Origin of the sequence: Pedobacter sp. BAL39 (genome assembly GCF_000170795.1) — a bacterium.
In the GTDB taxonomy this organism is placed as follows: domain Bacteria; phylum Bacteroidota; class Bacteroidia; order Sphingobacteriales; family Sphingobacteriaceae; genus Pedobacter.
The window spans coordinates 1-115,343 of the sequence record NZ_ABCM01000007.1 but is presented as its reverse complement, the minus strand read 5'-3'; the positions used below and the strand labels follow the sequence as shown (position 1 = coordinate 115,343).

The following is a 115,343-nucleotide window of genomic DNA, read 5'->3' as shown; positions in this document are numbered from 1 at the left end:
TGGCATTGATGCCCTTCCGGTGTTGAAGAAAATGATCCCTCAGGTGTACATCATTATGCTTACGGTTTACGAGACCGAAAAGGCAATCCTGGATGCACTCGCCAATGGTGCTTCGGGTTATTTCACCAAAAATACACCCACGGCAAAATTGATAGAGGCCATTAAGGATGTGATGGAGGGCGGTGGCCCGATGAGCCCGGATGTGGCAAGGACCGTGATCATGTCCCTGCAAAGGAATCAGGACTCGCCACTCACCAAAAGGGAAACACAGATCCTGGAACTCATCACCACAGGTAAAGACCGCGGCCAGATTGCCAAAGAGCTCTTCATCGAGGTGGAGACCGTAAAAACACATACCAAGAACATTTACGCTAAGCTGAATGTCAATACGAAGGCAGAAGCCATACAGGTTGCAAAAGACAAAAGGCTGGTATAAAACCAGCCTTTTGTCTTTTTGATATATCAATCATGTATTTTATTCGGTAAGTTCCTTTACCGAGAAGCTGTTGCCGTTCAGCTTGTACTGCAGCATCTTAAAAGCACCTGGTTTAGCAGTCGAATCTTTTTCATTTACGACAGGAAAAGAACGGAACAAATCTCCGTTTTTGATGATAAACTTGTCATCTCCCCAATAATTCTTTTTCAAGCTGCTGCTAAGTGGCGGAAAGCTGATCTTGTTGAAGCTCCCTCCGGAATACTCATAAACATTCAGGTCATGGACATTGGTTTTACTCAAGAGCTCAATATAAATCTCAGGGTTACCATCGTTATCCAGGTCCATATTCCAGGCATCCACCATCACCCCTTTACGCTCGTTGGACAACGAACGGTAATCATCTTTCAAAGTATCGGTCATGAGGATCAGGTACCCCCCAACGGAGTCCACACCTTTGCCCCAGCTCACTACCTCAAAATTGATCCCCGGACGGATGGCAATGTCTTTATAAAATGGAAACTGACCCGACGGCTTTTTTGCCGCAGGCTCTACGGTCTTTGAAGCGGCATTCTTTTCTGCAGTGTCACCACCGCAGGAAGCCATCATAAAAAGACCGGCACATAAAAAAGGGATCCTGAACAAATATTTTGTGATCATTAATGTTTCTTTTAATGTTTTTCTACTGCAATTTACGATTTAGATTTCACATCAGGCGCACCGTTATTCAATACGGTCTCCGTCACCACACTGCGTTTGCCTGAAGGCGTGATCACAATGGTTTTCAGAATGCGCTTCTCTCCTTTAGGAACGATCACCTTAAGGTCGTTAGTATACAGGTTGGCTGTTTCTGCAGGACGGGTAAGGTCGAGGGTATAGTAAATCTCCGCGCCATGAACAGGAGTTTTCAGGTCGATCTTGAACGTTTCCCCCTGCAAGGTATCCGCCTGCCCTATCGGTGTAGGCACCCAGTAGTTCGTTGAGGTTTTGTCAAAGCGCGCCAAATGTACAGGGATACGTTCTTCCGAGAAGTTTTTAAGGTCCTTCCGTGCCGTTGGTGTCCATGCGATTTCCGACAAGGAGAACAGACGTGGCAGGATCATATACTCAATTTTTGCAGGAGTTTCAATGTATTCCGTCCAAAGGTTTGCCTGCACACCGATGATGTGTTTTTGCTGTTCAGGAGTCAGTTCTTTTGGAATCGGATCGTAAGCATAAGGTTTAGAGTAATGAGAAAGACCGCCAATATTGGTTGGCTCATCCGCAGAAAGCGACTGTCTGTGGTCATAATACAAACCATCACCATTCGGGGTCATGATCACATCATGATTTTCTTTTGCCGCGGCAATTCCACCTTCAGTGCCTCTCCAGGACATTACCGTTGCATTTGGTGCAAGTCCGCCTTCCAGAATCTCATCCCATCCGATGATGGAGCGGCCCCTTGAATTCACATGTTTCTCAATGCGCTGAATGAAATAACTCTGCAGCTCATGCTCATTTTTAAGCTTCAGCTTTTTGATCAGGTCCTGGCAGAATTTACTTTCTTTCCAGTATTCTTTCGGACTTTCATCACCACCGATATGGATGTACTTCGAAGGGAACAAGGCAATCACCTCATCCAGCACATTTCCAAGGAACTTAAAGGTAGCTTCTGAAGGAACGAATACATCATCGAACACCCCCCACTGCTGCTGGACCTGTTTGCCTTTTCTGCTTCCTGACCATGGTGTTTTTGCATCTACGAAAGTATCTCTGTCCGGAAAGCAGCTCAGCTCAGGATAGGCAGCGATGGCCGCTGACGCATGTCCTGGAAGTTCAATCTCAGGGATGACATTGATGTATCGTGCTGCAGCATAAGCAAGCACGTCTTTTACTTCCTCCTGTGTGTAGAAACCTTTATATTCCTTATTGTCGGTACCTACACCCGGGTGATGGCCGATGATCGTGCCACTGCGTGTTGCACCAACGGTGGTCAGCTTAGGATATTTTTTGATCTCTATCCTCCAGCCCTGGTCATCCGTGAGGTGCCAGTGGAAAGTGTTCAGCTTGTACTGGGACATGAGGTCAATATATTTTTTGACGAATGAAACCGGGAACATATGGCGACAAACATCGAGGTGTAATCCCCTGTAGCGGAACCTCGGATAGTCGTTGATCTCGGCAGCAGGAATGATGATCTGTTCATCCTTTTTCTCCGGCATCAGCTGCATCATCGACTGCACCGCGTAGAACAAGCCCGCCTCAGTACCAGTGATGGTAATGTTTTTATCGGAGATATTGATCTGATATCCTTCCGCAGGCAGTTGATCAGCACCGGCAGAGCTCAGCACAATCGACTTATCATTTTCGCCGGCCGACTTCAGTTCACGGAGTGCAAACCCACCCTTTGTAGCGATAAAAGAATTCAGCAGATCGGACATCCTTGAATTTTTAGCATCGGCAGAGACCAGCACCACCGTTTTGTCCAGCTTAAAGCTACCGCTATTCTTTTTTACAGATACGGGTGCAGGGATAATCCCCATATTCGGATCGTCCTGTGCGTCGGCCCGCTGGACAATAAATGCCAGCAAGACAATAGATAATAGTTTCTTCATTCGTATGTATTGGTTATTTTGTTGGTTGAATTACTGGACAAGATATAAAATCTTAAGAAAAAAACTGCAAAAAAAAAGCAGGGTCAACATGACCCTGCCTATTTTTTTGCATGATATCCTTACTAGGAAACCATCTTCACTTCGTCTTCTTTTGCTGCCAAATAACGTTCTGCATCAAGCGCAGCCATACAACCAGAACCGGCGGCAGTCACCGCCTGACGGTAATAATGGTCCTGCACATCACCAGCTGCAAAAACGCCTTCTACGTTGGTTTTTGTAGATCCGGGGATCGTTTTCAGGTATCCCGTTTCATCCATATCCAGCCATCCTTTAAAAATATCTGTGTTTGGTTTGTGACCAATAGCCACGAAGAAACCTTCAACAGGAATATCAGACTCTTCATTGGTTTGGTTATTCAGCACGCGCACAGCGGTTACATTTTTACCATTTCCGATGATCTCCTGGGTCTCTGTATTGTAGATGACCTCAATATTAGGCGTGTTCATCACACGGTGAACCATTGCTTTTGAGGCCCTGAATTCATCTCTTCTAACCAGCATATATACTTTTCTGCAAAGTTTAGCCAGGTAAGTTGCCTCTTCAGCAGCGGTATCACCTGCACCAACGATAGCAACATCCTGTCCTTTAAAGAAGAAACCATCACATACCGCACAGGCAGAAACACCGAAACCATTGTATTTCTGCTCACTTGGAAGGCCCAGCCATTTGGCTGTAGCCCCCGTAGAAATGATCACTGTATCGGCAGTAATTGTTTTAATATCATCAACAATAACCTTACGTGGCACAGACAGGAAATCCACCTCACTCACATAACCGAAACGGATGTCCGTTCCGAAACGTTCAGCTTGCTTACGTAGGTCTTCCATCATCTCGGGACCTGTAATTCCTGAAGGATATCCAGGGAAGTTATCGACCTCGGTAGTCTGGGTCAGCTGTCCCCCAGGCTCCATACCTGTATACATTACCGGTTTAAGGTCTGCACGTGCAGCATAAATTGCTGCAGTATACCCAGCCGGACCGGAACCTATAATCAAACATTGAACGTGTTCTATCTCTTGTGACATATATTTATTTATATTATAATACAAATTTACAATTTCTCCGGAGGAAGAACAAGTGCAAGCATCAGGTTTGGATCATCCCAACGTTAAAAGATTTGGTGATCGGCGACTGGTTAGCAGCTTCAATGCCCATGGAGATGACTTTCCTCGTTTCCAGGGGATCAATGATGCCATCCACCCATAACCTCGCCGAGGCGTAATAAGGATTGGTCTGATGGTTGTAACGGTCGGTAATTTCCTTTAACAGCTCAGCCTCCTTTTCCGGGGTAACCTGTTCACCCTTAGCACGTAGCGATGACTCCTGGATTTGCAGGAGCACTTTCCCTGCCTGGGCTCCCCCCATCACCGCTATTTTTGCGCTTGGCCATGCATAGATCAGGCGCGGGTCGTAAGCTTTGCCGCACATGGCATAGTTTCCTGCACCGTAAGAGTTACCAACCACAATGGTAAACTTGGGCACTACAGAATTCGCTACAGCATTCACCATCTTGGCGCCATCTTTAATGATGCCCCCATGCTCCGATCTGCTCCCTACCATGAAACCGGTAACGTCCTGCAGGAATACCAGCGGAATCTTTTTCTGGTTACAGTTCATCACAAAACGTGCGGCTTTGTCGGCACTATCCGAATAGATTGCTCCGCCAAACTGCATCTCCCCTTTTTTGGATTTCACCACCCTACGCTGGTTAGCCACAATACCTACCGCCCATCCATCAATACGGGCCAGTCCGCAGATCAGGGTCTGCCCATACAACTTTTTGTATTCTTCGATCTCGGAATTGTCGACCAGTCGTTTGATGATCTCCAGCATGTCGTAGGGTTTCTCCCTGTTTTCGGGCAGAATGCCATAGATATCTTCCGGTTTTTCTGCAGGCATGGCCGGTTTGATGCGGTCAAACCCTGCAGACTGCGGCGCACCGAGCATGCTCATGATCTGGCGGATACTGTCCAGGCAAGCCTGGTCATTAGGATGTTTATAGTCTGTCACACCCGAGATCTCACAATGTGTCGTCGCACCGCCAAGTGTTTCGTTATCCACCTCCTCACCAATGGCAGATTTCACAAGGTAGGAACCCGCAAGGAACACCGAGCCTGTGCCCTCCACAATCATCGCCTCATCACTCATAATTGGGAGATAGGCCCCCCCAGCTACACAGGAGCCCATGATTGCCGAAATCTGCACAATCCCCTGGGCCGACATCATCGCATTGTTCCTGAACATCCGTCCGAAATGTTCCTTATCCGGGAAAATTTCGTCCTGCATGGGCAGGTATACTCCCGCGCTGTCTACCAGGTAAATCACCGGCAGGCGGTTCTCCATAGCAATTTCCTGTGCCCGAAGGTTTTTCTTTGCGGTCATGGGAAACCATGCCCCAGCCTTCACGGTAGCATCATTGGCAACGATCATACATTGTCTGCCGGAAACATATCCGATGACACATACCACTCCCGCCCCGGGGCAGCCCCCTTGCTCGGCGTACATGCCATCCGCAGCCAAGGCGCCGACTTCCAGTGTATGCGTTCCTTCGTCAATCAGGTAAGCAATGCGCTCCCGTGCCAGCATCTTTCCTTTTTCCTTTTGTTTCGCTGCGCTTTTCTCCCCACCACCCTGATATATTTTTTTCAATCTGGTTTTCAACTCGTAAACCGACTGTTTGTTAAGATCTTCGTTTTTATTGAATTCTATGTCCATGCAGGCAAGGTAATTTTATTTTTCCAAGGAACAAAAGTCCGTTTTGGGCTTCGGTACAAAAACAGAATCACACTATTTCAGCCGAACTTTCGTTATTTTGCGATATGAGGATGCGAACGACTTTACTATTGATCATGATTCAGGGGATGGTGTATGGCCAGTCTTTCCGCTACCCGAAACTTGCAGAACAAGGCAAGTCCACCAGCGCTCTGGTTCCCAAAAGATGGAAACTCATTGACAGTGTAAGCGGCGACCTGAATAACGACCACAGACGAGACATTGCCCTCATCCTGGAATATGATCAGGAAGTGCGGGAGAGCAGGGCTTACGGCGACAGCAATACAGAGATCATCACTGAGATCCAGCGGCCCAGGATGCTCGCCATCTACTTTAAAACCAGTTCCGGCGGATACCGTTTGTCCACACAGAACAATCATTTTATCCTGCGCTCACAGGAAGGCGGAGCAATGGGCGACCCTTTGCGTCCGTCAGCAATAGAAAATAACCAACTTACCCTTTCGTTCGAGGGTGGTGGTGAATGGCAATGGAAGCTGGACTATGCCTTTAAATACCGGGGCGGCAACTGGGTGCTGGAACGTGCCGGAAACAGCTTTTACCATGAAGCATCCGGGGAGATCAATGTCCACCAGTACGATTTTCTGCGTAAAACAAAGGAAATCACCAGCGGCAGCAAGTTCAACAGGGAGTCGGCAAATGTAACCAGCACAAAAACACTACCGATCAGTACCTTACGAACCTTCCATACCTTTAAGAAACCATGGACCTGGCAAATTGGACCTGATGAACTGCTTTAAGAGTTAGCTCAGGTCGCGGTCTTCCGGCCAGGTTTCTTCATCGTCGGGCTGCGCTGTCCTCCTCATCATCTTCTGAATCAGCTCGCGGGGTTCTGACTCGTTGATGACCAGGCTTCTATTGTGTACGGAAAGGAACTTCCGATCGACCATGACGTCCAGCTGGGCGAATAGATAATCGTAGAACCCATCCACATTGAGAACACCGATCGGTTTCTGGTGCAACTCCAGCTGCAGCCAGGTCAGCACTTCAAAAAATTCTTCCATCGTACCGTATCCACCAGGCAATACGATAAACCCGTCAGACAGGTCGGCCATTTTCTGTTTCCGTTCGTGCATGTTGTTGGTGATGATCAACTCCGTCAGCTCAAAATGGCCCACCTCCCTGTCCAGCAGGAACTGTGGGATCACTCCCGTTACCGTTCCACCCCTGGCAAGCACTTCATTGGCAATTGCTCCCATCACGCCGATGCTGCCACCGCCATAAACGAGGTGAATCTGGTGATCGGAAAAAGTCTCGGCCAGTAGTGTTATGGCCGACTGTAACGAAGGATCTTCAGGATAACTTGCACCGCAGTACACGCAAATAGATTTCATAGATGTCATTGCATAAATAAGGGCTTCTCAAACGAGAAACCCTTTTATTTTTAGCTAATATAGCATTTACACTGAAAAATTGTAAAACCTAACGTGAATAATTAGGTGCTTCTTTAGTGATGGAGATGTCGTGAGGATGGCTTTCTCTCATTCCTGCAGCAGTAATTCTTACGAATTTAGCTTTCTGCAAGTCATCGATAGTTGCCGCACCACAGTAGTGCATCCCTGCCCTGAGTCCGCCAATGTACTGGTAGATGACTTCAGCAAGTGTTCCTTTATAAGGTACGCGACCTACAATCCCTTCCGGTACCAGTTTGGTAACCACGTCCGTTTCATCCTGGAAATAACGGTCCTTAGAACCTTGTGCCATTGCCTCCACAGAACCCATTCCACGGTAAGATTTGAACTTACGACCTTCATAGATGATGGTTTCACCTGGAGACTCCTCTACTCCGGCGAATAACGATCCTGCCATGATGCAGTTTGCACCGGCAGCGATGGCCTTCACGATGTCTCCGGTTTGCTTGATACCCCCGTCGGCGATAACTGGAATTCCTGTACCGATCAGTGCCTGTGCACATTCATAAACGGCGTACAATTGCGGTACTCCTACCCCCGCAATGATCCTTGTGGTACAGATTGAACCCGGACCGATACCTACCTTAACAGCATCAGCACCTGCTGCGGCCAACGCCCTTGCTGCATCAGCAGTAGCAATATTACCTGCAATCACCTGAAGATCGGGCCAGCGCGACTTGATGGCAGTGACCATATCGATCACCCCCTTGGAGTGCCCGTGTGCAGTATCTACTGTCACAACGTCGACACCGGCAGCAACCAGCGCCGCAACCCTGTCTATATTGTCGGCAGCCACACCAACAGCCGCACCAACACGGAGTCTTCCATGTTCGTCTTTACAAGCTTTAGGGTAGTTTTTATATTTTTGTATGTCTTTGAAAGTAATCAATCCTGCAAGGTGTCCCTGTGCATCAACTACCGGAAGTTTCTCAATTTTGTAGTCCTGCAGGATCTCTTCAGCCTGCATCAGCGTCGTTCCTTCAGGTGCAGTAATCAGGTTTTCCCTGGTCATCACCTCAGATACTTTGCGTTGCATGTCTTTCTGAAAACGAAGGTCCCTGTTGGTGATGATACCCACCAGTTTATTGTCTGCATCAATTACCGGGATACCACCAATCTTGAAGTCCTTCATGATCTGGAAAGCATCGGCAACCTTAGCATCAGCGTTCAGGGTAACAGGATCCTGGATCATTCCGCTTTCCGAGCGTTTCACCTTTCTCACCTCGTCTGCCTGGCGCTCAATGGGCATGTTCTTGTGCAACATTCCAATTCCTCCAGCCTGAGCAATGGCGATGGCCAGTCCAGCCTCGGTCACCGTATCCATGGCAGCGGATATGATGGGTACGTTCAGTCGTATTTTCTTGGTCAGTTGGGTTCCGGTATCCACGTCACGTGGAAGAACTTCAGAATAAGCAGGTACTAATAATACGTCGTCGTATGTTAGTCCTTCAGCGATAAATTTATTGGGATCAAGTTGCATAGCAAATAATTTAGGAGTTACTATTTGCCGGGCAAAAGTACGATTATTATTGCTAATGTGCAATAGTTGTACAAATATTGGGGGCTTTCTGCCAAAGATTACATTCAGATTAAAGAGGGCGAAAGTTGAGAGGTGGAGACGGCCTGGATTTAGTATTGGACAGCCTATACACAGGCTATATGAGGGCTAAGGTTGACCAGGGGTTAACAAGGAGTTGACAAGGGGTTGGCAAGGTAAAAAGGCCCTTTAGCCTCTTCAACCCCTTGTCATCCCCTCCTTTAGACGCCGTCAGACCTAGCCCTCATATAGACCGTGTATAGACCTGGGACGTGTATAAGCAATATAAAATTTGACTACTTAAGCAAAGCTTATAATGCTGCAATTACTGATCGTAAGATACGAATCTAGCACGGGAAACAGACCGAAAAGAAGTGGAAATAAAAACAGCTAAACAGTTTCGCAAAATATTGCGCATCACTGCTTAGCTGCTGAAAAATGAAAATGATATATAGATAACGTCTCTTTTGATGTTTAAGTCTGCCGGGCGCTACAATTTACATTTAAAACCCTGCCGGAGCAGGATGTTTTCCCTTCAGGTTGATGATGGTACGGCTGATGACGGGCTGGAATCCGATCAGGAGAATTGTCAGCGCACAGAGTATCGCAATCCACTCGTAATAGTTGATACAGAACTGCAGAAACTCCTGTTTCTGAAGGGATTTATTCAATAGACCAACTGCGGCCTTTGCCGCCTCATCTTTCAGCATACCTCTGTTGGCCAATGCCTGCTGATAGGCGCTCAACCTCGCCGAAACCCCTAAATCTATTACTGACAAACCACGTCCAAGAAGTTGCCCATGGAGTCCTTTAAAATAAAGCTGACTTAAATTGATCAGTGCAAGGCTGATGCTGAAGCTTGAAAACCTGACCAGCACGCCTACAGAAGCAGCTGACTGCCCAAGTTGCACCGGCACAGAAGACACAATGAACATCACGATAGGACACATTACCATTCCCGCCCCCAGTCCCTGCAGAAAAAGCGGGATGATAAAGGCCCCTGTTCCCGCCTCACTACTGAAAAGAAAACACATCACCATAAAAAACACCATGAGCAAGCTAAAGCCGGAGATCCATAAAACACGCAGAAACTGTTGCCTGATCAAAAACCTGATGGCAATAAATGACCCAAGGGCAATCCCCAGGATATTGTAAATCATCAGTACATTGGCGTGCAGGGAATCCATTCCTAAAATGGTAATGAAGTAGCTGCTGGTTAAGCTGAAGGCACCACGAATCAGGTAAAGGATCACCAGGAAAACAATACCGACGCTAAAATTACGATAACGGAAGACGGCAAGGTCTACCGTAGGTCTCCGCAGACTGTACTGCCGCATCACATTCAGTACGCCAAGTAATGCGATGGCCATGATGCTGTAGACAATCTGCTCCGATTCCAGCCAGTCCTTTTCCTGACCATACACCAAGACAAATGCAATCAGGACGAGCATCACTGCAAAAAGGACAAAACTGCTCCAATCCAGTTGATACAAAGGTTTTCTGCGGATAACATGCACCCTGTTGAGTAGAGAGTACATCAGGGCGGCGCCAGGCAGGAAACAAAATATGATGGCTTTATAGAGTACGTTATATTCAAAGTTTTCCACGATGGGAACTGAGAACAATGCCGTAACCGGTGATACACATAAGATCAGTGCGTAGAATATGGTATACCCAATCTCTCTGGCATGTTCCGACTTCAGCCGGCCAAAAAGCAGGTTCAGACAGATGCTGTTGATCCCGCAATTTACGATCCCCTGCAGGAAGCGAAAAACAAAGACCAGCCATACTTCCCGCGTATGATAACAGGCGTAGGTAATCAGCAGTTCCAAAACCACACTGATCAGCAGGTAATCTTTAGTGACCACACGTTCAAAAAAACGGCGCTCCACTCCTGCAAAGCTGGCAATCGCTGCATAGAACAAAAGCAGCGAAAACTGCACATCTGCAGGTTCCATACCGTAGAATCCCGCAGCAGCCGCGCCATCCGCTGTGGATATCGCAAATAGCAGTACCGCCGCCAGCAGCAGAAAAAGGATGCTAAAGCGAATCAACCATTCCGGCAAGCCCTTTTTAAATATCGATGTGGGATTGCTCATGAATGTGATCTTTTTCTTACCTGTACCGAGGCGCTCATACCGGCATTTAAAAGTTTGACCTGATCGGGATCACCAGTGATCCTAATCCTTACCGGGATACGCTGTGCAATCTTCACGAAATTACCCGTTGCATTGTCAGGTGGAAGCAAGGAGAAACGCGATCCTGTGGCTGCCGACAACGATTCTATTTTTCCTTTGAAGTGTTCATCGGGAAAGGCATCCACCTCCACTTCGACATCCTCACCAACGGACATCTTTCCGATCTGTGTTTCCTTGAAGTTGGCAACAACCCACTTTCCTGCCGAGCGGTCTACAATATAGGCAATGGTCTGTCCGGTCTGCAGTACCTGCCCCGGCTGAATGGTCCTACGCCCCATCTTACCATCGTAAGGAGCCGTCACTACGGTGTAAGAGGTATTCAGGTCGTTGCGTTTCAGTACCGCCCTCCTTCTGGTAACTTCCGAACGCAGGACCTGCGACTGCACGGCAATGTCCTGCGCCCTGGACATGGCAGCAGAATAATCCTCTTTCGCCGCATTGTAATCTGCCTGGGCAACCTCCAGCAGACTTTGTACGGTTTCCAGCTGCTGCCTCGTGGCAGACTCCAGGTCAAAAAGTTTTTTGTAACGGGCATATTCCGCCTCCTGTTTCCAAAGCTTGGCTTTTGCAGCGGCAATCCTTGCGCGACTGCCGCTGGCCGCGGTCTCTGCCGTATGAACATTGCTGTTCAGCACAGCAATCTGCGCCTCTGCATTCAGCACTGAGGCATTAGCCTCGTCCTGCTGCACGGTATAGTCGCTGTTGTCGATGACCACCAGCGTGTCTCCTTTTTTAACTTCCTGGTTCTCGATGAAATTAACTGTTTTAATATACCCATTTGCACGTACGGTGATGGGGTTAATGTATTCATCAATCTGTGCATCATTGGTGTCTTCATATTCCAGATAGTTGACCAGGGTCTTTCCACCCCAGATTAATAATACAACCGTCACCAGAACGGAAATTGTGCTCGTGACCCGGGTGATGATGATATCTGTCTTGTTTTGTATTTTGGTGCTCATGTTATAGGGTGCCTACAGCTTTTTGTAATTGATAATATTGAATTCTCGCGTTGACCTTCGCCGTGGTCAGCTCAAAGCGCGACTGCAGCAGCTGCGTCTCTGCATCCAGCAGATCTGTTAACAGCGACAACTGATTGAAATAGGTGTTTTGTACGATGCGGTAACTTTCTGATGCCTGACGGATGTTTTCTGTGGCGACATCAATGCGTTGTAAAGATTCCCTGTATTTAATATAGGTAGTTTTTACTTCCTGTCTGATGTTGTCTCGCTCCTCTTCATCTGCAAGCTCCGACTGATGCACACGAAGTTGCTGCATGGCTACCTGGTGTTTGTTTTTATAAAAAGCAGCAATTGGAATTTTCAACTTGAGCCCTGCCATACCATTGCCGTAAGGAGCAAGCGAATACGGGTAGAACTGAATCTGTGGGTAGGCATAGGCATATTCGGCGAACAAACCCAATGAAGGCATGACGTTCGACCGCAGCTGTTTCAGCTTCAGCTCCTGCAATTCAGATTCTTTTTTTGAGATGTCCAGCTGATAAGAATGTACATCCGCCTCGCTGAGGTACTGGTCCATCTGTTTCAACACCAGTGCATCGTTCAGCGAATCTTTAACTTCCGGAATCAGGCTGTCATCATCGCCGGCGCCGATCAGCAGGTTTAACTTCTGACTGGCAATGAGCTGGTTGTTCTGAATTTCTGTCAACATCATCTTCTGCCTGGACAGCCTTAATTCGGCCCTTAAGACGTCACTCTTCAGCACAGTCCCATTTTTATACAGGTGGTTGATTTCTTTCAACTGCTGCTCCAGATCTTTGACGTCCTGGAGTAACAGCGACTTGTAGGATAGGTTTCTGTAGACATCATAAAAGTACAGGGCGGCTGCATAATGAATTTCCTGCTTGCTGAGGCTCATCTTCGCCAGGGCGATTTCATTTTCTTTCTTTGAAGCCTTGATTTCCCTTTCCGTTTTTCCGCCATTGGATAAGTTCAGGTAAGCATCTGCAGCTACCTTATAATATTTGGGTTCTACTGGAAACTGCGTTGGCGTATGAAAGAGGCCATTTTCAAAGATCGGAAGCGGAAAAATATGAGCGAGTACGCCACCTGCCTCCAGCTCGGGAAGGCGCTCCGCCCTAGCGGCTTTGATTCCGGCTTCGGTCGTTGACACCGCAACCTGCTGGATCTGGATTCTTTTACTATTGCTATCGGCGAGCGACCAGACCTCATCCAACGTTAATTTCTGTGGCCTCCGGGGATCCTGTGCATGAGTGTTGATGGTAAATAAAAGAAAGGACATGCACATCCACATTTTTCCTTTATAAGTGTTGAATTTCATAAGTACGTTTTAACGGCACAAAGTTCGTGTAACAATTACCAAGATATTTTACGTAAAGTGACATATATTTGTTAGATCCAGCCATATCAATCCTAGTCCGCATGACCTCGCAGCAAAACGATGCTTTGTTATTCAATTTAGATGAACATACAGAAACCACCTACGTGTGGCACAGTAAGTTTGAAGACCGTTTTAAAGACCACCATCACAAAAAGGGACAGCTGACTTACGTGGAAGGCGGAGTGATCTTTTTATACACCAGGGAGCAATCCTATTTCATTCCGGCACGCCACTATGTATGGGTTCCTGCCGGGGTCACACATCACCTGGAACATCGCTACAGGTCCACCATCGTCCGTAATGTCTATTTCAACGCAAAAAATGAGATTGATCATTCTTTTTTTGATCACATCGGCATTTATCCCGTAAACGATCTGCTGCTGGAAATGTTGAAATTCTCTGAGAACTGGAACGGCAACATTTATCCGGGTTCGTTTGAATACGGCTTTCTGGAAACACTGAAAAGTATTCTGCCGGCCATCAGTAAACACCCGCTTCCCATTGTTGTTCCGACAACCGATAACGAGCGTCTGCGGCCGGTATTGTGGTACATTAGGCAACACCTATCCGAAGAGCTGACCCTTGAAAAAATTGCGTTAGAAACCGGCTTTAGCGAGCGTACATTGTCCAGATTGTTTCAGGCCTCCTTAAAAACATCATTCTTTCAGTACCTGAAGCTGGTGCGGATGACGAGGGCCATGGAGAAACTGCTGGAGACAGACCGCACCGTGACTGAGATCGCCTACGAGGTTGGATACGACAGCATCGCTGCTTTCAGCAACACCTTTTATAAAATGACAGGTCAGCGTCCATCCGCGTTTAAAGAATTGAAACTATCCAGTTTAACACAGAATTAAACTCAGCTGATTCTTTGGGGCTGCAAACCAATATAGTGATCTGTAGCACATAGATCAATAAAATCCGCCATAATGACTGATAAACATCGGCTCGGGTGTGATGTAAAAAAAATAATTGAAAATATTTTTTTTACTATAAAGATATGTCTTATACTTGCATAAATTTTAATAAACGCTTTTCATGAATAAGCCAAAAGTTCTCGTCCTGTGTCTGCTGTTTATAGCTACACTGTCCAGTTACGCTCAAAAAAAAGAATCCATTGTCAAAATGTTCAAGTATGGAAAAATTGAGCCTTCAGAATTTGAAACGAAGGTAAGCGGTACAGATTCCGCCGCCGCCGCTGTAGCCCTGTTTGATGTCGGTACCGGATGGTTTGAGATCAGTCCGAAAACGCAGGACTTCGTATATGTTTTTGAGCGTCATACGAGATATAAGGTCATCAATAAAACAGGTTATGATGTCGCAAACCTGGAAATCCAGCTGTATAGACAAAGTGGAGGTGAGTCAACCCTGGAGTATATGGATGGTGCGGCATACAACATGGAAAATGGCAAGATGGTCGTCAGCAAGATCAATAAAGACGCCAAGTTTTCGGAAAAACAAGATAAAAATTACACCCTGAAGAAGTTCACGTTGCCGAATGTTAAGGAGGGTACAATCGTGGAATTTAAGTATAAAATGAAATCCGATTTCACCTTTACCCTACGCCCATGGTATTTCCAAAAGGAAATCCCGGTGTTGTACTCCCAGTATTCTGTAAAAATACCGGAGTACCTGACCTACAAAAGTACCCCCGGAGGATTTATTTACTTAAACCCAACGCAGGAGATGGTAAACGACAATTTTTATTATAATGGACAGCGGTTTGACTTCAGCGCCAAAAAGATCCAATACATTGCCGAAAATGTGCCTGGTCTTAAAGATGAAATGTTCGTCACGACGATGGATGATTATGTGAGTAAGATTGAATTTGAGCTCAATGCGACAAAATATCCGGGGCAGGCCTACAAAACGTTCACGAGTACCTGGCCTGAGATCGTGGGATTATTGCAGGAGGACGAGAATTTCGGCACCTTCACCAACAAACATGGCTTCAACAAAACGCTGTTGCAGACCATCGTTAAAAATGAAAAGAATCCGGACAGTATCCTGAACCTGGTGTTCAAATATGTGAAGAACAACATCAAATGGAACGGCCAGGAGTCAAAATATACCAGCACCACCACCCCCAAAAACATATTTGATAAAAAATCGGGAAATTCTGCAGACATTAACCTTACCGTGTATGCGCTGTTGAGGGAAGCTGGCATTACGGTAAACCCGGTACTGATCAGCACACGAAGCAACGGGCAACACCCTGGTTTTCCAATGATTACCAAGTTTGACAACGTCATCCTTCAGGCAAAAATGGGCGAAAAGACCGTTTTATTGGATGCAACAGACAAGAACCATACACCTGGCCTCATCTCCTACTCCAACCTCAATCATGCTGGTTTCAAAATAGACCTGGATGCAAAGAATGGTGGATGGATTTCACTGGATGATGAGGTGCTGAGCCGTAAGGCCATCACCTACAACCTCCTCCTTGATGAGGAACACAAGCTGAGCGGAAAGTTATTCATTTCTTCCAGCAATTATGAAGGCCTCAGAAGAAGAAACAGCTACCAGGCTGAAGCAACGGAAGCTGAATTCCTGAAAACTTACAAATCAGACAAACCAGGACTGTCCATCAAAAATTACTCCGTGCTGAACATGGACAATCCCGGCGAACCACTGGTGGAAAGCATGGATGTTGACATTGAGGAAAACATTGAAGAAGCGGGAGACCTCACCTATTTCACGCCCCTGTTGTTTGAACGTACCAAAGAAAACCCCTTCAAACTCGATGAAAGGCAATTCCCTGTAGATTTCGCCTATCCATTTGAGGAAACCTACCGGATTTCAGTTGAATATCCAAAAGGTTACCAGATTGATAAAATGCCCAAAAGCGAACGTATGATTTTACCGGACAACATCGCTTCCTTCACCTTTATCTTCGCAGCTGAAGATGGCAGGATGGTGCTTTCCAGCAAGATAACGGTACCAAAAGCGGTGTATTCGGCTGAAGAGTATCATGGATTAAAGGAACTGTTCATGAACATCGTGAGAAAACAGTCTGAGCAAATTGTACTAAAAAAAATATAAATGAAACTGATGTTATCCTGCAGAAAAAGCATATTCCTTGGCCTGTCCTTCCTTGGTTTTTTTAACGTTGTGAAAGCACAGGGCACATATGACGTCGCTAAAATCCCGGCAGCATTGCTGGCCAATGCTTCAGTCGTGGTGCGGCTCGAAGATCAGGTTTATGACCTTAAAAATGCGGGTGCTGCCACCTACGAGTACAAAACAGCTGTAACCATCATCAACAAAAATGGGGAAAGCGCCTCTAATATGAGCGAGTACTATGATAATTTCTCTTCAATATCCAACCTGAAGGCAACGATGTTTGATGCAAAGGGGACAAAGATCAAGGATTATAAAAGCTCAGACTTCAAGGACCGGAGTGCCATATCCGGATATTCGTTATATGAAAGCAGCAGGGTAAAGTACCTGGAATTTCTGCAATCCAACTACCCCTATACCATCGAGTACAGTTACACGGTGACCTATAATGGGATGACCAGCTACCCTTCCTGGAGACCTGTAAGCAGATGGGGATATGCGGTAGAGCAAAGCAGCTATACTTTTAGAATTCCACAATCGATGAATTTCAAGTACTTGAAAAGTCAGGGACTAAAAACAGACTCGACATTCGTAAAAGACAAAATCCAGTACAAATGGAGCTGTAGTGCCATTCCTGCTATGGAATATGAGCCATTGAGTACCGGCTTACGTAACCTGACACCCTGGGTATCTCTTGCTCCCAATGAGTTTGAGTACGACCATACCAAAGGAAACATCACCGATTGGAAGAATCTGGGTGCCTGGATGTATGGCCTGAGCAGCGACAGGCAGGTCCTTTCTGAGCCTGCAAGGGCAAAGGTGCAGCAGCTGATCAAAGATGTAAAAACTGACCAGGAGAAAATCAGGATTTTATACCAGTACCTGCAGCAGAACACCCGTTATGTAAGCGTTCAGCTTGGTATCGGCGGACTCAGGCCTATCGCCGCAGATAAGGTGTCGGCAGTCAACTATGGCGACTGTAAAGGGCTGTCCAACTACATGAAAGCCATGCTTCAGGAAGCGGGCATCAAATCCAACCTTGTCGTGATCGGCAATGACATGCCTTCCCTGAATGCGGCTTATGCCAGTCTGGACCAGGCGAACCACATGATTTTATGTGTGCCTGGTGTTCGCGATACCACCTGGCTGGAGTGCACCAGCAATTATAAACCTGCCGGCTTTATTGGGAACAGCAATGCAGACCGGCTGGTCCTCCTGATCACTGAAGAAGGTGGCAAGCTGGTAAAAACGCCTGTATACAGCCCTTTGAGTAATTATCAGAAGCGACATGCGACGGTAGACCTCGATGATAGCGGCAATGCATCAATTCAATTGCAAACGAACTATGGCAACGCGCAATATGAGGACAACATGGGCATCATGCTGATGGAACCTGTAGAGCAGCACAAGCGTCTGATGCACTCCTTAGACATTCCAAATGTGAACATTTCTTCTTACACGTATACGCAGCCGGATAAAAACCTTCCTGTTCTGGAAGAGAAGATCAGCCTGAAGAGCAGTCAGCTGATGAGCAATGGCGGTGGAAAGTTGTTCATCACCCTGAACCTGCTGAACAGGCAGGAGAATACCCTCTCGACAATTGAAAACAGAAAGACAGCCTTTGCCGTAAATTATGGTTATGTGGATGAGGATGAGATCACCTACCATATCCCGAAGGGTTATAAGGTAGAGTTTGTGCCCAAAGACCTCAACATTGAATCGGAATTTGGAAAATACAGTTGTCAGATCAGGGTGAAAGACAATACCATCGTCTATCGAAGGACGAAGAGCATGACCAACAAAAAATATCCTGCAGAGAAGTACAATGAATATGTAGCCTTCAACAAGAAATTATATCAGGCAGACAAGTTAAAAACGATCCTGGCTAAAGTTGAATAGCCAGGATCAGTTTTTTATTTTTTTCCGGCAATGACCTTTGTAAAGCCATCAGTATTGAGGTATGTGTTGGCCAGACGTTTGATGTCATCAGCAGTAATGGTTTTCACGGTATGGATATAGCGCTCATAATACTTATGGTCGAGGCCCGAGAAATACGTGTTCTTAAACTTGTCAGCGTGCGAAAAAGCATTCTCCAGGCTTCCAAGCATGGCGCCAAGCATATAGTTGCGCACAAGGTCCAGTTCAGGTTCTTCTACGGTTTCTGTTTTCAGCAGCTGGATTTCTTTTTCGATCTCCTGTAATGCCGACTGGCAGACGTCTGCACCTACTTCCGTGGCGATGAAGAAATAGCCGGCGTCTTTTAGGGAGACTGCTGCAGAGCCAATTCCATAGGTATACCCTTTATCCTCCCTGATGTTGGCCATCAAACGGGATCCGAAATATCCACCCAGCAAACAGTTCATCACCTGGAAACCAGGAAAATCCTCATGACTTCTGTTGATGGCGAGTGTGCCCATGCGGATTGCGGACTGTATGGCATCCGGGCGTTCAATCAAAATCTCAGTACCTTCAGTCGCAGTAAATTCAAATTTGTTGGTCAGAGAAAGCTCATGATTGGACCAGGGTTTTCCAAGGATATCATTCAGCACATCAAATTCCTTTTGCTCAAACTTACCCGCAACAATGATGGTGCAGTTCTCCGGTTGATAAGCTGCCTTAAAATAATCCAGCAGATCGGCCTGATTCAACAGATCATAGTCGCTGGCGTCTATATTAGAACCGTAACTGGAATCTCCGAACAGCGCATGAGCGAAGTGTTTTCTTGCGAGAAAATCGTTCTTCTGCAGGCTCACCTGCAGGCTTTGCTTTTGGTTCTGAATGAAAATATCCAGCTCCTGTTTTGGAAAGATACTGTCATTTAGGATGGACCTGATGATCGGAAGTACTGCGGCAAGGTGTTTGTTTAAGGTGTAGACCTTAACACTCGACTGATCCGCACCATATTCCGTTTGCAGAAAAGCACCAAAATAATCTACGCGCGCGGCGATCTCCATCGCAGAGAGTTCAGCGGTACCATTGTTGATCAGGTGGCTGACGACTACGGCCTGTAGCGGCTTAGACTGGTCCCAGTTGACGTTTTCAAAGATAAACTCAATACGTACCAGTTCCTGTTGCCCCGCGTTGATGGTAAATACGGGAATTCCGTTATCCAGTTGTTGTTTCAGCGGGGATATAAAGTTGATTTGCTCCACCTGTTTTGACTCAGGTGCTAGTGTACGGTTAAGCATCTTTGGCGGTTAAGTAATATAAAGTTGAGGACTTTTCCTTAAGGAAAGTCTGCTGTGCAACGTTCAGTATGGAAGTTGCTGTCACAGCCAGGTATTTATCAATTTCTGAATTTAAAGCATGGGCATCGCCGAGGAGCTCATAATAAGCGAGGTTCATGGCCTTATCCAGCAGGCTCATTTCACCAAAGACGATGATGGATTCCGATTTATTTTTAACTTTCGTCAGTTCATCTTCAGTAACAGGTTCTTCAGAGATCTTACGCAGTTCAGCCCATACCGCAGCTTCGGCGGTCTCCATAGCCACACCTTCCACCAGTTTACCTTCGACGATAAACAGGCCTTCATCAAGACTGCTGGTCAGGTAAGCATGGATGTCGCTGAACAACTGTTGCTCTTTCAGCAGGCTGTTGTACAAACGGGAAGACTGTCCCTGGGAGAGCACATCAGAAAGCAGGTCGTAAGCCTGGTAATCCGGATTGCTTCTTGCAGGCATCGGGAAGCTGATGTAAAGGGCATTCAAAGGAACATCCGCGACTACGGTTTCAGTTCTGGCTTCGATCTGCAGGGGTTCTGCAGGTAAGTTGCGCAGGTATTTTTCTCCGGAAGGAATTGTACCGAACCATTTTTCCGCCAGCAGCTGCACGTCTTCGGCTTTTACATTGCCGCCAACTACCATGATGGCATTCTGAGGATTATAATGTTTTTTGAAGAAGGCCTTTACATCTTCCATACGGGCATCTTCAATCTGCTTTAAGTCCTGGCCAATTGTTGCCCAGCGGTAAGGATGCGCTTTATAAGCCAGAGGCCTGAGTTTCAGCCATACGTCGCCATAGGGCTGGTTGAGGTATCGCTGTTTGAACTCTTCACAAACGACGCTGCGCTGGGTTTCGAGACTCTTTTCTGAAAATGCGAGGCTCAGCATGCGGTCGCTTTCCAGCCAGAATGCCGTCTCCAGGTTAACGGAAGGCAAGGTGATGTAGTAGTTGGTGATGTCATTGCTGGTAAAAGCATTGTTCTCTCCACCGACCCGCTGTAGGGGTTCATCGTAACTAGGAATGTTTACTGACCCGCCAAACATCAGGTGTTCAAAAAGATGGGCGAAACCAGTCTTTCCCTCTTCTTCATCACGCGCACCCACATCATATAAAATATTTAACACTGCCATCGGGGTTGTGTCATCTTCATGAACAAGGACACGTAAGCCATTGGCCAGTGTAAAACGTTGAAATTCTACCATATTTATTTAATAATTCAGCCAAATATAGGAATTTATAGAAAAGGGAAATGTGATAATAATGTGAAATAAAAAGAAAGGAACTTATGGTATATTTGCAGTATGAATACTGCCGAACTATTGCATAGGGCACTGCAATTTGACTTTCTAACTCAAGAAGAAGGTGTTTTTTTGTATCACAATGCAGCTACCGCCGAACTTGCCTTTGTGGCCAACGAACTAAGAAAGAAACAAGTACCAAGTGGAAAAGTAACCTGGCAGATCGACCGCAACGTCAATACGACGAACGTATGTATTGCCAATTGTAAATTCTGTAATTTCTTCAGAAGACCGGGCCATGATGAAAGTTACATTACCGACATCGAAACATATAAGGTCAAAATCGAAGAGACTTTCCGTTTAGGGGGCGACCAGCTGCTGCTGCAGGGTGGGCATCACCCCGATCTCGGCCTTAAATTCTATGCAGACCTCTTCAAACAGCTGAAGGAACTTTATCCGGACCTTAAGCTACATGCCTTAGGCCCGCCGGAGATTGCTCACGTGGCTAAACTTGAAGGCATCTCACATACGGAGGTGCTCCGCACACTGAAAGAGTCGGGTATGGACTCCTTGCCTGGCGCCGGTGCAGAAATTCTGAACGACCGTGTACGCAGGTTGATCTCCAAGGGTAAATGCGGTGGTAAAGAGTGGCTTGACGTCATGCGTGCTGCACACCAGCTGGACATTACCACGTCAGCAACGATGATGTTTGGTCATGTGGAAACCATTGAAGAGCGTTTTGAACACCTGGTATGGATCAGAGAGGTACAAAGTGAGAAACCTGTTGATGCAAAAGGATTTCTGGCCTTCATTCCATGGCCTTTCCAGGACGATGGCACGCTGCTAAAAAGATTAAGGGGCATCAGCAATAATGTGTCCGGCGATGAATACATCAGGATGCTCGCGCTGAGCAGGATCATGCTGCCGAACATTAAAAATATACAGGCCTCCTGGCTGACTGTTGGAAAAAGTGTTGCAGAACTGTGTCTGCATGCGGGTGCCAACGACTTTGGATCAATCATGATCGAGGAGAACGTAGTATCGGCGGCAGGGGCACCACACCGCTTTACAGCGAAAGGCATTCAGGATGCCATCAGGGAAGCAGGCTTCGAGCCTCAACTGCGCGGACAACAATACAACTACCGCGAATTGCCGGAGCACCTGGAACAACAGGTCATCACTTATTAATAAGGGTCGATACTTACACCTGAAGATTAATACTCATCCATAAAAAAGGGGTTGGAAAACCTTCCCAACCCCCTATCCTAAACTTAAAACAAAAATTATCTGATAAATAGGCTTGCGATTTCCAATACCGCAGGCTTGGTTAATGGCTCATCGAAGCTTTCGACAGCTGCAGCCTTAGTGACTCCGGTTGCAATTCCGGTGATGGTAATGTCGGGTGCCTGGATGTCGAGGTTCTCCCCAGCATATACTTTATCAACCGCAGCAATTCCAGTATCATTTGCAACACCACCTGCACCTAAGCTGATCCATGGCTTAATGCTTGCACCACGTGCAGCACGCATTGAACGGATATGAGCCGCGTGACGGGCTTCCACAGAGTGGATCTGCAGGGCAATTGTAAGGTAATCAAGACCTTTAAGCACTGCCGCCTGACCTTTATAGGCACGGACACCGGTATCCTCAAAAGCCTGCGCTACAGCAAGGAAGGTATCATAGTTGGTATACACATCAGCAAAGGTATTCCCGGCAGTGAAGTCAAAATCGGTATAGGCAAACTCAACCGGGGTAGCACCGGCAGCAGTCACCGCACCTTTAAGCAGGTCAACGTGTGCTTTCTCATGGTCCCTGATGGTCGTGATTGCACCTAGTGGCGCACCTGAAGGAAGTAAACCTGGTGCAGCAAGAATGGAATGATTATAAAAATGATACTCCAGGTACTCCAGTGTCAATGCATAATTCAGCACATCCACGACAGCAGTTGGTACAGTTTGTCCGTAAGCTTTGTTAAACATAGAGCCTAAAGCCAACGGCACTGCTGATAAAGCTACTTTTTTACCAACATTGAAAAAGTCTTTCATCGCTGCTCTTCTAGGGCTTAAACGCTCATAGATCTCACCGTCAACTTTTTCTATTTCTTCAATTATATTTACAATATTCATGGTTTCTGATTTTGGGGATTAAAGATTGATTAGATTAATTTGCGTTTTCACATAAGCACCAGCTATGGCAAGCACTTTGTCTGGTTGCAATGCCTGGTCTAAGCCCTGCGCATTGACCACTTCACTATTCGCAAAGCTTCCGTTTGAAATGAGATCCCTGATTACTGCAGCATGACGTGCTTCAACGGAAACAATTTTACCAGCAGCGAGTAGGTAGGCATCTGTTTTTAATCTTTTACCTGCACCATTATAGGCAGCCACACCTAAATCTTCAAAAGCCTTAGCCGTAGCTAATACACTTGCTTTATCAGTAAAGTTGATGGCGGCGAAGTTCACTTCTAAACTGCCAATCGCTGCATTCCCCAGTGCTTTTTTGAAGTATTCACGGTGTGCAATTTCATGAAACTGAATATCCTGAAAATAAGCTCTTTCTGCCGCAGTAAATGCTGCAGGCGGATTTGAGGCTACCTGAATATAAAAGGCAGCTTCCAATTGCTCCAATGCGTATGCATAGTTGAGCACACCAAAGTCGTCCTTAAAATCGAGCGTAACACCGCCCATTCCATTGCCGTAACCACGGTCTTTCTTACATCCGGCGGCAACCAATGCAATCCCTGCGGCACCAGCACCAGCGTATTGCAGAAAAGAGCGACGCTGTAATTTCGCATCTAAAATGCTGTTTTCCTGCAGCACTTCGTTTTCTTGATTTGAGTTTTTCATAGGTAAATAGATTTGTTTTTTGGGTAGATATTTTAAGACAGATATTTTATTTTTCCGACATCATACAACTGAAAGTTTTACGGATATTCTAATACGTTTTAACAAAAAGACATATAAAAGTAAAAATATTGCCTATTTATAAATCACTTACGAAAGCTTATGAGACTTGGTTTTCAGTTTTGCTTAAGATTTATTATTAAGTCGCCTATTTTTTTGATAAATTCACCATTAAATCATTTATGCCGTGCTGAATACCATTATTGTTGACGATGAAGAATTTGCCCGTTCCTCCCTGTATTTCCTTCTGCAGGAACATTGTGAAGGAATCCATATATCAGGAATTGCCAAGTCGGTAGCAGAGGCCAGGACCTTACTTAAAAACAATGCCATTGACCTCATTTTCCTGGATATTGCCATGCCTGGAGAGAATGGGTTTGAGCTCATTCCAGATGTTCGGGAGTACCATTCCCATGTCATTTTCACAACGGCCTACGACCAGTATGCGCTTCGTGCAATCAAGGCAAATGCCCTGGATTACCTGCTTAAACCGATAGACATCGACGAGCTGAAAGTTGCGGTAGAAAAGGCTGAAAAATACATCTCCTTAAATAAAATGGAGAACAGCAGGGCCGACCGCCTGCAAAATCTCGCACAGAACCTGGCCGAAAAAACAGAAATCAGAAAAATCAGCCTTCCAAACGGGCAGGGTTATTCATTAGTGAGCATTGACGACATCATACATATTGCTGCAGACAGCAATTACTCTGTTTTTCACCTGTCAAATGGCGACACCATCACGGTTTCCAAGGTGCTAAAAGAATATGAGGAGCTACTGCCAGACCATCAGTTTGTGCGGATCCATAAATCGAGCATACTCAATCTGAATTACCTTAAGGAATACAATTCAAAAAATGGTATGGAGGTAATCTTGAAAAACGGGGAAAAAATTGCAGTATCCAGACGCCGTGCCAGTGAGTTTGCAGAAAAGATAAAATCATATACCCGCATTCATGGCGACCAGTAAATTCATACCGGTACGCCTCCGAAAAATAGCGGTTTCATTTCTTTTGATACTGATGCAGCTTCCTGCTTTTTCGCAAAGCACATTTTTACAACATTTTAATGCCAAAAGCGGCTTACCCAGCAACAACTGTTTTTACACTCTACAGGACAGCAAAGGGTTCATCTGGATTGCTACTGATGCCGGAGTCAGTCGCTTTGACGGCAAAGTATTTGAAAATTTCTCCATCAATGACGGCTTGCCGGACAACCAGATCCTCCAGCTTAAGGAAGATAAAAGCGGCAAGATTTGGTTTTTGGCATTAAATGGCCAACTGAGTTACTTTTATAATGGCCGGATTTATAACGAGACCAATAACCAGCTGCTGAAGGTACTGAAACTGAATGCTGTCGTTGTTTCTTTCTTTCAGGACAGTAAGCAACGTATCTGGCTGGGCACGAACAAAAACCTGCTTGTGATGTGGGATGGCAAGAAGGTCACAAAATACATCTCAGCAAACCACAACAAGCAATTTATCAACACCTTTACACACGAAGATGAAGAGGGGAAAATCTGGGCGGTCAGCAACACCTCTGTTCGTGTCCTAGAAGGAAACACCTTCAAAGTAGTTCCCCATCATACCCTGCCCCTATCCTACAAAACTTCATTGAACCTGCCCGACAGGACAATGGCCTACCTCGACCAGAAAGGCCTGAACATCAGAAGGGCCGGACAGGAGTCCAGGCTCATGAAAGTGGAGAACAGTCTGTTGAATAACGAACCCGGTTATTTTTATGCAGGCAACAAAGACGGTTTGTGGCTGAGCAATGCTTCCGGGATTTATCATATTGACCAGCAAAACCGAACCACACGTTATCTGGAGAACATTTCCTCTAGCCAGGTCATCAAAGATGTAAAAGGCAACATGTGGTTTACGACCAGCAATGGCATTTATATGCTACCGCAGAAAAATGAGCGCCTGTATGTGATTAATAAGTCGAATGGCCTCAGCAGCGACCAGGTGAAAAGTGTGGCCAAGGATGCGAATGGACATCTATGGATGGGTCTTGATGAAGGGCGCTTAAATGTGATCAACATGGACGACATGAAGGTGGCAGAAATAAAAGTGGGCCAGGAGAAAACTTACAACATCATTAAACAAATTGCATTCGACACCGCAAACCACCTCATTTACTTTGCTTCGGATTATGGACTCGGACGATTAAGTGATCATCAGCCGAAAAAATCAAAAATTGAATTTCTGACAGAAGCGAACAATTTCCTGTTTGTGATCAAGAGTTTTAGTCTGGGGCCAAAGGAAAATCTGGCACTGGCACTTTCCTCGGGTGTGGTCATTATCCCGGACCGGCTGAAGCATTTCAGGTACACCTCCAAATCCCTGAAACGCGGTGAGGATTATTTTGACAATCGTGCTTACCGGGTTTTCTATGACCAAAACAAAAATCTTTGGTTTTCGAATGTGAATGGGCTCACGATGTTTTCAAATGGAAAACTCTACAATTACTTCGAGACCCAGCAGCTGCTCACCAAGAGAATTAACGACATCCAGCAGTTGCCCGACCAGACGCTTGTCCTGGCTACTGATGGCAACGGCCTGATCTTTATTAAAAATGGTAAAATCACTAAAGTCATTACACAGAAAGACGGGCTCACGGACAACATCTGTAAAAAGTTGTTCATCAAGGGCAACTATACTTGGGTGGTGACCAACCATGGCATCAACAGAATTTCTTTTGATGGTCAGCAGGCGATTGTAAAAACCTTTGAATACACCAACGCACTTTTAAATGACGATGTCAACAGCCTTTTTATAGATGACAGGGAAGCCTATTTTGCAACCAACAATGGTCTTGTCTACTTCTCTTATGATAAACCCGACAACAGTGCCATGGCCCCGCAGGTGCTGGTCACATCGGTTATCAGTAACAAACGGATCCTCGGTGCCAATCCAAAGACACATGTACTGGATGCGGACAGCAACAACATTGTTTTTTACTATAGTGCCATCGACTTTCAGAACCGCAACATCACCTATCGATACAGACTGAATGAGGATATTGCCTGGACAGAAACCAAAAGCCGCCGCCTTGAATTTTCGTCATTGGAACCAGGGAAGTACCGTTTTGAAATCAGTGCCAAGTCGGGCAGCAGCAAATGGAGCCCCCCTGCCAGGGTAGATTTTGTCATGAAAGCCCATTTCTGGCAAACCAATGGTTTTCTGTTCCTGTTGATCATCATTGCGGGTTTTACACTCTACAAGCTGGCTGTGGTGATCACAAAGTCACAAAAAAACAAAGAACAGGAACAACTGCTATTGAAGAACAAGATTTTGATGCTGGAGCAGCGGGCGCTGCAGGCCATGATGAATCCGCATTTTGTATTTAATGTGATGAACTCCATCCAGCATTACATCAATACAAAGGATACCGCATCGGCCAATAAGATCTTAACCGGTTTCGCCAAACTGATCAGGAAGAACCTGGAGATCTGTACCAAGAGTTTTATCGGTTTGGAAGAGGAGCTTGATTACCTGGAGCTGTACCTTAGCCTGGAGAAAAAAAGATTCGGGGATAAACTGGTGTACCGTATCGCCGTAAATAAGGACATTGACAAAGAAGAAACGCTGATTCCCTCGATGATCCTGCAGCCATATATAGAAAACGCCATCTGGCATGGGATAATGCCAAAAGACGAAGGTGGAAAGATCGATATCCTTATTGACCCTGAAGATGGCGCCTTATTGATTAAAATCATCGACAATGGTGTTGGTATAGAGAACTCATTGAGAAATAAAAAAGGAGAACACATCAGCAAAGGCATGGCATTAACCAAAGAAAGGATCAATTTGCTGAACCAGGTTGAAGCAAATCCTATAAAAATTACGGTACAGCAATTGGGAGCTTCAGGCACGGAAGTATCGATTTTAATCCCATTTTACCAGTAAATTACCGTTTACTCATTTACAACTACCACTTACTAACTTTAAAATAATCAATCTGATTTTTGCATTAAACTTGTTATAGATATTAAAGCGAACAAGATTTCGCAAGAACGTTCTTATAGAATTGATCAAAGATATTTTTACCTAACCTAAAACTATATCTCAATTCAGGTTTCATTTGTGTGTTAAAAAATGGTAAAGTTCATAGCTTTACCATTTTTTTTGAGTCTGTTTTTCGGATGGCGCTCTGGCAACAAAAACCCCAATAATTTCATATAAAATTTTATTGGAAATACGACTCTTTGCTGAAGATAAACAGCAAAAAAAACACTAGCAAAATGTGGCGATAAAACAAGAAGAATAGTTAATTATTTTTTTCAATTTCCTCTTTTCTAAATCTATTTTTATACTAATTTTGACGCACCAAAAGATCAAATAAACACTGTTGTATATATTTAAAAAGATTTTTTGTAATTTTAACAGAGCAATACAAACCCTTACTGAACTTATTTTTTTTTGTAATGAAAACATCAAAAAACAGCGTGAACAAAAGTCGTCAATTTGATCCTGAAATTGACATGGATGATTCGAGTGAAGAAACTGGTAGACAGAAAACATTTCAAGATGATGATGATGATGACTTTGACATGCCATTAGATGATCTTGATGGGTTCGATAACTTCGGTGACGACGACGACGACGATTATTAAAAACAACAAAACATAGCATTTTTTAAGCATCCTTTAAGGATGCTTTTTATTTTAATCCCCTTAACAGAAAATATGCAGATTCTACGAGTATCCGATCATCAGCAAAAGAGACAATTCCTGGATGTCGCCAACTTAATTTATAAAGAAGACCCAAACTGGATCCGTCCCCTTGATCAGGATATCGAGAAAATTTTCGACCCCAAGCAAAATGATTTTTTTAAACATGGACACTGCCAAAGGTGGATCTTAAAAACAGATACCGGAGAGGTCATTGGCAGGGTTGCTGCCTTTATCAATGATAAAAAAGCACATCAGTATGAAGTGCCCACCGGGGGGATGGGATTTTTTGAATGTATTAATGATCCCGCTGCAGCGATAGTGCTCTTCCAAACGGCCGAGCAATGGCTGAATGAACAGGGTATGAAAGCTATGGACGGCCCCATCAATTTTGGAGAGAACGACTCCTTCTGGGGTTTGCTCGTAGAAGGCTTTACGCCGCCTTCTTACGGCATGAATTACCACCCGGAATACTATTATTCGTTTTTCAAAGATTACGGCTTTGAGACGTCTTATCAGCAAATCACAAATCACCTGGCAGTCCGGAAACCATTTCCCGAGCGTTTCACCAAAATTGCCAACTGGGTGGCCAATAAACCAGGCTATACTTTTGAGCACTTCTCAAAGAAGAATTCTGATAAGTTTGTGGCTGACCTCATGGAGATTTACAACGATGCATGGAAGGATTTTGAAAAGTTTGTGCCGATAAAAAAAGAAACGCTGGAGGAGAGTTTCAAGCAGATGGAAGCAATTATGGATGAGAAACTGATCTGGTTTGCTTACATCAATGGAGAACCAGCCTCCTTTGTTGTCATCATTCCTGATGCAAACCAGCTCATCAAAACATTTAACGGAAAACTGGGATGGATAGAGAAGCTGAAATTTGTGTACAAACGCTGGGTTGGGGTCAACAGGATGCGTGCGATTGTAATGGGCACAAAACAGGCCTATCAGAAACACGGACTGGAATCCGCATTATTTATCAAATTGAAAGAATATGTTCTACCGCTCAATCAGTATGATGAGCTTGAGCTATCCTGGGTGGGCGACTTCAATGATAAGATGTTATCGATCCACGAAGCTACAGGTGCCGTTTTTGGTAAACGCCACCTGACGCTGCGCAAAATATTTTAGCCCCTGATTTCTTCGTAAAGGTCGATCACCTTCTTTTGAAGTTTGATGATCTCTTCTTCTCTTACAGAAAGTTTCTGCTTCAGTGCATTGATTTCTTCAAAATTAAGGGATTGGGGATTTTCTCCTTCTTTGGAGATAATGTCCATAGTCGACACCTGAAACAAATGCGCAATTTGTTCAAGTCTGGAGATGTTAATGTCTGTGATGCCGGTTTCAATCTTCGAAAATGCAGGAATAGAAATATTAAGACGTTTTGCCACTTCACCTTGGCTCCAGCCATTCTTTTGGCGCAGTTGTCTAATGTTTTTTCCAATAACGTTCATATAATAAATTTAGGTATAAAGGTGTACTTAATTAATACTTTATTATTTCGTGTTCAACTCCTGTGCCAATTTCGTCAAATCTAAACCACCAAAATTTCCGGAACTCATCAATAAGAGATTAACATGATCAAAATTTATACTCATAAGGTATTCAGACAGCAAATCAGAACTATTAAAAAACTGAATTTCAGTACTATTAAATGCTTTTTGTACCTCATCTTTACTAAATGGTGCAATTTTTTTCTGAACGAAGGTTTTTTCATCAATATATACAATCGCCTGATCAGCGTGAGTCATGGTATCTGCATACTGTGCTAAAAAATCTTTATTTAGACTGCTAAATGTATGTAACTCTATACACGCCACCAATTTCCTTTCAGTAAATTGTGTTTTCACCGCCTCAATGGTAGCTTTCAATTTGGAAGGAGAATGTGCAAAATCCTTGTACACATTAGTAGACGACGACGCCCTAAGCAACTCCAGGCGCTTCGCTGCACCGGTGAAGGAACTGATCGCTGCATGAAACATTTTCTCATCTATTTCAAGTTCAGCACAAACCAGCTTTGCAGCGTTGAGGTTCATGAGGTTGTGGTTGCCGAAAACAGACAGTGGTGTTTCATCAGCCAAAAGAGTAGTAATGCCATTTTTCACCTCATTCGCAGGGACGCCGTACCCTTTCTTTTCAATTTCTTTAGTAGACTGACGAACGACCTCTACCAGATCAACATCATCCTCACAGTAAATTAACTTTCCTCCAGGCTGAATGGTATCAATAAATAGCTCAAACTGTTTCTTATAGTCGTCAAACGTCGGGAACACATTAATGTGGTCCCATGCAATCCCGCTGATCACCCCTACATTTGCTTTATACAAATGAAATTTAGGCCTTCTGTCGATGGGCGAGGCCAAATATTCATCTCCTTCAATAATGATTACGGGCGCCTCGGAGGTCACCTTTACCATGGTTTCAAAACCCGCAAGCTGTGCCCCTACCAGGTAATCAAAGTCACGCTGGTAATAATTGAGCACGTGCAGGATCATGGAGGTAATCGTTGTTTTACCGTGACTGCCGCCAATGACTACACGCAGTTTCTCTTTGGTCTGCTCAAAGATATATTCAGGATAGGAATAGATTTTCAGTCCGAGTTCCTGTGCCCTCAGTAATTCCGGATTATCAACCAGAGCATGCATTCCCAGAATAACCGCATCCAGGTCTGAACTTATGTTTTCCGGGTGCCAACCTATATTTTCAGGCAACAGACCATACCGGGCCAGTCTGCTGGCAGAAGGCTCAAAAACAACATCATCAGAACCAGTTACCTGATATCCTTTTTTGTACAGGGCAATTGCGAGATTATGCATGGCGCTGCCACCAATTGCAATGAAATGTATACGCATAAGATAAATATAAATCAATGTCCGGGGGAACAGTTTAGTCCCCCGGAAATGATGTTACTGTTTAGTAAAGTGGGCTGCTACCCAGTTGCCGATTTTTTTATGATCATTATAGATGATACCGAATTTCTCACATTCTTCTTTGATCATTCCCAGATCGGGATCTTCATAGAAACCGCTGAAATAGATATCACCTCCCGGGTTCAGCACCCGGTTATAATCCGCAATCTGATCCAGCAGAATGTTGCGGTTGATATTGGCGAGTATTACCTCAAACTGTTGGGAAGGGATCACCTCTTTACCACCGCAATAGGCCACCAATGAGGTGACCTGGTTCAGGGCTGCATTTTCGAGTGTGCTGTCATAACACACATCATCGTTATCGATCGCCACAAGGCTAGTCGCCCCTCGCTTTGCAGCAAGGATGGCCAGGATACCTGTCCCGCAACCCATGTCCAGCACCTGCTTTCCTGAGAGCTTTGCCGACAACAGGTACTGCATCATCATGGTCGTGGTTTCATGATGACCGGTACCAAAAGCCATCTTAGGGTCAATCACAATCTCATACGTATAATTAGGCTGAGGTTCGTGAAAAGTAGCCCTGACATAACAGGAATCACTAATGATGAGGGGTTCAAAATTCTTTTCCCACTCTTCATTCCAGTTTTCAGCAGCGATTTCCTTAACTTCATAATGACAATCGAAATCACCCTCAAATTGAGACAGTACCGCTGAAAGTTCAGATTCGTCATAAGACGCAGCGTCAACAAAAGCCGCAAAGCCGTCCTCAGTGTCTTCAAAAGTATTGAAACCGATGTCGGCTAATTCTGCGATCAACAAATCTTGGTGATAATCAGCAATCTCCGAAAAATTAAAGGTTACCTGAATGTACTGCATTAAGCGTTAAACGTTTTAACAATATCTGCAAAATCCCTTGATTTCAATGAAGCACCACCAATCAGTCCGCCGTCGATGTCAGCCTGAGCAAACAGCTCTGCTGCATTTTTCGGGTTACAGCTTCCACCGTAAAGGATGCTGGTCGCATCAGCAACAGACGCATCATATTTAGCAGCAATTTCCTTACGGATGAATGCATGCACTTCCTGCGCTTGCTCTGCAGTGGCCGTAAGTCCGGTACCAATTGCCCATACAGGCTCATAAGCAATCACAATCTTAGCGAAATCTTCAGCATTGAGGCCGAAAACGCCGTTAGTCAATTGAGACTTCAATACTTCAAAATAAGTTCCGTTGTTTCTTTCGTCTAAAGTTTCACCGATGCAGAAAAGAGGTGTCAATCCGTTCTGAAGAGCGATTACTGTCTTTTGTGCCAGTAACTCATCGCTTTCCGCAAAATACTGGCGTCTTTCAGAGTGGCCGATAATGACATATTCGCAACCTACCGACTTGATCATCTTTGCAGAAGTCTCACCTGTGTAAGCTCCGCTTTCATTCTGATGGCAGTTCTGGGCACCGATCTTCACGGTATCACCACCAAGTTTTGCCAGGCTGTTTAAGTGAATAAAAGGCGCACAGATGACCGCAAGCTGATCACCTTTCTTTTCATCTCTTACGATATTAACAATTTCTGAAAATAAGGAAATGCCTTCCGCATAATCCAGATTCATTTTCCAGTTTCCGGCAACAATTTTTTTTCTTGTCATGTTTTTATTGTTTATCATCTATAAGATGCATGTACATCTCATAAATATTGGTTAATTCATTTTAAAAATGTCTGTATGCTTTGGTGAGCTCAAACACAGACTTCAGTAATTCCCGCTCCACTTCATCAAAAGCGATATTCCTCCGTTCAAAAACCTTCTCTGTTGTTTCGAACATTTTGTGCAGCTGATAGACCTCATAACCATGAGCTCCACCCCATGCAAAATCAGGAATAAAGTTTCTTGGAAAACCAGCGCCGAAAATATTGGCACTAACACCAGCCACAGTACCAGTATTAAACATCGTATTGATGCTGCATTTAGAATGGTCGGCCATGATCAGTCCGCAGAACTGCATTCCCGTAGCACGAAAATGTTCCGTCTGGTAGTCCCACAAACGCACTTCTGCATAGTTGTTTTTCAGATTGGAGTTATTGGAATCAGCGCCGATATTACACCACTGCCCCATTACAGAATTGCCAAGATAGCCCTCATGACCTTTGGACGAATACCCCCAGATCACGGCATTGTTCACCTCACCGCCGATCCTGCAAAAAGGACCGATGGTTGTTTGCCCGTAAACCTTTGCGCCCATTTTCAACTGGGAGTCGTGGCACAAAGCGAAAGAACCCCGAACATTGGAGCCCTCCCATACCTGGCTATTTTTTCCAATATAAATCGGGCCCTGCAGGCTATTAAATGTAGCGCATTCTGCTGTTGCCCCTTCTTCTATGAAAATATCATCGCCGAGCAGCACATTGGTGGAGCTTAATTTTGCCGAGCTGCGGCCTTTAGTCAGCAACGCATAGTCCTTTCTCAGTTCAGTATCGTTATTTCTGAAAATATCCTCCGGGTAAAAAATCCTGATAAATGAATCCCTATAAGAAATGGGCTCTAGGTCATTGATCATGGCGTCCTCATATCCGCTTGGGGCATTATCCATCTTGTAGGCAATCAGTACGTCGGCCTGTTTTAAAACCTGCCCTTTCCTAAGCACAGAAATTGCTTCAATCAGGCCTTTGTCCGGGCAAATCGAACCATTGATAAAAAGGCTGCCGCCAACCTGCTTAGGATATTTTGCGGAAAGATATTGTTGCGTCACGAATCCCACGGTAGCATCAAGGTGCTGTTCCCATTTTTGGGCAATCGTTAAAATTCCGATACGGAGATCTGCTACTGGTCTGGTGAATGATAAGGGGCGTAAGGATTGCCATGCATTATCATCAAACAAGTTTAATATCATAAGCAACAAAAATAAAAAAAGTCCCGAAGCAACAGCACCGGGACTTTAAAATAATTTCTTTTTGGCTATAATTACTTTTTAGCGTAACGGGTTTTGAATTTATCAATACGACCAGCAGTATCTACCAATTTCATTTTACCAGTATAGAAAGGGTGTGAAGTATGTGAAATCTCCAGCTTGTAAAGAGGATATTCATTGCCATCTTCCCACTGAACAGTTTCTTTAGTGTCCACACAAGATTTTGTTAAAAAAGAATAGTCATTTGACATATCTTTAAATACTACAAATCTATAGCTTGATGGATGCAGATCTTTTTTCATGTTAATATTATATAATTATATACTTATTTTGCTCTTATTTTAGGGATGCAAATATCCTAATTTTATTTTTGATTCACAAGTATGTGTGGAAAAAATTATCAAGCTTTGATCAGCATCACAAAATAATCAGAGGTAATTTACTGAAATACTGATAAGATCCAGTTTTGCAGGTCTTCCGCAACAGTTAAAAAAATGTAAAAATGCGGATTTTACCTATACCATCATAGCTAATATTTATAACTATTCGTGATCTTTTTGCGTACCTTTGTACATTAATAAGAATAAAATATATACGATGGAACTTCCTATTTACTTAGATAACAATGCAACCACACCTTTGGATCCAAGGGTACTGGAAGCTATGCTACCCTATTTTACCAGCAAATTTGGCAACGCTGCAAGCCGTAATCACGCTTTTGGATGGGTTGCAGAAGAGGGCGTTGACTATGCCCGTGAGCAGGTAGCTAAATTAATTGGCTGTACTGAGAAAGAGATCATTTTCACTTCAGGTGCTACGGAAGCAGATAATCTGGGTATCAAAGGGGTCTTTGAGATGTATCAGGATAAAGGTAACCACATCATTACCGCAACAACAGAACACAAAGCAGTGCTGGACACCTGTAAACACCTGGAGAAATTAGGTGCAAAAGTAACGTACCTGAAAGTGAAAGAAGATGGTTTAGTTGATCTTCAGGAGCTTGAGGCTGCAATGACCGAGCAAACGATTCTGGTAACCATCATGTATGGCAATAATGAAATCGGTGTGGTACAACCCATTAAAGAAATTTCTGCAATTGCACATAAATACGGCGCTTTGTTCATGACAGATGCAACACAGGCTGTAGGAAAAATACCTGTGGACGTTAATGCTGATGGTATTGACCTTATGGCTTTCTCTGCACATAAGATGTACGGCCCGAAAGGTGTCGGCGCATTGTATGTACGCCGTAAAAATCCAAGGGTAAAAGTTACCGCACAGCTTGACGGTGGTGGTCACGAGCGTGGTATGCGTTCAGGAACACTTAATGTGCCTGGAATTGTAGGTCTTGGTAAAGCATGTGAGCTGTGCCGCCTGGAGATGGATGAAGAAGCAAAACGCCTTTCTGCATTGAGGGACAAACTGGAATCTTCATTAAATGAGATGGAAGAGAGCTATGTAAATGGTAACGTTGAGCACCGCTTACCTCATGTGGCAAACATCTCCTTTAAATATGTAGAAGGTGAAGGTTTGATGATGGCGATGAAAGATCTTGCCGTATCTTCAGGTTCTGCCTGTACTTCAGCTTCACTGGAGCCTTCTTACGTATTGAAAAGCCTAGGTCTTTCAGACGACCTGGCGCATTCTTCTATCCGTTTCGGACTTGGTCGCTTCACCACTGAGGAAGAAATTGATTACGCAATTGAAAACACTAAAAAAGCAGTAAATCACCTCAGGAACCTTTCTCCGCTTTGGGAAATGTTTAAAGAAGGAATTGATTTAAGTAAAATTGAATGGGCTGAGCACTAAGCCGGTCATAAAAACGATATAAAATGGCATACTCAGAAAAAGTAATGGAACATTATACCAACCCAAGGAATGTTGGTACATTAAATAAAGACAGCAAATCAGTTGGTACCGGACTAGTAGGTGCTCCTGAATGTGGTGACGTGATGCGTCTGCAGATCGAAGTGAATGAAGACAATATCATTACTGATGCGAAATTCAAAACATTCGGATGTGGATCAGCAATTGCTTCTTCTTCCCTGGCAACGGAATGGTTAAAAGGAAAAACAGTTGATGAAGCACTGGCCATTGACAATATGGACATCGTAGAAGAATTGGCTTTACCTCCTGTAAAAATTCACTGTTCAGTATTGGCTGAAGATGCGATCAAGTCTGCAATCAATGACTACCGTGTAAAAAACGGTCTGGAACCAATTGAATTACCTAAATCTCACCACTAGTGTGATGGGTTGCCGAATACTGCAACCCTAATCTGATGGTTAGTAATAAAACATAAAAAGATGATCACTATAACTGATAAAGCAAAAAGCAAAATAGACCACCTGATGCAGGACGCGCATCTGGATGAAAGCTATTTTTTGCGTGTTTCTGTTAAAGGAGGTGGTTGCTCTGGTTTATCTTACAATCTTGATTTCGATAATGAAGAAAAAACCGGCGATCAGTTTTTTGAAGACAGGGGCGTCAAAATAGCTTTGGATATGAAATCATTTCTCTACCTAGCAGGTACAGAGCTTGATTTTACCGATGGTCTCAATGGAAAAGGATTCAATTTCAACAATCCCAACGCCAGCCGCTCCTGCGGTTGCGGTGAAAGTTTCTCTGTTTAATCAATAGATTGAACATGAAAAAGGGCGCTAATGCGCCCTTTTTCTGTTATACAGCGCTCCTAACTGACCTATTTGTTACCAGTGAAATTACAATTTTGGTATCGCAAATCAGCCTGAACGAACCTTTTCTGATGCACATTGTTGTACCTCCATGGAAATTCAAAGCACCGTATTTTCAAATAAAATTTTTATAATTGTCTCCTCAATAACCAAAACATTAAACCATGGGCTTATTCAATGAGTTTTCTACCATTCCAACTCTTTTGAGAAATGTTGTAGAAAACATTCATAAACCAGAACAAACCTTTCTCATTCATAAAAAAAACACCGCATGGGAAGAGATCTCCTTTGGTGACACGCTTGAATATGCAGATGCGGTATCTTCATTTTTTCTGGACAAGGCAATTGTGAAGGGAGACCGCATGGGCCTCATCATTGAAAACTCCCCGGAATATGTATTTTATGATCAGGGCATTCAGCAGATCGGTGCAATTAACGTATCCATCTACCCTACCTTGTCGGAGCAGGAGGTTGCTTACATTATCAATGATTCAGGGATGAAAGCCATTTTGATTGGCAATCCCTTTTTATTCAAAAAGATCACAAAAATCGCATCAAACTGCAGGCAGCTACAGTACATTATCCCGGCCTTTGCGGATTATGAGAAGATTGCACTTCCCGAAGATTTTTCCACGGAGGTCATCAGTTATGCCGCAATCCTTGAACTCAAAGGCAGGCTGACAAAGGAGCGCCTCTTTGAAATCAGCACGCTGCGCAATGCCGTGCTCCCCTCAGACACCTCTTCACTGATCTATACTTCCGGTACCACAGGAACGCCAAAAGGTGTGATGTTGTCACACAGCAATCTTGTTGAAAACGTAAAGGTCTGCCTGGAACAAATCCCAGTGATCGACGAGACGGAAACATTCCTTTCTTTCCTGCCCCTATCCCACGTTTTTGAGCGTACAGCTACCTATCATGTATGTTGCGCACAAGGCTGTAAAATCGCCTTTGCGCAAAGCCTCGAGCTGCTTGCCAAAAATATGGGTGAGATCAGGCCAACGGTGATGAACTGCGTACCCCGCTTATTGGAGCGGATACATGATAAGGCCATCAAAAGCGGTACTGCCGATGGAGGATTAAAATCGAAAATTTTCCTTTGGGCCCTCGAAGCCGGTCAGCAATACAGAAATATCAAAGAAAACGGTAAAACACCAGGACTCCTTAGCGCCGGAAAAAAAGCCCTTGCCGAAAAGCTCGTGTTCAGCAAAATTAAAGAGAAAACAGGCGGAAACCTGAAGTTTATGATTTCCGGAGGTGCTGCCCTGCCTAAAAACGTTGGGGAATTTTTCGGGAACCTCGGGATAAAAATACTGGAGGGATTTGGCCTTACAGAGACTTCCCCTGTCATGGCGGTTACCGAATTTCATCGCCAGGTATATGGAACGGTAGGCCGTGTGATTCCGGGCATTGAGATCGGCATCCAACATGTAGAGACAAAAAAAATGATCAATATTCAGACTCATGAAACATTCAAAGAAAACTTTGAATGTGAGGAGGGTGAAATCATTGTCAGGGGCCATTGTGTGATGCAAGGTTATTTCAATAAACCGGCTGAGACTGCTGAAGCGATCGATAAGGACAATTGGTTCCACACGGGCGACATCGGGCGTTTTTATAAAGGCAACCTGCAGATCACGGACCGCTTAAAAAACATGATTGTGAATGCTTATGGTAAAAATGTCTACCCTACACCGGTAGAAAACAATTACCTGAAAAGCCTTAAAATTGACGGTTTGTTTCTCATCGGCGATAAAAGGGAGTATCTCACCGCCTTTGTTATACCCAACAGAGAAAACATGCAGGAACATTTTAACCTTAAAGATGAATTCTTCGAAAGGCCGGAAGTTTTCATTGATGATAAAGAAATCATGGACTGGATCGCGGCAGACATCAGAAAATATTCAAATGACCTGGCTAAGTTTGAACGCATCAAACACTTCAAAGTAAAAAGGAACCCATTCAGTATCGATGAGGGCGAAATCACCCCGACATTGAAAGCAAAAAGAAAAGTCATCGAAAAGAAATACGCAGATACCATCAACGAGATGTATCTTGAAGGAGCCAATGCAGACTAACGCTTAACATCACATGATTCTACTGTAAATTTGTAAGTCATAAAGATGACATATGCCCTACAGATTAACGCCTTCAGGCTCCTACTCCGTAGGTTTGTAATTTCCCTTTAGTGGATTTATGATATTAATACAAAAAAAACACCGCAAATAACTATTTTTGCGGTGTCATGGATTTCCATGAAAAACCAACAGCATAACAAACGTTTCCGGATGCATACCGGACCAATCAGATATATGAGTACAGGACTATCAGAACAAGAGTTACTGCGCAGAAATTCGCTCAGCCAGCTCCGTGAATTGGGAATTGATCCCTACCCTGCAGAAGCATTTGAAATCAATGCCAATGCCGCAGACATTTTAGCAAATTACGAAAGAGATAAAACGGCTTATAAGAACATCAGTATTGCTGGAAGGATCATGAGCCGCAGGATTATGGGAAGTGCTTCTTTTGTTGAGCTGCAGGACTCCACTGGCAGGATTCAGGTATACCTCAAAAGAGATGACCTGTGCCCTGATGAAGACAAGACCCTATACAATACTGTATTTAAAAAGTTAATGGATCTTGGCGACTTTATCGGCGTTAGGGGTTATGTTTTCACCACACAGACTGGTGAGATCTCCCTGCATGTTTCTGAACTGAAATTATTGTCAAAATCATTGAAACCACTCCCTATTGTAAAACGCGACGAGGAGGGTAAAATATACGATGGGTTTACAGATCCTGAACTACGCTACAGACAACGTTATGTTGATCTTACTGTAAACCCGGACTTCAAACAGATTTTCATCAACCGGTCCAGAGTGATCAGCACCATGAGAAACTACTTTGATGAACAGGGTTGGATGGAAGTGGAAACACCGATCCTGCAGCCTATACATGGTGGTGCAGCAGCGCGTCCTTTCGCTACGCACCACAATACCCTGGACATGCCCCTTTACCTGCGCATCGCCAATGAACTTTACCTGAAGCGACTCATCGTAGCTGGCTTTGATGGTGTTTATGAGTTCGGGAAGATGTTCAGAAATGAAGGAATGGACCGCACGCACAATCCGGAGTACACAGGGATGGAAATCTATGTGGCTTACAAGGACTACATCTGGATGATGGGCATGGTTGAAGAATGCCTTGAAAAAGTCGCATTGGCCATCCATGGAAAACCTGTTGTCACCGTAGGTCAGCATGAAATTAACTTTGAAGGTCCATATGAGAAACTGACCATGTATGAATCTATTGAGAAATACACGGGCATTGATGTTTCAGCAATGACGGAAGAAGAACTCAAAGCAGTATGCGCGAGTTTGAACATCGAGGTTGACGCCTCCATGGGCCGCGGAAAACTGATTGATGAACTGTTCAGTGAAAAAGTAGAGGCGAACCTGATTCAGCCTACTTTCATTACCGACTATCCTTTGGAGATGACACCGCTTGCAAAAAAACACAGGACCAAAGATGGTCTGGTGGAACGCTTCGAGATTTTCATCAACGGAAAGGAAGTTGGAAATGCTTATTCTGAGCTGAACGATCCTATTGATCAGAAGGAACGTTTTGAAGACCAGCTGAAGCTGGCAGCACGTGGCGATGCGGAAGCGATGGTCATGGATGACGATTTTGTACGCGCCCTTGAATATGGGATGCCTCCTACCTCCGGTTTAGGGTTCGGTATTGACAGACTGGTCATGCTGATGACGAACCAGTCGACCATCCAGGAAGTACTCTTCTTCCCTCAGATGAGGCCGGAGAGGAAGGCTAAGGTAACTACAGACGAAGATTTCATTGCGGCTGGCGTTCCCGCAGAATGGGTACAGGTGATCCGAAAAATGAACATCAATACCATTGAAGAGTTAAAAAGTGCCAATCCGAATAAGGTGTTCAACGACCTTGGTGGCATGCGTAAAAAGATGAAACTGGAGATCACCATGCCTTCAAAAGAAGAAGTCATGAACTGGTTTGTTTAAGCAAACGATGCAAAGAGATCGTTAACAAACACATAACAAAAACTTAAAGACCTGCAACACAAATGTTCGCAGGTCTTTTTTTATTTTTATGCTGTAATAAAATTTTATAATTATGAATAGTTCAAGCCTTGAAATAACAGAAAACGAATACTGCATCAAACTGAGTAAAGATGCCTTTGATTTAACCCTGATCCGTCAGCTGATTACCAGAATACAATCTGAGCAGCTTTTCTTTAGTAAGAGAAAACAGGAAATGGAAGACGACATCATTAGCAGAACTTCCGACCGTGAAGTGAGCGAAAACTTTGACCGTTTGAGTGAAAAATAAAAAGCCGCATGGTTGCGGCTTTTTAATCTCCTTTTTTAATACAACTACCTGTATCTGATCTGCTGTCTGTCCATCATTACCATCTGATCTTTCATTTGTTTGATTTGGTCAGCAAGCAGTTTATTTTTATCCGCTTTCTTCGCTTCCGTCAGATACATCTGCGCTTCCCTTTTATTTCTCTTCCCCATCGCAATACCTGCAAGACTTAACTTCGCCAGAGCGATGTTATGGTCCATTGTCATTCCCAGTGAAAGTGCTTTCTTAAAGTATTTTTCAGACTGCATAGGTGCTTTCCTGGATTCGATAAGACCAATCAGCAAATTGTAATATCCGTGCTGCGCTTTATTCAACTGAGATTCATAGTTGCTGATCCTTCTTAGGAAAACTTCAGCCTTACCCATATCGTCCTTTCTAAGGAACCATTGTGCCAACAGCATGTTCTCATTAAAGAAATACGTCACCATGATCAGAATACCGATAAACAAGGCCAGGATACCCCATCCCCAAAAGCTGAAGACCATCAGTGCGATAGCACCACCCAACATTGCGAAACCTATAATAAGACGAACTACATTTGGCATATTTCTATTTAATTTTTTTGCAAATATCGTGTTTAAATACGGAAAAGTAGATTTAAAATTATAATTTCAACAAAAAAAACGAAGCCTGATCAAACAGGAATTATAAGGTTAAGCTCCATCACATTTAATAAAAACTTCAGATGAAAAACATCCTCACCTTTATACTGTTACTATTCACTATGCAAGCCAGTTCACAGGAATTCAATAAAAAACTGACAGACGAATCCGGCAACGTCCAGAGCCTCATCAACCGTTGTACCAGGGATGGACTCCTCGCCTATCCGGAAATGAAACAACGATATGACCTGGAATATCCCGGTTATCTGCCGGACAGTACCACTATGGAGGCATTAAAGCCGCTGATGAAAAACATCCACATCACGATTGTGCTCGGAACCTGGTGCGGCGACAGCAAGTTGCAGGTACCCCATTTCTATAAGGTCACGGATGCCCTTAAGGTTTCAGAAAAGGACATCAGCATCATTGCAGTAGACCGCAGCAAACACGCCGAAAACGGTCTGCTGGACGGACTGAACATCCTTCGTGTCCCTACCTTTATCATCACCGAAAAAAAGAAAGAACTTGGCAGAATTGTAGAGTTTCCGGAAGAAACGCTGGAGAAAGATCTGCTGTCTATACTTAAAAAATAAATATGTCTGTTGATTTAGATCAAAGCTGGCTGCAGGTGCTCAAACCTGAATTCGATAAAGCCTACATGAAATCCCTTAAGGCCTTTCTGGTTGAAGAAAAAGAAGATGGCCGGCAAATTTACCCCAGGGGAACTGATATTTTCAATGCGCTGAACCATACTCCTTTTGACAAGGTGAAGGTGGTCATCCTTGGTCAGGATCCCTACCATGGCGCAGGTCAGGCACACGGTCTGTCCTTTTCCGTACAAAAAGGTGTTGCAGTCCCTCCTTCTTTAAAGAACATCTACAAGGAGCTGGAAACCGACATTGATGAATTCCATATACCTCCTCATGGCAACCTGACCTCCTGGGCTGACCAGGGCGTACTGTTGCTGAATGCCACGTTGACCGTAAGAGCGCAGCAGGCAGGCTCACACCAGGGAAAAGGATGGGAAATTTTTACGGATAAAATTATCTCTGAACTTTCGGCAGGAAGAACGGGAATTGTCTTTTTGTTATGGGGAAAATACGCACAGAACAAAAGTGAATTGATCGATGCCTCAAAACACACCATCCTGATGGCGCCACACCCCTCTCCATTTTCTGCACACAAAGGTTTTCTCGGCTGCAGGCATTTCTCGAAAGCCAATCAGAAGCTAACAGAACAAGGTCTCCAACCGATAAACTGGCAGATTGACTAAAAAAGGCTTTAACCGAATGGTTAAAGCCTTTTTCTATCATAGTAAAGTTGCCGTTTTAGTATTCCAAAGGAACAATCGGCTCCTTTTTAGTGGTAGACATGATCATCATGGTCTGGAAAGTCTTCACTACAGAGATTTTACTGATTTTATCCATAATCAAGCGCTCATAGGCCTTAATGTCATTGACATATACTTTCAAAAGAAAATCAGCCTGGCCAGTAACGTGGTGACATTCCGTGATTTCTTTGATCAGGTTTACTTCATCAAGAAAAATCTGGATGGTGTTATTCTTATGAAAATCAAGTTGTACCTGAATAAACGTTTTAATGCCAAGTCCCAACTTCTCTTCATCTACCAAAGCGTGATAACTTTTGATAAAACCGGACATCTCCAGCTTACGCACACGCTCCAGCGTCGGTGCCGGTGAAAGTCCGATTTCCTGAGATAGCAGTAAGTTCGTAATCCTGCCGTTCTCTTGTAGTAATCTTAATATCTTAAAGTCAGTTTTATCTAATTCTGCCGCCATTTTTATATGATAATATGTATCAAAGGTAGACTATCGCCTGCTAATTCACCAAATATTATTCTAATAAACATGTAATAATTTATAGTTTATTTCTTGCATTTTTTTTTAGATTTGTCTAAACATTTAGTTAGACCAACAAAAATGCAATCCTTTACTGAAGAAAACTACCTGAAAATCATCTACCATCTGTCTGAAAACAATCATCAACCGGTACAAACCAATGCGATTGCAGAAAAAATGCAGACGCGTGCGGCATCTGTTACAGATATGATCAAAAAGCTGGCAGATAAGGAGCTGATCGACTATAAAAAATATCAGGGGGTAAAACTGACGGAGAAAGGAAAGTTGGCCGCCATTAACATTGTCAGGCGTCACCGGCTCTGGGAAGTATTTCTGGTGGAAAAATTAAACTTTAAGTGGGATGAGGTACATGACATCGCTGAAGAGCTGGAGCACATTCGTTCTGCCGAACTGATCGAGCGACTAGACGAGTTCCTCGCATTCCCAAAGAATGACCCTCATGGTGACCCTATACCGGATAAACAGGGCCATTTTGACCAGGTGCCTTTTGTAAAACTAAGCAAACTGAAATTACGCGACCATGGTTTGATCATGGGTGTCAGTGAGCACAGTTCTGCTTTCCTGAAACATCTGGAGAAGCTGGGGATGACGCTGGGCAAAGATGTAAAAGTCATTACGATTACCGAATTCGATGGCTCCATAGAGCTTTTGGTAGAAGAAAAACACATAAGCGTTACCCGAGAGGTGGCAAAACACATACTTATAAGGATATAACATGAAACATTCCGAATCACTGAGCGAGGTAAATCAAAGTGTGGACACCGCCAAACGTACCGGCTGGCGCAGGATCCTATCATTCCTCGGACCGGCATACCTCGTCAGTGTGGGTTATATGGACCCGGGCAACTGGGCTACGGACATCGCCGGGGGCAGTAAGTTTGGCTATCAACTGATCTGGATCCTGCTCATGTCCAACCTGATCGCTTTGCTGCTTCAGTCATTGAGCGCCAGACTCGGCATCGTCAGGGGGCTCGATCTGGCACAGGCTTCGAGAAATGCTTATCCAAAATGGGTAAACGTTCCCTTGTTCGGACTGGCACAAACGGCAATCATCGCCTGCGACCTTGCCGAGATCATTGGTATGGCTATTGGTCTGCAGCTATTGTTCGGCCTTCCCCTCATCTGGGGAATCAGTCTTACCATTTTTGACACGGTACTCCTGCTTTTCCTGATGAACAAGGGCATGCGCAAAATGGAAGCTTTTATCGTCTCCATGGTGTTCATCGTAGGTTTGTCATTCCTTGTGGAGATGTTTATTGTCGAGCCCTCGTTAAAAGAAATTGTAAAGGGCTTCGAACCTTCCATACTGTCCGGCGATGCACTGTATATTGCCATAGGAATCATTGGCGCCACGGTCATGCCACACAACCTGTACCTGCATTCTTCCCTGGTACAGACCCGGAAATTTGAGCGTGATGAAAAAGGAATTAAAGAAGCCATTAAGTTCAACTTCATTGATACCGCCGTGGCCCTGAACCTCGCGTTTTTTGTCAACGCTGCTATCCTCATCCTTGCCGCAGCCGCATTTTTTAAAAATGGCCTGCATGAAGTCGCGGAGATCCAGGACGCACACATGCTGCTTCAGAATATCTTCGGCAATGTGGCACCTGCCCTTTTCGCCATCGCGCTGATTGCCGCCGGACAGAGTTCCACTGTTACCGGTACACTAGCCGGTCAGATTGTGATGGAGGGGCACATCAAACTGAGGATTCAGCCCTGGCTGCGCCGCCTGATTACCCGGCTGCTGGCAATCGTACCCGCTTTCTGTACTATACTCTGGTTTGGTGATGACGCACTCGGCGGGTTGCTGATCCTGAGTCAGGTCGTCCTGAGTCTGCAGCTTGGTTTTGCCGTTATCCCCCTGATCCATTTCACTTCGGATAAAAAGACAATGAAAGGTTTTGCCATCAAATGGTGGGTAAAAATCCTGGCCTGGGTAAGCTCCCTGATGATTGTCAGTCTCAATGTCAAACTTGTCGTAGAAGAAATTGGTGGATGGGCCCAAGATGGCGGCTGGTACTTATATACAATTGTCATCCCCCTGGCTGTATTAATTGCGCTCCTACTCTTATATGTCTTCATTTATCCACTTGTGAGCACACTCAAGGAAAACAGCCATATAGCGCCCCATGGAAATGCACTGGATATTGATCATATTGAGAAAATCAGCTATCAGCGGATCGGCATTACTGTCGACTTCTCCAAAAATGACAGGAATACCATTCGTCATGCTCTGATCCAGGGAGGAAAAGAGGCCCATTATTACCTGATCCATGTGGTGGAGACTGCTGCCGCCAGGTATCACGGAGAGTCGGTCATGGACTATGAAACACAAAGTGACGCCGATAACATTGAAAAATACAGGGCAAACCTGCAGGAACTCGGCTACGAAGCCTCAGGACATATCGGCTATGGCGGCACTGTAAAAGCAATTGTAGAGATCAGTGATAAAAACAACCTTGAATTACTGGTGATGGGTGCCCACGGCCATCAGGGCCTGAAAGACCTGATTCTTGGAACAACCGTAAATTCGGTACGTCATAAAGTAAAAATCCCGGTACTCATTGTTCGATAAAAATCAGAAAATAGGTGCTTAATCGCTATTTCTTTCGGATATTAGCAGATTCTTAGCCACACAGTCCTATCCGTAAGGTAGCCGGTGGTTAAAGTTTAACAACAAGACACAGATGAAGAACGATATACAGATTAAAAATAAAAGAGCTTACTTTGATTACCATATTGTCGAAGAATTCAATGCCGGATTAGCCCTTTTGGGGACGGAGATCAAAGCCATCCGTCAGGGAAAAGCAAACATGTCAGATGCCTTTTGTATGTTCATCGGCAACGTATTGTATGTCCGCAACCTGCACATTTCAGAATACAGCCACAGCTCCTTTCACCATCACGACATTAAGCGCGACAGGATCCTGCTGCTGCATAAAAAGGAACTTAGAAAACTTAAAGCAAAAAGCGAAGAGAAGGGATATACCATTGTTCCTTTACGCATATACACCAATGAGCGTGGCTTTGCCAAAATACAGATTGCGCTGGCCCAAGGTAAAAAAGAGTTTGACAAACGTGACAGCATCAAGGATAGGGAATCAAAAAGAGAAATGGACCGGGCGATGAAAATCTAAGGCCTGGCCTTACCAGGCCTGGTCGCCGACCAACGGCACAAACCTGAAAGTATCCAGTTCTATGCGCTCGAAATCTGTTTCACTCACCCGGATGACGGTGACCATCTTTTGCGAATGCTCATCACCAACAGGGATCACCAGGATCCCACCCACTTTAAGCTGCTTCAGCAGTATTTCCGGTACGAAAGGCGCACCGGCAGTCACGATAATCTTATGGTAAGGCGCATGCTCAGCAATCCCCATAGAACCATCACCAAAGAAAAAATTGGCATTGTAGCCCATTCCCGGAAGCACCCTGATGGTATGCCTATAGATGCTTTCCTGACGTTCGATCGTAAACACATTTGCGCCAAGCTCCATGAGGATGCAAGTCTGATATCCGGATCCTGTACCGATTTCAAGGACTTTATCACCTTTTTTGATATGCAGCAGCTCACTTTGGTAAGCTACGGTATAAGGCTGTGAGATGGTCTGTCCATCCCCTATAGGAAAAGCAATGTCTTTATATGCCTGGTTCCAGAACGTTTCGTCGAAGAAAAAATGACGGGGAACCTTTCCGATGGCACGAAGTACATCCTGATCAGAAATCCCCCTGCTTTCAAGATGAGCCACCAGCTTTTTACGCGCCCCTCTTTCTCTATAATTATCTACAAACCTATACGCCATTTAAGCTCAAAAATAGGTTTTTGAAACGTAATCACGATAAATAATTGACATCATCCCTCTAATCGTCACAGTATCAATCGCTATCAATATCCACATTCCCAAAGCAGATTAATACGGATCAACATCTATCCTGACCAGCACTCCACGATATTCCTTCTGGGCCTGAAATTGCTGGATGGTATCCTTAAGAATCGTTTTAACTTTTTTAATGTCCGTATTTTTGTCGCTCTTAATGATCACCTGTTTGATGTAATAATTACGTACTCGTCCTACAAGTGGTTGCTCAGGTCCCAATACGCGGGAACCCAGCTGTCCTTTCAGTACATTCGCGAACTGCTGTGCGGCTACATTCAGGAGGTTCATGTCCTTATGTTTGATGTCTACGAAGATCATCCTGGTAAAGGGTGGGTAATTAAACTCCCTGCGCTCGCGGATTTCATCTTCAAACATCTCAAAATACTTATTGTCCATCACCTGTGCAATGATGCGGTGATGGTCATCGTACGCCTGTATCACGACCTTCCCCTGTTTGTCCCTTCTTCCTGCGCGCCCCGCCACCTGTGCAAGGAGCTGGTAGCTGCGCTCAAAAGCCCTGAAGTCAGGGTAATTTAGTAAGGTATCCGCATTGATTACGCCAATTAAGGTAACATTGTCAAAGTCCAATCCCTTTGCCACCATCTGCGTGCCGATCAGGATATCCGTTTTTTTCTCCTGAAAGCCGCTGATGATCTGCTGCAGCCCATTTTTGGTACGCGTGCTGTCCACATCCAGACGTGCAATCTTCGCATCCGGAAAAATCAGACTCAGCTCCTCTTCCACCCTTTCCGTACCAAAGCCTTTCTGCTCCACATGTACAGAACCGCAGGCCGGACATATATTGATGCTATTCTGATGGTATCCGCAATAATGACAATGCAGCTTGCCACTGGTTTTATGATAAGTCAGGCTGACGTCGCAGTTCACACATTTCGGCGCATAACCACAGGTAGCACAGATGAGTATCGTAGCATAACCGCGACGGTTCTGAAAGAGGATGACCTGTTCTTTCAACTGCAGGGCCGCATCAATTTCTTCAATCAGTTTGCTGGAAAAATAAGAAACCATTTTCTTACGTTTCGTTTCTTCGGAGATGCTGATAACTTCCTGCACCGGTAATTCCACCCCGCCAAAACGTTCGGATAAAGTGACCAGGCCATACTTCTTCATCAGTGCATTAAAATAGCTCTCCAGGGATGGTGTCGCAGACCCAAGGACAATCTTCGCCTTGTGCAGGTGCGCCAGGTAGACCGCCGCATCTCTCGCCTGATAACGCGGTGCGGGATCCTGTTGTTTGTAAGAGGGTTCATGTTCCTCATCCACCACAATCAGCTTCAGATCCTGGAATGGCAGGAATACCGCGGACCGTGCGCCGAGCACGACCCGGTATTTTCCGTTCAGCACCTTATTCCAGATCTCTACGCGTTCATTATTATTGAATTTCGAGTGATATACACCAATGGCATCCCCAAAATACCGTTGGATCCGGTCTACAATCTGCGTGGTCAATGCAATCTCCGGCAGGAGAAATAATACCTGCCCACCCTTTTCAATAGCCTGCTCAATCAGCTTGATGTAGATCTGCGTTTTTCCAGAAGCCGTCACCCCATGCAGCAGTACGACATCCTTTTCTTCAAAGGAAGTGCCTATTTCTTCAAAAGCCTTCTGCTGGGCTTCGCTCAACGTGAAGTTCAGTACAAAATCATCTTCATGATGTTTCAGTCTGCTTACCGGCAGCTTGTTAACGACAAATATTTCTTTATTCAAGAGGGTCTTGAACGTCCCTTCACTGCAGTCGCTCTCCTCCAGCAACTGATGTTTGGGCACCTGTTTCTGAAGCCTGGCCAGACGAAGATAAGTGAGCAGGACGTTCAGGTGTTTCGGTTTAGGTTCCAGCAATTCGAACAAAGATCTGAGGTGCTCCTCTTCCTGATAAAACGGATTGATCACTACAAAGGATTTCATCAACGGCTTGTACTTCTCCACTACTTCTTCTGCGATGTAGATCATTTCCTTTTCCAGGAGCGTATTAATGACCGGATAAACCGTTTTCTGCCCGAGTAAGCCCGACACCTGGTCGATGGTCAGGCGGCCATGAAGCTTCAGTGAGTTTAAAATCGTTTCCTGCTTTGCATTCAGCACCTCCCCGTCAGAAGGGATTTCATCCTTTAACACAATGATGGTTTCGCTGGCCAGCTTCAGGCTCGCCGGTAGTGCAGCAGCCATGACCTCTCCCTCGTTACAGATGTAATAGTCCATCATCCATTCCCAGAACTGTAGCTGGACAGGAGTAATTACGGGATGTTCATCCACCACATCAATGATGTACTTGGCCTGATAAACCTTCGGCGGCTGATCACCGATACTGCGGATCAGGGCCGTATAAATCTTGTTTTTCCCAAACTGAACGACCACCCTTTTGCCCACGGCAACCTGGGCGTTCAATTCAAAGGGAACCCGGTACGTATAATTTATAGCTAACGATAGTGGCAAAATCACCTCTACAAAGAGCGTTGCCCTTTCCTCAAAATCCAGCAATCCGTTACTCACTGTCTATTTATTTTTTAAAACCGAAAGGAATAACATGACCCATCCGAGGATAAAGAACAATCCCCCGATTGGGGTAACAGGACCTAAAATACTGGCAAAACTAATGTTGGTGATTTCACGTGTGGACAACAGGTATAAGGAGCCTGAAAAACAAATCACTCCTAACGTAAAAAACAGGTAGGAAAGCCAGATCAGCCGGGGCCTTACCGTAGCCATCCTCGACAGGAAAAGTAGGGCCAGAGCATGATAAAACTGATATTCAACACCTTTACTCCATACTTCAATCGCATTGCTGCTCAACATACTCTTTAGTCCATGAGCCCCAAATGCTCCCAAAATAACCGCCAGCAGACCAAATACCGAGGCAGTCAACACAATACGTCTTTCCATGATAAAATCGGCTTTTACAATCCCCAAAATTAAGAAACTTGACAGCATTTTCTTAGTAATCCAACTATTAAATTAAATTTGTAAATACACAATGAAAAAGATATTCTTCAGCATATTTATCCTACTGACAGCCATTGTCACGATGGCGTATCTCTATTTTTCCAAGCTCAATGCTGACCAGGCCCAGGACGACAACAGCCTGTATGCGGCAGCCGCAGGATCCAGCCTCATCTTCTCCTTTGAAAATGATAAACGCGTTACCGATATCCTTAAAAGCCAGGAGCTTTTTAAGAACATTGTTGGAGAGCGGACCTTCCTGCGGTTAAAATCGCTGAGGGAGCAATTGCTGGAAACAGCCGGTATGTCGGCGCTGCTGCACAAACAAACTACCTATTTCAGCATTCATCCCGGAAAGGGAAACGACCTCAACTATATCTTTTGTACACAGATCTCGCCTGAGTTTGAAAACGCAGACATCCTTAACGCCATAAAACACGAAGTCCTGCAGGTCGACAGTGCGGATCATGTTACCCGTCTAACATTAAAAGACAGCACCACCTTCTATCTGGCCATACAAGAGCGGCTACTGTTGATCTCCGACGCACCGCAGCCTTTAAATGGAGTATTGGTAAGCCTGAAAGAGAAGAAAGAAAACACCTTCGTCGATTACATCAAATCAAACTCGAGTCTGACAAGAAATACTTTAGCCCAGCTGTACGTCGACTTCAACAGTATTCCAGGTATCCTCAAACCGATGATAAAGGGGAAACTCAGCGGTCCCCTAAGCGTATTGGATCATCAGAAAACTTACGCAGCATTTACCTACAATTACAGCAACGACAAATTACTGTTTACCGGCACAACGGCCATCAACGACCAGCACAGCTACTATCAGTTATATGCTGAAATGAAATCAGTAAAAGTCAGCATCAACAGCATCTTCCCAGACCTGACGGCCAACTACAGCATCTTTGCCATAGACAATTATCCGGCATTCCGTCAGAAACTCACCAAGTGGTTTGAACAGGGCAAGGATCAAAAAAAAGTAAGCAGCATCCTGCAAAACATCTCCTCCCAGTATCATCTGGACCCGGAGCTGCTTTTCCCAAGATATTTCAAAGACCAGTTTGCCGTTTTCCAACTCAGCACTTCGGAGCAGCTCGGTGCCATCAGCCTCAGCAATGGCGACAAGCTCAACCAGCTGCTGATCGACCTGACTGACGATTACAATGAAGACATTAAACATTTAAAGACACCGGATTTGCTTTATGCGTATTTCGGTCTTCCCCTGGCACAATTCAGAACGCCATATTATACCATAAAAGACAATGTGATGGTCTTTGCAAATAGTGCAGCTACCATGGAAATTTTTCTTAGGCGGTACAATGACAACCTGCTGCTCACCAGTAGCCTGAGCTATTCCAGTGCGCTGAACCAGCTTCCGGACCGGTTTAACATCAGCTTTTACGTCGACCAGCAACAGTCCCTGCCCTTATTCAAAAGAAACATCAGCCAGGATTACCAAGCCCCTTTCAGCGCTGGTAAATTCGATGCTTTCAGTTACCAGCTAAGCGGCGACCAGGGTAAATTTCAGACCAATATGTTATTTAATAAGCAATCTACATTAGAAAAAGATTCGTTATTATTACAGTAATTTATAAGAAACCCTCATCCCACATTAATGAGTTTAAACATGGTAAAGAAAGCGTTGCTCCTCTGCTTCCTGGCGCTATCTGTTCAGCAACTTCAGGCCCAGCAATTCGGAATGTTCAATACGAAAACACTCTTCGATAGTTTTGAAAATCCCGCGCAGAAATCGTTTACATTAGACTCGTCAAGAAAGTTTGCTTCGAACTTCTTTCTGCCCTACTTTGGGATCAATGGGGCCAATGAAGGGAACCCCGAGTTCATCAGAAGGGTCATCAACGAAGACGTTTACAACACCTCCAACCTCCCCCTGGGAACTGGCCAGATCAACACTTTATACCAAAACAGCAATGTTTACCTCCTCACTTTAAAGATCTTCCAATCCTATAAACATCAGCAGGAACTCGGCTTCGCCTGGCAGCTGCGTACTGATGGAAATGTAAAATACACCAATGAAACCCTGGCAATTCTGGATAGCTATACCCGTTTTCTTGCTGATGGCAGCGAATATGACGACGCTTTTAACACTAAGGGATATGCGCAGTCCTATCATCAGTTCAGTATGACCTACAGGGAAAACTACAACAAGAGACTGTCCTTTGGCGCCAAGATCAGCCTGCTGAGCGGAACTTCCTATAACCGGCTAAAAATCACAGACTCCTACCTGCAAGTCAGCAGCCAGCTTAACCAGCTCAATGCGCGGTTATCCGGCGTCTATAAAGGTTCTTTTTTAAATACTGATGAGCTGTCTACAAAAACCTTTATGCCCACTTTCAAAAACCCGGGTCTTTCCTTTGGCTTTGGTACCTCTTATACCTCGAAAAGCGGTCTGTTTTTGATGGCCAACATCAAAGACCTCGGTTTCATTCGCTGGTCAAAATCTTCTTACATCAATAATTTCGGCGGCACCGTCACCATTAACGACCTTGCAGGTACGCCATCATCTGTCGTGGAAGACCGGATTACAGACCTGGCTACAGATGATGCCATTAATAAGGGTTTCTTCTCCCCTACCAACGCTAAAATTGACGTCATGGCCTCCAGGACCTTCGGTTTCTATAGCCCCTCATTAATCGTATCGAAAAACCTCTTCTACAGAGGAGGCGACATCGCTTTTGTCAACAAGTTCCGTTATGAAGGTTTCTCTCTAAGCGCTACCCCCACCTACAACCTGAACAACTTTTTCATGATCGGCACGCAAGGCATGTACCAGACGCCAAATTTCGAAGTTTTCCTCGGTTCTGATGACCTGTTTAAAACCAGCAGTCAGCTCAATGGTTTCCTGAAGAATGATGCAACCATAGGGAAAGGGTATAACGGCGCCTCTGTTTATCTAGGTGTGGGGATCAAGTTTGGAAATACGGTAGAACATCCCCAGAACAGCAGTTATATGCCGGGACTGGAACCTGAGAGACCAGGATTTTTCAGACGCATCTTCAGTGTATTTTCAAAAAAGAGGTAAAGATTATTTCTTTTTAGGTGTCGTCAGTACAAAGTCCTTCAGGTAAAACGGTTCAAAGTAAGCAACATCCACGAAATCAGCCTGCAAGAATGAATCTGCAGCAAGACGGCTCATATGAGCTGCAGAATTAAAATTCGTCGCCTCGAAAGTCGCATTTTCATGTTTCAGCAAATCCGCACATTTCGCAGCACCGTCACCCATGAAACTGATGGTATGCATCTTAAGAAGATCAGTATAACTTTCTTCAGTAATGATCCTGGCCTCCACCGGGCGCACCATCAACAGTTCCGGATCAAAAACAGCTGTAAAAACTTCCATCCTGCGCGCGTCAATCATCGGACAGATTAAGCCCTCAAAATGAGGATGCTGACTTAAAAATCCTGCGGCCATCATTTGCAGGGTATCAACAGCAATTAAAGGGGTTTCCAATGCGTAACAAAGGCCCTTTGCGGTGGAAACACCAATACGCAATCCGGTATAAGAACCTGGTCCTTTACTTACCGCGACCGCATCCAGCGCATCGAAGCCGATCCCAGCAGTTTTCATTACATCCTGAATAAATAAGGTCAGACTCCCTGCATGGATGTTACTGGCCATTTCTTCTTTCAGGACAATGGTATGCCCATCACGGGAGATGGCAGCGGAACAAACTTGTGTAGAAGTTTCTATTTGAAGAATAATGCTCATGAAATGAAATATTTAAACAGGAATCAAGGTACCGGATCGTGACCGTGCGCTCCCCATGGGTGACACTTGCCGATCCGCTTCAAAGTTAACCATCCTCCCTTAAATGGACCATGCTTTTTTATAGCTTCCATTCCATACTGTGAGCAGGTGGGCGTAAAACGGCAGTTTGCACCAAGCATTGGTGAAATCAGGTACTGATATAACCTGATGAGCAACAGGAAAAATGCGCCGATAATCTGATTAATGATTTTCATCTTTCACCAGGCTCTCCTGCAGCTTCTTTAATGCCAGTGCCATCTTCTTTTCCATGAAATCGAATTCGTATTTTTTCTTACCGATGAACTGAAGGGAAAAAATCATCAGTCCGGGGAGACTGGACAAGTGAGGATAAAGCAGTCCGCCTTTCAGTAAACGATAAGCTTCCCTGCTTCTTCTTTTGATCAGGTTCCTGTCGGTAGCTTTCTTAAAGCGCTTTTTGGAAACATTGATCACCACCTGTGCTGGAAAAGAATGTGGCACATCCACCACCATATAGGAAATGCGGAAGGGGTATAACAAAAAAGAAGAACCGTCTTTAAATAGCAGGTCTAATAATTTCCTGCTACACAACCGTTCTTCTTTGTTAAATGTGTTCATGTTTTTGATTGCAAAGATGCAGACATGTTGATCTGCTGACACTTAGCGTGATGCAATCAAAAATTATGCTTTGTGACGACGTTCGTCAGAAACTGATAATTTCTTTCTTCCTTTTGCACGACGAGAAGCTAATACTCTTCTACCGTTTGCTGTAGCCATTCTTTCGCGGAAGCCGTGTTTGTTTCTTCTCTTTCTTTGCGAAGGTTGGAATGTTCTTTTCATAACTGTATTATATCTTAGACTATTTTTTTAAATAAGAGGTGCAAATATAGCTTGATTTTTATTTAATTGCAAATAGATTTAAATGTAGTTTTCATTTTGTGGAAAAATCATTATAAGCCAAGTGCTGCTTTCAGTTTCACATAGCCCGTTTTGCTTACGGGAAGCCAGATATCAGATTTCAACAACACAATATAACTGTCTTTTTCTTTCAGTTCGATGCGGGTCACCTGTGCCAGGTTGATGATGTACGAGCGGTGTATCCTGATGAACTGTGCCGGGTCGAGGGTCTGCTCAAAGAAACTCATCGTTTTATTTTTGTGGAAGACCCCTTCGGTGGTACTCAGCTTTACATAATCATCATCAGCCTCCAGGTAGTGGATATCGGTCACTGCAATGATCTTGATGACGCCGTTTTTCTTCACCACCACCCTGTTGTTCTGGGCCGGGTTCAATGAGGCCGAATCCAGCAGCTCCTGCGTACTCCCATCCGCATTGTTCAACCGCGCCGGCAGCTTCTGTATCGCTTGGTCAAAGCGGGCTTTATCGATAGGCTTCAACAGATAATCCACCGCATTGACCTCAAATGCCTTGATGGCATATTCATCAAATGCAGTAGTAAAAATCACAGCAGGATGTTTTTCCACCAGCTCCAGCATTTCAAAACCATTGATCTTTGGCATTTGAATGTCGAGAAAGATGAAGTCAGGCTGATGTTGTGTAATGGCTTTCAGACCTTCAAAGCCATCGCTGCATTCAGCTACCACTTCTATATCGGGAAAACTACTCAGATAATGTTTTACCACATCTCTTGCCAGGGATTCATCATCTATCAGTATTGTTCTAATCATTGTTTCTGAGGTATTTTAAGCGTCGTAATAAACAGGTTGTCCTCTGTAGACTGCGTGTGCAGCAATTTCTCATCGGCGAAAAGCAAATATAACCTTCTGCGGATAGCTGTCAAGCCAAAACCTGTACCGCCGGTGGCTTTCACCTCCGGATCGTAGGGATTTTGTACCATGACCACCAGCGCATTGCCCTCCACCCTTACAAAGATGGAAATGGTGATTGCCGCTGAGGTATTGTACAGGCCAAACTTAATCGCATTCTCCACGATTGGCTGGAGAAGTGTGCCCGGTAAACATAAAGCTAAGGTTTCTTCGTCAACTTTTACGTCAATGTTTAACCTGTGACTGAAACGGACTTTTTCAATGTCCAGGTACAGCTGGATGTACTCCATCTCTTCCCCGACATTTACCCATACCTCATCATCCCGCTTCAGGGTGCCCCGTAAAAAAGAAGCAAGCTTCATGATCATGGTCCCTGCTTCCTGAGGATTAACAATTGTCAGCGCATACACAGAATTAAGACTGTTAAAAAGAAAATGGGGCTGAAGCTGATGTCTCAGCTTATTCAATTCCGCCTCTTTTGATAAGGTCTGGGCAGTGAGCAGGCGTTCCTGTGTGGCCGACTGCTCCTCGATACGGTACCAAAGGATATTCGCAAGGGAACACCAGGCAAGGAATACAAAGATGATCAGAAAACGCACGATCAGCGACAAGTCCAGAAAACTCTGGTAGGTCACGTCGTTGGGAAAAAGAAAATTCAGGGATACATTACTCAAAAAAGTAATCAGCAGCGCCAACATCACCGTCAGCACCAGCACGAAGAGTATTGTTTCCGTTTTTGGTTGATAATACCCCAGCAAGTTGCTCAAAATCATGCAGCCCATGGCCAGCAGCACATTGGTAATCAAGCTATCTGAAACCGACACCATCAGGCTGAAATTGAGCGTATAATAAAAGAGGAGTACGAATATAGCGACCCAGGCCAGGAAAATCCCCAGTGCATATCGTTGTATACTCTTATTCGTTAACGGTGTAGTCGTCAAAATCTATAGTTTAAAAATTTCTGATATCCACTCCTCCAAACATCGCCACGCCTTTTAGTTTCAACACCTTACGCGGCTCATCCAATACGGCCAGCGTTGCTCTTTTATCTTCAATACCACCAAAGATGGCGGTCACCTCCGATTTCACTTCCCAATTTGAAGGCACGATAATTTTCACTCCTCCAAATATGGCAATCAGGTCAAGTACGATGGTACCCTGAAAATCGGCCTGAGAAAGGTTGACATCACAGCCACCAAAAACAGCCAGCACCTCTCCCCCTTTAAAGTTCTTGGAATAAATTTTCTGATTGCTTCCTCCAAAAACATTCACGGAGTCCAGGATATCATTAGCATCCAACTCTGGATCAATAGGACTGCTTTCTTCGCCCATTGGTTGCACCTGGTCAAAATTTGCATACTTTTTCTTCCACTTTTTACTGCTGATCCGCTTTGGTTTAAAAATCAGAAACAAGCCCATCACAATAAAACCAATGGCAAAAAAGTATTTTGACAGGTTCACATCAAGAATGTCCCTTACGGTAAAGAAACTGCCAATAAGCACCATCACCAGCCATCCGCCACCTTCAAAATTACGCTTGTAGCCTACCAGGAGGCCAATTAAAATTAATAGTGTATGCCAGCTGATCACCCAGCCCGGTATCTCCACCCCCACATTTTTCAACAAGAAAATCAAACCAATAATGAGAATGACCGCGCCGGTCCAAACCCTGTTTGAATTGTTCTTGCATAAATTTCCCTTTTCCATATTGCTTTTTTTCTAGCTATTATTTATTAATGAGGACCCTCCGATGAAGTTCCGAAGATAACTAATCCCCATTGTATCCTCAAATGTAGATCAACAGGAAATACTTCCCAATAAGTGACGTTCATAAAAGGTGTAATGGCCGGTAAACCACTATTTTTTGCCGGTAAAAAATATATCTTAATTTTAGCGCATGAAAAAAGCACTGAGCCTGCTCCTCGCTTTCCTCCCTTTGTTCATGGCGGCGCAGCAGCCAGATCAGAACGTAGGAAACCCAGAACAGCACTACAAAATATATGATGTACAGCTTAGGAAAACCATCACCCTGGAACAGCTCTTAATCAACGCCGTTGAGAAACAAGTGGTATTTTTTGGTGAAGAACACAACGACTCCATCGGTCATCAGCTGGAGCAGCGCATCTACAGCCACCTCCTGGAGCAACACCCCCAGACGGCCCTTAGTATGGAGATGTTCAGCACAGATGTGCAGCCAGTGATTGAGGAGTATCTGGCTGGTCTCATATCGGAGAAAAACTTCATTAAGGAGGCGAGGGCATGGAGCAATTACAAGGACTACAGGCCTATGCTGGAACATGCCAAGATGGCTAAGCAACGAGTCATTGGAGGCAATGTATCTACCAGATATAGCAATGCGGTGAGCAGATCCGGACTAAATGTCCTCAAAAAATTCCCTAAATCCTCCCAAAAATGGTTGCCACCATTACCTATCGATACCGCCGATGGCAAGTACTACGCAAAATTTTTAACAGCCATGGACGGACATATAGGCTCTATGAAAATCTACCAGACCCAGAACCTATGGGACGCCAGCATGGCCTGGTCTATACACAGCTTCCTGAAAAAACATAAATCAGCAAAAGTATTTCAGGTGAACGGACGTTTTCACAGCGATGAAAAACTGGGTACTTATGCCCGCCTGCTGAGTTATTCACCGAAAACCAAATGCCTGAATATATCCTGTTTTTACAGTTCCGATTTCCAGCAGCCTGACTGGCAAAAATACCAACATCTGGCGGACTACATCATCCTTACTGACCCCGAAGTAAAAAGAAGTTATTGATCTCGGCAACGTAGTATAATGATAATGGCAACTACACGTTCCCGGCTTAAGGAATCACCAGGCGACCATCACGTCCAAAACGAGCTGCTGCCTAAGTAAAAGCCTGCCTGCATCCATCATGATGCAGGCAGGCTTTTACATTCCGTTAGTAATTAAACACGGATAAAAAGAAACTATTTTGCTTTCAACAGATCCCTGATTTCAGTCAGCAATACTTCTTCCTTAGTAGGCGCAGGTGGTGCAGCCGGTGCAGCTTCCTGTTTACGTTTCATCTGGTTGATGGCTTTGACCATCAGAAAGATGATGAACGCCAGGATAAAGAAATTGATGACTTCAGTTGCGAAGTTACCCCAGGCGAAAACAGGCCCTACTTTCTTGGCATCCTCCAGAGATGCATTGGGATTAGCAGCTACAAATTCCCTTACTTTTTCATTTAACGGGAAATAGAAATTGACGAAGCCCTTGTCCCCAATCAGCAGACTGATGGGTGGCATGATCAGATCATTTACCAGAGAGGTTACGATTTTACCAAAGGCCCCTCCTATGATCACACCGACAGCTAAGTCAATCACATTTCCTTTGATTGCAAATTCTTTAAACTCCTTTACAAAACTCATAAGTAGCATTGGTTTTTAGTTAACAAACATCTTAAAAGTAGGAACTTTATTTTTAAATTACGGCATATTTTAAAACATAAGCTAACATTTATTGTTATCTAGTTCAAGCCGGATCACCACATGCAACAAGCTGTTTTCAAAAGAATAATTTTAAAGCAATATATTTTTCTTAGTTTATACTGGTAAGCACAATAATACAATGCTGGAATAGTTTATATCTAAACCAAATTCGTATTTTTGGAACGGGTACATATCATACCATTTTAATTAAACATGCTTAAACAACATCTACAACAAAAATTACTTCAGAAGCTATCTCCTCAGCAAATTCAATTCATAAAATTGCTGCAAGTACCTACCGTTGCCCTTGATACCCGTATTAAAGAAGAATTAGAAGAGAACCCCGCCCTGGAAGATCCCAGTCTGATGATCGCCGAGGAGCCTAAAGGGGAATATGACGATCTCAATGACACGCCGGATGATTTCGATGCCAGCGCAAAAGAAGAAAATAACGACGAGTTTAATGTCGACGACTACCTGCAGGAAGACAGTGGCAACGACTACAGCACTTCCTACAATAATGATGATGACGAAGAGAAAAAAGAAACACCCATAGCCATCGAGAGCACTTTCTTTGAAAGCCTTCAGGAACAACTGGACCTGGTACCTCTTTCAGATCAGGACTTCATCATCGGCAAACAGATCATCGGTAGTCTTGACGACGATGGATACCTGCGCCGTCCGATTACCTCCATGATTGATGACCTTGCCTTTTCGCAAAATGCAATGGTCGAAGAAGAGGATGTCCTCGAAATGCTGAAGGTGATACAGAGCTTTGATCCCCCGGGAATTGCAGCCAGGGACCTTCAGGAATGCCTGACGCTCCAGCTCAAACGTAAAGATCCTTCCAACCCCATCATTCAGAAAGCCATCGTCATCGTTGAACACTACCTCGACGAGTTCACCAGAAAACATTACGACAAGCTGGAGAAAGCACTTGGATTGAACAGTGAGGACCTTAAAGAAATCATTGCGGAGATCCTTCGCCTGAACCCAAAACCAGGAGATTCCAACCAAGTGACCACGAAGCAACTGCAAGTCATCCCTGATTTCCATGTATCCAATAACGATGGTATACTCATTCTTACGCTCAACTCCAAAAATGCACCGGAGCTAAGGGTAAGCCGTTCGTACATAGATATGTTTGACCATTATGACAAAGCCGCTCAGAAAGATAAAAAACTGAAGGAAGCCGTACAGTTTGTCAAGCAAAAACTAGACTCTGCAAAATGGTTTATTGATGCCATCAAGCAGCGTCAGCAAACACTGCTCAAAACGATGAATGCCATCATGCAGTATCAATATGAATACCTGCTTACCGGCGACGAGCGCAAGATGCGCCCGATGATCCTTAAAGACATTGCTGATAAGATCGACATGGACATCTCCACCGTTTCTCGTGTGGCCAACTCCAAATATGTACAGACAGAGTTCGGAACATTTCTGCTGAAATCATTTTTCTCCGAAGCCATACAGACAGAAAGCGGAGAAGAAGTATCCAACAAGGAAGTGAAGAAAATCCTGGAGGACTGCATTGGCAACGAAGACAAACGTAAGCCACTTGCAGATGAAAAGCTTACGGAGATCCTTAAAGAGCAGGGTTACAACATCGCCAGAAGGACTGTAGCGAAATACAGGGAACAGATGAACATTCCTGTAGCGCGGTTAAGAAAAGAGTTATAACTCAACTACTGCGCCTTACCACATGCGCATGGTGCTCAGCACCTCATATACATTATTTAACTGTACGCCCAATACGATTTCATGACTTCCATTGCTCACTGTGCTGAGCTCGGAAGTAGTGAAATCGTAAGCGTAAGTCAGGTTAAACATCTTGTTGATGTTCACTCCGGCCATCCCGGAAAAGGAATCATTTTTACGAAAACTGCCACCGACCCACAATTTATCCTTAAAAGAGACCTTCACATTCATGTCCATCGCCAATGGCGTAGGGCTCACCTTCTTGAACATCACCGAGGGGGTAATGGAGATCTCATCATCAACAAACAGGCGATACCCAGCAGTCACAAAGAGGTGTGCCACTTCCTTGCCACCGCTATAGTTGATGTCATCCGTAAATGAAAGCTTCTGCGATAAAACCTGCTGCACGGAGGCACCGGCAAAAAAACGGGAGCCATAAAGCCATATCCCAACACTGAGGTCCGGTTTCAGCTGACTAACAATAGTATTCCCCAGCGCAGGATCAGCAATGTCCTGTTCCTCAAAACGCAATGCGTTGGCATCCAGACCTATTCTTGTAACCCCGGCGGCGGCACCTACAGAAAAGTTCCAGGTATCGTGCAGCTGCAGGTGGTAAGCATAAGTCAGGGAAGCATCAAGCCTCGATATCGGTCCCAGCTCATCCAAAACGGCAACAACGCCCATCCCATGGTGAGGGGGCGAGGCTGTATAATTCTGCATGTAGTTGCGGCTCATCGGATGGTCACCCTCATCAGGCAGCGACAGTGCATTTTTCCAGAGGTAGTCGTCTCCAAGCTTCCAGTTTGCAGTAAAAAAGGTCGTTTGCGGACTGTCCTTTATTCCCGCCCATTGTTTCCGGTAGCCAAACTTCAGATCGGTATAATTCTCTATTCCGCTTAACGCGGGGTTCAGCAGATAGTTGTTAAAGATATACTGGGTATAATGTGGCCGTTGCTGCGCCATGGCCTTACCCATCAGCAGCAATACAAGGAAAGTCAGGCGAATAAATATTTTCAACTATCTGATTAATGTTAGTGAACCGGAAATGCGCTTTCGGCCATTACCAGGATCTATTAAATAATAATATGTTCCCACCGGCAAGGCCTGATTTCTATAATTACCGTCAAAAGGTATGAAATAATTTTTACTGTGAAACACTTTTTCTCCATATCGGTTGAAAATATCCACGGTTACATTCGGATAGCTATCCAGGTTGGGAAGGTTCCAGACATCGTTCCTTCCATCACCGTTCGGAGAAAAAGCATTCGGGGGAACAATTTCGTCCAGGACTTTCACAAAAACGCGGTCGGTCGCCGTACAACCATCTTTTGAAGTTACCGTAAGCGTATATTCAGTGTCCCTCTCCGGCCTGGCTATAGGGTTCAGCAGGTCATCGCGCTCCAGTCCCGCAGCAGGGCTCCACCTGAAGCTGACCTCCAGCCCTGTCGCAGTTGCATTCATCCGACGCTCCCCTCCCGCCAGAATCACCATATCGGCCCCTGCATCGACCGATGGCATGGGACTGACTGTTATCGAGTGCAGCACTTCTATTGCACAGCCATTCTCAGATATAAAACGACACCTGATCAGATGGACGCCAACACCGGCACGTTCAGGATAAAACATCCCCTGCCCATCTACGCCGGGGCCTGAAAACGACATCGTTCCGTCGACCTGGCTCAGTTCTGTAGCCGTCAACTGCAGCGGACCTGCATTAACGCATCGGGAAACATCCATTTCAAAGTTAAGGTCAGGAACCGGCTTAAGAAACAATTGCTCAGTTTTAGTATCCTGGCAGCCGGCTGACAAGCTTCCCGAGAAGACCTTCAGCCGGAGATTTGCCGGACGGTCCTGCCCTCCAGAAAAAGAAGGGTAGCTGAAAGTATAAGTATCTCCCGATGAAGGTTGCAGCACCTCAAGGATCATCACCTCATCCAGAAACCACTGGAGTCTCGTAATGGAACCCGCATCCACCGAGGAGCGGTCCTTCACCTGAAACCGCTGGTCGCTGCACAGCAGTGCACGATCCAACACCTCAAAAGCAGCAATGGGATTAGCTCCGTTCACCACCAGGTTTTTGATGATTGTTAAGCCACAGCCACTTCCATTAAATACCCGTAGCTGCACACGATAAGTTCCCGAAGCACGATACTGATGCTGTCCATCCACTGTTGTCGCAGCATTCAATATGCCTGATGCCGGATCGCCAAAATCCCACTCATAACGTAAAGGCCCCGCCCCCCAATTTCCTGTGGAGGACAGGTTTTTAAATATTGCAGGTCCGTCTGTCATGCAGATTTCAGGGAGCTCAAAGTCAACATCAGGAACTCCATATACGGTAACCATTTGTTCTGAAGCCACACTCACACAGCCTGCTTCGTTTTCTACCATAAGTAACACCTTGTAGGTCCCCGGTAATCGGTAAAGGTGTAAGGGATGCTGAATTTCAGAGGTATTGGGTTGATCTGGCGTAGTCTGCAAAGCATCGCCGAAATCCCAGTGCCATTTCAACAACCTGCCCGCTCCGGGAAGAGAGCGGTCGGTAAATCTCACCATTTGTGTTGCGCAGGCCAATGGCACTTCAAAATCAGCCACCGGCTGCGCATTAACATGCACACCGAAAGGTGTCGAAACCGCAGATGCGCAGCCTGCTTCACTTTCGACAGTCAGCCTGATCTCGAAATCCCCCGCATTGGGATATACATGATCAAAGGCAGCTCCCGAAGTCCTGGTTTCAAAGGTGCCATCGCCAAAATCCCAATGCCATTTCACAATCGGCTTGCCACTTGCTGGCCGGTCGTCCGACAAACGGACTGCCTGGTTGGCGCAGATTTTAGCGGGCGCACCAGTGAAGGCAGCAGCAGGCAGCTCAAAAACCTCAAAATCGAGCACCAGCTCTTCATTGGCATCACACCCTGAGGGGTTTGGGTTCAGGCTCTGTACCTTCACCTGGTGCAGCCCAGGCCCATTAAAGGTCAGCTCTTCCAGATATTTATACTGATAGGCAGTGACGCCATTCAGCTGTATGACCTCCGGCACAGGCCGGTTGACCGGAGCCTGCACCTGTCCGTCTATCGTCCAGCTCAGGCGTTCGGTCTGATAGGGCAATGTAAGCGTCAGTGCGGAGGTCCTGCCCACGCAGACCTCCGTAGTCTTTAACCCCGTCTCTACATTGGAAATCTCTATATTCTGAAAAAGGTTTTTCACATCTGCGCCCGCCAGGTACCCATAAGATTCCACATGGCCATAGCCGTAGGCAATCGCCGAAAAACCACCATCAGCGGTCAACGTATGAGTAGGACGAAGCAGCGACCTGGCGGTTACATCCTCCTGCAGGTAAACATATCCTGATGCTCCTACCGGTACGAAAACTCCCGAGGGTACTTGTCCGTTGATGCGAAACGAAGATTTATCGTCATCACGGATGATCACATTGATATAATGTTGCGTAATTTGTGTAGGCGGTGAAGTCTGGTTCGCAAGTGCAGAATAAACTGTAATCTTGGACAGCGTCTGTTCCACCGGGTTCAGCACGGTCATTTCTGGATCTCCAGGATTCACGGGATGATCGTCGGTCCCTGCATTTCGTGGATCACAATCCTGGCTCACCTGGTATTGCACCAGGCTGATCGGCTCCGAAGCAGTCACCCGATTGGCAGTGCTGGAGCTGAAATCGTAATAGTCCCCCTTGTTGAACACCCCGCGTGGAATACCGTTGACGGCCGCTGTGGTATTGTTCCTGCTGAAATAAATCCGGAACACATCAAAAGGGCGGTTGATGAAAGGCGCCGTGATAAACTCCTTTCCCCAGGACGTAACGGGGTAAAGCTGCTGATAGAGATTATCGCCACCAACCTGCGACTCCCGTTGTGCGTTGCAAAAGCCCAGCCAGGAGCTGCCTGAGAACACAGCAATCGGCTTACAACCACCGTTACTGCCGGCTACGGACACCAAATGCGAGCCGGATAAGTCGGTACGCGACTGATACTGATAAGCTTCCCCCCGCTGCAGCGTGATGCTGTAAGTGACATTAGCTGCATGACGCCCCGCGATGTCCGTTGCCTTAGGGGTAATTTCGATCGTCGTCTGGTCCTCAACAGCGATGATGGAAAACTCGGAATAGGTCACAGGAAACCTTGAATTGCTGTTTTGGGTGTAGGCAGACACATAATACTCTCGCCCCAGCACCTTTGCAGGCAGGATCAGGCTGGAGGCAGAACGTGCGGCCCTGAAAATGTGCGAATAGACCACTACCGGTCGTGCGGCGGTTACATGAATTGCCTTTCCACGTTCCACTACATCGGAACTGCCAAGATAGGCATCAATGGTATTCGGATCGATCAGCACAGGAGTGACCGTATTCGCATTAATGGTAAAGGGAGATCCCGGAATTGGAGAATTGCCAACGGTTACGCTGGCCGTGGTGTTCACATCCGAGGTAAGGTATAAATACAGACGCGATTCCTTACCATCCACATGTCCTGTATAGGCTACCCAGAAATCGGTGCCTTTGTTTGAGGTATTCTGACCGTAGACACCCGAGGAGAGAAACAGGAAAATCAGTAATGCCAATTGCAGCAAGCTCCGGATTCCCCTCATTTATTTATAGGTTAAGGGAGTAAATTTTGCTTCAGCAGGGCCTCAAGCTGGTCATTTGCAACCAGTAATTTCGCGGTCAGTTCCCTGTTTTCTTTTCTTAGGACGTAAAGTTCATGTGCCTTTTCAATGTTAATGCGAAGGTCGTCCTCCATCCATGGCTTCTGAATGTATTTATATACCTGCCCTTTATTGATCGCATCAATTACGGCATTGATGTCTGCATAACCTGTAAGTAAAATCCTGATGGGCTCAGGAAAATCAGGGATGATGGATTCCAGGAATTCAATACCCGTAGTCACCGGCATTCTCTGATCGGTGATGATGATGTGTATATCTTCTGTTTCCAGCACTTTACGTCCTTCCAGGGCTGATTCGGCCGTAAAGATGTTAAACTTGCGCCTGAAACTGGCCTTGAAAGCATTCAGATTATGGACCTCATCATCAACATAGAGGACATTTACAGAAGTGTCTGAATTCATAATGATCACCTTATTTTGGGTTAAATATATTTCATTTACAACGAACAAAAAAGCAATTCGGCAGATAAAAAGCGAAGCAGATTTTATTCTTAAATAATTAAAGGAAGAGGTATAAAAGTATCAGAAAACGGCACGGATTACACCAATCGTAAAAAAGAAGGGGTACTAAGAGATTAATTTCTGACGTAACATAAATTCCAATTGTTGGTTTACTACGAGAAGTTTTTCATTGAGCTCTTTATTTTTCTTTCTCAACAGAAAAATTTCGAAAGCTTTTTCAATATAGATCCGCAGTTCATCTTCCTGCCATGGCTTCGTTACGTAGAGGTATACCTGTCCCTTATTAATGGCATCAATGACTGCCGCAATGTCTGCATAACCTGTCAGCAGGATACGTATCGGCTCAGGGTAAATGGTTAAGATAGACTCCAGGAACTCTACTCCAGTCATCTGTGGCATACGCTGATCGGTGATGATAATATGGATTTCTTCCTGGGCGAGAATGGGCAACGCGTCCTTCGCAGACTCCGCAGTGAACACATTAAATACCCTCCTGAATGACGCTTTAAACGCATTGAGGTTATGTACCTCGTCGTCTACATATAAAATATTTATGAGTTGATCTTCCATGTAAACACAAAATTAGATAAAAGTCACTAAATACCTCTTAAAAAGCGAAACTATGTCTTAAATATAACTATTTTTGTGCATAAGGATGACAATACCAAAGCTTAAACATTAATTTTTTATCAGATGTTCCAACTCGAAAACCCTACCCAGGAAGACCATTCTTCTTACGAACCCCAGTTTTTTAGAATTTACAACGCACAGGACAAGCTTGCATTGGAGGAGTTATTAACGAATAATCCTGCCATCAGGATCCACGATGAACTCCATACACAGCTCGATGACCTGATCAAATCAAAACATCCGAAGAGAAAACCTGAACCCCAGGAGCTCGAAAAATTAAGGGCCGAACATATAGGAAACCTTTCTATGACCGAATACGGCGTCTGGGTATACTATCCATGGTCCCTACGACTGGTGCACCTGCTGGACGAAGATGAATTCATGCAGGTCCGCACCAACAGGAACATATACAAAATTACTCCCGAAGAAAGAGATCTCCTCGGACAGCAGAAAGTTGGCGTTGTCGGTCTTTCAGTAGGTCAGTCCGTTTCCATCACTATGGCGATGGAAAGAAGCTTTAAGGAAATCAGACTTGCAGACTTTGATACCCTGGAGCTGACCAACATCAACCGCATCCGTACAGGTGTGCACAACTTGGGGACCCTCAAAGTGATCATTGTAGCACGTGAGATTAAAGAAATTGACCCCTTCCTGAAGGTGGTGATCTTCCCTGATGGACTGACAGAAGAAAACATGGACCGTTTCTTCTCCGAAGGCGGCAACCTGGACATGGTGGTTGACGAGGCCGACGGGCTTGACATCAAGATACATTTGAGAATCAAAGCGAAAGCCCTGGGCATCCCGGTGATCATGGACATGAGCGACAGAGGCACGGTGGATGTAGAAAGGTTCGATCTCGAACCCGACCGCCCGATCCTGCATGGCATGATCGACCACCTTGATCCCTCCAAAATAAAAGACCTGAAGACCAACGAAGAAAAGGTTCCTTACCTGCTGGCCATGATCGGTATTGACACCTTATCTGCAAGACTGAAGGCATCCATGGTCGAGGTAGGCCAGTCAATTACCACCTGGCCTCAGCTGGCCTCAGCAGTTGCACTGGGCGGTGCTTTGTGTGCCGATGTACATAGGCGCATCATCCTGGGTAAATACCATGAATCAGGCCGCTATTTTGTGGATATCGAAGAACAAATCAGCGACAAAAAACCAGCCGTTGACCAAGATTACGATGTGGTAGACCTCCGTGCAGCAGACCTGACCGATGAAGAGATTGCTGATGCCATAAAGAACATCCCTCAGCAAGCAGGTAGTATCGTACTCACCGAAGCACAAACCAATCAGCTGGTAACGGCGGCGATACTCGCGCCATCAGCAGGAAACAACCAGCCATGGAAATGGGTGGCCGGTAAAGGGCAGCTGTTTCTGTTCCACGATGAGAAACATTCGGTATCATGGGGCGACTTTGACAACATCACTTCCAACATCGCCTTTGGTACAGCTATTGAAAACCTGAAGATTGAAGCCAGTAAACTCGGCCTTCAGCCAGCATACCAGCTTTTCCCCAATGCAGATAACAAAAGACTTGTGGCACATTTCAGCTTCAGTGAAGACAAAACACCTTATCTTCCGGAACTGGCACCGGGTATCGGCCTGAGGTTAACGAACCGCAAAAAAGGCACTGCAAAACTGAAGCTTGATGAAAAAGCAGCCGCTCAATTGACTGATATTGTCTCTTTTGATTCCGAGGCAACGCTGGAGCTGATCCAGGACGACCATCAGATTGATCAGATTGCCAATATCGTCGCAGGTGTGGAGCGGGTTCGTTTCCTTTATCCTCAGGGTCACCACGACTTTTATTCCAAAGAAATCAGGTGGACTGACGACAGCGTCAATAGCACTAAGGACGGATTGGATGTACGATCAATGGAACTTTCTGAATCCGATAAAACTGGTTTGTTTGTAGCTTCCAATCCGGAAGTCATCAAATTGTTAAATAAATGGGGAAAAGGAACTGCCTTTGAGAAATTATCAAGGACCGCAATCGAATCCTCTTCAGCCATTGGACTGATCTCCATGCCTGAATATAACGCTGAGAATTTCATTAAAGGTGGCGAGGCAGTTCAGCGTGCATGGATCAATGCCAATATGAACGGGCTGTCTGTACATCCCATCTCTGCACCTCTGTTCCTGTTCGCCAGGTTAAACCATGGCAATGGAGAAGGGCTAACTGAGAGAATGAAGGAAGAGCTTACAAAATATCAACGCGAACTATTACAAATTTTCCCATCTTTAGCGCAAAATCAGGGTATATTTATGTTCAGACTGTCACATGCCGACGATGCATCTGTCAGATCCGTGCGTAAACCTCTGGAGAATGTATTGAAATATACTTAAGAGATTTATGGGGATAAAACTTAGATTCCGATCATTTACTGCAATTCACGACCCTGAAACTTGTGAAAAATACCTGGAGGGACACGTCCAGGTATTAAAAGATTACGGCATCACCAATATCACCACCAATAACAGGCAATGGATGAGCCTGCCCAATGTACATGGCATTGTTGCGGAAACGGAAGATGGAACAGTGGTGGGCGGTGTCCGTGTACACATTGCTGATGGCGTTCATCCGCTGCCGGTAGAAGACGCGGTCGGCTATATGGATCAGAACGTAGCAACCATCATCAACCAGTATTTTGATGATGGTACAGGCGAACTCTGCGGCCTCTGGAATGCAAAAAGCGTTGCCGGCATCGGCATCAGCATTCTGCTGGTCAGGGCAGGCATTGCCATTGTCAACCAGATCCGGCTGGCGTCGCTTTTTACGATCTGCGCCGATTATACCCTGCCCATGGTACGCAAGGTGGGCTTCATCGTTGAAGACTCGCTGGGAAAAGATGGAGAGTTTGTGTATCCCAACGACAGCTACATCGCACGCGTACTCCGGAAGATGAATGCCGAGACATTGGAAACTGCCGAAGAATTTGACCGCAACAGGATATTTGACCTGCGCAACCACCCCATACAGCACACCATGGAAACCGGCCCCAAAGGGGACGTTGAAATTGACTACCAGCTTGTTATTCCGACCTATGAATAGACTTTGGAACATCGTCCTGCTGCTGTTCGTTCTGTTGCTCCCGGAACGTTTATCAGCACAGGATACTCTGATTATCCGCAATCAACAGATCGCACGCAACTTCGGAGAAAAACTGGTCATGCTTGTAGATTCTACCAACCAGCTTGGTATCAACAGCGTCAAGACGAGAACTGACTATCAGAAGATCACTGCGGCCGTACCGAACCTGGGGGTATCTAACTTCAGTTATTGGTTAAAGTTTTATGTGGTCAGCGAGCTGACAGATTCTGATGCCATTCTGCAACTGCAGCTTCCCACCATCGACTATCTTGACTTTTTCCTTGTGGATTCTGCCGGAAAGGTAGTCCGCCATGACGAGACAGGGGATCGCGTCAGTTACCATCAGAGGACCTACGACAATCCAATTTACACCTTCCGCTTCACACCGGAGAAAAAAAAGGTTTATTCCATCTACCTTAAAATTCATGGGGGCGAACAACTGCAGGCTCCCCTCACCCTAGGTCCTGCCATTGAACTTGGTGAGGAAATTCAAGATTCGATTATCATCTTTGGCTTATATGTGGGTATCGTATCGGTGATGTTCATATACAACCTGTTTTTATTCATCTCTACGAAGGATAAGACCTATCTGTATTACATCGTCTACATCTTTATTATCGGACTGACGCAGGCCAATTTCCAGGGATATGCGTTTAAGTTCATCTGGCCGAATAACCTCTGGCTGTCGACCTATGCCGTGTACATACTCAGCTCCATCGCAGCATTGTCGGCGATAGAGTTTATGAAGTTGTTTCTGCACACCAAACACTACCTTCCTACCCTGCATAAAATACTGAATGCGTTCTATATCCCGTATATATTTGCCATGACTGCTGCTTTTATGGGCTACCTGAACATCGGGTATCAGGTGATCCAGATTACAGCCACCCTGGCAGCGGTGTATATGCTCATTGTGGCGGCAAAGGTTTACGCAAAGGGATATACGCCAGCCAAGTTTTTCCTGATCGCATGGAGTGTATTTTTGCTGGGTGTATGCACTTTTGTAATGAAGGACTACAACTTACTCCCTTACAACACACTCACATTTAACATGATGACATTAGGGTCGGCCGTGGAGGTAACCTTGCTTTCATTTGCGCTTGCAGATAAAATCAACACTTTCAAAAAAGAGAAGGAAGAATCTCAGGCTGAAGCACTCCGGATCTCCAAGGAAAATGAACGGCTCATTCGTGAACAAAACATTGAACTCGAAGAGAAAGTCAGGGTCAGAACCCTTGAACTCCAGAGTTCCTACAATAACCTCGAAGTGGCGTTAAAAGATCTCAAAGAAGCACAAAGCCAGTTGGTAGATTCTGAAAAAATGGCCGGACTTGGTCAACTCACTGCTGGCATTGCTCATGAAATCAACAACCCCATCAACTTCGTGACATCAAACATCAAACCTCTGGAGCTCGATATAGATGAGCTGAATGAGGTAATCCAGATGTATGAATCGCTAAACCTTGATGGTGACCTGAATGCACAGCTAACTGCGATTGAAGCCTTCAAAAAGAGAATTGACATCAACTTTGTAAGAGATGAAATCAAATCACTGCTGAGTGGCATCGGAGAGGGCGCAAAACGTACCGCAGAAATCATAAGAAGCCTGAAAAACTTCAGCCGACTCGATGAAAATGACACCAAACCTGTTGACCTAAATGAAGGTTTAGACTCCACGCTTGTACTCGTACGAAGTACTTTCCCTTCCAATCTGAACATCACCAAAAATTACGGCAATATCCCTAAAGTGGAATGTCTTCCTGGAAAGATCAACCAGGTGTTTATGAACCTGATCAGCAATGCCATTCAGGCCATTAAAGGAAAAGGCACAACGGAGGAAAATGAAGAGCTGATCATTAGTACCTGGCATGAGGGCGATCATGTAAAGATCAGCATTAAGGATACGGGGCCGGGAATGACGGAAGAAGTGAAGCAGAAGATATTCGAGCCATTTTTCACTACTAAAGACGTTGGCGAAGGCACAGGACTCGGACTTTCCATTGTTTTTAGAATAATCGAAAACCACAACGGCCAGATAGATGTTTTAACAAATTTGAATCAAGGTACAGAATTTATTATTACCTTACCTCTCGTATCTAAATAACGGCTTATTATGAATGCAACAACTATACGTGTTTTGTATATTGATGATGAGGAAAATAACTTACATGCTTTTAAAGCAAGTTTCAGAAGACAATACGAAATATATACCGCCCTGTCTGCCGTTGAGGGGCTAAAGATCCTTGAAAATGTTCCAGTTCAGGTGATCATTGCAGATCAGAAAATGCCAAACACTACCGGAGTGGAGTTCTTCAAAAGCATCAAGAACACCTTCCCTGACCCCACAAGAATTCTGCTGACCGGTTATACGGATATTGAAGCTTTAGCAGATGCCATCAATCATGGCGACATCTATAGATACATCACCAAGCCATGGAATGACCTGGAGCTGCACAATTCCATTAAAAATGCATACGATGCTTACAAGTCTAAGATAGACCTCAGAAATAAAGTTGCTGAGCTGGAGAAGACCAACGACGAGCTGAACAGATTTATCTATAGCATCTCCCACGAACTGAGGGCGCCATTGGTGTCTACTATGGGGATTGTCAACCTTGTGAAGATGGAAAACCTTTACCATTCCAGTGGCGAGTACTGGCCACTCATAGAATCCTGCTCCAATAAACTGGACTATTACATCCAAAAAACGCTACAGTATTACAAGAACAATAAGATCGTTTCTGAAAATACGTCAATCGACTTCAACATGCTCATTGTTGATCTGATTGAGTTATATGCCTATAGCGACAGGGACCTGCAGTTCAATGTAAATGTACGGCAGGATCTGCCATTTTTTGGTGATGCCTTCCGCATTGAGGTGATCCTGGGCAATCTGATTTCCAATGCCATAAAATATCAGAAAGAAAATGAAAATGATAAACATGTAAACATTGATATTGAAGTGAATTCTACGCAGGTAGGTATTTCCATCAATGACAATGGCATGGGCATCCTCAATGAACACCTGGAGAAGATCTTCCAGCAGTTTTTCAAAAGTAAGATCAATCATGGCAGTGGCCTGGGGCTTTTTATTGTTAAAGAAGCTTTGAACAAGATCAGTGGGAAGATCAGCGTCAGCTCAAATCCAACAGATGGTACCACATTTAAAATTACGATCCCTAATGTCAACCAAGCCTAAAAAAGTCATGTTAATTGATGACAATGAAGTAGACCTGAAAATCAACTCCAAAATCATTACGTTATCAAACTTATTTGAAGACATCATCATTTGTCACTCCGGTGAAGAAGGCCTGCTCTACCTTAAAAATCATGTTGATCAACAAGAGCTCCTGCCCGACTTCATCCTTCTGGACATCCAGATGCCGGAGATGGATGGATTTGAATTCCTCGAGTTTTATAAGAGATTATCAAATGACATCACCGACAAATGCCTTGTCGCTATACTTTCTTCTACATTGGATTTTGGTGACATCCAAAGAGCGGAAGCAAATCCTCAAGTCATCAGACTCTTAAAAAAGCCACTTATGCCGGCAGAATTAAAAGAGATTCTTGATAAATACATATAAAAAAAGCACCTCAATTGAGGTGCTTTTTTTATATGTATTCCGGCTTTTTATACCAGTCCGGAAATCTGAACCATTTCGTCACTTTCCTTTTGGTAATCCACGCCTTCCACATCGAAACCAAAAAGGTTCAGGAAATCATGTTTGTAACCCGCAAGGTCACCGATAACCGGCAGGCTTTCCGTGGTTGCTTCCGACCAAAGCTCAGCAACATGTGCCTGTACGTCTTCGCGCATCTCCAGATCATCTACACGGATTCTTCCTTTCTCATCTACAGGAATTGATGCTCCAGTATAAAGGCGATCCGCAAAAAGACGTTGAATCTGCTCGATACATCCTTCATGAAGCCCTTTCTCTTTCATCACCTTGTACAGTAAAGAAATATATAACGGGATCACAGGAATCGCTGAGCTGGCCTGAGTTACCAATGCTTTATTTACCGAAACAAAGGCCTTGCCATCAAGATCTTTCAGCGTATCACTGATCGTAAATGCAGTAGCTTCCAGATGGTCTTTCGCAGCACCGATAGTACCTTTACGGTATACTGCCTCCGTCAAAGCAGGGCCTATATAAGAATATGCAACGGTAGTCGCTCCCGGCGCCAGCAGCCCTGCAGCTTTCAGCTGATCGATCCACATCGCCCAGTCGGAACCTCCCATTACAGCAACGGTATTTTCAATATCATCACCAGCAGCAGGCTGAATGGAAACCTCAGAAACGATACCAGTATGGAAGTCGACAGTTTTATTGGTGAATACATCTCCGATTGGCCTCAACACTGAGTTATGCACCACGCCTGTTACCGGGTGTAGTCTCTTAGGAGAAGCAAGGCTATAGATGATCAAATCGATTTGTCCGAGATCAGCTTTGATCAGGTCCATCGTTTTCTGCTTGATTTCATTAGAGAAGGCATCGCCGTTAATGCTTTTTGCATATAATCCCGCCTCATGCGCACGCTCTTCAAAAGCGGCAGTATTGTACCAGCCTGGAGAGGCAGTTTTTCCCGGTGCTGGTGGCTTTTCAAAATACACGCCGATGGTCGATGCTTCAGATCCAAAAGCACTTGTAATTCTTGAAGCCAGGCCGAATCCTGTAGAGGCACCGATCACCAATACCCTTTTCGGACCAGCCACAGGTCCTTTAGATTTTACATAGTTAATCTGGTTCAACACATTCTGAGCACATCCTTCAGGATGCGCCGTAAGACATATAAAACCGCGTATTTTAGGCTCAATAATCATAAACGTTTATATTTTAATTCTAATTTATTCTTTCTTCCGGATAGTACTTCTAACCTTTTATTCAGCAAACATAACAAAAACAAAATAATTATGTCAGCGCTTATTTTTACACATCAATAGAAAACGACCTCCAATTGCGTCTTTAACACCCTCCATGGCTAAACTTAAATCTAATCAAGTTGACGAACTAATGCATTCCATTTTAGAATATTACTAATTTTAATAGTTTATAATACTATATTTGTTAGTAAACACCAATTATATGTCAGAACGAATCCGGGAAAAACTCAGCATCCTGGCCGATGCGGCCAAATACGATGTTTCCTGCTCTTCCAGCGGCAGTAACCGTAAAAATGAAAAAGGAGGATTGGGCAATGGCCATACTTCAGGCATCTGCCATACCTATACTGAAGATGGCCGTTGCGTCTCACTGCTGAAGATCCTGCTCACCAACCATTGTATTTTCGACTGTGCCTATTGCGTTTCTAGGAAAAGTAACGATATTGAAAGGGCAGCCTTTACTGTTGAAGAGGTGGTGGAGCTGACGATGAACTTTTATCGCCGTAATTACATAGAAGGATTATTTCTCAGTTCGGGCATCTTCAAAAATGCAGATTTCACTATGGAGCGCCTGTTGAAGGTGGTGAAGAAACTTCGCCTGGAGGAACGGTACAATGGATATATCCATTTAAAAACTATTCCCGGTGCCAGTGAAGAGCTCATCCGAGAAGCCGGTATGTATGCAGACCGTATGAGCATCAACCTCGAGATGCCCACAGAAAGTGGACTGAAGCTCCTTGCGCCAGAAAAAAGCCATAAGGAAGTAATCCAGCCCCTGGCTTATGTACAGCGGCAGATCATACAGTTTAAAGAAGAGAAAAAACTGATAAAAAGCGTCCCCAAGTTTGTTCCTGCCGGCCAAAGTACACAGATGGTTATTGGTGCCACGCCGGAAACGGACAAAGAAATTATGCATACGGCAAATGAATTTTACAGAAACTTCGGGTTACGAAGGGTGTATTATTCGGGTTATGTGCCGATCAGCAACGACAACAGGCTGCCTATTATCGGTAGCCAACCGCCGCTGATCCGTGAAAACAGACTGTACCAAACCGACTGGCTAATGCGCTTTTATGGGTTTCATGTGAATGAGCTACTCAATGATGCCAATCCCCACCTTGATATCGATATTGACCCGAAGCTCAGCTGGGCACTGCGTAACCTGCAGTTTTTTCCTGTAGACATTAACGTGGCATCCTATAAGATGATCATGAGGGTTCCGGGCATTGGCATCAACTCCGCAAAAAAGATCGTACAAGCCCGTCAATATGGTAAATTGCGAATAGATCAGCTCCAAAAGATAGGCGTTGCCTACAACAGGGCAAAACATTTCATCAAATGTGCCGACAGCCCTTATCAGCTGAAAGAGTACCAGAGCACGCAAATCAAATCCTTTATACTCGCGGAGAGTCAGAGTAAGTATCTTAAAAATGATACTAGTCAACTCATCTTATTCTAAATATAGGTGTTTATGAGGATCACTTACCTTTTTGACGGTAGCATGGAGGGACTGCTTTGTGCGGTATTTGAATCTTTCGAACGAAAAGCCAAACAGGTAAAAGTTGAGCTTTTGCAACACCATCAGCCTGATGCCTTTACGGAATCTATGCAGATCCACAACGACAGTAAAAAGGCAGGAAGGGTGTGGTCGGCCCTTCAAAAAAAGCTGTCCCCCGCCTGGATAAGAAAATTTTATTGCTGTTTCCTCTCTGAGCGGCCGGACGCATATACCAGCCTGTACGAATTTTGCCATTACCTCTTCACACATCCGGCCGGAGCGGAAGACAACTATGGGAATGAACACGTGCTGCTGATTGCCCAGATGGCCAGAAAGGTGGAACGTGAGAAACATCGAATGGAAGCTTTCATCCGATTTCAGGAAAGTCAGGATGGTTTATTTTATTGCGGGATTGATCCGGACTTTAATGTACTGCCCCTCATCATGAAACATTTTAAGGACCGTTACGCCAGTCAGCGTTGGCTGATCTACGACATCAACAGAAATTACGGCCTGTTTTATGATGAAGTGTCTGTGGAGGAAGTCCATCTTGATTTTGAAACACAAAAGAGACTGCAAAAGATTCCTATAAACGCTCAGGCCAGCAAAGAACAGCTTTACGCCGTATTATGGAAGGACTATTTTAAGAGCACGAATATTGTTGCACGCAAAAACACAAAGCTCCATACACAGCATGTGCCTAAACGATATTGGAAATATCTGACCGAAAAACAGATCGATTCATTCGGCTAAGGGCAGCCTTTGGCACCCATCTTTTGTTAAACCTCCCTTAACTTAACGATAAATTAACATTAAGGTCATTACTTTGTGGCTGACAAACCATTTGCAGCACACCGCAAGCCATAAAGGGATATGAGACCAGACCGCATCACGATTTTTGTACTGTTAAATTTCCTGCTTTGCATGACCGTATTTTCCGAGCCTTGTCGCGGTCAGTATCTGGATGATGATAATGACAACGGCTTATATGACACCTACCATTTCGGCCGCCCTGACTCAGTATTTCTGCAGCTGAAAAAGCAAAGTATAAAAGCCGCAAATGCTGGCAACCTGGACGAGCAGGGCAGTGCTCTCCGAAAAATGGGAGAGATCTGCTTCCACCTGGGTCACTATGGTCGTGCATTGGAATATCTTCTTGATGCACGGGCGATGTTCGAAAAGATCAAACGGGATGACCTGCTTGCCGACAACTTTTTGAGTCTGGGAACGCTTTATTTCTACAACAGGGATACCTTAAAATCTAAACAGAGTTTCAACACTGCCATGCATCTTTTCAAAAAGAGGAACAACCAGCAAGGCATTGCCGCCACATTAGGAAAACTCGGACACCTCCTGGAAAAAAAGCAAAAGTATAAGGAGGCGTTCAGCTACCAGCAACAGGCGCTGAAAGTCTACATCGCCATCAACGACAGATCGGGAATGGCCAGGACCTTCGAGAACCTGGGCAGCATCCATGAAGACCTGGCTACCTACGACAAAGCCATGTCCTATTTCCAGTCGGCACTGGATATCTATCAGAAAAGCGGCCAGGTGGTCCCCTCCATTGAAGTCATCAACAACATTGGGGACATTTACCGGAAAACTGCGCAGCTCGAAAAAGCCATTAGTTATTATTTTAAGGCACTGGCACTGTCGAAAAAGTTCAATGAGATGTACCAGATCAACTCTGCATACCGGGACATCGCAAAGTCCTACAACCTCAAAAACAACAACGACAGCGCCTATAAATATGCAGAGCTGTCCCGCTCCTACCTGCTCAAAATATATTCTATTGAAGGCAACAAACAAATGGCTTTCCTGCAGGCCCTGAATGATCTTGAAAAGAAAAACAATGAAATCCGGACGCTTCAGAATGAAAAAAAGATGAACGTCATCATCACCATTGCGACTGTTCTTGTCATCATCCTGCTGTTGCTATCGGTATTCCTGCTCACTAGCCGCCAGCGCATCAAACTCAGTGCTGAAAGGCAATACAGCAAACAGCAGTTTGAGATCTTCGAAACCCAGCGGAAACTGATGGAAGCAGATCTGAAGAATAAAGAAATGGAAGAGACCCAGCTCAAGTCAGACATAGAACTGAAATCTAAAGAACTGACAACACAGGTACTGCATGTCATCCGGAAAAATCAATTGCTGGAAAGCCTCAAAAGCCAGTTGGAGGAGATGGCTAAAGACGATAAAAGAGACCAGAAAAAACAGTTTCGCCAGGTTATCCAGCAGATCAATCAGAATTTCAACAACGACAACTACTGGACAGAATTCCGCCAGCTCTTCGAACAGATACACCACTCCTTCTTTGATAACCTGAACAGGCAGTTTCCCGGCCTTACGGCTACAGACCTCAGACTCATCTCACTGCTTAAAATGAACATGGATTCTAACGACATGGCCGCCATGCTGGCCATCTCTCAGGACAGCCTTCGCATTGCCAGATACCGGCTGCGCAAAAAGCTTAACCTCGACCAGGGTGAAAACCTCGTTTCATTTCTGCAATCAATATAACAACTCAACTGTCAGCTACTTCTGCTAATGATAGCTCATAGACAGCATTTTATGCCATCTGATCAACATCATCAGACATTGCTCCAATACTGACCCTACGGAAGCGTGTTCCAAAGAAGCCAAAAAGCAGCGGCAAAATATACTTAACATTTAATAAATATGGCCTTAACAATTAGATAACGGATGTTTTAACACAAACAAACCGTTGAATAAAAGACACTTACAAAATAGCATACACTTTTTGTATACGCGAAAATTGCCGATGTTTACTTCATGTAACAGCGAATATTTGACTGGCAACAGAATCTGTCACAACTTGCGGCAGTAATCAAAAAACGAATACTTAACAAAACTGTTCATGAAGAAAATTCTACTGTTCGCGATCATTATGACATGCCTGTCGACAATGACATTTGCTCAAAGCGGACTGCTGACCGGGCAGGTCACAGACCAGCAAAAGCTCTCCCTGCCGGGCGCCGTATTAAACCTGACTCCGGGAAATATCCATACCGTTTCGGATACGTATGGAAAGTTCCAGTTTTTAAATGTACCGCAGGGGACCTACAAATTAACGGTCACCTATATCGGATACAACATCTTCACCACTGAAGTGACTATGACCCGGGAGAGGGTGGTCACCGTTAATGTAGGTATGGAAGAAGCAGCCATCGTTGGTAAGGAAGTCGTCATCATGGGCGACCGCCTGCGTGGTCAGGCAAAAGCCCTTAATATTCAGAAAAACAAAATGAATGTCTCCAACATCGTTTCTGCAGACCAGGTGGGCAGGTTTCCTGATGCCAATATCGGTGATGCCGTAAAACGCATTCCAGGAATCACCATGCAAAACGATCAGGGCGAAGCCAGGAACATCATCATCCGTGGTCTTGCTCCGGAGCTGAACTCCGTTACCATTAACGGCGACCGCATTCCTTCTGCTGAGGGTGACAACCGACGGGTGCAAATGGACCTGATCCCTTCTGATATGATCCAGACCATTGAGGTGAGCAAAACATTAACTCCTGATATGGACGCTGACGCCATCGGCGGATCGGTAAACCTCATCACCAGGGCCACTCCTAACGGCGAACGAATCTCTGCAACCATCTCCGGCGGATATGCGCCTATACGTGAAAAGCCATTATACAATGGTAGTTTCGTGTATGGAAACCGCTTCTTCGACAACAAGTTCGGCATGGTGCTCAGCGGATCTTTCAACCACAATAACTATGGCTCAGACAACGTTGAAGCAGTATGGAAAAAAGACGACTTCGGCAATACCTTTATTGAGGAACAGGACATCCGCAAGTACGACATCAAACGTATCCGCAGAAGTGCTGCTGCTGCATTGGATTACAAATTCAATGAGAAAAACAACATCAGCTTCAATGCCATGTACAACTGGCGTGATGACAAGGAAAACAGGTATCGCTTCCAGATCAAAGACCTGGAGCCTGTTTACGATGTCAACGATAACATCACAGGATATACAGGTGCCATTAACCGCCAGACGAAAGGTGGCATCAACAACAACAGGGTCGATAATGCACGACTGGAAGAACAAAAAGTACAAAACTATTCTTTAAACGGAGAGCATGTGTTCGGTTCAAAATTGGATTTCCACTGGTCCCTGAACTATGCCAGGGCAAGTGAATACCGCCCGAATGAAAGATACATCTCTTATGAAGCTTCGGATGTGACCTTTAATTCCGATTTCGGACCCTCACGTTACCCTTTTGTAAATCCGGTTATGGCGACAGCCCTGAACGACTACGAGCTGGATGAGATCACCGAAAACACCGACAAGACCCAGGAGGATGAGTTTGGTGCAAGACTAGACTTCCGCGTTCCCCTGTCCGCTTTCGCCAATCAAAAAGGGCGTCTTCGCTTTGGTGCTCGGTTGAGGTTGAAAAACAAAGACAGAAACAATACCTTCACCGAATACAGCCCGCTGAACGGAGACTTGGACAACCTTTCACAAACCAATCAGCAGTTCTGGGGTAGCAACAACTGGCAGCCCGATCAAAAATATCAACCAGGTACTTTTGCAAGCAAGCAATATCTTGGTGGACTGCAGCTGTCCAATACCAGCTTATTTGAAGCGGAAGATGTAGCAAAAGAATATCTTGCTGCGAATTATAACGCCAAAGAAACCATCACCGCAGGATACCTGAGATGGGACCAGGACTTCAGCACGCAACTGTCAATGATCGCTGGTATGCGCCTTGAGAACACAAAGATAAAATATGAAGGCAACCTGATTCAGGATGAGTCTGAACTGGAGGGTACAAGGAGAATTGAAAACAGCTACCTCAATGTATTGCCGGGGCTAACCTTCAAATATGTTCCATTAGAAAATATGGTCATCAGAGCTGCCGCCACAACAGCACTGGCACGTCCTAACTACTACACCCTTACCCCTTTCGTAAATACTGTGATGGACGACAGTGAAATCTCTGCCGGAAATCCAGACCTTAAAGCTTCTTATGCATGGAACTATGACCTCATGGGCGAATACTATTTTAAATCTGTAGGGATTATCTCTGGAGGCTTGTTTTATAAAAAAATCAACAACTTCATCTATCAGTTCAGAGATGAAAACCTGACCACTGCCAAATTTGCGGAGCAGTTCCCTGACCTTGGCAACCCGGTGCCTGCAGGTGAAAGCTGGACGCTTACACAAGCCAGAAATGGGGAAGCCGTAAAAGTTTATGGTTTCGAAGTTGCGATGCAACGCCAGCTGGACTTCCTGCCTGGAAAATTCCTTCAGGGATTCGGCGTGTATGCCAACTATACCTATACAAAGTCTAAAGCCAGCGGTATTTTCAATGAAGATGGTGAAATGAGAAGTGGCATCGCTCTACCAGGCACTGCCCCGCATATGTTCAATGCTTCTTTATCATGGGAAAACAAAAAGTTCTCTGCGCGACTGTCACTGAACTATACTGCCGACTACATCGATGAGCTTGGTGGCAACGACTTTGAAGACCGCTTCTACGACAAACAGGTATTCCTGGATGCCAACGCCTCCTACGTGATCGCAAAATCATGGCGCATCTTCGGTGAAGCCAATAACTTAACCAACCAGCCGCTGCGTTACTACCAGGGAGTTGCTTCCCAAACTATGCAAATGGAATACTACCGCAGCAAGTTTAACCTTGGTCTTAAATTTGACCTCAACAAATAATCCCGATGATCAAAAAAATATATTATGCCCTGCCGGTTATTGCCATCGCAGCAATAGCCTGTAACAGCAAACGCGCAACTGTTGCTCCGGATGCACTGAAACCTGTTGTGATTACTGATACTGTGGGTTACGACACTGATGATCCTGCCATCTGGATCAACAGCGCCGATACCCTTCAAAGCCTGATTGTAGGTACAGACAAAGACACTAACGGTGGCCTGTACGTGTACAACCTTGATGGAAAGATCATCAATAAGGTTAAAGATCTCAAAAGACCGAATAACGTTGACATCGCTTACGGCCTGAAGTTATCCGGTAAAAAAGTAGACATTGCCGTTGCCACAGAGCGCGAAACCAACAAGATCCGCGTATACAGCATGCCAGACCTGAAAGCGGTAGATAATGGAGGAATTGAAGTTTTTGCGGGTGAAAGTACCCGCGATCCAATGGGTATTGCCCTCTATACTGCAGCAGACAGCAGCATCTACGCCATCGTAGGTAGAAAATCAGGTCCCGCAAATGAATACTTGTGGCAGTACAAGTTAACCGATGACGGTACGGGCGCGGTGAAAGCCGAGCTGATCAGAAAGTTTGGTAAATACAGCGGTAAGAAAGAGATTGAAGCCATTGCTGTCGACAATGAGTCTGGCTTCATCTACTATTCTGATGAAACCGTAGGTGTTCATAAATACCACGCTGATCCCTCAAAAGGAAATGAAGAACTGGCTTTATTTGCAGATACAGGTTTCGTGAGTGATCATGAAGGCATCTCCATCTACAAAACAGGTCCCTCAACCGGATACATCCTGGTCTCAAACCAACAGAAAAATACCTTTATGGTATATCCGCGTGAGGGTAAAGATGGCAATGCAAACCTGCATCCGCTGATCGCAGAAGTACCGGTATCTACCATTGAAAGTGATGGTTCCGAGGTCAGCAACATCAACCTGGGCCCAAAATTCCCTAAAGGACTTTTTGTCGCCATGAGCAATGGCAAAGTATTCCATTTTTACGATTGGAGAGCGATCCAGGAAAAGATCAATGCCGCAGTAAAGCACTAGCGTTCCCTACATAAAAAAGGCCTTCCGGAGAGATTCGGACGGCCTTTTTTATGTATTTGGTTTGAGACTTATTGACTATTCTTCGTTAAATACTTCAGAGAAGATGCCATATGACTTCATCTTTGCCGCATGGTCAAAAATATGTGCGGAAGCCATAATTTCATCCACCTGAGTTTGTTTCAGAAATTCCTCCATATCCTGCTTAATGGTAGCCTTGCTACCTACAAACGTACAGGCCAGCATCTGGTTTACCTGTTCTGCTTCATAGTCTGTCCAGACCTCGTCCATGCTATCTACCGGCGGCTGTAACAGCTGGCGTTTACCACTGATGACACCCTTGAACATTTGATACAAAGAAGTAGCAAGTCTGTTGGCTTCCTCGTCAGTATCCGCAGCAACCACATTGATGCATGCCAATACATAAGGCTCCTTCAAGCGGTCAGAAGGTTTAAACTTCTCCCTATAAATGTTGATGGCCGTCAGAAACTGTGCAGGTGCAAAGTGGCTGGCGAAAGCATAAGGAAGACCTAATGCGGCTGCCAGATGGGCGCTGTCTGTACTCGATCCAAGAATCCACATTGGGATCTCCAAACCTTCTCCCGGAATGGCGCGGACGCTGCTGCGACTGTTCTCTGCGGAAAAATAAGCCTGCAGCTTCAGCACATCCTGAGGAAAGCTCTGTGCCGCCTGGAACCGTTGTTCACCACGGATGGCCATTGCGGTCACCTGATCCGTACCTGGTGCACGACCCAATCCCAGGTCAATACGTCCTGGATACATGGACTCCAAAGTACCGAACTGCTCTGCGATGACCAGTGGAGAATGGTTCGGCAGCATGATTCCGCCTGACCCCACCCTGATGGTATTTGTTGCTCCCGCGATGTGACCGATGACTACCGATGTCGCGGAGCTGGCCACACTGACCATATTGTGATGCTCAGCGAGCCAATAACGGGTATAACCCAAATCCTCAGCATGTCTGGCCATGTCGACACTTTTCCGAAAAGTATCAGCCGGTGTTTTTCCCTGAATCACGGTAGCGAGATCAAGTACTGAATATGGTGTAGTGAGTAGTTTTTTCATATTTATTGAAGAAAGTACAAATTTAGAGAGTATTGCTAAAGAATGCCGCCCTTGGTTAAGGATATGACTTTAAATCCACATGGTTTAATTTTGTTTAACATTCACAATGAACAAAATGAACATTAGAAATAGTCCTGATTGTTTTTAATATGACAAACTTTATATAAATTTACTGTAGTTCGTTTCTTTGATGACTTGAAACGGGGATTAAATATCAGTATAAAGAACTATTATATGTTGGAACATCCTCCACAAATACTGGCCAATAACCGGCCAACCGACATCCGCAGTTTATATGAAACACATGCCGGAATGTTATTAGGATACATCTATGATGTGGTCAAAGACCACCGTGTTGCCGAAGATTACCTGGAGAAAATTTTCTCCGCAGTATCTATTCAATTCGACGACATCAATTGGAATGGAACCAGCACCTGGTGTCAGCTACAGCGATTTGCCAAAAATCAATTGCTGGCTTTTACCGCAGAAAAACAAATCCCCAGTACCACCACTACTGCCCTCAATAATCAATACAGCAATGCTTACCTGGATCAGCTCAGCGACCTCCAGAAACAGGTTTTTTGCGCCATTTATTATGAGGGTAAATCCACCGCCTCATTATCAGCCGCACTCCATCAAACAGAAGATTCAATCCGGAAAGCCTTGAGAGAGGCCTTCGCCATAATTAGAAAAGAACGTGGAAATTAACGAATACCTGAACAGTGGCATCTTAGAAGCCTACATATTGGGTGCAACGAATAAACGTGAATCAGCAGATGTGCAGTTCATGCAAAGAGAGCATTCACGCGTCGCCGAAGAAATTGCCAGACTTGAGATCAACTTTGCGCAAATTGCAGACCATGGATCAATAGAACCTCCGCCGGAGGTATGGGATCGCATTGAACGCAATATCAGCGAACTCATCGTTAGTCCCCCTCCTCCTCCCGACCGCCTTGGCAGGTCTAAAGGTGCAGATCAGGGCTTTATAGAGGTTCAGGGAACCTCTAACCAGATCCGGGTACATAAAATTTGGAGATGGATATTTGGTGCTGTATTCCTGCTCAGCAAGATTTTTCTGTTTTTTGCCCTGTACTTCTATTTTGAAAATAAACAGGCACAACAGGAACTTACAGAACTGAAAATGCAGCTGGAGCAGCAACAAAAAGTAAAAAGCGCACTCTGATAGGTCAGGTATCTTTTGATTACCTCAGCAGCAAAACAAATTTATTCCTACCATAAAAAACAGGAAACCATTTCAACAATGATTTCCTGTTTTTTATTACTTCTGCTTAAACCATCAAAGAAATAATGAAGCTGTTTAAAAGTTCGTTAGTACCTCTTCAATAATCTTGCAGCTCTCTTCCATCTGCTCTTTATTGATCACCAGAGGAGGTGAAAAACGGATGGTATGCTGATGGGTAGGTTTACACAACAAACCACTTTCCATCAATTTCAGACAAACCTCCGAAGCCGATCCTGACGATGCATCCGGCACAATCTGTATCGCATTCAACAGTCCTTTACCGCGTACTGCGGCGATCAGGTCAGGGCGTCTCTCCTGCAGGGCTTTCATACGTTCCCTAAAGACCAGCCCCATATTAAAGGCATTATCGGTCAGCCCTTCCTCCTCAATTACCTGAAGGCTTGCCATAGTCACTGCAGCGGCCATCGGATTTCCACCGAAGGTAGAACCATGTTCACCGGGCTGAATACAAAGCATGATTTCGTCATCACACAACACTGCGGATACAGGAAGCACCCCTCCAGAAAGAGCTTTGCCCAGAATCAGGACATCTGCATGAACGTCATCGTAATAAGCAGCCAGCAAACGGCCGGTACGGCCTATGCCGGTCTGGATCTCATCTGTAATGAGTTTCACCTGGTACTGCCTGCACAGTTCCTGTGCTTTTTTCAGGTATCCTTCCTCCGGCACCATCACCCCTGCCTCTCCCTGAATGGGCTCCATCAGGAACCCGCATATATTAGGATCACGCTTCAGGCTATTCTCCAGGGCGTCAAGATCACCAAATGGAATCACTTCGTAGCCAGGCATCATTGGCCCGAAGCCTGTTGTGCTGTCCGGATCTGTAGAAAAAGAAATGATCCCTGTGGTACGCCCGTGAAAGTTGCTGCTCAGCACCAGGATTTTTGCCGCATCCGCAGGAATGCCCTTTTTCAAATACCCCCACTTGCGAACCAGCTTGATCGCTGTTTCCACAGCCTCAGCACCTGAGTTCATAAACAGCGACTTATCATATCCAAAGTATTTGCAGACGTATGCTTCAGCCTTGCCCAGCTGGTCATTGTAAAAGGCACGCGAGGTCAGGTTGATCATCCCTGCCTGTTTCACCAACGCAGCAATGATCTTCGTGTGGCAATGCCCCTGATTTACGGCACTATAGGCAGAAAGAAAATCATAATACTGTTTTCCTTCCACGTCCCATACATAAACACCTTCTCCCCTGGTCAATACCACCGGCAGTGGTTTATAATTATGGGCACCATATTTTGCTTCCTGTTCAATGACTGACTGTGTAGCTGAGATAACTTCCTGATCCATTTCTTTTACGCTTAAAATTTATTGGATTCTAAGATAAAGCTTTTTAACCTCTTCGACCACAAAACGCAGAGATTCCGTTTTCCACAAAGGTTAGCACCAGTTTAAGGGCACAAAAATATACACTTGAGTTTTAATCTTTTTTTTGTGTAATTTTAAGACAGACAACCCCTTAACATAAACTGAAATATGAAATTCATCAAATGGGCATTGCTCTTCCTTGCCCTACCCTTTGCTGCTGCATCTCAGGAAGATACCAGTACACTTACCAAAATTGGTGATCAGGTTCCACAGTTTACCTTTGAACTGGAAAAAGGAAAGACGGTAAACATTGCGGATTACAAGGGCAAACTGATCCTGATCAATCTTTTTGCCACGTGGTGTCCTCCATGCAATACAGAACTTCCGCTCGTACAGAAACAAATCTGGGAAAAACACCAGTCGAACTCAAACTTCGCTTTTTTCGTCTTCGGACGTGAGGAAGGATGGGAAAAGCTGGATCCTTTCAAAATACAGAAGGGTTTTACCTTTCCCATCCTACCGGATCTAAACAGGGGGATCTTCAGCAAGTTCGCCACGCAGTCTATACCCAGAAATATCATTGTTGATGAAAGTGGAAAGATTATCTATCAATCTATCGGTTTCATGGCTGAAGAATTTGCTGCCATGGTCAAGCTAATTGATACGCACCTGGAAAAGTCGCAAAAAGCGAAATAAGGCTTTTAATTTCAGCTGCCAAAATAAAAAAACTGGCTGTCCGATATTCCCGGACAGCCAGTTTTTATAAATAATTTATGTCTTATTTATTTAGCAGCTTTAACAGCAATTGTCAATCCTACTTCTTTAGAAATCATCCAATCCTGAGGATTGTTTGGACCTTTGTAGTTCAGACCCCATGCAGTTCTGTCGATGTTAAATTTAGCATCGATCTGTGCACCAGTTTCAGTCACCACAATCTTTGCAGGGAAAGTTACGTTCAATGTGCTGTCTTTGAAAGTAAGGTTACCACTTACAATATCAGTTGCGCCAGGAAGGTCAGATGTTGCTTTGGCAGCATCAAATGGCTCTACCTTTGTGATTTCAAATTTTGCAGTAGGGAATTTTGCAGTGTCAAAGAAATCAGGGCTTTTCAAGTGTCCTTCTAATTGTCCTCTTTTTTCAGCATCTTGAATGTCAGTATCTTTGATATTTGCAACATCAAAAGTAAATGCACCACCAGTCACTTTGCCACTGTCAACAGTCACCCGACCCTCAGATACTGCAATCGTACCATCATGTGGCTCTACACCACCTTTATGGGTAGCATGCCAGCCGATGTGGCTAACTGAGTCTACTTTAAATGATTCTCCTGCCGCAGCCGAGGCTTCCTGAGCTTCACCTGTAGCTGCCTGATTGCTGTTCTGGGCATTGTTACATGCTGCAAGAACTGCTACGCTTAATAATAAAACAATTGTCTTTTTCATGTTTGTTTTGTTTTTCTTTAATAACTGATTTAAACACTTAAATGTTGTGTAATGCAAAAATGCACATTCAAAAGTATTCCAATTTTGATCTATGATAAGAAAATAAAAAAACCTGCAAAAGAACCATGCTGGAGATTATTTATGGGAAAGCATGAACATCCGTTTATTGACATGGATGCCCCTGTGCTCAGTATGAGGATAATCAGGATGATGATCAAACACTATCGAGGTTTTTCTTTTCCTTAATCCTGAAAGGTATAGGACTCATTTTTCTTCCAGAGCCTTTTCGCATAATCGGAAATGCGTTGGTCTGCAAGCTTGAAGGCATCATCCATATTCATCTTGCCACCTGTTTCCATTTCCGTCCCCACCATAATTCTGTTTTCTCCCTTAGCGGCATGTTTCTTTCCTGATTCGTACATGATCAGTTTCATTGTCTGAGGACTCACATCCCCCTGACAGGTGGTCTGATACACCATCCAGACTTCTGCATGGCCGTTTTCATTGAGGTCCGTCAACTGGATGGTCGACGGGATAAACTTCGCCAACAGCTCCACAGGGCATTCGGAGATGAAGTCATAAACCTGCCATTGTCTAATGTAACCTGTTCCGGATTTCTTAAACAGCGTGGCATATAAGGCCACATTTGAGCCCAGGTAATCCTCACCTTCTTTCGCAGGATCATAAGGTTCTACCTCTGAACAAACCAGCAACTGCTCGCCGCTGGCATCCAGGAAACGAAGTCCTTGCTTAAATACGCCTTTGTACTTGATGGATGCCGGCAACTGGCCGGCAGTCAGAGTGCTGTCAAGCAACTGCAAAGGCGTTACCTGCACAGTCGTAGCCGCAGAATCAGACGTCAAATTTTCGGCATTTAACGAATCTGCTTTCAGGCCAGCAGCGGCCATATTTTCTTGCTGATCACCAGAACCGCAGCTCATCAGAAATAATGCTACCAGTGCACATAAATATCTTCTCATAACCAAATATAGTTTTTAAGCATAAAAATGACTAAAAACAGTAACAATTTTCCTAATCCCTTTTATATCGAAGAAATAAGAGTGGCCACTATGCATAATTAGTAAAGCTTCTTTATGTTATGAAGACAGGGTAAATGAAATTGGGATAACGATCCTAAAATTCATAAGCACCGTTGTTCTCCTACACAACACCATTATTTAGCGTACAGAACATGCGAAAAAATATTTGTTGCAAAAAAAAGTAAATAAGATCTAAACGCTATATTTATCAGAAGCCCCACTACATGAACATAATGGATCAAACCACGAACCAAACCACTGCCTGGCAAACTGCACAACTGCTCAGTTTAGCTGACAACACTTCCTCTTTCACCGAAACAGAGCTTAAAGTATGGAGCCTGGATTATATAAAAGGGGCAATAGAACTTGTGCCCGCGCGGATAAAAAATGAACAGGACCTCAACGAATTTAAGGTAAAAACTGAAACCCTCCTTACAGAGTTGCCAAAAAGGGACGACAAGGGAAAGTTAAAAAGTAAAGCTTATCAGAAACTCATCGCGGATTACAACAGTTACATCATGAAGAAATTTAACATGATTCCCAAAGGACATCACCTGGCCATCTGGTTACCCATGGGCATAGCATTGGGAATCCCTTTCGGACTGCCGCTTAAAAATATAGCCATGGGCATCCCGATCGGCCTTGCCATCGGAGCATTGATAGGCACCCTACTCGACAAAAGGGCAAAAAAAGCAGGAAATGTTATTCAATCCTCTGAAATGCAATAAAATAAGTGGTTGAAACGTTCGCGCGAGAATCGTCATCTTACCGTAAAAGCATCATATATTTTGAATCGCAGTAATCAAATTGCGTATATTTGTTTAACCAAATAATAAACATCTTAAACAAAATCTATTTGACGCAGAAAAATTACCTGACAAAAGTATCCACACACAGAGTTAAAAAAAATAAATTCAATTCTATGAGAAAATACATTTTAGGCGGATTGGGCATCACTTTAATCACATTCTCCTTGTTTAGTCTTGGCTGGAAGTCTCCTATAGAGAAAAAAGTCAGAAAAAGGACCCCAACGGAGCAATCCATCTATGATCATTACGTCAGTGATCTTTATGACTCCTTACATGTCGAAGATTCGGGTCTCAGAATGGAAGTGTTTGAACGTGCACTTACTGGTTTTTACAATCTGAAGAATGCAGGAAAACTTTCGGGGACGAAGTCGGTAATCAGCGTTGCTGACATGGACATGCTCAGCAGCTCCAAGCGACTGTGGATCATTGATCTGGATCAGAAGAAAGTTATATTGAATACCTGGGTGGCACATGGACAGCACAGCGGTGCAGATAAAGCAACCCAGTTTTCAAACGTAAATGATTCCTATCAGAGCAGCATTGGATTTTATGTAACCGGAGAGATATACACAGGAAAACATGGGAAATCACTCAGATTAGATGGTATGGATGCGGGATTTAACGACAATGCCCGTAGCAGGTCAATTGTTGTCCACGGCGCTTCGTATGTAGGACAGGGCACCATCAATGCTTTAGGCAGACTCGGAAGAAGTCAGGGTTGTCCTGCAGTAGCACAGGAACTGGCGAACACGGTGATTGATACCATCGAAGGTAAAACGGTACTTTTCATCAATAGCAGTGCTAAGCAATACACTTCCCGATTCCTCGATGAGCATGTGGCTGCTGATTTTGCGCAACTGAAAGTTCTGACGCCTTTGCCACCGGTAACAGTAACCATCCCAGAGAGTTAGCTCACATATTAATCTGAAAAGATTACTTGATTTAAAACCGGGAACCCTTAAGGTTCCCGGTTGCATTAAAATCCTTAACTAATCGTTTATCAATGTCCGGTATCGATAATGAGTAAAGTGCTTTTACCAGTTTATGCCAGCTAACTGTTAACCCTGACTCAGGCTACCCAGGCGTTGAAGATAGCTGTCCAGCACAATATCCAATCCGTAGATATCTTTTCTAAACTGCATGTTTCCCTGCTCATCCTTCCATGCCGTAAAGTAAGTAAGGTAAACCGGCACCTGGGGACTCAATGAGATATCTTTTGCAACAGGCTGCTTGCTCTGCATTTCTTTTTGAATGGTCTGATATTTCTGTCCGTCTCCAAAAAGTGCTTTTGCGAGTTCTGAAGGTTTTTCCACTCGTACACAACCATGACTCACCGCCCTTACTGGCAGATCGAAGGCTGCCTTCGCTGGAGTATCGTGGAGGTAAACACTCTCATCATTCTTAAATAGAAATTTGATTTTTCCAAGAGAGTTGTCGTTACCCGGACGCTGTTTAAAAGTATAACGGCTTCCGGCATCTCCGGCTGAAAAATCAATCGTTTCGGGATCTTCAATGCGTTTTCCATTTTCAAACACATCAATGTTGTTGTTTGACAGGTAAAACCTGTCTTTCGCCGCATAACGGGAAATCTCCTTCGTTGCAATACTCTCTGGAATGTTCCATACCGGATTGACCTGAACACTGTGGATCATGCTGTTCAGCTGCGGTGTTTCCCGGGAAAAAGGCCTGTCCTTCTTCAATCCTGTTTCATCATATTCCTTCAGTACCCTATCCTTAAAGTTTTCATTCCTGCCCTCGCCAACACAAACCTTCATCTTCAATACAGACTTGTTGTTATCTACTACATCCAGCGTAAAGTCTGCAATATTGACTAACACATATTTTTGCTGTGTCGGCTTATTCTTCCACCTCAGCCGTTCAAGGTTTGCTTTCAGCACACGCGATGACTCTTCTTTATTCATGCCCTGCCCCATGGCGCCCTGGCGCAATGCCTCTTGCAGGGCCAGGTATTGCGGATCCTTTGGCTGAATACTGTCCAGATAAGGCTTCAGCTCTTTCAGCTGAAAAACATGGCTCATAGATATACTGTCTGGTCTCTTGGTCTCCGTATAGTAGTTGGCATAAATCCGGCGTGGACTAAGGATTCCATACTGCAAGGCATTACTGTAATCGATCACTGAATTGGCAAGCGTGAGCTCCAGCAGGGCAAGCTGTTGGTAGGCCTCTTCTTTTGATTGGATTGCTTTTTTATTATAAAACTGCGCTGTCAGCTTTCCCAACTCCTTTGCCTTGAACATCGCAGGCTCGAGCCCATGCTCACTTACGCGTTGAAAATATTCAGGAACCACCTTCAATCCCTCTTTCGGAAGATGTTGTAAAACAAGTACCGGTTCAAAATCATGTGAAGTATAAAACGAGGTAATCAGTTTTGGGTTACTCAATTTCACCTTTCCGCTTTCTAACAGACGTTCCATCACAACAGCGAAAGTATCTGGATTGAGGTCCTTAAAAACCTTATTCCTGGTCTCTGAAAATAAAACCTTGGAAATGTCTGATCGTTCCTTCCGCTTACAGGAGGATATAAAAACCGCAACCAGCACCAAACACCAGATAAACGGACTTATTTTTTGAATTAGGAGATGCTTTTGTTTAATCATATTTGTAAAACGTTAAAAATAATGCCAATCATTTCTGGCACACATCAGCTGTTCAACATTTCGGCCCATTTACTTTGTAATAAATGGGCATGATTTTACACACCAAAAGTTGATCTGTGAGTCCGGGATTCTGGGGGGCTTCCCCGACTGGAATTCCAATGGGTCTTATAACGGGTACACTGGTACCGAATATACAGCTATGGCAGTTCTACCAATTACTACCAACGTGAATACCACTCTGTGGAACATCAGAACCATATAGAAGATTTTTTAGGCAACAACAACTACAAAAGGAATAAATAAGTCCAACGGGAGAACCAATAAATGCGACGGGAGAATACAACTAAAAAAAGCGCTTAATTAAGCGCTTTTTTTAGTTGTATGGAAAAATTCTCATTGCCATTGCGGGCATCAAAAAGACGGCTCGTAGACTCGGCAAGATCAAAATAATATTGATAGAGTGTTTTCACCATATACATTCCTTCTGCCACGAACAGCGGATGTTCCTCCGGCAGTTCCAGCGTCACAGTCTCATCCTGATCCGCCTGTTTTAAAGCTTCGGCAATATGCATCGCAGAGAAAAACTGCAGACTGGCTTTCACATCGATTGTCCATGGCAGGTATTTTTCCAGGTATTGCCATCCCTTTTCTTTATCCGTATGAAACAAATAAACGATCAGCATGGCTACAGAACTGACAAGTGAAGAATCATTCTCCGCATCCTGCAGATCCTCGTCGGCCGCCACGAACAACTCAGCAGCACGGTTCATTTCTCCCGATTTTACCGCGCTATAACATAACTGGCACGAGGTAATCACCGGAACGTGTGCACAGGAAAACTGTTTTTTCAACAGCGGCTGCGCTTTTTCATAGGCACCTTTAAAATCATCGCCCACAATCAATACTGAGACTTCAGCATCCATTTCACAGGCCCTGCAGTCACTCAGATCATCAATAGGGAGCGAATTTACCAACTCCAGATATTTTTTACTTTTCGCTTCATCCTCCTGGTACAGCGCTTCGTTGAGCAGCTTGCTGTAGTAAGACCGCAATCCTATGCCCTGCTCTTCCACACGACGTTTGTAGTCGTCCAGGATCTGCGAAATCTGGTCCAGTGGAATCTCCGGATTGGAATGCACCTCATCGATGATCCATTTGTACTTCCAGAGGAGGTCCTCCACAGGATAATTGTCCGGTTCTGCATCATAAGCATTGAGCATCCAGCTGAAGGCATTCACAAACTCGCCACGTCCGCCAAGTCCGAATTCCTTGTCCATCAGTTCCGAGCGCAGCTCATAGCCAAGTTCTACATCGTCATTTGCATCAGCAATCTGGATCGCACTGACCAGCAACTTCGCCGCATCTTTAGGATGAATGTTTTCCTGCTCTGCGCGGTTCATCAATTTTTGTATTTCTAAAGTATACCTCATGAGCTCTTAAATATTGATAAAATTCTCCATGCCCATGATCACCAGGCTATGAAGGGCTTCATTAAACAAATTCATTTCTTTTTCTGTCACCGGGTACTTGCCCAGCAGTAGCGACTGCACATAGATCAGCTGCACAATCGCGGGAAATACGTACGGATCCCGGATAGACAGTAGGCTTTGCACCAGCTTGTTGTCCATATTCAGACAAAGCTGTGGCTGCTCTGTTTTCTTTTTCGGCGCAAAGGCCCCCAGAGCCGACGCAAGCGGGTTGTTTGCCGACACCTGCTGCTTTTTATCCATTGTGCCAATATCCTGCGGAAGAATATAAATTGCTGGCGTATCCGAGGGATTAAAGCGCTTCAGCTTGCATTCACAGTGAAACTCCTTCAACACCGCCGAGGCTCTGTTTTCCAGATCCGCGAGCTTTATATCTCCGGAAGTATCCACACCATGGAAAGACTGCATCAGACTTGCGGGACTCACTACAGTCGCCTTACACTCAGGGTCAATCCGCTGGATGCGCTTCAGCAGCTGCTCCTCAAAGGTATAAGCTGCGTTGATGATGAGGATCCCCTGTGCGCCGGCAATGCGCTGTACCTGTTTGAAATCATCAATGTTAGGTGTATAATAAATCGCATCCGTGGCCTCCCTGATGTGTCTGAAATTGCGGATGCCCTTATTGGTTTCAAAAGGAAGATCCTGATACAAAACCCTCAGCAGATCATTGTCTTCGGCGGCGATGGCTTTCAGGTGCAGGTAATGTGTATCCATCAACTGATGATATACCTGCGGATTGACCAACCCAATGTTCTTCAAATAAGTCTTTATCGAATCCGAAATCTCCTGCTTTGCCGACTTCAATGTCTGGTTATAGACCAGCGACTCACGTGATGCCGTCGCATCCAGTCCGTCGGTATTCAATATGCAACGGATAAAAAATGCCCATTTAGGAAACAACCCAGCATCCTCCTCGGTCAGGAACATACGCTTCAGGTAAATCTGATGAGATTGTCTGCCTGTAAACTGAATCTTATGAGGCAGAATATACGCCACGCCCTTCACAGCTCCCTCTAGTGAGGAGATCGGAAATGCATCGAGGAAAGTGGTGTTAAAGACCTTTTTTCCCACATCCAGCAAGGTTTGTTTATCAGCAGCAGTGTCTAGCCACACCGCTCCCGCTTCATTTACCCATATACGCTGTCCGCCCTCCTGTAGATAAACCGGCACAGGCAAGGCGGCGCCATAATACAACAGGTTTTTCTGGAAAACATCCGTTTTGAACAGATGTGCAAACTCGGACTTTGGAAGTAAGCGAACACGGGTTCCCACGCTGCGCCGTTCCGCGATCAGGCTCACCTCATAAGTACCATCTGCTCTGCCCGTCCAGCGGAAGGCCTGCTCCGTAAAGGCAGACCTCGATTCGACGATAATCTCGTCACTTACCACAAAACAGGAAAGCAGCCCGATCCCAAATTTCCCGATATAATCTTTAGCTTCAAAAGCATCTCTTTTTGAGCTCTCGCCAATCACGGCCAGAAAACGATGGAACTCATCCTCTTTCAGACCGATACCATTGTCTTCAAAAACCAGTTCAGGTTGTCCTTCCTCAGGAAGATGAACGTTCAATGCTCCTTCATGATGCTCATCAAGGGTTTTGAGAGCGGTAATGGCATCGATCCCATTCTGCAACAGCTCTCTCACGAAGGTATTCGGGTTGCTGTACAGGTGTTCCGATAACAGGGAGATCATCCCCTTCAGGTTCACCTGGAATAAATATTGGTTATCCTCCATCGTATTATTTTGCCATCTTTCTGCCCGTCAGTTTCATTGCCTTTTCATGGCCATTATCTGCGGCAAGTTCAAACCAGTACATCGCACGATCCTCATCTTCCTCCACACCATCGCCCATGAGGTAACAGTTGCCAAGCGCATACTGGGCGTTCGCATAATTTTCTTCCGCAGCGGTATTCAGCCAGTTCAGCCCCTCTTCCTTATTCATGGCCACACCTTTACCCTGCATCAGCATATGTCCTGCATGATACTGCGCAGCGGCTTCACCGTAGCCAGCAGCGTCTTTGAAATAATTAAAGGCTTCCTCTGGATTGGCTTTCACGCCAATACCTTCCAGAAAACATTTACCAGCATGGTATTTTGCCAGCGTATAGCCCTGCTCTGCACCCTGCTGGTAATACTTGAACGCTTCTGCAGCATTGGGTTCGATACCAATTCCGTACTCATAACATAAGCCCAAACCATGATGTACCACACCTTGCTCCTGCGCCTGTTGATAATAGCCAATGGCATTGGCCGACTGATCAATATCGTCGTAATCATACAGATAATAATCACCAATCTCAAGCATGGCCTGTGGAAATCCTTTTTCAGCGGCTTTCTCCAATAACTCCAGGCCTTTTTTAGTATCCTGAGTCACCAGTCCATGCATATAATAGTAGCCCAGTTTATACTGTCCATAATAATAATCCAGATCTGCCGCCCGCTGCATATAATCCATTGCCTGCTGTGCATCAAAAGAAACACCGTATTCCTGCTCATAACAAAGTCCCAGCTCTACATAAGCCTTGGGGTCTCCCAGCTCTGCGGAGCGATGGTAGTATTCCAGTGCCTTATCCGGATTTTCCTCCACCCCATTCCCAAAGCGGTAACAACGGCCGGCAGCAAACAGGCAGTTCGCATCATTGAGCGCCGCCCCTTTCTGATACCACTCAAAAGCGGATGCTGGGTCGGGCTGCTGATTGTGATAACCATTTTCCAGGTAAGTGCCGGTCATGTGTATGGCAAAAGGATAATCGAGTGTTGCCGCCTGATGGAAATAGTCAAAAGCCTTTTGGTAGTCGGCCTCCAGGGTGCCATCTTCGTAAAGGAAAGCCATCTCTGTCATTGAATACGGCGATCCCATTGCAAGGCCTCGCTCGAACAACGCAATTGCCTTTTCCAGGTCCGGAGTACCATTTATCCCATACCTGTAAATTCTTCCGAGGTTATTGATTGCACCCAGATAGTTTAGTTCTTCTGCCCTCTGATAATGAAAAATTGCTGTTTCCACATCCGGTGCATCAGCCACCAGTATACCATGCTCATAGAAATAAGCAATTCTGTTGATGGCGTAGGCATTATTGAAGGTAGCTGCTTTTTCCAGCAATGCCAGTGCCGCAGCCTCGTCTTTTTCCACCAGTCGGCCTTCCATTAGGAGCTCTGCCTTTTCCACCAGCGCATCCGGAAGCTGCTCGGCAACCGCCGCATCCAGGTATTTCAAGCCTTGCTCCACATCAAGCAGGTGTGGCACGAAAAGGTAAATCAGTGCCAGACGATAGTTGGCAAAGCTGTTGCCATAGACATGTCCAAGTTTAAACCAGTGAATGGAAGCATCAAAGTCAAGATCCTCGCGTGTTACCGGCAGTGAATGAAAGCCAAGATAACTGGAAGCCTCAATGCTGCCATTCTCAAAAGCTTCCTGCCACATTTTAAAACCGGCAGCAGGCCCGGTGTCTTCACCTTCCTGGAAGAAAGCCAGCGTACCAAGGCGAAACATAGCAAATTCAGAATGCATTTCCTTCAGCAGCTCCTCATATACTGCCTTTGCAGCCTCAAATTCATTTCTTGCATCCAGGTAGGCCCCTTCCAGCAGGAAAGAACCTTTGCGGACAATAGGATTGTCGTTGGCCCGGGCCTTTTCAATGATGGCAGGTACCTCTTCAAAATCACCTTTGCCAACAGCAATATAACCGAGGTAAAGCTGCTTCGCAGCATCATCTGAGCTTGTCAGAATGGCCAGTCCTCCTTCCCTATCTTCATCATACAGGATACCATAATACATAAAATAACCTTTTATAGCGATGGCCACTTCTACATCTTCAGCGATGGCCCTCTCCAGGTAATATTTTACTTTCTCCGGATCACGGTGCGACATCCTGTTGTCGCGAAACTGAAATGCCATCTGGGCATACACTTCAGGTACGTGCAGCGCCAGTTTCCCGAGAATGGCCATCAATGTGGTAAAATGAAAATCGTAGTCCTCATCATTGAGGTAAACACTGGCTTTAAAGTCCAGGCCTTCAGTTACCAGACGTCTGTAAAATGCAGTAACCTGATCTTTTTTATCCGGCAGCAACCCAATGGCATAATCTAAAAATGCAAGTCCGCGGTACCATCCACTTCCATCCTGCAACAGCTCTTTAGTCAGGCTATTCAATTCAACGTCAAAGGAAAAATCCACTTGTCTGGTTTGTTCACGATACGCTTCGTAGGTCTTTTTTAGCGTCATATTATATTTAAATGAAAATGTTAATTTAGAATAGAACGTTCTAACAACAGATTTATTTAAAAAATGTTTAAATAATACAACAAAATACGATAACATGCATCAGCACAGTACGATAATCAGACTTCCGGATTCATACCGAATTTAAAGTAGACATGATGATGATAAGTATCACCCGGTTCAAGTACCGCCGACGGGAAATTAGTATGGTTTGGGCTGTCCGGAAAATGCTGGCATTCCAGGGCCACTCCCGCAAAAGGCTTAGGCAGGAAATCCCCGGTATACAACATCATGCCGGGATAAGAAGTAAATACCTTCAGTTGCCTGCCGGAACGTCCGCTGGAGAGTGTACATGCCGGAGAAGGATATTTTCTCTTATTGAGTACATAGAACACATTGATCCCCGAGGGCTCATCATTTACCACCTTCATCTTATCCCTGATCCGCTCCCGTTTGAAGGAGAGACTGGCTGTAGGGATAATCAGTCCGGTGGGCACGTAATCTGCCCAAATGGCAAGTCTTTTGCTGGCATCGATGGTCAATTCATGATCTATAACATCTGCCGATCCGGTATCCAGGTTGAAATAGGCATGACTCGTACAGCTAACCACAGTTTTCTGATCAGTTGTGGCAATATAGCTGATCTGAAGTTCATCTTCCTCCGTCCACTGGTAAATGACCTGCACTTGTAGGTTTCCCGGAAAACCACCCTCCAGATGTTTACTCAACAGCCCAAAGGTTACGCCAGATTCCCTGATGTCAATGTCAAAGACCTTGGAATTAAAGCCTGCCGATCCGCTGTGGTTACAGTTGCCCTGGTCATTGGCATCCAGCTGATGCTGTACACCATCCATCGTAAAACAAGCCCCTCCAATGCGGTTGCCGAACCGCCCAATGGTCGATCCGATATAACATCTGTCGTTCATATAACCTTCAAGATCGGAAAAACCCAAGACTACATTCCCCATGACGCCCTTTTTATCTGGAGTCACCACCGAGACCAGCGTAGCACCGTAGTTGGTAATTTCCACATAAGAACCGCGCCTGTTTTCTATTTTTATCAAATAAACGTCTTTTCCTTCCAGGTGTCCCCACAGGCGTTTTGAAATACTAATCATAATTATTGAGATCGTTAATTGTTTTTTAATGATGGATGTTGATTGATTTTTTCACCTACGGCAAACAGGAAATACATGATGAAGCATCAGGAATACATTTGGTTAACCCCGTTATGTTTAGGTTTGGTAAACATAAGCATAAAAGAAATAGTCTAAAATGGATTATGATCGAAAATTGATGGATAATGCAATCTCAAACAAATTATGTTTATCTTTAACAACGAAAAGATGAATTTCCAAATGATGACAACCTTTTCTAAAAACAAGCGTTAAACAATATATATGAAGGAAATTAACTTGATGCTGATTGATGATGACCCAATCAACCTATATATTTTTAACAAAATCACCCTAAAAACCGGGGTTCCTGTAAAACTAAAGTCCTGCTCAAATGGAAAAGTGGCATTGCTGGAATTGATCCAATCACTAAAACACAATAAACCGCTACCCGATATCATCTTTGTAGATATCAGCATGCCCGTACTGAACGGCTGGGAATTTCTGCATCTATATGAACAATTGCAGATCACACAGGACATCCCGATGTTTATCCTTACTTCCTCGATACTGCCTACAGATGAGGACAAAGCTGCACAGTTCAAAAGGATCAAGGGGTTTATCCGTAAACCGATCTCGAAAGAACAATTGAAAGAACTGCTTGAATCGGTCTTGTCTGATGCTAAGTCTTAATCAGCGTAAATTCCTAACCCACTTCAGTACAGATACTCGATTCAATGCAGATACTCATCTCGCTGGTTCCTGGTTACAGCGTAGCAAATGGTGCGCATTTAAGCTTGAACACATCAACTGTTTAGTCCGCAAGATGTTCCAGCCAATCCCTTGCAACTTTTGCATCTGAAAAGAAACGTACCTCAGTATCTCCTTGTTTTACATCTACAGACTTTTCGGCCGACAACTTACTGAAAACACTTGGCGAATGCACCCAGGCAAAGTACTTCAACCCCGCCTGCTCCATCATTGGAAACCAGACCTCTCCCGCCCAGTCGGACGCTTCGGACCAGCTGCCCACTACATTTGTATTGTCGTTCAATATTTTATGCGCTCCGGTAGTTTTAACCAGTTCGAGCATGCGCATTCCACCGGACTTCACTGAATCCACATTCTGAAAGCCGGTCCAATCGACCTCAAGCCAATCGCCAGTGGTACTTTTCGATATCGTAATGTGTGTATCGCTATAATATTGTGCTGATTTTTTGATCACTTCAACAGGTTCATTTTGCACAAGCGGCAACCGGAAATAAAACGTTGAGCCCTCTCCGGGTTCACTTTCAATCCAGAATGTCCCCATATGTCGTTTCAGAATTTCTGCAGAAATGAACAGTCCAAGCCCCAGTCCCTCAAAACGCATGGAAGTATTGTCGATCCTGTAATAGCGGTCGAACAGGCGCTGTATGTGCTGGTCCTGGATACCGATCCCAAAATCCCTTACCGACACAAAAACGCCGCCCTCTTCTACCCAGCAGTTGATCTGCACCTGGTTTGCATCCGGAGAATATTTCACCGCATTGGTCAGGAAATTGGTCACCACCTGCTCCAGCCTTAGGCGGTCGCCATTGTACTCCAGCTGATCTGGCTTTTCCAATATAATCTGGTGTGTTGAGGAGGTCAGCTGCACGCTTTCCACACTGTCGGCCAGCATACCTGAAAAGTCGAACGGTTTGAGGTCATAAGTCAATTTACCGGCATTAATTTTGGTTACATCCAGCAGGTCGTTGATCAGCTTCTCCAGGCGCTGTATGTTCTCACCGGATTTCTCCACATACACCCCAATCCTTGAGGGATCATGACGCTTCATCAGTTGATTGAACGCCTTGATCCCCGTAAGTGGTGTCTTGAGCTCGTGACTTGCTATAGACAGAAACTCATCCTTACGTTGTTCATTTTGCTTTTGCAGTTCGATGTTGGTGTTGGTACCCAGCCAGACCGTAATGTTACCGTCTTCCACAAAAGGTACGGCTCGGGTGAGGTGCCAGAGATACGCCCCATCGGCAAACCTAAGGCGGAATTCTGCAAGATATTCTTTACCGCTCTCCAGTGCTTCCTGCCAGCCCAGTATACTCGCAGGCAAATCATCAGGATGAACAAAGGCCTCCCATCCCTGGCCAATAATTTCCTCCGCCGACCTTCCAAAGTCAGCTGCCACCACCTGGTTCACATAATTCAACTTCCCATCCGGCAAAGCTGTCCAAACCTGTTGCGGTATAGAATTGAGCATAAATTGAAAACGCCTCTCTCCTGCTTCCAGAAGCTGCTGGTCCCTAACCTGCGCCGTTACATCCTGGCACAACACCAGCACTCCGGTTACCTCTCCATCCGTCTCACGATATGGTTGATAGGTAAGGTTTAAATAGCCTTCTATTCTCGTATCATCTTTGTTAACGAAATAATACTGATCGTAAAGTGACACTGGACGACCGGTTGTCATTACCGGCTCAATAACTTTACGAAAAGCTCCCGCTGCCTCAGGAATGATATCGAAAAGAGACTTTCCAAGCAGCTCATCGGTATTTCGGCCGATCAGATCGCCATAAGCTTTGTTGACAATCTGTACCGTCAATTCAGGTCCACTTAACAAAATGATTCCTATTGTTGCCTCCCGAATGAGGTTTCTGAAGCGCTGCTCACTCAAGCCAAGTTTACCTAATGTATGATGAAGTTGTTCCTGAGTTTCACTCAGTTCTTCATTGGTGACGGCGAGCTCTTCATTTGCAGCCGCCAACTCTTCATTCGCCGCCGCAAGCTCTTCGTTAGAAGCGATCAGTTCTTCATTCGAGGCGGTAACTTCTTCATTCAATGCCTGCTGCTCCTCATGGCTCTCTTCAAGCAACTGACGGGTTTTCACGACAGCAGTAATGTCATTTGCACTAACTACAATGGCATTTACACGCCCATTAGGATCAAATAATGGGTCGTAACTGTAGCTAACGTACTTCAGTTCCCTGCCCTCCGGAGTAAGGAAATAAACTTCCACTTCATCCTGGCGGTTCGGGAGACCACTGCTATATACAGAACGTAACAATTCAGGAAAAGCCTGATCTTTCAATTCTGGCAGGATGTCCAGCAATAACCTTCCGGTAACCTCATTTAACGATTTGTTCCAAAGCTCAGCAAGCGGTTTATTGGCAATGCTGACCAGAAAGTCCTCTCCTTCGAGAATCATCAAGGGAAAGTAGGCGGCCATTACCATCTTGCGCAAACGTTCTTCGTTATATGTCAACTCACTGGCAAGCTGAGCATTACGCTGCAATTCATTTTGATAGGCTACACTTAGTTCCGCCGACGCTGCATTATTTAACACTGTTCCCGTATTGGCGGCTATTGCTGTGAAAAAGGTGAGGTAATCCTCATCAATTCGTTTACGGGCAGAGGCAAGTAACACCAGATATCCCTTGATACTCGCCTCTCCTGCACTAATCGGAGTAATAAAAGCCTCCTCTACAGGTTCCGGCCAATAACTGACTATAGGATTGACCATGTTTGTCGCCAGATTGTCCAGGCGATTGCCTGTCTGGACTTCCAAACTGGCTTTATCTTCAATAAGCTTGCTAATTTCCAGCAGCTGAGTCTCAGTCAGACCTCCGGAAAGTATGGCTTTAATAGCTGTTGAATCTTGCCCATCCTGGATGAACAATCCATAACCTGGGATGTCCATCAACGACTGATCGAAAATCACCTTTATCTTTTCGCAAGCACTTTCTATAGTGGCGGAGGTATGTGCCTGTGCGAGGAAGGCATTTCTAACGCTATTCCTACGGTCATTAATCACCTTGTAGCTGGTTTCGATAACAGCATTGAATACCCCACCTACACTTCCATCTGCAGCAACTATCGGCGACAAGGTATAATCGAAATAACATTCCTCTGTGTAGCCAAAACGATGCATGTATAGTGGAGCATCCGGGCGACGGTAAGACTGCCCATCCTGTAATACACTTTCAAATTCTGGCTGCAGTCCCTCCCAGAGTTCAGGCCAAACCTGCGCTCCTGGCTTACCCAATGCCCAGGGGTGTTTCTGGCCTGGAATAGCGCTCCAGGCATCATTATATAATAAGGTGAAGTCGTATCCCCAATAAATGGCGATCGGAAAACCTGAATTAAGACTGATTGCCACTGCAGACCGGAGGCTTTCCGGCCAGCAGTCGGGACTTCCTACGGTTGTAGTTGACCAGTCTGTATTGAGCATCAGCGCCCCCAGCTGACCTCCACCTTGCAAAAAGGGTAAGTTTTCGTACATAAATATCGTAATAGCTAGGATTGTGCCGAATCTTCCACCGAATCATAAAATAATTGGTAAAAGAGTGCACCTTACGATATTATGAACGCTTTTTTAGTCGAGAAGATCATTCAAAAAGGGATTGTTCTTCAGTATAGTAAGTTTTCCTCGCACCGTTTTTGTCTATCAGGATTTCATAGCCGTTCGGGCTTTTCTTCAGTGATGGATTATGAATCACAAGGAAGTCCTTTACTTCTGCATTGAAACTATCGGAAATGGCTTTTGTCAGTGCAATGATTTCATCGCGCAGCACTTTCCCAATTGAATGATATAACTCCTTGACTTCTTTAGTTGGTATGGCCTTGGATACTGAAAACGGGGAGATCTTCGCATGCCACAGTATCTCATCGGCATAAGTATTGCCAATACCGCGAACGAGTTTTTGATCCATCAGCAACTGTTTGATTTTTATTTTTTTCCTGGAGAGCAAGTCCTGAAAATACGCAAAAGAAAATTCTTCAGACAACGCATCAGGCACCTCGGAAACTTCAGGGTTTAATGTAGGTGTAGCCTGCTTTTGAAAATCCGTAAGCGCAAATCTGTTATCACCTCTAAATTGAAATTCAATGATTTTGAACTTCACATCATCATCCTTTTCAATCAAGCTAAGCTCCCCATGTAACATCAGGTGTAAACCGAGTACATTCCCTCCACCAAAATGAAGCTGCAGGGTCTTCCCTTCCCTAAGCACCTGCTTGAGCTCATGTCCTTCAAGTGCATCCTTCAATTCCTTTTCGGGAACATTCAGCTTCTTGGAAACCTGCACATCTAATTTCTCCAGCGTTTTATTCTTGAAACGCTTTTCCAGGTTAGCTGCAAATACTTCAAGGTCTGGTAATTCAGGCATAAGTTTATAGTTATAATATTAGAGGATAAAGTCTACTGAATGTACGATTATTTCGGGTATTGGCTTTTAGACACCGGCTGTAGCAGCCCCATTGTTTGAAAGGACTTCATTAGCCAGCTCAATCACTGCTGTAAAGGATACACTCGAGCTTCTGGCGGCCAGCGAAGCACCTGTATCAGGTTTCTTCGTCACGGACTTTTTTCGGTTGGATTTTTTATGTGACATAATGATTTATATTAGGCTGATACATGAACACTTATGCTGACGCTTTGCTCAATATGTTTTTATTCGTAATGCCCTCATCGCGTCGTTGATATATGATTTAACACGCTATGCTTGCATTTGTTTTGCAATACAATAGCATAACAAACCGGAAAGTCTTTTCACGAAAAGAGTAGGAAATAGCCTTATATCATCACATGAGTACCACGTGAACATCCTGCAATGCGACTGATCAGCATGTTTATCTTTTCCTGGTCAAGCTGGCGGTAAAGGCAACCTTTTGATCCGAAATATTCCAACCTGCGACCTCCTGCTCAACCAGATCAGGATGTTTTTTCCGGATGTCACGTAGCGCATTGCCTACAGACTTGCGGAGATACTCACTCCCAGCTGCACGATGAACGCTGATCATGGCTACTGCAACTTCCGGATGATCCTTGAAATATGGCCTTCCGGTCCAAATCCGGAGGCCCTCAATCACAGCCCTGTTTAACTTAGGATCAGGATCGGATAGCCAGGACTCTATATCAATTATAGCATCCTGGTAGCCGATTCCCGCACAATAGTAATCAAATGCCTTGGCCAGCATTTCATGAACCCTCCAGTTTACATCCAAAACCACTGTTTCCCTAAGTGTAGTAAGTGCTCGCCTGGCAGTTGGAGCCAACAAACCTAACATATACGTTCCCAGCATTCTTGCCTGGTAACCTTCTTCAGTTAACAAACCAGTTGCTATCAGGTAATGATCCAATCCAGCAGTACCTAAAACCTCATCTCCAGCAAGCATAATTTGCTTGAATCCATGCTCCATCCTGGTCAGATCCGTAACAATTTGTTTAATATCCATAACTCCTTCTTCAAATAAACCCAGGTTTAAACTGGAGAACAATGATCATGGTCATGAAAATCTATCTACTTGCCGCCGGCAAATCCGTTATGCGCCTTTCCTAGCCATTTCTACCATCTGCACCACCTCTTCAGCAGCAGCCTCGTTTTTACCCGAAAAACCTGACACCTTAAAACGAATCCTGCCATTACCATCGATGATAAATTTAGCAGGTATTCCATCTATTTTAAAGGCATCCGCCGCTGGACTTCGTTTAGTTGCCGGATCTACAGGATCCATATACAAATCGAACTTATAATTGCGTTTGCTGAGGAAATTTTTGGCGTCAGACAACGGATCTTTAACATTTTCCCAAGTATGGATAAAAAGAAACTTAACGTCAGGATTATTCGCATATCTATTCACCGCCATTTGCATGGCAGGGAACGACTCTACACATGGGCCACACCATGTAGCCCAGAAATCCAACACCAACGTCTTCCCCTTGAAATCCGCCAGAGAAACTGTTTTGCCCTCCACATCAGTCACGGTAAAACCTGGGGCAGCTTCGTTTATCAATAATGTTGAAGCATGTGTTTTGATCTTCTCAATAAAGACACTTTGCAACTCGGCAACGTAGGCGTCGACATCCTTACCAGGATTCATTTTTTCATAACCAATTTTTACCTGATCAATATATTTCTGTTCGAACTTGCCCTCTTTTACTGCATTTGCAAGAATGGGTAAAGCTTCTTCGTACTTACCATTTAAGCTGGACAAGAAAGCATAATTTTCTACAAGCTCCCCATCTTTATCTTCGATATTGTTATAAGCTTCTGTAGTGTATTCATAAGCCTCCTCATTTTTACCAGCCTTAAAAAGCAACTTACCATAAATATTGATGTAATCGTCATAAGCAGCTTTGGGATCCACCTTCAATGGTTCTATTAAAGCAGTCTTGCCCTTTAATTTCTTTGCCTCATCCAATTTGCTGGCCGCAAGCTCCAGGGCTGCAGCATTGTCAATCGCTGCCATAAGGTCAATCGCCATAGCCAGCGCCCTCACCTTAAATACAGGATCTTTCATTGAATTGGTAAACTTCAGGACTTTAGCTGCATCAGGAACTTCCGCATACGCACTGGACAATAGACTTTTCTCCATATCCAGGTTTACATTCGGATACGCCTTGACCATAGACCCTAGCAATACTTCCATTTCCGGAACCCCTTGCACTTTAAGAAATGATATCATCCTCTGCATTCTTGCATTCTGACTTTGCGGATATTTTTTAAGCAGAATCTTGGCTACTGCATCCTTTTTCACTGCATCTTTATCATAGTACTGAATTAACAAATTCAGGTCTTCTGCTGTCCCGCTTTTCAGACTTTTTATCTTCTGTTGAAGAACCGCCTGGTTCTTTTCATTTTTTAACGCATCCAACTTTGGGTTGGCGGTCTCTCCTTGTCTTTGTGCCAGGACGCTTAATGAACTAAGCATCAAAATGGCTAAAATTATTTTTTTCATTTAATATTGGTTTTAATACCTTTTTTTTAGAAGGACCTATTTATATAGAATCCTTAATAAATTTAACAAGCGTGGCTACAGGCGTGACAATAGTCGCCGTCCTGCTGCGTCTGGCGATGTTAATCCCATAAAAATTGCCTGCGCTGTCAAATACAGGACCTCCGCATTCATCTGTCCGGACTGCAGCATCCTGAACAAGTACATTTTTAAAGCCGTCAGATCGTGCGCTTCGTCCTCCGGCATAGTCAAATGAAACATGTCTGACCGTAGGTTGTGCTTCAAGAGTCAGTATCAATTGCATCGGCCTCCCATCTCTAATGATGTCTGCAGAAATAGAATCACTTGCTATATATTTCTCAAACTCATGGTTATATTCAGCCGCTGTCCTTACCTCAACGCCATTGATTTTAATCACCTGATCGCCCACCTTAAAAAGTGAAGCTGCTTCAGTCCCCTTGCCAATCCCGCTAAGCGTTATTTTCCCCTCCTGATCAACAGCGCTGGCTCCGAAATATCCCTTGCTTGCATTTAAAGGCATATCAATATAGGTCGCGCTCAATACCCCAACTTTGGTTGAATCTTTCGATAACACTGACACCAGAATCGTCCCAATGTCCTTCTGCTGGAGAGCTGGATTTTCAGTAGTAGATTTTAACGTGATGCCACCTCTCAATTTGGCTGTAACTTTTAACAAAACCAGGTCATTTGCCCGGTCTCTTTTCAGCACCTGAACAGGAACTGTATGTTTATTCAATTTTAGCACAGCATGATTTGCGACCATGGAGCTCTTGCTGACGACGTATACAGTACCGCCGAAATCCACCAAAGTACCCCGGATAGACAGCGACTGCATACCACGGGTACTGTTCAGCACCACTGCACTCTCTTTATATAGCGATGATACTCCTGCAACCTCTTCCAGCGATGGAACAGTTTCCATCGATATTGGAAACGCCACAGCGGGAACTTCATCAGCAGCTGGAAATACGGTGTAATCTTTAGCCTGGTTGAGCGCCGTCCAGTATTTTAAAAAGTGATCGGCAGGAACATCGTAATTCTGATCTTCTGCTTCCTTTATCCAGCTGTGCACGCCAACCACACGACCAAGTACATCAAATAAAGGTCCTCCCGAATCACCCGGCTCCATTTTTGCCGATGATTCAATGAATCCGTCAGTTAAATCTATGTCGGATATTCGCCCAAAACGCACATTGGGTGTCCGTTTGAAGAAGGCCCCCGGATAAGAAATGCTGACCACAGGCTGATTCAACTGTAATTCGGTACTGGCTGCCATCTCAGCAAACGGCCAGCTTCCAGGTTTCAGGATTTTAACCATTGCCATATCGTAATCCGTGTTTTTATCCTGAATACCTATTCGACCTACACCAACAGCAATGTGTTTGTTGCCATCCGGAAAAGAAATTTGGTAAACCTGATTGGGCATTGCTGCATGAGATGCCGTCAGGATATGCCCTTCAGCAGATACAACGACGCCTGTAAACCCATTGGCTTCATCTACACCGTCCTGCACCTTATGTGCTAACGTGTCCCACTCGATGATGTACACACTGGTCGCCATTGCCTTCTCAATGCAACCTGCAATCATTTTTTCAATATGTTTAGCGGCTGGTTTGGTCTGGCTGTAACCAGATGAAGAGACAAGGCAAAGCCAACCAAGTAAACTTAGCTTTAAATTTTTCATTCCTTTATCCTCTTATTTAGATGGCATCAGCCGCTCTATCTGTTCATTCAGGTCCTCTCCTCTAAGATTTCTTTCCAGCACTAGTCCATCTGGATCCAGCAGCCAGTGCAGGTTTGCTATTGATCCGGTAGCCTGCACATCGCTCATAGAATTGTTGTGCGCTCCATTCAACTTACTCACAACTTTAAACGTTTGGTCTTGTGCTTGAGCTCCCGTTAGATACAGGCAGAATACCGGTAAGGTTATTATTATTTTTCTCATTTTATTCTGATACTGAATTCTCTTTCTGTGGGTGGAAGACACATTTTATCATTACAGGCCATATACTCCACTTTTACATTAACTGTCACATTTTTACCTTTTAGTTTTACCTTCTGCTGGAAGATCGCCGTGTTTTCAAAATAACCTATCTCCATAAAGAATACTGGCTCAAACATCGTAATTGGCTTCGGTTCAATGGTTTTACCTACCAGATCGAAAACTTTTGAAGATCGAAAACTAAATACTGTCGGAGTTGGCCCACCTGCTCTCGCAACCTGCGAATACAAATGCCAGCCTTTATCAATAGTAGCTTTGATAAAAACATTAGCTGTTGAAACACTCGTTTTTTTTACCGAATAACTCCATGTTACGGGTTCTAATATTTGACTGTAAGCACTGGCAGTAAACAGCACAGCGATACAGCATAAGAATATAGTCTTCTTCATTATATATGATGGGCTTTTATGATCTCAACCATAGCTTTTAACTTGTAATATTCTCTGTCTGTGGAACCCGCATAACCTGCACCGTAAAATCTGATGTTGCCCATCTGATCAAAAACAATTTTCGTGGGGGTTGCCTGAATGTCATAAGCTTCATTAGGCTGGTCCTGCAAAACGTCCAGCGTGATCCCTTTTTTAGCAATGAAACTCTTTACGGTCTGCTGCTCTTCAAACAGGTTGATCACAAAAAGTTGGAAAGGATCCTTTTTATAATCTGCGACCACTTTTTCAAAGCCGGCAAACGCGGCAACGCAAGGAGTACATCCCGTCGTCCAGAAGTCAATTACCAATATCTTACCTTTATAGTCGGCAAAGTTTACGGTTTTGCCGTTCATGTCTGGGAGGGATATAGCTCCAGTATGCTGCTTAGCAGTCAAAATAGTGAGCATTTTGCCTTCACCATCTGCATTCGGGTCAGGTATAGATCCCTGAAAAGGTATCTTACTGTCAGAGATATACAGTTTTTCAACCTCTTTATAACACTTTTGATAAGCCTCATCCTGCAACGATTTGACAAGCTTATCCAGGCCTTCTTCACTGCGAGTCACTTTTTTGTAAATTGCGCCCAGGGTTGCGACCAGTTTAGGATTGGAATCCGCATTTCTGACGGCCTCAGTAAGTAACTCTAAAGCCTTCTTGTCCTGACCTGCGGCAGCAAGGACTATTCCATACCGATTCAGATAGTTGGACTTGGAATCCTTGAAATATTTACCCTCTCTCATTCCTGTAATGGTTGAAGATCGCGTTATGTTTTTCATCGCAAGCTCCACATTACCCAATTTGGCATTCGCCATTGCATTGACTTCTAACAAAACCTGCATTCTGTCCCTGATCAGCTCATCATTTGTTTTAGCCTTGTCCAGCATATCCAGATATTCGCTTGAAACTTGTTCAACTAACTTCAGGTGCTTGCTGTCTTCTACCAGATACTCCAATGCATATACGAAGTCAACCAAATGGATGAACGAGAATTCGGGATTTTCCTTAGTATAGTATTTATATCGGTCCAGGTTTGCCTTTGCCAGCCAACCTACCGCCAGAGATGCACGGTAATCTTCATACTGAGCAGGTTTAGATTGCTGTTCAGGATTTTCCTGAAGCATTTGATTGTAGTATTTCTCCTTATCCTCGACCTTAACAATAAGGTTAAAATCATTGTAGTTGTATGTTTTAGGCATCACCTGTTGAGCCCATGCTGAACTCGAAATCAGCAGGAATAAGATTATTTTTTTCATAGCAATAAGTTGTTTATAGTTCTGTTTTATCTGATCAACTCGGCAAGTCTGTCATGCAAATCCTTGCCTCTTAAGTCCTTTCCGACAATCTTACCGTTTGGATCAACAAGTACGTTGGCCGGAATGGATGAGATGTTATACAATTGCGTCACTTCACTTTTGGAAGCCTTAAAATCACACACCTGCTTCCAGGGCAGCTGATCTTCGGCAATAGCCTTTAACCAAAGCGCTTTCTTTTCATCTAATGATACGCCCAGCACCTGAAAGTTTTTGTCTTTGTATTTTTCGTAAGCCGCCAAAACATTGGGGTTTTCTGCGCGACATGGCACGCACCAGCTCGCCCAAAAATCTACCAGCACATAACCACCCCTGTATGACGCAAGTGATATGGCTTTGCCTTCGGTATCGTTGAGCACAAAATCTGGTGCCCTTAGGTTGCCGGACACCGCTAATTTTGCCTGATCTAATTTTGGCTTCCAGGCTAAAACCTTCTCTGAGTTTTGCATTCTTTTGCTCAGCGAATTGTACATCGGCTCCACAAGTTTCGGCTGTATCGCACTTTGCGTAAACAGATCCATCAAGTCAACACTAACGTATAGATCAGGATGAGCTTTGACGTAATCGGCAATCAACTCTTCATAAAATTCCATCGTAGCCGTAGCGCCATTCAAAGCCTTGTTCCTGGTTAGAATCATCTGCTCATAATCCTTCCACCCCAACTGCTCTTTACCACCGCCAGTCATTGTAGCGGTTCCCGCAGTATCAAAAGACACATCAACATTACCATCCAGATAAAACAAAGCGACATTCTTCATTCCACCACCTTCATCGGATTCCTTCCTGCGCCCCGTCTCACCTGCGGGCTTAGGAAAGATTAAATTCAACTCTGCCAACTGCGGCCTGCCGATAGCCCCTTTAAACTCAAATTTTCCATTGGTAATGTTTACAGTGTCCGCATTGTATGCGCCACCTTTATCGTCTGGTGGATACGACATCACCGCACGGGCAGCTTTGTGTGCAAAAGGTATTTTCCCTTTAATGATATAACTGTTTTGTGCGCGTAACGTTACAGCAAACAACATGGCAGCTGTCATTATAATTAGTTTCTTCATTTTTGTATGTTCAATAATATTTTCCCAGGAACTGACCTGCGGGCTCCTGGTGAAAGTTTTAAAATTGCCTGCTTCACAGCCTTATCGTCCATGTCATTGCCCAGATAAGTTTGTATTACGTAAGCGTTAATGTCGGAACCAGGATGGTCTGCAATCCATTTCGCAGCGATTTCCGTGGATTTATCCCTTGCCTCTTTCTCTACTTTCATCAATTTGTCCATTAATCCCGGGGTATTGAAAAAGCCATCGTAAGAGCCTGTTTCGGCCATCTTCATCATTGAAGTATCCGTAAGGGCCTTTTTTCGTGCGAAGACCTCCGGAGCATCCATGACCTCCGTAAACCGAATGTAGTCTCTCATATAAGGAGCATCACTGGTGAGGATCGCCTTATTCAAGGCTCCCCGTTGTCCGTCAAGCTGTACTTTTCCACCGTCCAGATAAAACTTACGATGCTCAGGATTTTGCCCGATCAGCGCAACACGAAGCAAATACAACCCGGCACCTGGAAGCTTCGCCTTAAATTTGAACATCCCATCACTCACCACTGCTGTATCGTGAAACCTCTTTTCGGTTGAGTTGGATTTCAATGACCTTAGGTCAGTCAAAATCACTTTCGTATTTTCTTGTAATCCGTCCAGCTTACCTGAAAATTCTAACTCCTGTGCTTTGGCGAGAAAAGAAAGAAACAACAGGACATTTAATAAAATATACCTCATTTTATGTCTTTTGAAAAATCAACCATTATTTACCGTATTTAGCAATCATCTCACTCAACATCTCATCTGTAACGTCATGTCCGTTTCATGAAAACCGGACAATGCCTTTGGGGTCAATGATGATCATATGCGGAATACCTTGAATATTAAAATCTTTCCAGACTTTGGGCTTTTGCATCATGCTCGAAAATTCAATTACCGGACTATTAAATGCGTAAGTCTCTTCCGGAGCTTCATCAGTAGTCGCAGCAATGAAAGCAATCTGATCTTTATGTTTACGATGAAGTTCATTTACATGTGCAAATCCGGAAATACAAGGTTTACAACTTGTGCCCCAAAAGTCCAGGGCGACAAATTTGCCTTTGGTATCTGGTTTTTCTGAGAGCCATTCTTTCGCTTGCAGGTCGGGCGCTTTTGTACCTATCTGCAAACCACCAAGGGAAATACTTTTTTCAGGTGCAACGTTCGACTGTGCATGGACATAGCTTGTTAACGAAAACATAGCTAAGGATAATAATAAGATTATTTTCATAATAAAATTTGAAATAGAGCGCTGCAATTCAATTGCAGCACTCCAGGGTTAAAAAATACAATTTGCTATGGGTTATCTTCCAAACCGTTACTTTCGTTAAGCATACGTTCGCCAAATTTTAAGGCAAAACGCTCTTGCTTGAGCGGGTAGGTAGACACTTCCTGTCCATTCGCACCATAAATCCTGTGTGTATAATTAACATGATCATTATACAGGGGATCCTGGGAAAGACGACGCATATCCAACCAGCGCAAGCCTGTAATGGCAAATTCACGAATACGCTCATCTAAAATAAAACGCACCATGGACTGTTGACTTGCAGCAGCAGCAGATGGTACAGCAGCTGCTGGTCCTGAAATTCTTTTTTCGCGCAAGATTTCCAAATCAGCAACAGCACTTGTTAATTCACCGGCACGGGCCTTACATTCCGCACGCATCAGATACATGTCAGGTAACGAAGGGCCGACATCTATGCCAGTAAAAAAACCAGAGGTCCTGCGTCTCATCCCATTAGGATGACTCACACTTGAGAAAATTTCAAAAGGAGTATATAAACTCAGGCGCCTGTCCATTGGATCATATAAATTGGCAGTTTCAGGACTGAAAACAAATACATCAACAGCTTGAAATTGGAACCAGCCTGCGGTGATGTTATAAATAATTTCGGTATTATCCGCAGCAAGCGGTTCATTATCTAACCCAAAACCACCGTCAGGGAACCATGAACCTGGTGCCTCCTGATCTTCAGGGTTCAAGACAACGGAATAATCGTATAATTCCATCGGTATCACTGCAGCAGGAATTTCCATAAAAGCTGCATCTATATGCGATTTCGCTTCCGGATAATTGTTCATAGCCATATATACCCTTGCCAGATAGAATTCGGCCACCAACTTCGAAATTTTACGCCGGTGCGTGATCACTCCTAAATCAGGTAAAGCATCTGTTAAATCCTTTAGCACTAAATCATACCCTTGCTGTAACGTTTCCCGTTTGAAATCCTTCTGCGTGACGTCAGCAATGGTCAGGTTAGGAATACCTGGATCTGTAGCAGCAGTAGTTGCATTATAGGGTTTTGTGAAATCCGACAGAAACATAAAGTTGCAGATTGCCCTGCCCGCTTTCGCTTCTGCCATTAATGCAAGTTTTTGCACTTCTGTTCCTCCCTGCGAATCCATTACTTCGTTGATTACCTTATTAAAAAGATAAAGCTTACGGATGTAATTATTTTCGTCTGTGATTTCGTCTGGAAGCTGATCTGCATCATAAACCCGGTCCTCATATCGGAAAAGACGCTGCATCCTGCGATTGATAAGTCCGCTCAAGGAATTAAAATAGGGCTGTAATCCAGCCACCTCATCCCCCCTGTACACACTGGCGTTAAAACTGGTCGCAAGGAAATTGGCATTCAGGATCTTTTCATAGTCCGCAGTAGTTATGGCGATCGTTTGGCCTTTAGGTATAACCTCCAGAAATTCCTTTTTACAGGAAATCACAGGCAACATGGCCATGAAGAGCGTTGTAACTAAAATATATTTTTTAAAAATTTTCATATCCGTCAAGTGATTAATCATTAAAAATTAATATGAGCACCCAGACTAACTGTGCCTTGGGCATTACGGGTGAAGCCTGTAAATTCCGGATCCATACCTTCCTCATTGGCTGTCCATAGCAAAAGATTGTTTAGCTGAACCCTGAAAGAAATCGCTTGTGCATTGACTTTATTTGCTACCAGGCCTGGCAGGCTATAGGACAGCGTAATGTCCCTGAGTTTTATGTAGGTGC

The 115,343-nt window shown here is 44.7% G+C and carries 101 protein-coding genes (1 of these 101 running past the window's edge); 41 read left to right on the top strand and 60 right to left on the bottom strand.

Translation table 11 applies throughout. The features are described 5' to 3' along the window. Positions 1-436, top strand: partial view of a response regulator transcription factor gene (locus tag PBAL39_RS11225; protein WP_008241440.1) — the 3' portion only. Its footprint begins 197 nt before the window's first position; only the last 436 of its 633 coding nucleotides appear in the window; its start codon lies beyond the left edge, outside the window; it ends in the stop codon at positions 434-436. 39 nt (positions 437-475) lie between these two features. On the opposite strand, the gene PBAL39_RS11220 is transcribed toward PBAL39_RS11225, so the two are convergent. From PBAL39_RS11220 to PBAL39_RS11205, 4 genes are all read right to left on the bottom strand, one after another. Next, entirely contained in the window at positions 476-1,093 is a 618-nt protein-coding gene (locus PBAL39_RS11220) for a hypothetical protein (protein WP_008241437.1), read from the bottom strand. A gap of 32 nt (positions 1,094-1,125) precedes the next feature. Then, complete coding sequence (locus PBAL39_RS11215) at positions 1,126-3,027, bottom strand: beta-N-acetylhexosaminidase (RefSeq protein WP_008241435.1); 1,902 nt, start codon at positions 3,025-3,027, stop codon at positions 1,126-1,128. 122 nt (positions 3,028-3,149) lie between these two features. Then, complete coding sequence (gene trxB / locus PBAL39_RS11210) at positions 3,150-4,112, bottom strand: thioredoxin-disulfide reductase (RefSeq protein WP_039866449.1); 963 nt, start codon at positions 4,110-4,112, stop codon at positions 3,150-3,152. A 61-nt stretch (positions 4,113-4,173) separates the two neighbouring features. Further along, positions 4,174-5,802: an acyl-CoA carboxylase subunit beta gene (locus tag PBAL39_RS11205; RefSeq protein WP_008241432.1), complete on the bottom strand. Its 1,629-nt coding sequence runs from the start codon at positions 5,800-5,802 to the stop codon at positions 4,174-4,176. A 110-nt stretch (positions 5,803-5,912) separates the two neighbouring features. Between PBAL39_RS11205 and PBAL39_RS11200 the strand changes: the two genes are divergently transcribed. Continuing rightward, positions 5,913-6,617, top strand: coding sequence for a hypothetical protein (locus PBAL39_RS11200; RefSeq protein ID WP_232282937.1), 705 nt, complete (start codon positions 5,913-5,915; stop codon positions 6,615-6,617). Positions 6,618-6,620: 3 nt separating this feature from the next. Here the strand turns inward: PBAL39_RS11200 and PBAL39_RS11195 are convergent, their stop codons facing one another. The 5 genes from PBAL39_RS11195 to PBAL39_RS11175 all read right to left on the bottom strand — a co-directional run bounded on the left by PBAL39_RS11195 (position 6,621) and on the right by PBAL39_RS11175 (position 13,325). Beyond that, on the bottom strand, positions 6,621-7,211 hold the full coding sequence (locus PBAL39_RS11195) for a TIGR00730 family Rossman fold protein (RefSeq protein ID WP_008241430.1): 591 nt from the start codon (positions 7,209-7,211) through the stop codon (positions 6,621-6,623). Positions 7,212-7,299: 88 nt separating this feature from the next. Next, complete coding sequence (gene guaB / locus PBAL39_RS11190; protein ID WP_008241429.1) at positions 7,300-8,769, bottom strand: IMP dehydrogenase; 1,470 nt, start codon at positions 8,767-8,769, stop codon at positions 7,300-7,302. A 560-nt stretch (positions 8,770-9,329) separates the two neighbouring features. Beyond that, a complete protein-coding gene (locus tag PBAL39_RS11185) occupies positions 9,330-10,925 on the bottom strand; it encodes an MFS transporter (RefSeq protein WP_008241428.1) in 1,596 nt (531 codons plus the stop codon). Next, complete coding sequence (locus tag PBAL39_RS11180; RefSeq protein ID WP_008241427.1) at positions 10,922-11,986, bottom strand: HlyD family secretion protein; 1,065 nt, start codon at positions 11,984-11,986, stop codon at positions 10,922-10,924. Before PBAL39_RS11180 ends, PBAL39_RS11185 begins: the two co-directional genes overlap by 4 nt. A 1-nt stretch (position 11,987) precedes the next feature. Beyond that, complete coding sequence (locus PBAL39_RS11175) at positions 11,988-13,325, bottom strand: TolC family protein (RefSeq protein ID WP_008241426.1); 1,338 nt, start codon at positions 13,323-13,325, stop codon at positions 11,988-11,990. A 101-nt stretch (positions 13,326-13,426) separates the two neighbouring features. Here PBAL39_RS11175 and PBAL39_RS11170 point away from each other — a divergent pair, with 101 nt between their 5' ends. From PBAL39_RS11170 to PBAL39_RS11160, 3 genes are all read left to right on the top strand, one after another. Then, on the top strand, positions 13,427-14,242 hold the full coding sequence (locus PBAL39_RS11170; protein ID WP_008241425.1) for an AraC family transcriptional regulator: 816 nt from the start codon (positions 13,427-13,429) through the stop codon (positions 14,240-14,242). A gap of 181 nt (positions 14,243-14,423) precedes the next feature. Continuing rightward, positions 14,424-16,427 (top strand): transglutaminase domain-containing protein, encoded by a 2,004-nt coding sequence (locus PBAL39_RS11165; RefSeq protein WP_008241424.1) that lies wholly within the window; start codon positions 14,424-14,426, stop codon positions 16,425-16,427. Then, positions 16,428-18,344: a DUF3857 domain-containing protein gene (locus tag PBAL39_RS11160; protein ID WP_008241423.1), complete on the top strand. Its 1,917-nt coding sequence runs from the start codon at positions 16,428-16,430 to the stop codon at positions 18,342-18,344. It abuts the gene before it with no gap. 14 nt (positions 18,345-18,358) lie between these two features. Here the strand turns inward: PBAL39_RS11160 and PBAL39_RS11155 are convergent, their stop codons facing one another. Both PBAL39_RS11155 and PBAL39_RS11150 read right to left on the bottom strand, forming a co-directional pair. After that, positions 18,359-19,633, bottom strand: a complete 1,275-nt coding sequence (locus PBAL39_RS11155; protein WP_008241422.1) for a pitrilysin family protein — start codon at positions 19,631-19,633, stop codon at positions 18,359-18,361. After that, positions 19,626-20,870, bottom strand: coding sequence for a pitrilysin family protein (locus PBAL39_RS11150; RefSeq protein WP_008241421.1), 1,245 nt, complete (start codon positions 20,868-20,870; stop codon positions 19,626-19,628). Before PBAL39_RS11150 ends, PBAL39_RS11155 begins: the two co-directional genes overlap by 8 nt. Before the next feature lie 99 nt (positions 20,871-20,969). Here PBAL39_RS11150 and PBAL39_RS11145 point away from each other — a divergent pair, with 99 nt between their 5' ends. After that, positions 20,970-22,094, top strand: a complete 1,125-nt coding sequence (locus PBAL39_RS11145; protein ID WP_008241420.1) for a CofH family radical SAM protein — start codon at positions 20,970-20,972, stop codon at positions 22,092-22,094. Between the two features lie 95 nt (positions 22,095-22,189). Here the strand turns inward: PBAL39_RS11145 and PBAL39_RS11140 are convergent, their stop codons facing one another. Next, positions 22,190-23,032 carry a ferritin-like domain-containing protein gene (locus PBAL39_RS11140; RefSeq protein WP_008241419.1) on the bottom strand — a complete coding sequence of 281 codons (843 nt, stop codon included), beginning with the start codon at positions 23,030-23,032 and terminating at the stop codon, positions 22,190-22,192. A gap of 18 nt (positions 23,033-23,050) precedes the next feature. Continuing rightward, positions 23,051-23,752 (bottom strand): ferritin-like domain-containing protein, encoded by a 702-nt coding sequence (locus tag PBAL39_RS11135; RefSeq protein WP_008241418.1) that lies wholly within the window; start codon positions 23,750-23,752, stop codon positions 23,051-23,053. 244 nt (positions 23,753-23,996) lie between these two features. On the opposite strand from PBAL39_RS11135, the gene PBAL39_RS11130 reads away from it, so the two are divergent. The 4 genes from PBAL39_RS11130 (at position 23,997) to PBAL39_RS11115 (ending at position 29,615) form a co-directional block, all read left to right on the top strand. Next, the gene (locus PBAL39_RS11130; protein WP_008241417.1) at positions 23,997-24,776 is read left to right on the top strand and encodes a LytTR family DNA-binding domain-containing protein; all 780 of its coding nucleotides are present in this window, start codon (positions 23,997-23,999) and stop codon (positions 24,774-24,776) included. Continuing rightward, positions 24,763-27,717, top strand: a complete 2,955-nt coding sequence (locus PBAL39_RS11125) for a histidine kinase (protein WP_008241416.1) — start codon at positions 24,763-24,765, stop codon at positions 27,715-27,717. The genes PBAL39_RS11130 and PBAL39_RS11125 overlap by 14 nt, the downstream gene beginning before the upstream one ends. 518 nt (positions 27,718-28,235) lie before the next feature. Further along, positions 28,236-28,424, top strand: coding sequence for a hypothetical protein (locus PBAL39_RS11120; RefSeq protein WP_008241415.1), 189 nt, complete (start codon positions 28,236-28,238; stop codon positions 28,422-28,424). 72 nt (positions 28,425-28,496) lie between these two features. Beyond that, a complete protein-coding gene (locus PBAL39_RS11115; RefSeq protein WP_039866471.1) occupies positions 28,497-29,615 on the top strand; it encodes a hypothetical protein in 1,119 nt (372 codons plus the stop codon). Here the strand turns inward: PBAL39_RS11115 and PBAL39_RS11110 are convergent. The 6 genes from PBAL39_RS11110 to PBAL39_RS11085 all read right to left on the bottom strand — a co-directional run bounded on the left by PBAL39_RS11110 (position 29,612) and on the right by PBAL39_RS11085 (position 34,554). Next, a complete protein-coding gene (locus PBAL39_RS11110) occupies positions 29,612-29,938 on the bottom strand; it encodes a helix-turn-helix domain-containing protein (RefSeq protein ID WP_008241412.1) in 327 nt (108 codons plus the stop codon). The two genes, PBAL39_RS11115 and PBAL39_RS11110, sit on opposite strands and share 4 nt — an antisense overlap. A 42-nt stretch (positions 29,939-29,980) precedes the next feature. Then, the gene (murC, locus tag PBAL39_RS11105) at positions 29,981-31,336 is read right to left on the bottom strand and encodes a UDP-N-acetylmuramate--L-alanine ligase (protein ID WP_008241411.1); all 1,356 of its coding nucleotides are present in this window, start codon (positions 31,334-31,336) and stop codon (positions 29,981-29,983) included. Between the two features lie 54 nt (positions 31,337-31,390). Continuing rightward, a complete protein-coding gene (gene prmA / locus PBAL39_RS11100) occupies positions 31,391-32,230 on the bottom strand; it encodes a 50S ribosomal protein L11 methyltransferase (protein ID WP_008241409.1) in 840 nt (279 codons plus the stop codon). Continuing rightward, entirely contained in the window at positions 32,230-32,994 is a 765-nt protein-coding gene (gene tpiA, locus PBAL39_RS11095) for a triose-phosphate isomerase (RefSeq protein ID WP_039866470.1), read from the bottom strand. The genes prmA and tpiA overlap by 1 nt, the downstream gene beginning before the upstream one ends. A 61-nt stretch (positions 32,995-33,055) precedes the next feature. Continuing rightward, positions 33,056-34,234 carry a GlmU family protein gene (locus PBAL39_RS11090; RefSeq protein WP_008241405.1) on the bottom strand — a complete coding sequence of 393 codons (1,179 nt, stop codon included), beginning with the start codon at positions 34,232-34,234 and terminating at the stop codon, positions 33,056-33,058. A 71-nt stretch (positions 34,235-34,305) separates the two neighbouring features. After that, on the bottom strand, positions 34,306-34,554 hold the full coding sequence (locus PBAL39_RS11085) for a type B 50S ribosomal protein L31 (protein WP_008241403.1): 249 nt from the start codon (positions 34,552-34,554) through the stop codon (positions 34,306-34,308). Between the two features lie 295 nt (positions 34,555-34,849). Between PBAL39_RS11085 and PBAL39_RS11080 the strand changes: the two genes are divergently transcribed. The 6 genes from PBAL39_RS11080 to PBAL39_RS11050 all read left to right on the top strand — a co-directional run bounded on the left by PBAL39_RS11080 (position 34,850) and on the right by PBAL39_RS11050 (position 41,307). Beyond that, positions 34,850-36,061, top strand: a complete 1,212-nt coding sequence (locus tag PBAL39_RS11080) for an IscS subfamily cysteine desulfurase (RefSeq protein ID WP_008241402.1) — start codon at positions 34,850-34,852, stop codon at positions 36,059-36,061. A gap of 23 nt (positions 36,062-36,084) precedes the next feature. Beyond that, a complete protein-coding gene (gene iscU / locus PBAL39_RS11075) occupies positions 36,085-36,498 on the top strand; it encodes a Fe-S cluster assembly scaffold IscU (protein WP_008241401.1) in 414 nt (137 codons plus the stop codon). Positions 36,499-36,558: 60 nt separating this feature from the next. Then, entirely contained in the window at positions 36,559-36,885 is a 327-nt protein-coding gene (locus PBAL39_RS11070; RefSeq protein ID WP_008241400.1) for an iron-sulfur cluster assembly accessory protein, read from the top strand. Between the two features lie 224 nt (positions 36,886-37,109). After that, the gene (locus tag PBAL39_RS11060) at positions 37,110-39,023 is read left to right on the top strand and encodes a long-chain fatty acid--CoA ligase (protein WP_008241398.1); all 1,914 of its coding nucleotides are present in this window, start codon (positions 37,110-37,112) and stop codon (positions 39,021-39,023) included. Positions 39,024-39,257: 234 nt separating this feature from the next. Then, on the top strand, positions 39,258-40,979 hold the full coding sequence (gene lysS, locus PBAL39_RS11055) for a lysine--tRNA ligase (RefSeq protein ID WP_039866469.1): 1,722 nt from the start codon (positions 39,258-39,260) through the stop codon (positions 40,977-40,979). A 112-nt stretch (positions 40,980-41,091) separates the two neighbouring features. Continuing rightward, the gene (locus tag PBAL39_RS11050) at positions 41,092-41,307 is read left to right on the top strand and encodes a hypothetical protein (RefSeq protein WP_008241396.1); all 216 of its coding nucleotides are present in this window, start codon (positions 41,092-41,094) and stop codon (positions 41,305-41,307) included. Positions 41,308-41,351: 44 nt separating this feature from the next. Here PBAL39_RS11050 and PBAL39_RS11045 read toward each other — a convergent pair whose 3' ends face one another. Beyond that, positions 41,352-41,888 carry a membrane protein gene (locus PBAL39_RS11045; RefSeq protein ID WP_039866448.1) on the bottom strand — a complete coding sequence of 179 codons (537 nt, stop codon included), beginning with the start codon at positions 41,886-41,888 and terminating at the stop codon, positions 41,352-41,354. 140 nt (positions 41,889-42,028) lie between these two features. On the opposite strand from PBAL39_RS11045, the gene PBAL39_RS11040 reads away from it, so the two are divergent. Both PBAL39_RS11040 and ung read left to right on the top strand, forming a co-directional pair. Beyond that, positions 42,029-42,538: a thioredoxin family protein gene (locus PBAL39_RS11040; RefSeq protein ID WP_008241394.1), complete on the top strand. Its 510-nt coding sequence runs from the start codon at positions 42,029-42,031 to the stop codon at positions 42,536-42,538. A gap of 2 nt (positions 42,539-42,540) precedes the next feature. Next, positions 42,541-43,218, top strand: a complete 678-nt coding sequence (gene ung / locus PBAL39_RS11035; RefSeq protein WP_008241393.1) for a uracil-DNA glycosylase — start codon at positions 42,541-42,543, stop codon at positions 43,216-43,218. A gap of 55 nt (positions 43,219-43,273) precedes the next feature. Here the strand turns inward: ung and PBAL39_RS11030 are convergent, their stop codons facing one another. Continuing rightward, entirely contained in the window at positions 43,274-43,744 is a 471-nt protein-coding gene (locus PBAL39_RS11030; RefSeq protein WP_008241392.1) for an Lrp/AsnC family transcriptional regulator, read from the bottom strand. A 141-nt stretch (positions 43,745-43,885) separates the two neighbouring features. On the opposite strand from PBAL39_RS11030, the gene PBAL39_RS11025 reads away from it, so the two are divergent. From PBAL39_RS11025 to smpB, 3 genes are all read left to right on the top strand, one after another. Then, positions 43,886-44,539 (top strand): metal-dependent transcriptional regulator, encoded by a 654-nt coding sequence (locus PBAL39_RS11025; RefSeq protein ID WP_008241391.1) that lies wholly within the window; start codon positions 43,886-43,888, stop codon positions 44,537-44,539. Position 44,540: 1 nt separating this feature from the next. Then, complete coding sequence (locus tag PBAL39_RS11020; RefSeq protein ID WP_008241390.1) at positions 44,541-46,400, top strand: Nramp family divalent metal transporter; 1,860 nt, start codon at positions 44,541-44,543, stop codon at positions 46,398-46,400. Between the two features lie 112 nt (positions 46,401-46,512). Further along, entirely contained in the window at positions 46,513-46,962 is a 450-nt protein-coding gene (gene smpB, locus PBAL39_RS11015; RefSeq protein ID WP_008241369.1) for an SsrA-binding protein SmpB, read from the top strand. 9 nt (positions 46,963-46,971) lie between these two features. Here smpB and PBAL39_RS11010 read toward each other — a convergent pair whose 3' ends face one another. From PBAL39_RS11010 to PBAL39_RS11000, 3 genes are all read right to left on the bottom strand, one after another. Further along, positions 46,972-47,628 (bottom strand): protein-L-isoaspartate(D-aspartate) O-methyltransferase, encoded by a 657-nt coding sequence (locus PBAL39_RS11010; RefSeq protein WP_008241367.1) that lies wholly within the window; start codon positions 47,626-47,628, stop codon positions 46,972-46,974. 108 nt (positions 47,629-47,736) lie between these two features. Further along, a complete protein-coding gene (gene priA / locus PBAL39_RS11005; RefSeq protein ID WP_157273996.1) occupies positions 47,737-50,214 on the bottom strand; it encodes a primosomal protein N' in 2,478 nt (825 codons plus the stop codon). A 3-nt stretch (positions 50,215-50,217) separates the two neighbouring features. Then, the gene (locus PBAL39_RS11000) at positions 50,218-50,604 is read right to left on the bottom strand and encodes a DUF423 domain-containing protein (protein ID WP_039866467.1); all 387 of its coding nucleotides are present in this window, start codon (positions 50,602-50,604) and stop codon (positions 50,218-50,220) included. Positions 50,605-50,695: 91 nt separating this feature from the next. On the opposite strand from PBAL39_RS11000, the gene PBAL39_RS10995 reads away from it, so the two are divergent. Together PBAL39_RS10995 and PBAL39_RS10990 are read left to right on the top strand one after the other, a co-directional pair. Further along, the gene (locus PBAL39_RS10995; RefSeq protein ID WP_008241342.1) at positions 50,696-52,258 is read left to right on the top strand and encodes a hypothetical protein; all 1,563 of its coding nucleotides are present in this window, start codon (positions 50,696-50,698) and stop codon (positions 52,256-52,258) included. A 39-nt stretch (positions 52,259-52,297) separates the two neighbouring features. Next, positions 52,298-53,713 (top strand): DUF5723 family protein, encoded by a 1,416-nt coding sequence (locus PBAL39_RS10990; RefSeq protein ID WP_157274002.1) that lies wholly within the window; start codon positions 52,298-52,300, stop codon positions 53,711-53,713. Between the two features lie 3 nt (positions 53,714-53,716). Here PBAL39_RS10990 and tsaB read toward each other — a convergent pair whose 3' ends face one another. The 7 genes from tsaB to PBAL39_RS10960 form a co-directional block, all read right to left on the bottom strand. After that, on the bottom strand, positions 53,717-54,400 hold the full coding sequence (gene tsaB, locus PBAL39_RS10985) for a tRNA (adenosine(37)-N6)-threonylcarbamoyltransferase complex dimerization subunit type 1 TsaB (protein WP_008241338.1): 684 nt from the start codon (positions 54,398-54,400) through the stop codon (positions 53,717-53,719). Positions 54,401-54,423: 23 nt separating this feature from the next. After that, entirely contained in the window at positions 54,424-54,654 is a 231-nt protein-coding gene (gene yidD / locus PBAL39_RS10980; protein ID WP_008241335.1) for a membrane protein insertion efficiency factor YidD, read from the bottom strand. After that, on the bottom strand, positions 54,641-55,036 hold the full coding sequence (locus tag PBAL39_RS10975) for a ribonuclease P protein component (RefSeq protein WP_039866447.1): 396 nt from the start codon (positions 55,034-55,036) through the stop codon (positions 54,641-54,643). Before PBAL39_RS10975 ends, yidD begins: the two co-directional genes overlap by 14 nt. 63 nt (positions 55,037-55,099) lie before the next feature. Beyond that, entirely contained in the window at positions 55,100-55,258 is a 159-nt protein-coding gene (rpmH, locus tag PBAL39_RS25030) for a 50S ribosomal protein L34 (protein WP_008241331.1), read from the bottom strand. A 110-nt stretch (positions 55,259-55,368) separates the two neighbouring features. Continuing rightward, the gene (locus PBAL39_RS10970) at positions 55,369-56,106 is read right to left on the bottom strand and encodes a LytTR family DNA-binding domain-containing protein (RefSeq protein ID WP_008241330.1); all 738 of its coding nucleotides are present in this window, start codon (positions 56,104-56,106) and stop codon (positions 55,369-55,371) included. Beyond that, on the bottom strand, positions 56,103-57,146 hold the full coding sequence (locus tag PBAL39_RS10965) for a sensor histidine kinase (protein WP_232282936.1): 1,044 nt from the start codon (positions 57,144-57,146) through the stop codon (positions 56,103-56,105). Before PBAL39_RS10965 ends, PBAL39_RS10970 begins: the two co-directional genes overlap by 4 nt. 10 nt (positions 57,147-57,156) lie before the next feature. Next, positions 57,157-57,912, bottom strand: a complete 756-nt coding sequence (locus PBAL39_RS10960) for a LiaF domain-containing protein (RefSeq protein ID WP_008241328.1) — start codon at positions 57,910-57,912, stop codon at positions 57,157-57,159. 190 nt (positions 57,913-58,102) lie between these two features. Between PBAL39_RS10960 and PBAL39_RS10955 the strand changes: the two genes are divergently transcribed. Then, positions 58,103-58,990, top strand: a complete 888-nt coding sequence (locus PBAL39_RS10955; protein WP_008241327.1) for a ChaN family lipoprotein — start codon at positions 58,103-58,105, stop codon at positions 58,988-58,990. Between the two features lie 173 nt (positions 58,991-59,163). Here PBAL39_RS10955 and mscL read toward each other — a convergent pair whose 3' ends face one another. Next, the gene (mscL, locus tag PBAL39_RS10950) at positions 59,164-59,607 is read right to left on the bottom strand and encodes a large conductance mechanosensitive channel protein MscL (protein ID WP_008241326.1); all 444 of its coding nucleotides are present in this window, start codon (positions 59,605-59,607) and stop codon (positions 59,164-59,166) included. Between the two features lie 273 nt (positions 59,608-59,880). Between mscL and rpoN the strand changes: the two genes are divergently transcribed. Continuing rightward, positions 59,881-61,350: an RNA polymerase factor sigma-54 gene (gene rpoN / locus PBAL39_RS10945; protein WP_008241325.1), complete on the top strand. Its 1,470-nt coding sequence runs from the start codon at positions 59,881-59,883 to the stop codon at positions 61,348-61,350. 15 nt (positions 61,351-61,365) lie between these two features. Here the strand turns inward: rpoN and PBAL39_RS10940 are convergent, their stop codons facing one another. The 4 genes from PBAL39_RS10940 to PBAL39_RS10925 form a co-directional block, all read right to left on the bottom strand. After that, positions 61,366-62,385 carry a type IX secretion system membrane protein PorP/SprF gene (locus PBAL39_RS10940; RefSeq protein ID WP_008241323.1) on the bottom strand — a complete coding sequence of 340 codons (1,020 nt, stop codon included), beginning with the start codon at positions 62,383-62,385 and terminating at the stop codon, positions 61,366-61,368. Continuing rightward, positions 62,386-65,967: a PKD domain-containing protein gene (locus tag PBAL39_RS10935; RefSeq protein WP_008241322.1), complete on the bottom strand. Its 3,582-nt coding sequence runs from the start codon at positions 65,965-65,967 to the stop codon at positions 62,386-62,388. An 11-nt stretch (positions 65,968-65,978) separates the two neighbouring features. Beyond that, a complete protein-coding gene (locus PBAL39_RS10930) occupies positions 65,979-66,446 on the bottom strand; it encodes a response regulator (RefSeq protein ID WP_008241320.1) in 468 nt (155 codons plus the stop codon). A gap of 165 nt (positions 66,447-66,611) precedes the next feature. Beyond that, positions 66,612-67,076, bottom strand: coding sequence for a response regulator (locus PBAL39_RS10925; RefSeq protein ID WP_008241319.1), 465 nt, complete (start codon positions 67,074-67,076; stop codon positions 66,612-66,614). A gap of 123 nt (positions 67,077-67,199) precedes the next feature. Between PBAL39_RS10925 and PBAL39_RS10920 the strand changes: the two genes are divergently transcribed. From PBAL39_RS10920 to PBAL39_RS10900, 5 genes are read left to right on the top strand one after another with little or no spacing between them, the layout of a single operon-like run. Beyond that, on the top strand, positions 67,200-69,491 hold the full coding sequence (locus PBAL39_RS10920) for an Rv1355c family protein (protein ID WP_008241317.1): 2,292 nt from the start codon (positions 67,200-67,202) through the stop codon (positions 69,489-69,491). A gap of 7 nt (positions 69,492-69,498) precedes the next feature. Continuing rightward, complete coding sequence (locus PBAL39_RS25575) at positions 69,499-70,197, top strand: hypothetical protein (RefSeq protein ID WP_008241315.1); 699 nt, start codon at positions 69,499-69,501, stop codon at positions 70,195-70,197. Further along, entirely contained in the window at positions 70,190-72,340 is a 2,151-nt protein-coding gene (locus PBAL39_RS25800) for a 7TM diverse intracellular signaling domain-containing protein (RefSeq protein WP_008241313.1), read from the top strand. Before PBAL39_RS25575 ends, PBAL39_RS25800 begins: the two co-directional genes overlap by 8 nt. Positions 72,341-72,349: 9 nt before the next feature. After that, positions 72,350-73,435: a hybrid sensor histidine kinase/response regulator gene (locus PBAL39_RS10905; RefSeq protein ID WP_008241305.1), complete on the top strand. Its 1,086-nt coding sequence runs from the start codon at positions 72,350-72,352 to the stop codon at positions 73,433-73,435. Then, a complete protein-coding gene (locus PBAL39_RS10900) occupies positions 73,419-73,823 on the top strand; it encodes a response regulator (protein WP_008241303.1) in 405 nt (134 codons plus the stop codon). The genes PBAL39_RS10905 and PBAL39_RS10900 overlap by 17 nt, the downstream gene beginning before the upstream one ends. Before the next feature lie 47 nt (positions 73,824-73,870). Here PBAL39_RS10900 and fabV read toward each other — a convergent pair whose 3' ends face one another. Beyond that, positions 73,871-75,061, bottom strand: a complete 1,191-nt coding sequence (fabV, locus tag PBAL39_RS10895; protein ID WP_008241302.1) for an enoyl-ACP reductase FabV — start codon at positions 75,059-75,061, stop codon at positions 73,871-73,873. Between the two features lie 262 nt (positions 75,062-75,323). Between fabV and PBAL39_RS10890 the strand changes: the two genes are divergently transcribed. The 5 genes from PBAL39_RS10890 to PBAL39_RS10870 all read left to right on the top strand — a co-directional run bounded on the left by PBAL39_RS10890 (position 75,324) and on the right by PBAL39_RS10870 (position 83,387). Beyond that, the gene (locus PBAL39_RS10890; protein ID WP_008241301.1) at positions 75,324-76,580 is read left to right on the top strand and encodes a putative DNA modification/repair radical SAM protein; all 1,257 of its coding nucleotides are present in this window, start codon (positions 75,324-75,326) and stop codon (positions 76,578-76,580) included. A 12-nt stretch (positions 76,581-76,592) separates the two neighbouring features. Next, a complete protein-coding gene (locus tag PBAL39_RS10885; RefSeq protein ID WP_008241300.1) occupies positions 76,593-77,372 on the top strand; it encodes a TIGR03915 family putative DNA repair protein in 780 nt (259 codons plus the stop codon). Between the two features lie 171 nt (positions 77,373-77,543). Further along, complete coding sequence (locus tag PBAL39_RS10880) at positions 77,544-79,142, top strand: tetratricopeptide repeat protein (RefSeq protein ID WP_198139813.1); 1,599 nt, start codon at positions 77,544-77,546, stop codon at positions 79,140-79,142. Between the two features lie 358 nt (positions 79,143-79,500). Beyond that, positions 79,501-82,326 (top strand): TonB-dependent receptor, encoded by a 2,826-nt coding sequence (locus PBAL39_RS10875; RefSeq protein WP_039866446.1) that lies wholly within the window; start codon positions 79,501-79,503, stop codon positions 82,324-82,326. 5 nt (positions 82,327-82,331) lie between these two features. Further along, positions 82,332-83,387 (top strand): phytase, encoded by a 1,056-nt coding sequence (locus PBAL39_RS10870; protein WP_008241296.1) that lies wholly within the window; start codon positions 82,332-82,334, stop codon positions 83,385-83,387. Between the two features lie 75 nt (positions 83,388-83,462). On the opposite strand, the gene PBAL39_RS10865 is transcribed toward PBAL39_RS10870, so the two are convergent. After that, positions 83,463-84,470, bottom strand: a complete 1,008-nt coding sequence (locus tag PBAL39_RS10865; protein WP_008241295.1) for an LLM class flavin-dependent oxidoreductase — start codon at positions 84,468-84,470, stop codon at positions 83,463-83,465. A 234-nt stretch (positions 84,471-84,704) separates the two neighbouring features. Between PBAL39_RS10865 and PBAL39_RS10860 the strand changes: the two genes are divergently transcribed. Both PBAL39_RS10860 and PBAL39_RS10855 read left to right on the top strand, forming a co-directional pair. Beyond that, positions 84,705-85,178, top strand: coding sequence for an RNA polymerase sigma factor (locus PBAL39_RS10860; protein WP_008241294.1), 474 nt, complete (start codon positions 84,705-84,707; stop codon positions 85,176-85,178). Beyond that, a complete protein-coding gene (locus PBAL39_RS10855; protein ID WP_008241293.1) occupies positions 85,168-85,653 on the top strand; it encodes a hypothetical protein in 486 nt (161 codons plus the stop codon). The genes PBAL39_RS10860 and PBAL39_RS10855 overlap by 11 nt, the downstream gene beginning before the upstream one ends. 135 nt (positions 85,654-85,788) lie before the next feature. On the opposite strand, the gene rocD is transcribed toward PBAL39_RS10855, so the two are convergent. Continuing rightward, on the bottom strand, positions 85,789-87,030 hold the full coding sequence (gene rocD, locus PBAL39_RS10850; RefSeq protein WP_008241292.1) for an ornithine--oxo-acid transaminase: 1,242 nt from the start codon (positions 87,028-87,030) through the stop codon (positions 85,789-85,791). A 186-nt stretch (positions 87,031-87,216) separates the two neighbouring features. Between rocD and PBAL39_RS10845 the strand changes: the two genes are divergently transcribed. Beyond that, positions 87,217-87,744: a TlpA disulfide reductase family protein gene (locus PBAL39_RS10845; RefSeq protein ID WP_008241290.1), complete on the top strand. Its 528-nt coding sequence runs from the start codon at positions 87,217-87,219 to the stop codon at positions 87,742-87,744. An 86-nt stretch (positions 87,745-87,830) separates the two neighbouring features. Here the strand turns inward: PBAL39_RS10845 and PBAL39_RS10840 are convergent, their stop codons facing one another. Further along, a complete protein-coding gene (locus tag PBAL39_RS10840) occupies positions 87,831-88,490 on the bottom strand; it encodes a YceI family protein (RefSeq protein WP_008241288.1) in 660 nt (219 codons plus the stop codon). A gap of 242 nt (positions 88,491-88,732) precedes the next feature. Beyond that, complete coding sequence (locus PBAL39_RS10830) at positions 88,733-89,470, bottom strand: M949_RS01915 family surface polysaccharide biosynthesis protein (protein WP_008241275.1); 738 nt, start codon at positions 89,468-89,470, stop codon at positions 88,733-88,735. Positions 89,471-89,763: 293 nt separating this feature from the next. Between PBAL39_RS10830 and PBAL39_RS24655 the strand changes: the two genes are divergently transcribed. Together PBAL39_RS24655 and PBAL39_RS10820 are read left to right on the top strand one after the other, a co-directional pair. Continuing rightward, positions 89,764-90,258, top strand: a complete 495-nt coding sequence (locus PBAL39_RS24655; RefSeq protein ID WP_008241273.1) for a hypothetical protein — start codon at positions 89,764-89,766, stop codon at positions 90,256-90,258. A gap of 194 nt (positions 90,259-90,452) precedes the next feature. Further along, positions 90,453-91,250, top strand: a complete 798-nt coding sequence (locus tag PBAL39_RS10820) for a murein L,D-transpeptidase catalytic domain family protein (protein WP_050784341.1) — start codon at positions 90,453-90,455, stop codon at positions 91,248-91,250. A 147-nt stretch (positions 91,251-91,397) separates the two neighbouring features. Here the strand turns inward: PBAL39_RS10820 and PBAL39_RS10815 are convergent, their stop codons facing one another. The 5 genes from PBAL39_RS10815 to PBAL39_RS10795 form a co-directional block, all read right to left on the bottom strand. Then, a complete protein-coding gene (locus PBAL39_RS10815; RefSeq protein ID WP_039866445.1) occupies positions 91,398-92,957 on the bottom strand; it encodes a L,D-transpeptidase family protein in 1,560 nt (519 codons plus the stop codon). 356 nt (positions 92,958-93,313) lie between these two features. Next, positions 93,314-94,387, bottom strand: a complete 1,074-nt coding sequence (locus tag PBAL39_RS10810; RefSeq protein WP_039866444.1) for a hypothetical protein — start codon at positions 94,385-94,387, stop codon at positions 93,314-93,316. Positions 94,388-94,393: 6 nt separating this feature from the next. After that, positions 94,394-96,178 (bottom strand): HSP90 family protein, encoded by a 1,785-nt coding sequence (locus tag PBAL39_RS10805; RefSeq protein WP_008241269.1) that lies wholly within the window; start codon positions 96,176-96,178, stop codon positions 94,394-94,396. Between the two features lie 4 nt (positions 96,179-96,182). Continuing rightward, entirely contained in the window at positions 96,183-98,669 is a 2,487-nt protein-coding gene (locus PBAL39_RS10800) for a tetratricopeptide repeat protein (RefSeq protein WP_008241268.1), read from the bottom strand. Between the two features lie 116 nt (positions 98,670-98,785). Next, positions 98,786-99,784: an aldose epimerase family protein gene (locus PBAL39_RS10795; RefSeq protein ID WP_008241267.1), complete on the bottom strand. Its 999-nt coding sequence runs from the start codon at positions 99,782-99,784 to the stop codon at positions 98,786-98,788. A 282-nt stretch (positions 99,785-100,066) separates the two neighbouring features. On the opposite strand from PBAL39_RS10795, the gene PBAL39_RS10790 reads away from it, so the two are divergent. Then, positions 100,067-100,474 (top strand): response regulator, encoded by a 408-nt coding sequence (locus tag PBAL39_RS10790; RefSeq protein ID WP_008241263.1) that lies wholly within the window; start codon positions 100,067-100,069, stop codon positions 100,472-100,474. Between the two features lie 121 nt (positions 100,475-100,595). Here PBAL39_RS10790 and PBAL39_RS24650 read toward each other — a convergent pair whose 3' ends face one another. The 14 genes from PBAL39_RS24650 to PBAL39_RS10725 all read right to left on the bottom strand — a co-directional run. Beyond that, positions 100,596-104,039, bottom strand: coding sequence for a PAS domain-containing protein (locus tag PBAL39_RS24650; RefSeq protein ID WP_008241261.1), 3,444 nt, complete (start codon positions 104,037-104,039; stop codon positions 100,596-100,598). A 106-nt stretch (positions 104,040-104,145) separates the two neighbouring features. Continuing rightward, a complete protein-coding gene (locus PBAL39_RS10780) occupies positions 104,146-104,925 on the bottom strand; it encodes a DNA-formamidopyrimidine glycosylase family protein (RefSeq protein ID WP_008241259.1) in 780 nt (259 codons plus the stop codon). Between the two features lie 66 nt (positions 104,926-104,991). Continuing rightward, positions 104,992-105,150 (bottom strand): hypothetical protein, encoded by a 159-nt coding sequence (locus PBAL39_RS25340; protein WP_008241257.1) that lies wholly within the window; start codon positions 105,148-105,150, stop codon positions 104,992-104,994. Between the two features lie 238 nt (positions 105,151-105,388). Beyond that, a complete protein-coding gene (locus PBAL39_RS10775) occupies positions 105,389-105,994 on the bottom strand; it encodes a DNA alkylation repair protein (protein WP_039866459.1) in 606 nt (201 codons plus the stop codon). Positions 105,995-106,081: 87 nt separating this feature from the next. After that, a complete protein-coding gene (locus PBAL39_RS24645) occupies positions 106,082-107,497 on the bottom strand; it encodes a TlpA disulfide reductase family protein (RefSeq protein ID WP_008241254.1) in 1,416 nt (471 codons plus the stop codon). Between the two features lie 40 nt (positions 107,498-107,537). Then, complete coding sequence (locus tag PBAL39_RS10765; protein ID WP_008241252.1) at positions 107,538-109,199, bottom strand: trypsin-like peptidase domain-containing protein; 1,662 nt, start codon at positions 109,197-109,199, stop codon at positions 107,538-107,540. Positions 109,200-109,211: 12 nt separating this feature from the next. After that, the gene (locus PBAL39_RS10760) at positions 109,212-109,379 is read right to left on the bottom strand and encodes a hypothetical protein (protein WP_157273995.1); all 168 of its coding nucleotides are present in this window, start codon (positions 109,377-109,379) and stop codon (positions 109,212-109,214) included. Positions 109,380-109,456: 77 nt separating this feature from the next. After that, on the bottom strand, positions 109,457-109,906 hold the full coding sequence (locus PBAL39_RS10755; RefSeq protein ID WP_008241248.1) for a protein-disulfide reductase DsbD domain-containing protein: 450 nt from the start codon (positions 109,904-109,906) through the stop codon (positions 109,457-109,459). Further along, positions 109,906-111,198 carry a TlpA disulfide reductase family protein gene (locus tag PBAL39_RS10750; RefSeq protein ID WP_008241246.1) on the bottom strand — a complete coding sequence of 431 codons (1,293 nt, stop codon included), beginning with the start codon at positions 111,196-111,198 and terminating at the stop codon, positions 109,906-109,908. The genes PBAL39_RS10755 and PBAL39_RS10750 overlap by 1 nt, the downstream gene beginning before the upstream one ends. Positions 111,199-111,224: 26 nt before the next feature. Continuing rightward, a complete protein-coding gene (locus tag PBAL39_RS24640) occupies positions 111,225-112,310 on the bottom strand; it encodes a TlpA disulfide reductase family protein (RefSeq protein ID WP_083801736.1) in 1,086 nt (361 codons plus the stop codon). After that, positions 112,307-113,026: a DUF4369 domain-containing protein gene (locus PBAL39_RS10740; RefSeq protein WP_008241243.1), complete on the bottom strand. Its 720-nt coding sequence runs from the start codon at positions 113,024-113,026 to the stop codon at positions 112,307-112,309. The genes PBAL39_RS24640 and PBAL39_RS10740 overlap by 4 nt, the downstream gene beginning before the upstream one ends. Before the next feature lie 85 nt (positions 113,027-113,111). Further along, positions 113,112-113,558, bottom strand: a complete 447-nt coding sequence (locus tag PBAL39_RS10735; RefSeq protein ID WP_083801735.1) for a TlpA disulfide reductase family protein — start codon at positions 113,556-113,558, stop codon at positions 113,112-113,114. A 65-nt stretch (positions 113,559-113,623) separates the two neighbouring features. Continuing rightward, positions 113,624-115,111, bottom strand: a complete 1,488-nt coding sequence (locus PBAL39_RS10730) for a RagB/SusD family nutrient uptake outer membrane protein (protein WP_198139812.1) — start codon at positions 115,109-115,111, stop codon at positions 113,624-113,626. A 20-nt stretch (positions 115,112-115,131) separates the two neighbouring features. Continuing rightward, positions 115,132-115,343: hypothetical protein (locus PBAL39_RS10725; RefSeq protein WP_008241237.1), on the bottom strand; the 212-nt coding region annotated here is incomplete at its 5' end.

Coding starts and splice junctions, on each gene's coding strand:
- PBAL39_RS10925 (WP_008241319.1), bottom strand. CDS start 67,076: ATGGAAGATCAACTCATAAATATTTTATATGTAGACGACGAGGTACAT.
- PBAL39_RS11215 (WP_008241435.1), bottom strand. CDS start 3,027: ATGAAGAAACTATTATCTATTGTCTTGCTGGCATTTATTGTCCAGCGG.
- PBAL39_RS10820 (WP_050784341.1), top strand. CDS start 90,453: ATGAGAAAATACATTTTAGGCGGATTGGGCATCACTTTAATCACATTC.
- PBAL39_RS10975 (WP_039866447.1), bottom strand. CDS start 55,036: ATGAACACATTTAACAAAGAAGAACGGTTGTGTAGCAGGAAATTATTA.
- PBAL39_RS10890 (WP_008241301.1), top strand. CDS start 75,324: ATGTCAGAACGAATCCGGGAAAAACTCAGCATCCTGGCCGATGCGGCC.
- PBAL39_RS11125 (WP_008241416.1), top strand. CDS start 24,763: ATGGCGACCAGTAAATTCATACCGGTACGCCTCCGAAAAATAGCGGTT.
- PBAL39_RS10905 (WP_008241305.1), top strand. CDS start 72,350: ATGAATGCAACAACTATACGTGTTTTGTATATTGATGATGAGGAAAAT.
- PBAL39_RS10875 (WP_039866446.1), top strand. CDS start 79,501: ATGAAGAAAATTCTACTGTTCGCGATCATTATGACATGCCTGTCGACA.
- PBAL39_RS11175 (WP_008241426.1), bottom strand. CDS start 13,325: ATGAAATTCAACACTTATAAAGGAAAAATGTGGATGTGCATGTCCTTT.
- PBAL39_RS10935 (WP_008241322.1), bottom strand. CDS start 65,967: ATGAGGGGAATCCGGAGCTTGCTGCAATTGGCATTACTGATTTTCCTG.
- PBAL39_RS25575 (WP_008241315.1), top strand. CDS start 69,499: ATGGGGATAAAACTTAGATTCCGATCATTTACTGCAATTCACGACCCT.
- rocD (WP_008241292.1), bottom strand. CDS start 87,030: ATGGATCAGGAAGTTATCTCAGCTACACAGTCAGTCATTGAACAGGAA.
- trxB (WP_039866449.1), bottom strand. CDS start 4,112: ATGTCACAAGAGATAGAACACGTTCAATGTTTGATTATAGGTTCCGGT.
- iscU (WP_008241401.1), top strand. CDS start 36,085: ATGGCATACTCAGAAAAAGTAATGGAACATTATACCAACCCAAGGAAT.
- PBAL39_RS10765 (WP_008241252.1), bottom strand. CDS start 109,199: ATGAAAAATTTAAAGCTAAGTTTACTTGGTTGGCTTTGCCTTGTCTCT.
- PBAL39_RS11045 (WP_039866448.1), bottom strand. CDS start 41,888: ATGCCAAATGTAGTTCGTCTTATTATAGGTTTCGCAATGTTGGGTGGT.
- PBAL39_RS11170 (WP_008241425.1), top strand. CDS start 13,427: ATGACCTCGCAGCAAAACGATGCTTTGTTATTCAATTTAGATGAACAT.
- PBAL39_RS24640 (WP_083801736.1), bottom strand. CDS start 112,310: ATGAAGAAACTAATTATAATGACAGCTGCCATGTTGTTTGCTGTAACG.
- PBAL39_RS11060 (WP_008241398.1), top strand. CDS start 37,110: ATGGGCTTATTCAATGAGTTTTCTACCATTCCAACTCTTTTGAGAAAT.
- fabV (WP_008241302.1), bottom strand. CDS start 75,061: ATGATTATTGAGCCTAAAATACGCGGTTTTATATGTCTTACGGCGCAT.
- smpB (WP_008241369.1), top strand. CDS start 46,513: ATGAAGAACGATATACAGATTAAAAATAAAAGAGCTTACTTTGATTAC.
- PBAL39_RS11135 (WP_008241418.1), bottom strand. CDS start 23,752: ATGAAAAACTCAAATCAAGAAAACGAAGTGCTGCAGGAAAACAGCATT.
- PBAL39_RS24645 (WP_008241254.1), bottom strand. CDS start 107,497: ATGAAAAAAATAATTTTAGCCATTTTGATGCTTAGTTCATTAAGCGTC.
- PBAL39_RS10840 (WP_008241288.1), bottom strand. CDS start 88,490: ATGAAAAAGACAATTGTTTTATTATTAAGCGTAGCAGTTCTTGCAGCA.
- PBAL39_RS10815 (WP_039866445.1), bottom strand. CDS start 92,957: ATGATTAAACAAAAGCATCTCCTAATTCAAAAAATAAGTCCGTTTATC.
- guaB (WP_008241429.1), bottom strand. CDS start 8,769: ATGCAACTTGATCCCAATAAATTTATCGCTGAAGGACTAACATACGAC.
- PBAL39_RS11160 (WP_008241423.1), top strand. CDS start 16,428: ATGAAACTGATGTTATCCTGCAGAAAAAGCATATTCCTTGGCCTGTCC.
- PBAL39_RS10900 (WP_008241303.1), top strand. CDS start 73,419: ATGTCAACCAAGCCTAAAAAAGTCATGTTAATTGATGACAATGAAGTA.
- murC (WP_008241411.1), bottom strand. CDS start 31,336: ATGCGTATACATTTCATTGCAATTGGTGGCAGCGCCATGCATAATCTC.
- PBAL39_RS10730 (WP_198139812.1), bottom strand. CDS start 115,111: ATGAAAATTTTTAAAAAATATATTTTAGTTACAACGCTCTTCATGGCC.
- PBAL39_RS24655 (WP_008241273.1), top strand. CDS start 89,764: ATGGATCAAACCACGAACCAAACCACTGCCTGGCAAACTGCACAACTG.
- PBAL39_RS10880 (WP_198139813.1), top strand. CDS start 77,544: ATGACCGTATTTTCCGAGCCTTGTCGCGGTCAGTATCTGGATGATGAT.
- PBAL39_RS11070 (WP_008241400.1), top strand. CDS start 36,559: ATGATCACTATAACTGATAAAGCAAAAAGCAAAATAGACCACCTGATG.
- PBAL39_RS25800 (WP_008241313.1), top strand. CDS start 70,190: ATGAATAGACTTTGGAACATCGTCCTGCTGCTGTTCGTTCTGTTGCTC.
- PBAL39_RS10780 (WP_008241259.1), bottom strand. CDS start 104,925: ATGCCTGAATTACCAGACCTTGAAGTATTTGCAGCTAACCTGGAAAAG.
- PBAL39_RS10955 (WP_008241327.1), top strand. CDS start 58,103: ATGAAAAAAGCACTGAGCCTGCTCCTCGCTTTCCTCCCTTTGTTCATG.
- PBAL39_RS11050 (WP_008241396.1), top strand. CDS start 41,092: ATGAATAGTTCAAGCCTTGAAATAACAGAAAACGAATACTGCATCAAA.
- PBAL39_RS10790 (WP_008241263.1), top strand. CDS start 100,067: ATGAAGGAAATTAACTTGATGCTGATTGATGATGACCCAATCAACCTA.
- PBAL39_RS10885 (WP_008241300.1), top strand. CDS start 76,593: ATGAGGATCACTTACCTTTTTGACGGTAGCATGGAGGGACTGCTTTGT.
- PBAL39_RS11110 (WP_008241412.1), bottom strand. CDS start 29,938: ATGAACGTTATTGGAAAAAACATTAGACAACTGCGCCAAAAGAATGGC.
- prmA (WP_008241409.1), bottom strand. CDS start 32,230: ATGCAGTACATTCAGGTAACCTTTAATTTTTCGGAGATTGCTGATTAT.
- PBAL39_RS11205 (WP_008241432.1), bottom strand. CDS start 5,802: ATGGACATAGAATTCAATAAAAACGAAGATCTTAACAAACAGTCGGTT.
- PBAL39_RS10995 (WP_008241342.1), top strand. CDS start 50,696: ATGAAAAAGATATTCTTCAGCATATTTATCCTACTGACAGCCATTGTC.
- PBAL39_RS10830 (WP_008241275.1), bottom strand. CDS start 89,470: ATGAGAAGATATTTATGTGCACTGGTAGCATTATTTCTGATGAGCTGC.
- PBAL39_RS11000 (WP_039866467.1), bottom strand. CDS start 50,604: ATGGAAAGACGTATTGTGTTGACTGCCTCGGTATTTGGTCTGCTGGCG.
- PBAL39_RS10805 (WP_008241269.1), bottom strand. CDS start 96,178: ATGGAGGATAACCAATATTTATTCCAGGTGAACCTGAAGGGGATGATC.
- PBAL39_RS10810 (WP_039866444.1), bottom strand. CDS start 94,387: ATGAGGTATACTTTAGAAATACAAAAATTGATGAACCGCGCAGAGCAG.
- PBAL39_RS10960 (WP_008241328.1), bottom strand. CDS start 57,912: ATGGAAAAGGGAAATTTATGCAAGAACAATTCAAACAGGGTTTGGACC.
- lysS (WP_039866469.1), top strand. CDS start 39,258: ATGAGTACAGGACTATCAGAACAAGAGTTACTGCGCAGAAATTCGCTC.
- rpoN (WP_008241325.1), top strand. CDS start 59,881: ATGCTTAAACAACATCTACAACAAAAATTACTTCAGAAGCTATCTCCT.
- tsaB (WP_008241338.1), bottom strand. CDS start 54,400: ATGAGCATTATTCTTCAAATAGAAACTTCTACACAAGTTTGTTCCGCT.
- PBAL39_RS24650 (WP_008241261.1), bottom strand. CDS start 104,039: ATGTACGAAAACTTACCCTTTTTGCAAGGTGGAGGTCAGCTGGGGGCG.
- PBAL39_RS10755 (WP_008241248.1), bottom strand. CDS start 109,906: ATGAAGAAGACTATATTCTTATGCTGTATCGCTGTGCTGTTTACTGCC.
- PBAL39_RS11085 (WP_008241403.1), bottom strand. CDS start 34,554: ATGAAAAAAGATCTGCATCCATCAAGCTATAGATTTGTAGTATTTAAA.
- PBAL39_RS11185 (WP_008241428.1), bottom strand. CDS start 10,925: ATGAGCAATCCCACATCGATATTTAAAAAGGGCTTGCCGGAATGGTTG.
- PBAL39_RS11145 (WP_008241420.1), top strand. CDS start 20,970: ATGAATACTGCCGAACTATTGCATAGGGCACTGCAATTTGACTTTCTA.
- PBAL39_RS10795 (WP_008241267.1), bottom strand. CDS start 99,784: ATGATTAGTATTTCAAAACGCCTGTGGGGACACCTGGAAGGAAAAGAC.
- rpmH (WP_008241331.1), bottom strand. CDS start 55,258: ATGAAAAGAACATTCCAACCTTCGCAAAGAAAGAGAAGAAACAAACAC.
- PBAL39_RS11165 (WP_008241424.1), top strand. CDS start 14,424: ATGAATAAGCCAAAAGTTCTCGTCCTGTGTCTGCTGTTTATAGCTACA.
- PBAL39_RS11200 (WP_232282937.1), top strand. CDS start 5,913: ATGCGAACGACTTTACTATTGATCATGATTCAGGGGATGGTGTATGGC.
- PBAL39_RS11025 (WP_008241391.1), top strand. CDS start 43,886: ATGCAATCCTTTACTGAAGAAAACTACCTGAAAATCATCTACCATCTG.
- PBAL39_RS11040 (WP_008241394.1), top strand. CDS start 42,029: ATGAAAAACATCCTCACCTTTATACTGTTACTATTCACTATGCAAGCC.
- ung (WP_008241393.1), top strand. CDS start 42,541: ATGTCTGTTGATTTAGATCAAAGCTGGCTGCAGGTGCTCAAACCTGAA.
- PBAL39_RS10870 (WP_008241296.1), top strand. CDS start 82,332: ATGATCAAAAAAATATATTATGCCCTGCCGGTTATTGCCATCGCAGCA.
- PBAL39_RS10865 (WP_008241295.1), bottom strand. CDS start 84,470: ATGAAAAAACTACTCACTACACCATATTCAGTACTTGATCTCGCTACC.
- PBAL39_RS10920 (WP_008241317.1), top strand. CDS start 67,200: ATGTTCCAACTCGAAAACCCTACCCAGGAAGACCATTCTTCTTACGAA.
- PBAL39_RS10750 (WP_008241246.1), bottom strand. CDS start 111,198: ATGAAAAAAATAATCTTATTCCTGCTGATTTCGAGTTCAGCATGGGCT.
- PBAL39_RS11080 (WP_008241402.1), top strand. CDS start 34,850: ATGGAACTTCCTATTTACTTAGATAACAATGCAACCACACCTTTGGAT.
- PBAL39_RS11120 (WP_008241415.1), top strand. CDS start 28,236: ATGAAAACATCAAAAAACAGCGTGAACAAAAGTCGTCAATTTGATCCT.
- yidD (WP_008241335.1), bottom strand. CDS start 54,654: ATGAAAATCATTAATCAGATTATCGGCGCATTTTTCCTGTTGCTCATC.
- PBAL39_RS11020 (WP_008241390.1), top strand. CDS start 44,541: ATGAAACATTCCGAATCACTGAGCGAGGTAAATCAAAGTGTGGACACC.
- tpiA (WP_039866470.1), bottom strand. CDS start 32,994: ATGACAAGAAAAAAAATTGTTGCCGGAAACTGGAAAATGAATCTGGAT.
- PBAL39_RS11115 (WP_039866471.1), top strand. CDS start 28,497: ATGCAGATTCTACGAGTATCCGATCATCAGCAAAAGAGACAATTCCTG.
- PBAL39_RS10970 (WP_008241330.1), bottom strand. CDS start 56,106: ATGATTAGAACAATACTGATAGATGATGAATCCCTGGCAAGAGATGTG.
- PBAL39_RS11150 (WP_008241421.1), bottom strand. CDS start 20,870: ATGGTAGAATTTCAACGTTTTACACTGGCCAATGGCTTACGTGTCCTT.
- PBAL39_RS10740 (WP_008241243.1), bottom strand. CDS start 113,026: ATGAGGTATATTTTATTAAATGTCCTGTTGTTTCTTTCTTTTCTCGCC.
- PBAL39_RS11090 (WP_008241405.1), bottom strand. CDS start 34,234: ATGATATTAAACTTGTTTGATGATAATGCATGGCAATCCTTACGCCCC.
- PBAL39_RS10990 (WP_157274002.1), top strand. CDS start 52,298: ATGGTAAAGAAAGCGTTGCTCCTCTGCTTCCTGGCGCTATCTGTTCAG.
- PBAL39_RS11030 (WP_008241392.1), bottom strand. CDS start 43,744: ATGGCGGCAGAATTAGATAAAACTGACTTTAAGATATTAAGATTACTA.
- PBAL39_RS10800 (WP_008241268.1), bottom strand. CDS start 98,669: ATGACGCTAAAAAAGACCTACGAAGCGTATCGTGAACAAACCAGACAA.
- PBAL39_RS10775 (WP_039866459.1), bottom strand. CDS start 105,994: ATGGATATTAAACAAATTGTTACGGATCTGACCAGGATGGAGCATGGA.
- PBAL39_RS11180 (WP_008241427.1), bottom strand. CDS start 11,986: ATGAGCACCAAAATACAAAACAAGACAGATATCATCATCACCCGGGTC.
- PBAL39_RS11220 (WP_008241437.1), bottom strand. CDS start 1,093: ATGATCACAAAATATTTGTTCAGGATCCCTTTTTTATGTGCCGGTCTT.
- PBAL39_RS11140 (WP_008241419.1), bottom strand. CDS start 23,032: ATGAATATTGTAAATATAATTGAAGAAATAGAAAAAGTTGACGGTGAG.
- mscL (WP_008241326.1), bottom strand. CDS start 59,607: ATGAGTTTTGTAAAGGAGTTTAAAGAATTTGCAATCAAAGGAAATGTG.
- PBAL39_RS11010 (WP_008241367.1), bottom strand. CDS start 47,628: ATGGCGTATAGGTTTGTAGATAATTATAGAGAAAGAGGGGCGCGTAAA.
- PBAL39_RS25340 (WP_008241257.1), bottom strand. CDS start 105,150: ATGTCACATAAAAAATCCAACCGAAAAAAGTCCGTGACGAAGAAACCT.
- PBAL39_RS11155 (WP_008241422.1), bottom strand. CDS start 19,633: ATGCTTAACCGTACACTAGCACCTGAGTCAAAACAGGTGGAGCAAATC.
- PBAL39_RS10930 (WP_008241320.1), bottom strand. CDS start 66,446: ATGAATTCAGACACTTCTGTAAATGTCCTCTATGTTGATGATGAGGTC.
- PBAL39_RS11195 (WP_008241430.1), bottom strand. CDS start 7,211: ATGAAATCTATTTGCGTGTACTGCGGTGCAAGTTATCCTGAAGATCCT.
- PBAL39_RS10735 (WP_083801735.1), bottom strand. CDS start 113,558: ATGAAAATAATCTTATTATTATCCTTAGCTATGTTTTCGTTAACAAGC.
- PBAL39_RS10860 (WP_008241294.1), top strand. CDS start 84,705: ATGTTGGAACATCCTCCACAAATACTGGCCAATAACCGGCCAACCGAC.
- PBAL39_RS10845 (WP_008241290.1), top strand. CDS start 87,217: ATGAAATTCATCAAATGGGCATTGCTCTTCCTTGCCCTACCCTTTGCT.